This window comes from Glutamicibacter sp. NPDC087831 (genome assembly GCF_044742845.1).
Lineage (GTDB): Bacteria > Actinomycetota > Actinomycetes > Actinomycetales > Micrococcaceae > Glutamicibacter.
In genome coordinates this window covers 759,972-874,048 of the sequence record NZ_JBIUVH010000001.1, presented here as the reverse complement: position 1 = coordinate 874,048, position 114,077 = coordinate 759,972, and the positions used below count along the sequence as shown (strand labels likewise).

Annotated in this window: 112 protein-coding genes and 6 tRNA genes (2 of these 118 cut by a window edge); 29 read left to right on the top strand and 89 right to left on the bottom strand. The window is 59.1% G+C overall.

Annotated elements, in window-relative coordinates; all coding sequences use genetic code 11:
* The 12 genes from ACIOJF_RS04310 to ACIOJF_RS04255 form a co-directional block, all read right to left on the bottom strand.
* A protein-coding gene (locus ACIOJF_RS04310) for an HNH endonuclease signature motif containing protein (RefSeq protein WP_105661571.1) crosses the window boundary here: on the bottom strand, positions 1-1,122 show its 5' portion. The gene continues 615 nt to the left of window position 1, outside the view; only the first 1,122 of its 1,737 coding nucleotides appear in the window; its start codon is at positions 1,120-1,122; its stop codon lies off the left edge, out of view.
* A 111-nt stretch (positions 1,123-1,233) separates the two neighbouring features.
* Positions 1,234-1,306: transfer RNA gene (locus tag ACIOJF_RS04305), tRNA-Ala, on the bottom strand.
* 72 nt (positions 1,307-1,378) lie between these two features.
* A complete protein-coding gene (gene rsfS, locus ACIOJF_RS04300; protein WP_105658500.1) occupies positions 1,379-1,759 on the bottom strand; it encodes a ribosome silencing factor in 381 nt (126 codons plus the stop codon).
* A gap of 57 nt (positions 1,760-1,816) precedes the next feature.
* Positions 1,817-3,199, bottom strand: coding sequence for a hypothetical protein (locus ACIOJF_RS04295; RefSeq protein WP_402741273.1), 1,383 nt, complete (start codon positions 3,197-3,199; stop codon positions 1,817-1,819).
* An 82-nt stretch (positions 3,200-3,281) separates the two neighbouring features.
* Complete coding sequence (gene nadD / locus ACIOJF_RS04290) at positions 3,282-3,887, bottom strand: nicotinate-nucleotide adenylyltransferase (protein ID WP_105658499.1); 606 nt, start codon at positions 3,885-3,887, stop codon at positions 3,282-3,284.
* 2 nt (positions 3,888-3,889) lie between these two features.
* On the bottom strand, positions 3,890-4,102 hold the full coding sequence (locus tag ACIOJF_RS04285; protein WP_105658498.1) for a hypothetical protein: 213 nt from the start codon (positions 4,100-4,102) through the stop codon (positions 3,890-3,892).
* A gap of 118 nt (positions 4,103-4,220) precedes the next feature.
* Positions 4,221-5,507, bottom strand: a complete 1,287-nt coding sequence (locus ACIOJF_RS04280; protein WP_402741371.1) for a glutamate-5-semialdehyde dehydrogenase — start codon at positions 5,505-5,507, stop codon at positions 4,221-4,223.
* A 16-nt stretch (positions 5,508-5,523) separates the two neighbouring features.
* Positions 5,524-6,681: a glutamate 5-kinase gene (proB, locus tag ACIOJF_RS04275; RefSeq protein WP_105658496.1), complete on the bottom strand. Its 1,158-nt coding sequence runs from the start codon at positions 6,679-6,681 to the stop codon at positions 5,524-5,526.
* A 3-nt stretch (positions 6,682-6,684) separates the two neighbouring features.
* Positions 6,685-8,274: a GTPase ObgE gene (gene obgE, locus ACIOJF_RS04270; protein ID WP_105658495.1), complete on the bottom strand. Its 1,590-nt coding sequence runs from the start codon at positions 8,272-8,274 to the stop codon at positions 6,685-6,687.
* A gap of 124 nt (positions 8,275-8,398) precedes the next feature.
* Positions 8,399-8,653: a 50S ribosomal protein L27 gene (gene rpmA, locus ACIOJF_RS04265; protein ID WP_013349162.1), complete on the bottom strand. Its 255-nt coding sequence runs from the start codon at positions 8,651-8,653 to the stop codon at positions 8,399-8,401.
* A gap of 48 nt (positions 8,654-8,701) precedes the next feature.
* Positions 8,702-9,010, bottom strand: a complete 309-nt coding sequence (rplU, locus tag ACIOJF_RS04260) for a 50S ribosomal protein L21 (protein WP_013349163.1) — start codon at positions 9,008-9,010, stop codon at positions 8,702-8,704.
* Between the two features lie 228 nt (positions 9,011-9,238).
* On the bottom strand, positions 9,239-12,082 hold the full coding sequence (locus ACIOJF_RS04255; protein ID WP_105661423.1) for an Rne/Rng family ribonuclease: 2,844 nt from the start codon (positions 12,080-12,082) through the stop codon (positions 9,239-9,241).
* Between the two features lie 606 nt (positions 12,083-12,688).
* Here ACIOJF_RS04255 and ACIOJF_RS04250 point away from each other — a divergent pair.
* Positions 12,689-13,312, top strand: coding sequence for a vitamin K epoxide reductase family protein (locus tag ACIOJF_RS04250; protein ID WP_105661424.1), 624 nt, complete (start codon positions 12,689-12,691; stop codon positions 13,310-13,312).
* 260 nt (positions 13,313-13,572) lie between these two features.
* Entirely contained in the window at positions 13,573-14,160 is a 588-nt protein-coding gene (locus ACIOJF_RS04245; RefSeq protein WP_105658492.1) for a GNAT family N-acetyltransferase, read from the top strand.
* Between the two features lie 75 nt (positions 14,161-14,235).
* Here the strand turns inward: ACIOJF_RS04245 and ACIOJF_RS04240 are convergent, their stop codons facing one another.
* On the bottom strand, positions 14,236-14,508 hold the full coding sequence (locus tag ACIOJF_RS04240) for a hypothetical protein (protein ID WP_286134567.1): 273 nt from the start codon (positions 14,506-14,508) through the stop codon (positions 14,236-14,238).
* A 189-nt stretch (positions 14,509-14,697) separates the two neighbouring features.
* Here ACIOJF_RS04240 and ACIOJF_RS04235 point away from each other — a divergent pair, with 189 nt between their 5' ends.
* Together ACIOJF_RS04235 and ACIOJF_RS04230 are read left to right on the top strand one after the other, a co-directional pair.
* Positions 14,698-15,987 (top strand): AI-2E family transporter, encoded by a 1,290-nt coding sequence (locus tag ACIOJF_RS04235; protein WP_105658490.1) that lies wholly within the window; start codon positions 14,698-14,700, stop codon positions 15,985-15,987.
* A gap of 352 nt (positions 15,988-16,339) precedes the next feature.
* Positions 16,340-16,546, top strand: coding sequence for a hypothetical protein (locus ACIOJF_RS04230; protein WP_105661425.1), 207 nt, complete (start codon positions 16,340-16,342; stop codon positions 16,544-16,546).
* 63 nt (positions 16,547-16,609) lie between these two features.
* Here ACIOJF_RS04230 and ndk read toward each other — a convergent pair whose 3' ends face one another.
* From ndk to ACIOJF_RS04200, 6 genes are all read right to left on the bottom strand, one after another.
* Positions 16,610-17,026 (bottom strand): nucleoside-diphosphate kinase, encoded by a 417-nt coding sequence (ndk, locus tag ACIOJF_RS04225; RefSeq protein ID WP_105658488.1) that lies wholly within the window; start codon positions 17,024-17,026, stop codon positions 16,610-16,612.
* A 40-nt stretch (positions 17,027-17,066) separates the two neighbouring features.
* Complete coding sequence (locus ACIOJF_RS04220) at positions 17,067-17,501, bottom strand: DUF4233 domain-containing protein (protein ID WP_105658487.1); 435 nt, start codon at positions 17,499-17,501, stop codon at positions 17,067-17,069.
* A complete protein-coding gene (locus tag ACIOJF_RS04215; protein ID WP_388022955.1) occupies positions 17,501-18,796 on the bottom strand; it encodes a bifunctional folylpolyglutamate synthase/dihydrofolate synthase in 1,296 nt (431 codons plus the stop codon). Before ACIOJF_RS04215 ends, ACIOJF_RS04220 begins: the two co-directional genes overlap by 1 nt.
* A gap of 56 nt (positions 18,797-18,852) precedes the next feature.
* On the bottom strand, positions 18,853-22,113 hold the full coding sequence (gene ileS / locus ACIOJF_RS04210) for an isoleucine--tRNA ligase (RefSeq protein WP_402734798.1): 3,261 nt from the start codon (positions 22,111-22,113) through the stop codon (positions 18,853-18,855).
* 365 nt (positions 22,114-22,478) lie between these two features.
* Positions 22,479-23,960 (bottom strand): 5-methylcytosine restriction system specificity protein McrC, encoded by a 1,482-nt coding sequence (locus tag ACIOJF_RS04205; RefSeq protein WP_105661428.1) that lies wholly within the window; start codon positions 23,958-23,960, stop codon positions 22,479-22,481.
* A gap of 2 nt (positions 23,961-23,962) precedes the next feature.
* Positions 23,963-25,543, bottom strand: coding sequence for an McrB family protein (locus tag ACIOJF_RS04200; RefSeq protein WP_105661429.1), 1,581 nt, complete (start codon positions 25,541-25,543; stop codon positions 23,963-23,965).
* 195 nt (positions 25,544-25,738) lie between these two features.
* Here ACIOJF_RS04200 and ACIOJF_RS04195 point away from each other — a divergent pair, with 195 nt between their 5' ends.
* The 5 genes from ACIOJF_RS04195 (at position 25,739) to ACIOJF_RS04175 (ending at position 31,666) form a co-directional block, all read left to right on the top strand.
* Positions 25,739-26,986 carry a sensor histidine kinase gene (locus ACIOJF_RS04195; RefSeq protein WP_105661430.1) on the top strand — a complete coding sequence of 416 codons (1,248 nt, stop codon included), beginning with the start codon at positions 25,739-25,741 and terminating at the stop codon, positions 26,984-26,986.
* The gene (locus tag ACIOJF_RS04190; protein WP_105661431.1) at positions 26,983-27,600 is read left to right on the top strand and encodes a response regulator transcription factor; all 618 of its coding nucleotides are present in this window, start codon (positions 26,983-26,985) and stop codon (positions 27,598-27,600) included. The genes ACIOJF_RS04195 and ACIOJF_RS04190 overlap by 4 nt, the downstream gene beginning before the upstream one ends.
* A gap of 112 nt (positions 27,601-27,712) precedes the next feature.
* Entirely contained in the window at positions 27,713-29,815 is a 2,103-nt protein-coding gene (locus tag ACIOJF_RS04185; RefSeq protein WP_402741272.1) for an MMPL family transporter, read from the top strand.
* On the top strand, positions 29,808-30,251 hold the full coding sequence (locus tag ACIOJF_RS04180) for a DUF2871 domain-containing protein (RefSeq protein WP_181149005.1): 444 nt from the start codon (positions 29,808-29,810) through the stop codon (positions 30,249-30,251). The genes ACIOJF_RS04185 and ACIOJF_RS04180 overlap by 8 nt, the downstream gene beginning before the upstream one ends.
* Positions 30,252-30,427: 176 nt before the next feature.
* Positions 30,428-31,666, top strand: a complete 1,239-nt coding sequence (locus ACIOJF_RS04175) for an exonuclease domain-containing protein (protein ID WP_105661433.1) — start codon at positions 30,428-30,430, stop codon at positions 31,664-31,666.
* A 90-nt stretch (positions 31,667-31,756) separates the two neighbouring features.
* On the opposite strand, the gene ACIOJF_RS04170 is transcribed toward ACIOJF_RS04175, so the two are convergent.
* The 11 genes from ACIOJF_RS04170 to ACIOJF_RS04120 all read right to left on the bottom strand — a co-directional run bounded on the left by ACIOJF_RS04170 (position 31,757) and on the right by ACIOJF_RS04120 (position 42,910).
* A complete protein-coding gene (locus tag ACIOJF_RS04170; protein WP_105661434.1) occupies positions 31,757-33,211 on the bottom strand; it encodes an FAD-dependent oxidoreductase in 1,455 nt (484 codons plus the stop codon).
* A 17-nt stretch (positions 33,212-33,228) separates the two neighbouring features.
* A complete protein-coding gene (gene cobA / locus ACIOJF_RS04165) occupies positions 33,229-34,008 on the bottom strand; it encodes a uroporphyrinogen-III C-methyltransferase (RefSeq protein ID WP_105661435.1) in 780 nt (259 codons plus the stop codon).
* A complete protein-coding gene (locus ACIOJF_RS04160; RefSeq protein ID WP_402741271.1) occupies positions 34,001-34,858 on the bottom strand; it encodes an ABC transporter permease in 858 nt (285 codons plus the stop codon). The genes cobA and ACIOJF_RS04160 overlap by 8 nt, the downstream gene beginning before the upstream one ends.
* A complete protein-coding gene (locus ACIOJF_RS04155) occupies positions 34,830-35,573 on the bottom strand; it encodes an ABC transporter ATP-binding protein (RefSeq protein ID WP_105661437.1) in 744 nt (247 codons plus the stop codon). Before ACIOJF_RS04155 ends, ACIOJF_RS04160 begins: the two co-directional genes overlap by 29 nt.
* Entirely contained in the window at positions 35,573-36,670 is a 1,098-nt protein-coding gene (locus tag ACIOJF_RS04150) for an ABC transporter substrate-binding protein (RefSeq protein WP_105661438.1), read from the bottom strand. The genes ACIOJF_RS04155 and ACIOJF_RS04150 overlap by 1 nt, the downstream gene beginning before the upstream one ends.
* Positions 36,657-37,952: a sulfate adenylyltransferase subunit 1 gene (locus ACIOJF_RS04145; protein ID WP_105661439.1), complete on the bottom strand. Its 1,296-nt coding sequence runs from the start codon at positions 37,950-37,952 to the stop codon at positions 36,657-36,659. The genes ACIOJF_RS04150 and ACIOJF_RS04145 overlap by 14 nt, the downstream gene beginning before the upstream one ends.
* Position 37,953: 1 nt before the next feature.
* Positions 37,954-38,877, bottom strand: a complete 924-nt coding sequence (gene cysD / locus ACIOJF_RS04140; protein WP_105658472.1) for a sulfate adenylyltransferase subunit CysD — start codon at positions 38,875-38,877, stop codon at positions 37,954-37,956.
* Positions 38,878-38,887: 10 nt separating this feature from the next.
* Complete coding sequence (locus ACIOJF_RS04135; protein ID WP_105661441.1) at positions 38,888-39,610, bottom strand: phosphoadenylyl-sulfate reductase; 723 nt, start codon at positions 39,608-39,610, stop codon at positions 38,888-38,890.
* Entirely contained in the window at positions 39,607-41,307 is a 1,701-nt protein-coding gene (locus ACIOJF_RS04130; RefSeq protein ID WP_105661442.1) for a nitrite/sulfite reductase, read from the bottom strand. Before ACIOJF_RS04130 ends, ACIOJF_RS04135 begins: the two co-directional genes overlap by 4 nt.
* A gap of 67 nt (positions 41,308-41,374) precedes the next feature.
* Positions 41,375-42,115, bottom strand: coding sequence for a sirohydrochlorin chelatase (locus ACIOJF_RS04125; protein WP_105658469.1), 741 nt, complete (start codon positions 42,113-42,115; stop codon positions 41,375-41,377).
* 30 nt (positions 42,116-42,145) lie between these two features.
* Complete coding sequence (locus tag ACIOJF_RS04120; RefSeq protein WP_105658468.1) at positions 42,146-42,910, bottom strand: SDR family oxidoreductase; 765 nt, start codon at positions 42,908-42,910, stop codon at positions 42,146-42,148.
* A 459-nt stretch (positions 42,911-43,369) separates the two neighbouring features.
* On the opposite strand from ACIOJF_RS04120, the gene valS reads away from it, so the two are divergent.
* The gene (valS, locus tag ACIOJF_RS04115; protein ID WP_105658467.1) at positions 43,370-45,991 is read left to right on the top strand and encodes a valine--tRNA ligase; all 2,622 of its coding nucleotides are present in this window, start codon (positions 43,370-43,372) and stop codon (positions 45,989-45,991) included.
* A gap of 321 nt (positions 45,992-46,312) precedes the next feature.
* Here the strand turns inward: valS and ACIOJF_RS04110 are convergent, their stop codons facing one another.
* From ACIOJF_RS04110 to ACIOJF_RS04055, 12 genes are all read right to left on the bottom strand, one after another.
* Positions 46,313-47,320, bottom strand: a complete 1,008-nt coding sequence (locus tag ACIOJF_RS04110; RefSeq protein WP_105658466.1) for a serine protease — start codon at positions 47,318-47,320, stop codon at positions 46,313-46,315.
* An 898-nt stretch (positions 47,321-48,218) separates the two neighbouring features.
* Positions 48,219-48,827 carry a DsbA family protein gene (locus ACIOJF_RS04105; RefSeq protein ID WP_105658465.1) on the bottom strand — a complete coding sequence of 203 codons (609 nt, stop codon included), beginning with the start codon at positions 48,825-48,827 and terminating at the stop codon, positions 48,219-48,221.
* A 40-nt stretch (positions 48,828-48,867) separates the two neighbouring features.
* Positions 48,868-50,160, bottom strand: coding sequence for an ATP-dependent Clp protease ATP-binding subunit ClpX (clpX, locus tag ACIOJF_RS04100; protein ID WP_105658464.1), 1,293 nt, complete (start codon positions 50,158-50,160; stop codon positions 48,868-48,870).
* Between the two features lie 167 nt (positions 50,161-50,327).
* Positions 50,328-50,987 carry an ATP-dependent Clp protease proteolytic subunit gene (locus tag ACIOJF_RS04095; protein WP_105658463.1) on the bottom strand — a complete coding sequence of 220 codons (660 nt, stop codon included), beginning with the start codon at positions 50,985-50,987 and terminating at the stop codon, positions 50,328-50,330.
* Positions 50,988-51,034: 47 nt separating this feature from the next.
* On the bottom strand, positions 51,035-51,658 hold the full coding sequence (locus ACIOJF_RS04090) for an ATP-dependent Clp protease proteolytic subunit (RefSeq protein WP_286134321.1): 624 nt from the start codon (positions 51,656-51,658) through the stop codon (positions 51,035-51,037).
* Between the two features lie 223 nt (positions 51,659-51,881).
* On the bottom strand, positions 51,882-53,213 hold the full coding sequence (gene tig / locus ACIOJF_RS04085) for a trigger factor (RefSeq protein ID WP_105658461.1): 1,332 nt from the start codon (positions 53,211-53,213) through the stop codon (positions 51,882-51,884).
* 87 nt (positions 53,214-53,300) lie between these two features.
* Positions 53,301-53,375 (bottom strand) — tRNA-Pro (locus ACIOJF_RS04080).
* 157 nt (positions 53,376-53,532) lie between these two features.
* A tRNA-Pro gene (locus ACIOJF_RS04075) sits at positions 53,533-53,607 on the bottom strand.
* A 142-nt stretch (positions 53,608-53,749) separates the two neighbouring features.
* Positions 53,750-53,824 (bottom strand) — tRNA-Pro (locus ACIOJF_RS04070).
* An 812-nt stretch (positions 53,825-54,636) separates the two neighbouring features.
* Positions 54,637-54,710 (bottom strand) — tRNA-Gly (locus ACIOJF_RS04065).
* A gap of 186 nt (positions 54,711-54,896) precedes the next feature.
* The gene (locus ACIOJF_RS04060) at positions 54,897-55,865 is read right to left on the bottom strand and encodes an Fpg/Nei family DNA glycosylase (RefSeq protein WP_105659203.1); all 969 of its coding nucleotides are present in this window, start codon (positions 55,863-55,865) and stop codon (positions 54,897-54,899) included.
* A gap of 2 nt (positions 55,866-55,867) precedes the next feature.
* Entirely contained in the window at positions 55,868-56,341 is a 474-nt protein-coding gene (locus ACIOJF_RS04055; RefSeq protein WP_105659202.1) for a ribose-5-phosphate isomerase, read from the bottom strand.
* 289 nt (positions 56,342-56,630) lie between these two features.
* Between ACIOJF_RS04055 and pepN the strand changes: the two genes are divergently transcribed.
* The 3 genes from pepN (at position 56,631) to ACIOJF_RS04040 (ending at position 60,275) form a co-directional block, all read left to right on the top strand.
* Entirely contained in the window at positions 56,631-59,186 is a 2,556-nt protein-coding gene (gene pepN, locus ACIOJF_RS04050; protein WP_105659201.1) for an aminopeptidase N, read from the top strand.
* A gap of 81 nt (positions 59,187-59,267) precedes the next feature.
* On the top strand, positions 59,268-59,744 hold the full coding sequence (locus ACIOJF_RS04045; protein ID WP_105659200.1) for an OsmC family protein: 477 nt from the start codon (positions 59,268-59,270) through the stop codon (positions 59,742-59,744).
* Positions 59,745-59,756: 12 nt separating this feature from the next.
* Entirely contained in the window at positions 59,757-60,275 is a 519-nt protein-coding gene (locus ACIOJF_RS04040; RefSeq protein WP_105659199.1) for a globin, read from the top strand.
* A 56-nt stretch (positions 60,276-60,331) separates the two neighbouring features.
* Here the strand turns inward: ACIOJF_RS04040 and ACIOJF_RS04035 are convergent, their stop codons facing one another.
* Entirely contained in the window at positions 60,332-60,991 is a 660-nt protein-coding gene (locus ACIOJF_RS04035) for a hypothetical protein (RefSeq protein WP_105659198.1), read from the bottom strand.
* A gap of 173 nt (positions 60,992-61,164) precedes the next feature.
* Between ACIOJF_RS04035 and ACIOJF_RS04030 the strand changes: the two genes are divergently transcribed.
* Positions 61,165-62,058, top strand: coding sequence for an acyl-CoA thioesterase II (locus ACIOJF_RS04030; protein ID WP_105659197.1), 894 nt, complete (start codon positions 61,165-61,167; stop codon positions 62,056-62,058).
* Positions 62,059-62,089: 31 nt separating this feature from the next.
* On the opposite strand, the gene ACIOJF_RS04025 is transcribed toward ACIOJF_RS04030, so the two are convergent.
* Positions 62,090-63,826, bottom strand: coding sequence for an MOSC domain-containing protein (locus ACIOJF_RS04025; RefSeq protein WP_105659196.1), 1,737 nt, complete (start codon positions 63,824-63,826; stop codon positions 62,090-62,092).
* Between the two features lie 109 nt (positions 63,827-63,935).
* Positions 63,936-64,442, bottom strand: coding sequence for a redox-sensitive transcriptional activator SoxR (gene soxR, locus ACIOJF_RS04020; RefSeq protein ID WP_105659195.1), 507 nt, complete (start codon positions 64,440-64,442; stop codon positions 63,936-63,938).
* 132 nt (positions 64,443-64,574) lie between these two features.
* Between soxR and ACIOJF_RS04015 the strand changes: the two genes are divergently transcribed.
* Positions 64,575-65,081 carry a flavin reductase family protein gene (locus ACIOJF_RS04015; protein WP_181149006.1) on the top strand — a complete coding sequence of 169 codons (507 nt, stop codon included), beginning with the start codon at positions 64,575-64,577 and terminating at the stop codon, positions 65,079-65,081.
* 68 nt (positions 65,082-65,149) lie between these two features.
* Here the strand turns inward: ACIOJF_RS04015 and ettA are convergent, their stop codons facing one another.
* The 3 genes from ettA to ACIOJF_RS04000 all read right to left on the bottom strand — a co-directional run bounded on the left by ettA (position 65,150) and on the right by ACIOJF_RS04000 (position 68,362).
* The gene (ettA, locus tag ACIOJF_RS04010; protein WP_105661447.1) at positions 65,150-66,832 is read right to left on the bottom strand and encodes an energy-dependent translational throttle protein EttA; all 1,683 of its coding nucleotides are present in this window, start codon (positions 66,830-66,832) and stop codon (positions 65,150-65,152) included.
* Positions 66,833-66,945: 113 nt separating this feature from the next.
* Entirely contained in the window at positions 66,946-67,395 is a 450-nt protein-coding gene (locus tag ACIOJF_RS04005; RefSeq protein WP_105659229.1) for a single-stranded DNA-binding protein, read from the bottom strand.
* A 91-nt stretch (positions 67,396-67,486) separates the two neighbouring features.
* Positions 67,487-68,362: a CPBP family intramembrane glutamic endopeptidase gene (locus ACIOJF_RS04000; protein WP_133834188.1), complete on the bottom strand. Its 876-nt coding sequence runs from the start codon at positions 68,360-68,362 to the stop codon at positions 67,487-67,489.
* A gap of 126 nt (positions 68,363-68,488) precedes the next feature.
* On the opposite strand from ACIOJF_RS04000, the gene ACIOJF_RS03995 reads away from it, so the two are divergent.
* Positions 68,489-68,562, top strand: a tRNA-Arg gene (locus ACIOJF_RS03995).
* 80 nt (positions 68,563-68,642) lie between these two features.
* Here the strand turns inward: ACIOJF_RS03995 and ACIOJF_RS03990 are convergent.
* On the bottom strand, positions 68,643-70,355 hold the full coding sequence (locus ACIOJF_RS03990; RefSeq protein WP_286134578.1) for an FAD-binding dehydrogenase: 1,713 nt from the start codon (positions 70,353-70,355) through the stop codon (positions 68,643-68,645).
* Between the two features lie 293 nt (positions 70,356-70,648).
* Between ACIOJF_RS03990 and ACIOJF_RS03985 the strand changes: the two genes are divergently transcribed.
* Complete coding sequence (locus ACIOJF_RS03985; RefSeq protein WP_105659215.1) at positions 70,649-71,866, top strand: MFS transporter; 1,218 nt, start codon at positions 70,649-70,651, stop codon at positions 71,864-71,866.
* Here ACIOJF_RS03985 and ACIOJF_RS03980 read toward each other — a convergent pair.
* A complete protein-coding gene (locus ACIOJF_RS03980; protein WP_105659214.1) occupies positions 71,863-72,309 on the bottom strand; it encodes an Lrp/AsnC family transcriptional regulator in 447 nt (148 codons plus the stop codon). The genes ACIOJF_RS03985 and ACIOJF_RS03980 overlap by 4 nt on opposite strands.
* A 154-nt stretch (positions 72,310-72,463) precedes the next feature.
* Here ACIOJF_RS03980 and ACIOJF_RS03975 point away from each other — a divergent pair, with 154 nt between their 5' ends.
* The 6 genes from ACIOJF_RS03975 (at position 72,464) to ACIOJF_RS03950 (ending at position 77,851) form a co-directional block, all read left to right on the top strand.
* On the top strand, positions 72,464-73,180 hold the full coding sequence (locus ACIOJF_RS03975) for a LysE family translocator (protein WP_105661450.1): 717 nt from the start codon (positions 72,464-72,466) through the stop codon (positions 73,178-73,180).
* Between the two features lie 148 nt (positions 73,181-73,328).
* On the top strand, positions 73,329-74,018 hold the full coding sequence (locus ACIOJF_RS03970; protein ID WP_105656637.1) for an energy-coupling factor ABC transporter ATP-binding protein: 690 nt from the start codon (positions 73,329-73,331) through the stop codon (positions 74,016-74,018).
* Positions 74,015-74,620: an energy-coupling factor transporter transmembrane protein EcfT gene (locus tag ACIOJF_RS03965; protein WP_166650789.1), complete on the top strand. Its 606-nt coding sequence runs from the start codon at positions 74,015-74,017 to the stop codon at positions 74,618-74,620. Before ACIOJF_RS03970 ends, ACIOJF_RS03965 begins: the two co-directional genes overlap by 4 nt.
* A gap of 45 nt (positions 74,621-74,665) precedes the next feature.
* Positions 74,666-75,247, top strand: coding sequence for a biotin transporter BioY (locus ACIOJF_RS03960; RefSeq protein WP_105656639.1), 582 nt, complete (start codon positions 74,666-74,668; stop codon positions 75,245-75,247).
* Positions 75,248-75,251: 4 nt separating this feature from the next.
* On the top strand, positions 75,252-76,691 hold the full coding sequence (locus tag ACIOJF_RS03955) for a class I adenylate-forming enzyme family protein (RefSeq protein ID WP_105656640.1): 1,440 nt from the start codon (positions 75,252-75,254) through the stop codon (positions 76,689-76,691).
* Positions 76,688-77,851, top strand: coding sequence for a thiolase family protein (locus ACIOJF_RS03950; RefSeq protein ID WP_105656641.1), 1,164 nt, complete (start codon positions 76,688-76,690; stop codon positions 77,849-77,851). The genes ACIOJF_RS03955 and ACIOJF_RS03950 overlap by 4 nt, the downstream gene beginning before the upstream one ends.
* Before the next feature lie 17 nt (positions 77,852-77,868).
* Here ACIOJF_RS03950 and ACIOJF_RS03945 read toward each other — a convergent pair whose 3' ends face one another.
* From ACIOJF_RS03945 to ACIOJF_RS03920, 6 genes are all read right to left on the bottom strand, one after another.
* Positions 77,869-78,153 carry a metal-sulfur cluster assembly factor gene (locus ACIOJF_RS03945; RefSeq protein WP_105656642.1) on the bottom strand — a complete coding sequence of 95 codons (285 nt, stop codon included), beginning with the start codon at positions 78,151-78,153 and terminating at the stop codon, positions 77,869-77,871.
* A 147-nt stretch (positions 78,154-78,300) separates the two neighbouring features.
* A complete protein-coding gene (locus ACIOJF_RS03940) occupies positions 78,301-78,645 on the bottom strand; it encodes a metal-sulfur cluster assembly factor (RefSeq protein ID WP_105656643.1) in 345 nt (114 codons plus the stop codon).
* A gap of 10 nt (positions 78,646-78,655) precedes the next feature.
* Positions 78,656-79,414, bottom strand: coding sequence for a Fe-S cluster assembly ATPase SufC (gene sufC / locus ACIOJF_RS03935; protein ID WP_105656644.1), 759 nt, complete (start codon positions 79,412-79,414; stop codon positions 78,656-78,658).
* Between the two features lie 61 nt (positions 79,415-79,475).
* Positions 79,476-80,756: a Fe-S cluster assembly protein SufD gene (sufD, locus tag ACIOJF_RS03930; RefSeq protein ID WP_105656645.1), complete on the bottom strand. Its 1,281-nt coding sequence runs from the start codon at positions 80,754-80,756 to the stop codon at positions 79,476-79,478.
* 2 nt (positions 80,757-80,758) lie between these two features.
* A complete protein-coding gene (gene sufB / locus ACIOJF_RS03925; protein ID WP_105656646.1) occupies positions 80,759-82,219 on the bottom strand; it encodes a Fe-S cluster assembly protein SufB in 1,461 nt (486 codons plus the stop codon).
* A complete protein-coding gene (locus ACIOJF_RS03920; RefSeq protein ID WP_105656647.1) occupies positions 82,216-83,001 on the bottom strand; it encodes a metalloregulator ArsR/SmtB family transcription factor in 786 nt (261 codons plus the stop codon). Before ACIOJF_RS03920 ends, sufB begins: the two co-directional genes overlap by 4 nt.
* Before the next feature lie 190 nt (positions 83,002-83,191).
* Between ACIOJF_RS03920 and ACIOJF_RS03915 the strand changes: the two genes are divergently transcribed.
* From ACIOJF_RS03915 to ACIOJF_RS03905, 3 genes are read left to right on the top strand one after another with little or no spacing between them, the layout of a single operon-like run.
* Complete coding sequence (locus ACIOJF_RS03915) at positions 83,192-84,145, top strand: ABC transporter ATP-binding protein (RefSeq protein WP_133834196.1); 954 nt, start codon at positions 83,192-83,194, stop codon at positions 84,143-84,145.
* Positions 84,142-84,906 carry an ABC transporter permease gene (locus tag ACIOJF_RS03910; protein ID WP_105656649.1) on the top strand — a complete coding sequence of 255 codons (765 nt, stop codon included), beginning with the start codon at positions 84,142-84,144 and terminating at the stop codon, positions 84,904-84,906. Before ACIOJF_RS03915 ends, ACIOJF_RS03910 begins: the two co-directional genes overlap by 4 nt.
* Positions 84,907-84,938: 32 nt before the next feature.
* Positions 84,939-85,877: a heme A synthase gene (locus ACIOJF_RS03905; RefSeq protein WP_105656845.1), complete on the top strand. Its 939-nt coding sequence runs from the start codon at positions 84,939-84,941 to the stop codon at positions 85,875-85,877.
* A 61-nt stretch (positions 85,878-85,938) separates the two neighbouring features.
* Here ACIOJF_RS03905 and ACIOJF_RS03900 read toward each other — a convergent pair whose 3' ends face one another.
* The 9 genes from ACIOJF_RS03900 to ACIOJF_RS03860 all read right to left on the bottom strand — a co-directional run bounded on the left by ACIOJF_RS03900 (position 85,939) and on the right by ACIOJF_RS03860 (position 91,149).
* Positions 85,939-86,895 carry an HAAS signaling domain-containing protein gene (locus tag ACIOJF_RS03900; protein ID WP_332727184.1) on the bottom strand — a complete coding sequence of 319 codons (957 nt, stop codon included), beginning with the start codon at positions 86,893-86,895 and terminating at the stop codon, positions 85,939-85,941.
* Positions 86,879-87,229, bottom strand: a complete 351-nt coding sequence (locus tag ACIOJF_RS03895; RefSeq protein ID WP_332594701.1) for a PadR family transcriptional regulator — start codon at positions 87,227-87,229, stop codon at positions 86,879-86,881. The genes ACIOJF_RS03900 and ACIOJF_RS03895 overlap by 17 nt, the downstream gene beginning before the upstream one ends.
* A 213-nt stretch (positions 87,230-87,442) precedes the next feature.
* Positions 87,443-88,390 (bottom strand): heme o synthase, encoded by a 948-nt coding sequence (locus ACIOJF_RS03890; protein WP_105656652.1) that lies wholly within the window; start codon positions 88,388-88,390, stop codon positions 87,443-87,445.
* A gap of 253 nt (positions 88,391-88,643) precedes the next feature.
* Positions 88,644-88,793 (bottom strand): hypothetical protein, encoded by a 150-nt coding sequence (locus ACIOJF_RS03885; protein WP_402741270.1) that lies wholly within the window; start codon positions 88,791-88,793, stop codon positions 88,644-88,646.
* A 10-nt stretch (positions 88,794-88,803) separates the two neighbouring features.
* Positions 88,804-89,145: a hypothetical protein gene (locus ACIOJF_RS03880; RefSeq protein ID WP_402741269.1), complete on the bottom strand. Its 342-nt coding sequence runs from the start codon at positions 89,143-89,145 to the stop codon at positions 88,804-88,806.
* A 64-nt stretch (positions 89,146-89,209) separates the two neighbouring features.
* Complete coding sequence (locus ACIOJF_RS03875; RefSeq protein ID WP_402741268.1) at positions 89,210-89,524, bottom strand: hypothetical protein; 315 nt, start codon at positions 89,522-89,524, stop codon at positions 89,210-89,212.
* Between the two features lie 9 nt (positions 89,525-89,533).
* Entirely contained in the window at positions 89,534-90,472 is a 939-nt protein-coding gene (locus ACIOJF_RS03870; protein WP_402741267.1) for a hypothetical protein, read from the bottom strand.
* Positions 90,473-90,474: 2 nt separating this feature from the next.
* On the bottom strand, positions 90,475-90,609 hold the full coding sequence (locus tag ACIOJF_RS03865; RefSeq protein WP_402741266.1) for a hypothetical protein: 135 nt from the start codon (positions 90,607-90,609) through the stop codon (positions 90,475-90,477).
* A 78-nt stretch (positions 90,610-90,687) separates the two neighbouring features.
* Positions 90,688-91,149, bottom strand: a complete 462-nt coding sequence (locus ACIOJF_RS03860; protein ID WP_402741265.1) for a hypothetical protein — start codon at positions 91,147-91,149, stop codon at positions 90,688-90,690.
* Between the two features lie 74 nt (positions 91,150-91,223).
* Between ACIOJF_RS03860 and ACIOJF_RS03855 the strand changes: the two genes are divergently transcribed.
* Positions 91,224-91,373, top strand: a complete 150-nt coding sequence (locus tag ACIOJF_RS03855) for a hypothetical protein (RefSeq protein ID WP_402741264.1) — start codon at positions 91,224-91,226, stop codon at positions 91,371-91,373.
* Positions 91,374-91,395: 22 nt separating this feature from the next.
* Positions 91,396-92,271, top strand: coding sequence for a hypothetical protein (locus ACIOJF_RS03850; protein ID WP_402741263.1), 876 nt, complete (start codon positions 91,396-91,398; stop codon positions 92,269-92,271).
* A gap of 115 nt (positions 92,272-92,386) precedes the next feature.
* Here the strand turns inward: ACIOJF_RS03850 and ACIOJF_RS03845 are convergent, their stop codons facing one another.
* The 16 genes from ACIOJF_RS03845 to ACIOJF_RS03770 form a co-directional block, all read right to left on the bottom strand.
* Complete coding sequence (locus ACIOJF_RS03845; protein WP_402741262.1) at positions 92,387-93,088, bottom strand: hypothetical protein; 702 nt, start codon at positions 93,086-93,088, stop codon at positions 92,387-92,389.
* Positions 93,085-95,028, bottom strand: a complete 1,944-nt coding sequence (locus ACIOJF_RS03840) for a sialate O-acetylesterase (protein WP_402741261.1) — start codon at positions 95,026-95,028, stop codon at positions 93,085-93,087. The genes ACIOJF_RS03845 and ACIOJF_RS03840 overlap by 4 nt, the downstream gene beginning before the upstream one ends.
* A 12-nt stretch (positions 95,029-95,040) precedes the next feature.
* Positions 95,041-96,888, bottom strand: coding sequence for a polysaccharide deacetylase family protein (locus ACIOJF_RS03835; RefSeq protein WP_402741260.1), 1,848 nt, complete (start codon positions 96,886-96,888; stop codon positions 95,041-95,043).
* Positions 96,889-96,891: 3 nt separating this feature from the next.
* The gene (locus ACIOJF_RS03830) at positions 96,892-97,395 is read right to left on the bottom strand and encodes a hypothetical protein (protein WP_402741259.1); all 504 of its coding nucleotides are present in this window, start codon (positions 97,393-97,395) and stop codon (positions 96,892-96,894) included.
* A gap of 30 nt (positions 97,396-97,425) precedes the next feature.
* Positions 97,426-97,644 carry a hypothetical protein gene (locus tag ACIOJF_RS03825; RefSeq protein ID WP_402741258.1) on the bottom strand — a complete coding sequence of 73 codons (219 nt, stop codon included), beginning with the start codon at positions 97,642-97,644 and terminating at the stop codon, positions 97,426-97,428.
* Between the two features lie 11 nt (positions 97,645-97,655).
* Entirely contained in the window at positions 97,656-98,588 is a 933-nt protein-coding gene (locus ACIOJF_RS03820) for a hypothetical protein (RefSeq protein WP_402741257.1), read from the bottom strand.
* A 2-nt stretch (positions 98,589-98,590) separates the two neighbouring features.
* Positions 98,591-99,568, bottom strand: coding sequence for a hypothetical protein (locus ACIOJF_RS03815; protein ID WP_402741256.1), 978 nt, complete (start codon positions 99,566-99,568; stop codon positions 98,591-98,593).
* Positions 99,569-99,700: 132 nt separating this feature from the next.
* The gene (locus tag ACIOJF_RS03810; protein ID WP_402741255.1) at positions 99,701-100,456 is read right to left on the bottom strand and encodes a hypothetical protein; all 756 of its coding nucleotides are present in this window, start codon (positions 100,454-100,456) and stop codon (positions 99,701-99,703) included.
* Positions 100,449-103,628: a phage tail tape measure protein gene (locus ACIOJF_RS03805; RefSeq protein ID WP_402741254.1), complete on the bottom strand. Its 3,180-nt coding sequence runs from the start codon at positions 103,626-103,628 to the stop codon at positions 100,449-100,451. The genes ACIOJF_RS03810 and ACIOJF_RS03805 overlap by 8 nt, the downstream gene beginning before the upstream one ends.
* A gap of 23 nt (positions 103,629-103,651) precedes the next feature.
* Positions 103,652-103,960: a hypothetical protein gene (locus ACIOJF_RS03800; RefSeq protein WP_402741253.1), complete on the bottom strand. Its 309-nt coding sequence runs from the start codon at positions 103,958-103,960 to the stop codon at positions 103,652-103,654.
* 41 nt (positions 103,961-104,001) lie between these two features.
* Positions 104,002-104,655, bottom strand: a complete 654-nt coding sequence (locus ACIOJF_RS03795; RefSeq protein WP_402741252.1) for a hypothetical protein — start codon at positions 104,653-104,655, stop codon at positions 104,002-104,004.
* A 26-nt stretch (positions 104,656-104,681) separates the two neighbouring features.
* Positions 104,682-104,900 carry a hypothetical protein gene (locus ACIOJF_RS03790; protein WP_402741251.1) on the bottom strand — a complete coding sequence of 73 codons (219 nt, stop codon included), beginning with the start codon at positions 104,898-104,900 and terminating at the stop codon, positions 104,682-104,684.
* A 90-nt stretch (positions 104,901-104,990) separates the two neighbouring features.
* A complete protein-coding gene (locus tag ACIOJF_RS03785) occupies positions 104,991-105,479 on the bottom strand; it encodes a hypothetical protein (RefSeq protein WP_402741250.1) in 489 nt (162 codons plus the stop codon).
* Between the two features lie 32 nt (positions 105,480-105,511).
* A complete protein-coding gene (locus ACIOJF_RS03780; protein WP_402741249.1) occupies positions 105,512-105,730 on the bottom strand; it encodes a hypothetical protein in 219 nt (72 codons plus the stop codon).
* Between the two features lie 11 nt (positions 105,731-105,741).
* A complete protein-coding gene (locus ACIOJF_RS03775; protein ID WP_402741248.1) occupies positions 105,742-106,164 on the bottom strand; it encodes a hypothetical protein in 423 nt (140 codons plus the stop codon).
* Entirely contained in the window at positions 106,164-106,529 is a 366-nt protein-coding gene (locus ACIOJF_RS03770; RefSeq protein WP_402741247.1) for an HK97-gp10 family putative phage morphogenesis protein, read from the bottom strand. The genes ACIOJF_RS03775 and ACIOJF_RS03770 overlap by 1 nt, the downstream gene beginning before the upstream one ends.
* A gap of 30 nt (positions 106,530-106,559) precedes the next feature.
* Here ACIOJF_RS03770 and ACIOJF_RS03765 point away from each other — a divergent pair, with 30 nt between their 5' ends.
* Complete coding sequence (locus ACIOJF_RS03765; RefSeq protein ID WP_402741246.1) at positions 106,560-106,751, top strand: hypothetical protein; 192 nt, start codon at positions 106,560-106,562, stop codon at positions 106,749-106,751.
* Here ACIOJF_RS03765 and ACIOJF_RS03760 read toward each other — a convergent pair.
* The 8 genes from ACIOJF_RS03760 to terL form a co-directional block, all read right to left on the bottom strand.
* The gene (locus ACIOJF_RS03760) at positions 106,748-107,167 is read right to left on the bottom strand and encodes a DUF6093 family protein (RefSeq protein ID WP_402741245.1); all 420 of its coding nucleotides are present in this window, start codon (positions 107,165-107,167) and stop codon (positions 106,748-106,750) included. The genes ACIOJF_RS03765 and ACIOJF_RS03760 overlap by 4 nt on opposite strands.
* Entirely contained in the window at positions 107,167-107,550 is a 384-nt protein-coding gene (locus ACIOJF_RS03755) for a hypothetical protein (protein ID WP_402741244.1), read from the bottom strand. The genes ACIOJF_RS03760 and ACIOJF_RS03755 overlap by 1 nt, the downstream gene beginning before the upstream one ends.
* Before the next feature lie 74 nt (positions 107,551-107,624).
* Positions 107,625-108,701, bottom strand: a complete 1,077-nt coding sequence (locus tag ACIOJF_RS03750; RefSeq protein WP_402741243.1) for a hypothetical protein — start codon at positions 108,699-108,701, stop codon at positions 107,625-107,627.
* A 17-nt stretch (positions 108,702-108,718) separates the two neighbouring features.
* Positions 108,719-109,063: a capsid cement protein gene (locus ACIOJF_RS03745; RefSeq protein ID WP_402741242.1), complete on the bottom strand. Its 345-nt coding sequence runs from the start codon at positions 109,061-109,063 to the stop codon at positions 108,719-108,721.
* 12 nt (positions 109,064-109,075) lie between these two features.
* Positions 109,076-110,248, bottom strand: coding sequence for a hypothetical protein (locus ACIOJF_RS03740; RefSeq protein WP_402741241.1), 1,173 nt, complete (start codon positions 110,246-110,248; stop codon positions 109,076-109,078).
* 170 nt (positions 110,249-110,418) lie between these two features.
* Positions 110,419-111,471 (bottom strand): phage minor head protein, encoded by a 1,053-nt coding sequence (locus tag ACIOJF_RS03735; protein WP_402741240.1) that lies wholly within the window; start codon positions 111,469-111,471, stop codon positions 110,419-110,421.
* Between the two features lie 12 nt (positions 111,472-111,483).
* Entirely contained in the window at positions 111,484-113,016 is a 1,533-nt protein-coding gene (locus ACIOJF_RS03730; protein WP_402741379.1) for a hypothetical protein, read from the bottom strand.
* 15 nt (positions 113,017-113,031) lie between these two features.
* Positions 113,032-114,077, bottom strand: the 3' portion of a protein-coding gene (gene terL / locus ACIOJF_RS03725) for a phage terminase large subunit (RefSeq protein ID WP_402741239.1). Its footprint extends 481 nt past the window's final position; only the last 1,046 of its 1,527 coding nucleotides appear in the window; its start codon lies off the right edge, out of view; the stop codon is at positions 113,032-113,034.

Here is a 114,077-nt window from a genome sequence, read left to right as displayed (position 1 = left end):
ACTCATCAGCATTGCCATGAATCCAACTAAACGGCGTCGCTCGGGCTTCAAATCCTCCCATGGAGTGACTGCACCATTGGTAGCTGATTCAGTATTACGTTCTTCAGGATCCCCCGGCCGGCAACATTCTTCCTCGTCATCCGAGGTCTCCGAAACTTGTTCGTTGTTGTCTGCCGGCGGACTATCGTCTTCGGTTTCTTCGTCCGCCACCGGATCGTCTTTTGCCCAGTCCGGTTTGGACTCCGCATCGTCCCAACCGGAGTCCTGCTGACCCGTGAATTGAGCCTCGGCGTCTTTCAAGCCGTCCCTGTTCCCGGCCACGGTGGCAGGATTGTCCAGTTGCGCGAAGTAGGCCTCGATATACGCCGCCTGGGAGGGCAACACACGAAGCGTATACTCGATCAGGCCCTGGCGCATGCCCTTCTTGAAGATGCCAATGCGCTCCAGCAGAGCTTTCAGCGGGCGTTTGCCGGCTTTCACCTGAGCCACCAAGTCATTGATGTGCTTACGAGCCGATTTGGGTTCTGAGCGCAGGAAAGCGACTGATTCTGCTTCCAATCGCGCTTTCTCCGCCTGGCCGGTTTCATCGTCGCCGAAATCATTACGTGCCGAATGCAGCTTCAAGGCCGTAGAAGCTACCAATCGCGGGTCCACATTCGGGGCTTCGAATTGCGCGGCTAGCTCCGGGAGCCACGGCTCTACCGGTTGCCCTGCTTGATCGACACCACCTAGCAGGCAGTCGGCTTGGACTAGCCGAGTTCCTGCAGTGCCGCGCGGAATATTCAGCCAGTCGGTCATCATGCCTTTGGCGTCTTTGAAATGGGTGCGCCCGGTAGTGGCATGTCCTTCGGCGGCTTCAAGTTGTTCCAGCGTGGGATCGACACCAGCATCGCTGACCGCTTGGAAGGAGGCCTGATCAAGTTTGTGTGCACCGGTGCGGCGTAGGGCATGAGCTGCGTGGATCTGTGCCCGACTGAGCTTTTGGTTGATTTCCTCGACATACAGCGCGAATATCGCAGCGTGGCCGGCCGGTACGTCGCCGGACAGGATCGAAGTAGCCAAGGCGATTAGCTTGCCCGCCTCGACCAGATTCGATAGTGCTTGTGCCGTCACTGTGCTCATGGGATACAGCATGCCGTGGGCATCGCGGGCACCGGCGGTGGGCAACACGGTTTGTGGAAAACAAAAAATCCTGAAATCTCGGACAAACCGAAATTTCAGGATTTTAATTTGTGGAGGTAAGGGGATTCGAACCCCTGACCTTCTGCATGCCATGCAGACGCGCTACCAACTGCGCCATACCCCCAAAAGGATTGCTGCCCTGATCAGGCAACTCCATAATCATAGATGACTACCTGATCAGGATGCAAATTGAGGGTTACTTCTGGTTTTCAGAAAGTTCCTCAGGCAGCTCGATGACTGGGCAGTCGGCCCACAGGCGTTCGAGCGCGTAGAAGATGCGGTCTTCCTGGTGCTGAACGTGGACGACTACGTCGCCGTAGTCCAGCAGGACCCAGCGTCCCTGGCCGAAGCCTTCACGGCGAATCGGACGCATGCTGTACTCGTCGAGCACCTCAGCGACGATTTCATCGACGATTGCGTTCACCTGAGGTTCTGATCCACCAGAGACAATCAAGAAAGCGTCGGTGACGCCCAAGCGGTCGGCAACGTCCAGCGCGACCATGTTTTCTGCCATCTTCTCGGAAGCCGCGTGCGCGGCAACTTTCACGAGGGCAATTGATTCGGCGTGTGCTCCCATAGAGTGGAGTGTCTCCTTATAGAGGTGTAGATCGAGAACCTAATTGTCCTACGAAAACTAGTTGCCAAGCAACATGATCAAGCCAGCAATCAATGCTGCACCGCCCACGCTGAGGGCGACGATCATCGCGATCAGCATGTTATTGGCGCGGCGGAGGCCGTGCGCCTGCACGTCAAGTGGCTGCAATCCCTGTGCATTGACCGCATCGATGCGTGGCATGTCAACGTCCGGGGCCGGTTGGGCCGTATGGGTTTCAGCCTTCTGATCCGCCGGCGCCTTTGGCGCAGGCTTAGCGGCTGGTTTTGCAACTGGCTTGGCTGCAGGCTTGGCCGGTGCCTTGGCCGCAGGCTTGGCGGGGGCCTTCGCTGCGGGTTTGGGCGCCGGCTTGGCCATAGGCTTCTTGGCTGCTGGTGCCGCTTCGTCCTTCTTGGAGCTGAGCTTGCCGCCGGCGTTGAAGTCCAGCGAAACACTCTGGGTCTTGGGCCCTTGCACGCCGGTTTTGGCGATGCGGTCCTCGACCTCGCGAATGTTGCCCATGGCGCCGGTGAAAGGATCGGAGGCCTTGTCGTCCTTGCCCTGGTTGGCATTCTGGATGCGCAGGCGTTCACGTTCCGCGGCACGGCGGGAAATGATGGCCGCGCGGGCTGCCATTTCACGCTGGTGGGCGAGCACTTCGAGATCGATCTCGGAATCGTCCTCCCCCAGCAGGTTTGGATCGACCGGGGTCTTCGGCGCGTGGGCACGGCGGGCGGCTAGCGCCTGCTCGACGCTCATGACCGTAGTCTCCGGGTCGTCTTCCTTGGGCGCAGGCTTCTTGGCGGCCGGGGCCTTCGGCTCGGCCTTGCCCTGGTCTGCCAGCGCCTGGAGGCGCAGTTGACGGCGGGTCAGCGGCTTAGGTTCCTCCGCGGGGGCGACCGTTGGAATATTAGTGGTCAGCGCGCCGACCTCTTCTTCCAGTCGACGACGCTCGCGCAAGGCCTCGCGGTCACGGGCACGGCGCAACGACGCCCGTTCGCCCAGGGACTCTTCGGACTGTGGTGCGCTAGCTGGCTCAGCTGCAGGCTTTGCGCTGGGAGCCTTGGCTGGGGCTCCAGCCGGCTTGGCCGCTTCTGGCTTGGCACCTGCGGCCTTGGCGGCTGGCTTGGCCGGCTGCGGCTTGGCTGGAGCTGGTTTTGCCGGCTCTGGCTTGGGTGCAGGCTTGGCCGGCTGCGGCTTGGCTGGAGCTGGTTTGGCTGGCTCTGCCTTGGGTGCCGGCTTGGCCTTTGGGGTCGCGTCAGATTTCGCTGGCTTCGCCGAATCCTCGGCTTTTTCCGCGCTTTTCGACGCGTGCTCCTTGGCTGCCTGCTCGGCCTTGCTGTTGGCCAGCAAAGCTTCCATCTCAGCACGTCGTTTTTCGCGCAGAGCTCGCCTGCTTGAAACCGGCTGCGAGTTATCGCTCATCCTGATACTTCTCCCGACCGCATAGACAAATACCGTCACCCTTACCTAGAGATTATGCCGTGCTACCCCACCTTATGTGAGGTTACGACTCGGTATACAGCCCATATTTTGCAATGTACTGCACCACACCGTCCGGCACAAGATACCAAACCGGCTTGTCGGCGGCGACGCGCTCCCGGCAATCGGTAGAGGAAATTGCCAGTGCCGGAATTTCCAATTGCGAGACATTGTCGCGACCCACATCCGCGATGACATAGCCAGGGCGGCTCACGCCAACGAAGTGGGCGAGGTCGAAGACCTGGTCGATGTCGCGCCAGCTCATGATCTGGCTCATCGCGTCGGCACCGGTAATGAAGAAGAGCTCCGCATCCGGGCGCAAGGCGCGCAGATCGAGCAAGGTGTCACGCGTGTAGGTGGCGCCTTCGCGGTCGACGTCGACCCGGCTTACGGTGAAGCGCGGGTTCGACGCGGTGGCGATCACGGTCATCAGGTAGCGGTGCTCAGCGCTGGTGACCTGGCGATCGGCCTTCTGCCAAGGCTGGCCGGTGGGCACGAAAACGACCTCATCCAGGCCGTACTCGGCGGCTACCTCGCTGGCAGCGACCAAGTGGCCATTGTGGATGGGGTCAAAAGTACCGCCCATCACGCCGAGGCGCAATGGGCGGTCTTGAGGCTTTTGCTCTGCCAAGACTAGTGGCTATGTGGTACGTGAGTCTTGAACTGGCGGTGGGTGTCCTCTGGTTCAGGCTTTGCCTCGTGGCGGTTGCCTACGTTGGTGTAGGAAACGGTAATCAGCAGCAGGACCATCAGTGCTGCGAAGATGCCCCCACCGACGATCACAGCGAAAGTGTGAGGATCCATGCCGGTGGAAGCGGCTTCCGAAGCCAAAATCAGCGCGTTCAAGATAATTCTCCAGTCGTTTTCACGAGTTTGCTAAGCCAGCAACCTGGGCGGCTGGATCAGTAGCTCGAAAAGTAACGGTACGTTTCTTCTACATCGTACCGAAAAGGGCGGTCAGAAACTATTTGCGAATCTGCCCGTCGCCCTGGACGATCCACTTGGTCGTGGTCAGTTCGGCCAGGCCCATCGGGCCGCGAGCGTGCATCTTCTGGGTCGAGATGCCTACTTCTGCGCCCAGGCCCAGCTGCCCGCCGTCGGTGAACCGGGTCGAGGCGTTGACAATCACCGCAGCCGAGTCGATCTCCGCCACGAACTGCTCGGAAGCAGCCAGCGTGGAGGTGATGATCGCCTCGGTATGGCCGGTGGAGTAGGCGCGGATGTGCTCCAGGGCCTGGTCCATGCCATCGACGACCTTCACCGCGATATCCAAGTCCAGGTACTCGTTGCGCCAGTCATCCTCCCCCGCCGGGATGGTCGGCAGCTGCGGAACCAGCGCGGCGGCTCGGTCGTCCGTGTGCAATCTCACGCCGGCTGCGGCCAGGGCCTGCAGCACTGCCGGGGCCACAGCGGCATCCTTGTGGACCAGCAGGGTCTCCACGGTGTTGCAGACGCTGGGGCGGTGGGTTTTCGCGTTGAGCAGGATATCGACGGCCATTTCCTCGTCGGCGCTCGCGTCGAGGAAGATGTGCACATTGCCTTCGCCGGTTTCGATTACCGGGACCTTGGCGGTGGTGACCACGCGCTGGATCAGCTCGCGGCCGCCACGCGGGATGAGCACGTCGATCTTTCCGCGCGCGCCCATCATGGCGTCGGCACCGGCGCGGCCGAATTCGTCGACCGAGATCACGATGTCGCGGGGCAGGGAGACGGACTCCAGCGCGTCGCGGATCACCGCGACCAGCGCCTGGTTGGAGTTCAGCGCCGCCGAACCGCCACGCAGCAGCACCGAGTTGCCGCTCTTGAGCGCCAGGCCGGCGATGTCCACGGTGACGTTCGGACGCGCTTCGTAGATGGTGCCGATGACGCCCAGCGGGACGTTGACCTGGCGCATGCGCAGGCCGTTGGGCAGGGTTTCCCCGCGCACCACGCGACCGACCGGGTCGGGCAGGCCAGCGAGTTCATGCAGCGCAGAAATCAAGCCGTCGATGCGCTTGCCATCGAGCTTCAACCGGTCCAGCAGGGCCTCGGAGGTGCCATTGGCGCGGCCGGCAGCCAGATCCTTTTCGTTGGCGCGCAGGATCATCGCACGGTTCTGGTCGATGCGCGAAGCCATGGCCGCGAGGGCGCGGTCCTTCCAGTCGCGGTTGGCGCGCTTGAGGATCCGTGCGGCGCGGCGTGCACGGTCGGCCAGCTGGTGGACGGAGGTGGTGACGTCGGTGGTCGTTTCTTCGGTGTTTACGGCATCCATACTCATGCTCCTCATTCTAGAAAATGGGTTCGATCAAAGCTAGGTCGTCAACATGCACTACTGATCTGTCGTAACCTTCGCCCAGCTCTTCAACCAGATCCGTGGTGTTGTGTCCGAGCATCTCGGGCAGTTCATGGGAGCTGAAGTTCACCAGCCCGCGAGCAAATGGGGTTCCTTCCGCGTCGCAGATCTCTACGGCGTCGCCAGCCTCGAATTCCCCGCGGACGGCGGTAATGCCGGCTGCCAGCAGCGAGTTGGTTCCCTTTTCGATGGCCTTGACTGCGCCGGCATCCAGGATCAGCTTGCCTTCGATGGAAGCCAGATAGGCCAGCCAGACGTCGCGGGCCGAACGGCGGGAGTTGCGGGCGGCGAACCAGGTGCCTACATCCTGTCCGCGCAGCGCCTTGGCGGCATTGTCGGTGCTGGTCACCAGGGTAGGAATGCCCGCCGAGGAGCTCAGGGTCGCGGCATCGACCTTGGTGATCATGCCGCCGGTGCCGACTCCGGCTGCCCCCGGGGTGCCCAGGTCCACCGCTTCGAGTTCGTCGGGGTGCTCGATGGTAGTGATGCGGCTGCCGCCGTCATCAGGGTGCGCGTCGTAGACCGAGTCCACGTCGGAGAAGAGCAGCAGCGCGTCGGCCTTGACCAGGTGGGCCACCAGCGAGGCGAGGCGGTCGTTGTCGCCGAAGCGGATTTCGCGGGTGGCGACCGCGTCATTTTCGTTCACGATGGGCAGCACGCCCAGGTTCAGCAAGCGAACCAGGGAGCGCAGCGCGTTGGTGTAGGAAGAGCGGCGCATCAGGTCGTCGGCGGTGAGCAGCACCTGGCCTACGCGCTGGTCGTACTCATCGAAAAGCTGGGTGTACTGCGCCAGCAGCAGACCCTGGCCAACGGCCGCCGCGGCCTGCTGGGTGGCAAGGTCCTTGGGACGCTTGGCCAACCCGAGCGGGGCCAGACCGGCGGCAATGGCACCTGAGGATACAAGAATGACCTCGGTACCGTTGTTGACAGTTTCAGCGAGAGTGTCCACCAGGAACTTCAACCGCTCGTGGGATATCCCGCCGCTGACCGTGGTCAGCGAGCTGGATCCAACTTTGACCACTAAGCGCTTGGCTTGAGGCAGTTGGTGGGGCGAGGTAATGGCTGAAATTGTTTTGGTGGCACTTTCACTCATACTTTAATTTTCCTCCTGGGTTGCCTTTGGTTCCGCAGTCTTTCGTCCGTACTTGGAGTCAACCGATTCGGTCCAGACGCCGGCCTTGCGTTCGGCTTCCAGCTCGGCGCGAGCCGATGCCTTGGCCGCCCGGCGCTCTTCGTGCTCGGCACGCTTTTCCTCGCGGGTCTTGCGATCGCCGCGATCCTCGAGGCGGATGTCCTCGCCGCGTCGGCTGCCGCCGAGCAGTTCGGCGCCGGCTGCCATAGTTGGCTCCCAATCGAAGACCACTGCGTTGTCCTCGGCGCCGATGATTACCGCGTCCCCTGGCTTGGCGCCGGCCTTGAACAGCTGGTTTTCGACACCCAGCTTGGCCAGGCGGTCAGCCAGGTAGCCGACAGCTTCATCGTTGCGGAAATCGGTCTGCATAATCCAGCGTTCCGGCTTTTCACCGATAACTCGCCACATTGGCTCAAAGTTCTGCTCCTCGCGGCGGATGGTGAACTCGGCACGCTTGGTGGTACGTGGACGAATCACAGGCACCTCGACTACTGGGGCTTCAACAACCTGTTCAGCGCGTGCCTGCTCTACCAATTCAGCCATAGCGAAGGACAGATCACGCAATCCGTTACGCGAGAGCGCGGAGATCTCGAAGACGCGGTAACCGCGTTTTTCCAACTCAGGGCGCACGAATTCAGCCATGTCGGCACCGTCTGGCATGTCAACCTTATTAAGTGCGATCAGCTTCGGGCGCTCGATCAGCGGCACGATGGTGCCGTCGGTACCGGCGAAGGTGGAGTCGGCTTCGTAGTTGGCCAGCTCTGCTTCGATGATGTCCAGGTCGCTGATTGGGTCGCGGTCCGCTTCCAGCGAGGCGCAGTCCAGCACGTGCACGATGGCGGCACAGCGCTCAACGTGGCGCAGGAACTCGTGGCCCAGCCCCTTGCCTTCGGAGGCTCCAGGGATCAGGCCAGGCACGTCGGCGACAGTGAAGCGGGTTTCGCCTGCTTCGACGACACCCAGGTTAGGCACCAGGGTGGTGAACGGGTAGTCGGCGATCTTCGGGCGTGCCGCGGACACGGCGGCGATCAGCGAGGATTTGCCGGCCGATGGGTAGCCCACCAGCGCGATATCCGCCATGGACTTCAGTTCCAGGACAATATCCTGGCCGGTTCCGGGAATGCCCAGCAACGCGAAGCCCGGGGCCTTGCGCTTGTCCGAGGCGATGGACGCATTGCCCAGGCCGCCCATGCCGCCTATTGCGGCGATGTATTCATCGCCCGGCTTGACCAGGTCGCCGAGGATGTCGCCGTCCTTGGTCTTGATGACGGTGCCGGCAGGTACGCCCAGGACCAGGTCCTCGCCGCTCTTGCCCGGGTGCAGACCGCCCTTGCCCGGCTCGCCGTTGCCGGCCTTGCGGTGCGGCAGGTGGTGGAAGTCCAGCAGCGTGGTGACCTGGGGGTCGACGCGCAGGATGATGTCTCCGCCCTTGCCGCCGTTGCCGCCGTCGGGACCGCCAAGCGGCTTGAATTTCTCACGCTTGATGGACACACAACCGTGGCCACCATTACCTGCGGTGACATGAAGGGTTACGCGATCAACGAATGCAGCCACGGGGCCATCTTCTCCTAGTACGGGGTTGCGAGGGTTACTCGCTTAAAAGTCTAACTATGCACGCAAGGGGCGGACCGAAATCGGCCCACCCCTTGTGTACTAAAAAATTTGCCTGTTGCCTGAATTAGGCAGCAGCCACAATGTTCACCACGCGGCGACCACGACGGGTGCCGAACTCGACTGCGCCAGCAGCCAATGCGAACAGGGTGTCATCCTTGCCACGGCCTACGCCGGCGCCTGGGTGGAAGTGGGTGCCACGCTGGCGAACGATGATTTCGCCTGCCTTGACTTCCTGTCCACCATAGCGCTTTACGCCTAGGTACTGTGCGTTGGAATCGCGACCGTTGCGAGTGGAACTCGCACCTTTCTTATGTGCCATGCCTTTTAGCCTCTTTCGCTACAAAAATGGATTCTACGATTGCCTGAATTAGGCGATCGAGGTGACCTTGACCTTGGTCAGAGCGGCACGGAAGCCCTGGCGCTTCTTGTAACCGGTCTTGTTCTTGTACTTCTGGATTACGATCTTCTCGCCGCGAAGGTTTTCTACAACCTCAGCGGTGACCGTGACCTTAGCCAGATCGGCAGCTGCGGAAGTTACCTTCTCGCCATCTACCAACAGCAAAGCTGGAAGCTCGATGGAGCTGCCTGGGGCAGCCTGAAGACGGTCAACGGTGATGAGGTCTCCAACGGAAACCTTCTCCTGGTGGCCGCCTGCGCGGACAATTGCGTACACCACGTGGGTACTCACTTCTACTCGACGTTTATTGTCTTACCGGCGCAGATATCGACCCGAACACCCACAAAGTGGATGCGATCCCGGGGATCTCATGCGCTTGTGCCTTGACGCCGAGCGGACCAAAAGTCCGTGATCTTGGCGTTTAGCACCGATCAACTAGATTACGCTAGTCCACACCGCTGGAGCAAATACAAACTGCCCCAGCGAGGGAAGCGTGATCAAGTTCATCTATTTCAGTTCGCGTACTGGAACACCCACACCGAGCATTACCGGTTGCCCGGCAGGCTCAGCTGGCTTATCTTTCTGCGAACCGGAGGCATCCATCTGAACTACCGAACCGGTAGCGGCGGATACCTCTGCCACGAGAACCTCTGCAGTCGCATCGCCCTGGACCGAGGTGGCCCGACGACTGCGACGCTTTGGCTTCGTGGAATTCTGTGGGGCTGCCGCGGTGGCGGCAACTGGGACGGAAGCCGCGGGGCTGCTGGACTCAGCAGGCGCGCTGGCAGCAGGCATGGCCAGGCCGGTGAGCACCGGCTGGTCCTGCTGTGCCGCTTCCTGCGGACGCGAAGCACGGCGTGAACGCTTGCGCGGCTGGTCCTCGGACGTCGAGGCGGCAACAGGTTCAGGAGCAGCCTGCTGTTCCTGGTTGGCCTGAGCTTCCTCGTTGCCCGAAGCGTTTTCCTCGGACTGGTTGCGTCCGCGTCCACGGGAGCGTGAACGGCGGCGCGGCTTGCGGCTGCCGTCCTGCTCGTCGCTGGACTCATCCTGGCCCGGCAACGCTGCTTCCAGCGCTTCCAGGGTAACCGAGGCCTCGGTGCCCTGCGCAGACGCCGCGGACTTGGCCACAGGAATCTGTTCGCCCTCGATGCTCACTGCGTTTTCAGCAGCGGCATCCAGGTGCGAAGCGGCGGCAATGCTGGCCAGGGCGTTGCGCGTGGCTTCGTCCTTCTCCCCTGCTGCCGGCTCCTGCTTCTCAACTGGCTTCTGCTCGTCCTTCTCGCCGCCACGACGGCGGCGGGAGTTGCGGCTTGGCTTGTCGTTGAACTTCTTGCTGTGCGCTTCGCCCTGCGAGTTGAAGGTCTTGCGCGATTCAACTGGCTCTTCGTGGGTGATGAAGCCAGCACCTGCACAGTGCTCGCACTCTTCACCGAAGACTTCGAGCAGGCCGGTGCCCATGCGCTTGCGCGTCATCTGGACCAGACCCAGCGAGGTCACTTCAGCAACCTGGTGCTTGGTCCGGTCGCGGCCCAGGCACTCCACCAGGCGGCGCAGCACCAGATCGCGGTTGGATTCCAGGACCATGTCGATGAAGTCGATGACGATGATGCCGCCGATGTCACGCAGGCGCAGCTGGCGGACCACTTCTTCGGCCGCTTCCAGGTTGTTCTTGGTCACGGTCTCTTCGAGGTTGCCGCCCGAACCGGTGAATTTACCGGTGTTCACGTCGATGACGGTCATCGCTTCGGTGCGGTCGATGACCAGCGAACCACCCGAAGGCAGGAAGACCTTGCGGTCCAGCGCCTTGGCGATCTGCTCGTCCACACGGAAGTTGGCGAAGATGTCCTCTTCGGCTTCCCACTTCTCCAGGCGGCCCATCAGATCCGGTGCCACGTACATGACGTAGGCCTCGATGGTGTCCCAGGCGTGGTCACCGGAGACGATCAGCTTGGTGAAGTCCTCGTTGAAGACGTCGCGGACCACCTTGATGGTCAGATCGGGTTCCGAGTACAGCAGTTCCGGAGCCAGGGTCTTGGTGGAGTTGGCCTGCTCTTCGATGCCTTCCCACTGCGCACGCAGCCGGTTGATATCGTTGGTCAGTTCTTCCTCGGAAGCGCCTTCGGCGGCGGTGCGCACGATGACGCCCGCGTTTTCCGGCAGGTGGTCCTTCAGGATCTTCTTCAGGCGCTGGCGTTCGACATCAGGGAGCTTGCGCGAGATGCCGGTCATCGAACCACCTGGCACGTAGACCAGGTAGCGTCCAGGCAGGGAGATCTGGCTGGTCAGCCGGGCGCCCTTGTGGCCTACCGGGTCCTTGGTGACCTGCACCAGGACCGAGTCGCCAGCCTTCAAGGCGTTCTCAATGCGGCGCGGCGCGCCTTCGAGAGCGGCTACGTCCCAGTTCACTTCGCCTGCGTACAGCACGGCGTTGCGGCCGCGGCCGATATCCACGAAAGCAGCTTCCATGGATGGCAGCACATTCTGCACCTTGCCGACGTACACGTTGCCGATCAGCGAATCCTGCTGGGTCTTGGAGACGAAGTGCTCTGCAAGCACTCCATCTTCCAGTACGCCGATCTGGATGCGGTCCTCGCGCTGGCGCACGATCATCTTGCGCTCGACGGATTCGCGGCGGGCCAGGAACTCGGCCTCGGTGATCACCTGGCGGCGGCGACCGGTTTCGCGTGATTCGCGGCGGCGCTGGCGCTTGGCTTCCAATCGGGTGGAACCGCGCACCGAAGCGACCTTGTCGTTGACCGAGCTGTGGCTTTCGATACTGCCACGCGGGGCGCGCACACGGGTAACGGTGTTCGGCGGATCATCCTGCGAGCCGCCCTCAAGTTCCAGATCCACTTCCCCGCGGCGACGGCGGCGGCGGCGGCGCGAAGTCACGTCGTCGGCATCGGCGTCTGCCTCGGGATCTGCGGCAGCTGCGCGGCGAGCAGGTTCCTGCTTCTTCGCAACAGCCTGGGCCAGAACAGCCTGAGCTGTTTCCGGCACGGCGAAAGGATTCAAGATCATGGTGCTGCCGTGTTCGGCCAGCAGCATGCCGGTCTGGTCAACGTCGTTCGCTTCCTCAACCGGTGCAACTTCCTGCTCGGCCGGGGCAGCGATTTCAGCGCTCTGCTCCTGGACGTCTTCCTGCTTGTCCTGGACGTCTTCCTGCTTGGCCGCGGCGACCTCTACGGCCTCGTCATTCGCGGTATTGCGCACTGCCTGCGCCCGGCGTTCGGCCTGGCGGCTGGCCCGCTTGGTGGAATCAGGGGTGGAGATCTGGGTGCGGCGGGTGGCCCGCCAGCGGTATGGGCTTTCCTCGACGCCGGCAGCGGCATTGAGTTCGGCCAAGGTCATGGCGCGACGCAATGGTCGCGCGGGTGTGGTTGAAACACTGGTACGGCGGGCTCGTGTTGAACGGTTGCCCCGCTTATTACCTTGCGTTCCGCCCTTTCGTTGATTTGCTGCGCTCATTTAAATTCGCGTACTCCTACTATGTCCCGCTCGGGCATCCTCCACAGACGGCGCCGTTGCTGAAACTACAATCATCACGTGTCGCTTGGCCTACTTATCTTCCAGTAGTCCGGACACAAAAGCTCGCTATTTTCCGCGGGTTCGACGCTGGTCCAAATTTCTGAACCAGGCGCAAATCCTGCGGATCAACGTGGCCTAAGAAAACCGGCTGCTTTCCTTTGCAGCCCTACGATCCGCGGTATTCCCCCGGGAGGCGCACATATTGGGCACTCAACCGAAGCGATGCATCGCCTGTCGATCTGTTGTTTCAAAAGTCTGTCGTCGGGTTGAAAGCAGACTGTGGATCCGCGAACAACCATTCCCATTCTCTCATATTTCGTTCACGCCTTGTTCATTGCTTCTCACCAGATGCACAGAAATGCTTCCTAGTATGAAAAAGGCCTTGGCGGAATAACCCGCTTTCCTATGAACTTATGGAATAGTCAAAACATGGTTTCATCACAAGAAAATAGCCACGGCTCGGGCGTGTTGCCCTGGTGGGCTAAGGAACGCGGCTTCGGGCTGTTCATCATCGTTACGGGATTGATCTCTTGGCTCGCCGCCGGAATCCTGGTCCTGGAACGCTTGGAGTTGTACAAGAACCCCGACTACATCACCAGTTGCGACGTCAATCCCTGGATCTCCTGTGGCACCGTGATGAAATCCGAGCAGGCAGGAATTTTCGGATTCCCCAATCCCTTCTTCGGGATCGTTTGCTTCGCTGTTGTTATCGCCATCGGCTTCGCCCTGCTGGCCGGCGCAACAAACCTGAAGCGCTGGTTCTGGCTGTGCTTCCAGCTGGGCATCACCGCCGCTATGGGCTTGGTGATCTGGTTCTGGTCCCAGGCCCTGTATGAAATCAACGCCCTGTGCCCTTACTGCATGGTCGTGTGGGCCATGACGATTCCCTTGTTCGTGTTCACGACCGCACGCAATGTGCTTACCGGCGTGATTTCTGCTGGAGTCGGCGTGAAGAAGTTCTTCGCCGAGTGGAGCTGGATCATTACCGCCGTCATCTGGGCGCTCGTTGCCGCATCGGTCGTCCTGCGTTTCCCGCTCGCCTTCTTCGGCTAGAGCCCGGCTTCCATGCCCACCTGCGGGGCCGCTACTTCGGTAGCGGCCCCGCAGTGCTGTTCCTGGCGCTCCCCCACCCCGCCGCCAACCAGGTCGGCCGGCCTTGTGCCGCTGCTTGTTGCACCCCGGCGCGCCACCGGCGCCAAGACATCCCGCTTCGGCCTTCGATCCGCGTCAAAACGGCCATCGGCAAGGCCGGGAAGGGTTCGCCGTCAACGATCTTCCGGATACTGCCCAGCTAGACCCGGTAGATTAGAAGCATGGCAAGTGACATATGGAACACAGAAAATGCCCAGGACTACGGAATCAACCTGCTGATTTCCGAACACCTTCGGCTCCGTGAACTACAAGAGGAAGATCTTGCGTTCCTCACCCAATGGTGGAATAGCCCAGAATTCATGGCCCTGCAGGGCAACCTGGTACTTCCCCACCCGATCACCGAAGCCGCAGAACTCTTCAAATCGCGCAGCGTCAACCGTGGCACTACCGACGGCGTGGGACTTTCCATCACGCTTCCCGATGACACGCTGATCGGGCACACCGCTTTGTACGACTACAACGCGCCGGCCCGTTCGGCCGAATTGATGATCATGATCGGTGGTTCAAATGTGGGCCAAGGCTATGGCACCTTGGCCACCAAGATGATCATCGACTACGGCTTCCGCGAGATGGGCTTGAACCGCATCGGCTTGAACGCCTGGGCGTACAACGAGCGCGCACTGCGCACCTTCAACCGCGCAGGATTCCGCGAAGAGGGCCGAGTGCGCCAGGCTGGATTCCACGATGGGTCGTTCCACGACAAGATCATCATGGGCCTGCTGGCCAAGGAGTACTTCAACGCCAGGTAATCCGCACAGGCAGAGAACGAGACCTCAACAGAGCTGGGGCCGCGCACTGCGCGGCCCCAGCTCTGCTGCGTCAGTTCACTTCTGGACCAGACCCGCATAATCGGTCTGATAGCCCGTTACAGGCTGGTGAGGGATTTCTTCCCAGCGTTCTGGATCTTCTTGCTGGACTTCGCCCGATGCCATTCCGAGCAGCAATTCCTTGAGCGCAAGAACATTTTGGCGAATCAACTTGCCGCGGGACTTCTGCCCGAGGCTTCCGTCACTGCTATTTCCACTGGTTTCAAAGAAGACCACCGGGTTTCGATGCCCGTCGGCATTGAGCCCCCGGTAGTTCAAGCCCAGCATCATTGCAGAGACGACGCCGCAGGAATGCCGGGGAAATCAGCCCGTGGGTGCACGAATCGATGCATTCGGGCACGAAAACGGGTTAGTGGCCAGTGTGAACGCCAAAAAATCAGCATTTCGGTGTTGCCTTGGGACCTTGTCAAGTCGTTAGCCTATTGTTAGAGCTATCAGAACCAGCTACAAGGAGCGACTATGGCTTTTTTCCGTAAGGTCAGGCCCGCCGCGTTGTTGAAAAAGCAACCTCAGGACGACAAGCCGACACCTGCCGAGCACCACCGTGTTCCGGCCAGGGACGCCAAACCAGATTTCACGGTCACCAGCCTGTGGACCGACTTGCTAGGACGCCTAGGCATTCGAAGCGCCCAGCTGCTGGTAGTTGGCGCGCTGGCAACATTCCTCATCATCGGCATGCTCCGCTTGACCATGATCGTGATCCCGACGTTGCTGGCCGTCATCATTTCCTGTGCGTTGTGGCCCCTGGTGGTCAAGCTGCGCAAGTTTGTTTCCCCGATGCTGGCAGCATGGATCGTTTTTCTCGGATCCCTATTGGTCCTCGGAGGCATTGGCACCGGCCTGGTCTTCTCGGTCATCAAGGAATGGCCAAAGCTCGTTGACCAAGCTGTTGAGGGCTTCAACCAGCTCAATGACATGGTTCAGGGCTTCATCGGCACGATGCCTTTCAGCGTCGACCAGAGCCAGATCGATAATGTTGTCGAAACGGTAACCGGCTTCTTGACCAGTTCCCAGTTCGGCACCGGCGCTTTGAACACGCTGAGCGCAGCAGGCAGCTTCGTGACCGGCCTGGTCCTGCTGCTGGTGATCCTGTTCTTCTTCCTGAAGGACGGCGACAAGATCTGGGCCTTTGCCGTGTCGTGGACTCCACGCCACTACCGCAACAAGTGGATTCTTTCCGGCGACCGCGCGCTGCGCACCTTCGGCGGCTACATCCGCGGTACTGCCACCGTGGCCGCGGTGGATGCTTTGGGCATCACCGCGACGCTGCTGATCGTGCAGGTTCCATTGGCCATCCCGCTAGGCGTCATTGTCTTCCTCGGTTCCTTCGTGCCGATGGTAGGTGCCACCGTTGCCGGCATCCTGGCCACGCTGATTGCATTGGTTACCAACGGACCTGTGGTGGCGCTGATCGTGCTGGCTGCGGTGATCCTGGTGAACCAGCTGGAGGGCAACTTCCTGCAGCCGGTCGTCATGGCCAACGCCCTGAGCCTGCATGCACTGGTCGTGCTGATGGCACTGACCGCAGGCACCGTCCTGGCAGGCATCGTTGGCGCCGTCCTGGCGGTGCCACTGGTGGCCGCTTCATGGGCGGTGATCAAGGTATGGACCGGGCGCGACAAATCCGATGCGGTGGCTGAAGCCAGCGAGGACATCAAGTCTGAAGTCGAGATCAGCGAAGAGCAAGCGGCTTTCGACAAACTCGAAGCGAAGGAACAGCACCAGGAATCCCTCAAGGATTCCGAGTAGCTGTTGCGGCTGGGGCGCTCCTGCACGTCAGGGGCGCCCTTCCTTTTGCCACTTAAATGCTCTTGATCGAATTATTTCCAATTAATTCTCAAAGAGTTCATGCCCTCATCCAGCCCCGGCTTCCCGGGGTTTTCGCGCTGGGGACAAGACCGGTGGACCCGATCCCGCGTTGCCGTGGATGTGGTTTGTGTGTTTAATGTGACTGAAGTGATGGAAGTGGAGCGACGCGGGATGCGCAATCGCCTTGAGAAGTTTTGCTGCATGTCTTCGTTTTCCCCAACAGGGAAAACCCGCGCCACGCTTCGCCCGCAATCAATGTGCTAACGCGCACTGAAGACTGGGAGGTATCCACGTGCTGGAATTCAGCAATGACGGAGCAGATAAGTATCTTTCGCACATAGTCGGCCCTATCACCGACCACCACCAGGTGGTCAGGATCGGCGCTGCAGAGCAGCTGCCGCTGGACTCGACCGCACAGGCGCTCGGAAGTTCGGTGCAGCAGGCAGCTAGCCCGCAAGGAGCTATGCTCGCCCAGGACAGTTTGGATGACTGGTTCTAGGACCCGCTTCCAGGCATGAAAAATCCCGGCAGTTTCCAACTGCCGGGATTTTCGCGTTTCGATCTACTTGCCGAACCAGATGCCGATCTCGCGCTCGGCGGACTCGACGGAGTCTGAACCGTGGACCAGGTTCTGCTGGACCTTCAGGCCCCAGTCGCGGCCGAAGTCGCCACGGATGGTGCCTGGAGCCGCGGTGGTCGGGTCGGTGGTGCCAGCCAGCGAACGGAAGCCGGGGATAACGCCCTGGCCTTCAGCCACGATCGCCACCACCGGACCGGAGAGCATGAACTCAACCAGCGGCTCGTAGAATGGCTTGCCTTCGTGCTCTGCATAGTGCTCGGCGAGCAGCTCGCGAGTAGCTTCCAGCTGCTGCAGCTTGGCAATGGTGTAGCCCTTGGCTTCAATGCGGCCAAGGATCTGTCCGGTCAGACCGCGCTTGACGCCATCTGGCTTGACCAGGATCAGGGTACGTTCAGTCATGTGACTACCTCTTCGTATCGTTAATGTACTTCTTAGGTTCTCAGGCTTGCTCGGGGTTCGCTTTTTCCCAGGCTTCTTGGGCGGCGGCGCGGCGCTTGTTCACTGCGTCGATTTCGCCGCCCTTGTTCAGCGCATACCACCAGCACAGGGCGAAGGCCGCTGCGAGGTAGAACATGTCCGGCAGGATGAAGCCGCACAGGAAGAACACTACCTGCAGGATCCAGCCGATGATGTAGCCGATCTTCTTGCCCAGCAGGGCGCAGTTGAAGATGCACAGCAGCGCCACGGCAGCGCCGAGGCTGAGCACGACCACCGGTTCTCCGCCACGCTTGAGCCCGAAGGCCGCGAGGGTGACGAACACCGCCAGCAGCGCCTCGCAGACCAGCACTGTTGATGCGAACATCATTTTCGTGGAGCGCTGCTTCTTCTTCATCCCAGGACGCCACTCGCGCTGGGCACGGGTGAGTTTAGCCATCAGGATTCGCCTCCCTTGAGCAACAGTGAAATCTCGCCCACCAGTGTAATCGAACCGGTCACCAGCACGCCGCCGGACAAGTCGTTGCCTGCCTCGGCGCGGCCCACCGACCATTCGATGGCATCTTCCAGGTCCTCGGTGACGTGGATGTCCTCTTCCGGCCAGCCAGCGTCGATCGCCATGGTGGACAGTTCGCCGGCCGGGATGGCCCGCGGCGAGGACGACTGGGTGATGCAAATGTCCTCAACCATGTCACCGTACTGCTCGCGCATGGTGTAAAGCATTGCTTCGGCGTCCTTCTCCTGCAAGATGCCAACCATCAGCACCAGGCGGGTGAAGCCGAAGGATTCCTTGATCGCCTCTGCGGTGACGCGTATGCCATCCGGGTTGTGGCCGGCATCCACCAGGATGCTCGGTGCCGCGCGGACCAGTTCCAGGCGGCCCGGGCTGGTGGCGGCCGCGAAGCCGTCGCGGACCAGATCGGCATTCAGCTCGCGCTGGCCGCCGCCCAGGAAGGCCTCCACCGCAGCCAAGGCCACGGTGGCGTTCTGCGCCTGGTGGGCACCGAACAATGGCAGGAAGATCTCGTCGTAGCGCGCCGCTTGGCCCTGGATGGACAGCAGCTGCCCACCCACGCCATGCTGGCGTTCCAGGAGCTTGAAGTCCAGGCTGTCGAAAGCTGCCGGCACCTCAAGCTCGCGGGCGCGAGCCAGCAGCACGTCGGCGGCATCCACCGGTTGCACCGAAGAGACCAGGTAGCCGCCGGGCTTGAGGATGCCGACCTTTTCTTCGGCAATCTCGCCCGGGGTATCCCCCAGCAGATCGGTGTGGTCCAAGGAGATCGGGGTGATCACCGAAACGTCGGCATCTGCCACGTTGGTGGCGTCGGTGATGCCGCCCAGGCCGACTTCGAGCACCACGACATCCACCGGAACCTCGGCGAAAACCGCGAAGGCCAGGATGGTGACAGCTTCGAAGTAGGTCAGCTTGTTTTCGCCGCGCTCGACGAGCTCGGTGTCCACGATCTGAAGGAACGGGCTGATTTCATCCCACACGCGCACGAAGGTCCCGTCGTCTACCGGGGCACCGTCAATGGCGATGCGCTCGGTGACCGAGATCAGGTGCGGCGAGGAGTAGCGGCCGGTGCGCAAGTCGTGCGCCATCAAGAGCGACTCGATCATGCGTGCGGTCGAGGTCTTGCCGTTGGTGCCGGTGATGTGGATGACCGGGCAAGCCTTGTTCGGCTCGCCGAGGATCTCCATCGCGCGGAACATCGGATCCATGCGCGGTTCCATCTTGTTTTCCGGCGCACGGGAGAGCAGTTGCGCGTAGACGCGGTCCAATTCGCTCACTAGTTGGCCTCGACTTTGCCAGAATCCAGCTTGGCCACGGTGACCTGCTCGCCATCTACCGAATCATCGGCGACAAGTTCCAGCTGCGCGGTCAGGGTTTCACCTGCCACCAGCTCGCGGTTCGCTTCCAGTGCCGCGATGGCGGCCGTGTTGGCGGTGACCACGGTGTGGATGCGATCCGATACCTGCAGGTCCGCGTCCTTGCGGGCGGACTGGATGGAGCGGATCATGTCGCGTGCGGTGCCCTCGGCAGCCAGTGCCTCGGTGACCTCGGTATCCAGCACCAGGAAGCCGCCGTCGATGACTGCCGCGGCAATTTCGCCTGCTGCATCCACCACGGTGTCCAGGGTGTACTCGCCCTCGGCCAGTTCCAGTCCTCCCGCGGTGACCACCCCGTCGGTGACCGACCAGTCCCCGGACTTGGCGCCCTTGATCGCCTGCTGCACGTTCTTGCCCAGGCGCGGACCGGCCGCACGGGCGTTCACTACCAGCTGCTGGCTGATGCCGTAGCTGGCGGCGTCGACGCCTTCGGCATCGATCAAGGTGACGGCCTTCAGGTTCAGCTCGTCCTTGATGATCGACGCGTAGGTGCCTTCCAGGCGGGCAGCGCCGGTGAGCACAACCTTCAGCTCGGCCAGCGGCAGGCGCACGCGCAGGTTCTTGGCCTTGCGCAGCGAGGAGCCCACGGAGCAGATCTTGCGGGTTGTTTCCATGGTTTCCAGCAACGCGGCGTCGGTTGGGAATTCGCTGGCTTCCGGCCAGTCCTCCAGGTGCACCGAACGTTCGCCGGTCAGCCCGCGGAAGATCTCTTCGCTGGCCAGCGGCAGCAGCGAAGCAGTGACCTTCACCAGGGTTTCCAGCGCGGTGTACAGGGTGTCGAAGGCCTGGGTGTCTTCATCGAAGAAACGCTGGCGGCTACGGCGCACGTACCAGTTGGTCAGGGTGTCCATGTACTGGCGCACGGCCTCGGTAGCATCGGAGACCTCGTAGGAATCCAGTGCCTCGGTGACTTCGCGCACCAGCTGGCCCGTGGCGGCCAGCATGTACTGGTCCAGCGGGTCGGTGGAGTCCATCGAGCGCTTGGCCTCGTAGCCGGCCCCGTTGTTGGCGGAGTTGGTGTAGAGGTTGAAGAAGTGCCAGACGTTCCACAGCGGCAGCAGCACCTGGCGCACGCCATCGCGGATGCCCTGTTCGGTCACGACCAGGTTGCCGCCGCGCAGGATCGGCGAGGCCATCAGGAACCAGCGCATGGCATCGGAGCCGTCGCGGTCCAGGACCTCGGTGACATCCGGGTAGTTACGCAGGGACTTGGACATCTTCTGCCCGTCCGAGCCCAGCACGATGCCGTGGGAGATCACGTTGGTGTAGGCCGGGCGGTCGAAGAGCGCGGTGGAGAGCACGTGCATGGTGTAGAACCAGCCGCGGGTCTGTCCGATGTACTCAACGATGAAGTCCGCCGGGTGGTGGCCGGAATCGAACCATTCCTGGTTGTTGAACGGGTAGTGCACCTGGGCGTACGGCATCGAGCCGGAGTCGAACCAGACATCGAGCACGTCTTCCACGCGCCTGAGGGTGCCGGATTCGGCGCAGCCCTCATGGGCCTTGGTCAGCTCGTCGATGAATGGGCGGTGCAGGTCAGGCTGGCCTTCGTGGTTAACCGGCATCCGGCCGAAGAAGTCCTGCATTTCCTGCAGCGAGCCGAAGACTTCGCGGTGCTCGCATTCGGCACCGCTGCATTCCCACACCGGGATCGGCGAACCCCAGTAGCGGTTGCGCGAGATGGACCAGTCGCGGGCGTTTTCCAGCCACTTGCCGAACTGGCCGTGCTTGACGTTGCCCGGGATCCAGTTGATCTGCTCGTTCAGCTCGACCATGCGGTCCTTGAACTTGGAGACCTCGACGTACCACGAGGAGATCGCGCGGTAGATCAGCGGGGTGCGGCAGCGCCAGCAATGCGGGTAGGAGTGCTCGTAGGAGGCCTGCTTGACCAGCTTGGCCTCGTCCTTGAGCACATTGGTGATGGTCTTGTTGGCGTCGAAGACCTGCACGCCGGCGATCTCGGCCAGCGGGCCGTTGCCGAAGACCGGCAGGAACTTGGCGCCCTCGTCTACCGAGAGGATCACCGGGATGCCGTGCTCTTCGCAGACCTTCTGGTCATCCTCGCCGTAGGCCGGAGCCTGGTGCACGATGCCGGTGCCGTCGGCCACAGTGACGTAGTCGGCGGTGAGAATCTGCCAGGCGTTTTCGGTGCCGTACTTCTCGGTGTCGGTGTACGTGTCCCACAGCGGCTGGTAGCGCACGCCGGCAAGCTGCTCACCGGTGTAGCTGGCGGTGATGGCCGCAGCGGCTTCCTTGGCATCCTTGTAGCCCAGGTCCTTGGCGTAGGAGCCCAGCAGGTCGCGGGCCAGCAGGAATGGCCCGGCGGCGGCCGAAGCCTTCACGCCGGCCTCGCCTGCAGGAACCACGACGTAGTCGATCGCCGGGTGCACGGCCAGTGCGGCGTTGGTTGGCAGGGTCCACGGGGTGGTGGTCCACGCCAGGGCCTGCACGCCGGCAAGTGCCTTGGAGGCTTCGGTTTCACCGGCAAGGATGGTGAAGCCCACGGTGACGGTCTGGTCCTGGCGGTTCTTGTAGACGTCGTCGTCCATGCGCAGCTCGTGGTTGGACAGCGGGGTCTCGTCCTTCCAGCAGTACGGAAGCACGCGGAAGCCCTTGTAGGTCAGATCCTTGTCCGAAAGCTGCTTGAAGGCCCAGATGACCGATTCCATGAACTCGACGTTCAGGGTCTTGTAGTCGTTTTCGAAGTCGACCCAGCGAGCCTGGCGGTTCACGTACTGCTTCCACTCATCGGCATACTTCATCACCGAGGTGCGGCAGGCGTCGTTGAACTTGTCGATGCCCATGGCTTCGATCTGCTTCTTGTCGGTCATGCCCAGCTGCTTCATGGCTTCCAGCTCGGCTGGCAGGCCGTGGGTGTCCCAGCCGAAGCGGCGCTCCACGCGCTTGCCGCGCTGGGTCTGGTAGCGCGCTACCAGGTCCTTGACGTAGCCGGTGAGCAGGTGGCCGTAGTGCGGCAGGCCGTTGGCGAAGGGAGGGCCATCGTAGAAGACGAATTCTTCGCCCTCGCGCTGGTCAATGGAGGCCTGGAAAGTGTCGTCGTTCTTCCAGTATTCGAGGACGCGCTTCTCAAGATCTGGGAATCGCGGTGAAGCCGGGGTCGAACCGGTTGGGTCTGTAGTGACCTTCGGGTAGAAGCTCATCGAATGGGCCGTCCTTCAAGCGTAGGGTCGATAAATCCTTGCCTACGAGGACGGCACGAATGCCGCGGTACCACCCCGCTTATCCCCCGCCGCAATGATGGGGAATCGCTTATCTTCAGCTGTGACGGGCTGGTCCCGTTCGGTTCTACTTGGCGTTCATGATGCTCGCGGTTCTTCCGAAGACTCACCGGTGATAGCCGGATCAAAGTCGCAGTCCTTATATCCTACCGCGTGATGCCCCAGCTGAAAATTCCCGGCAGCCTTCGAAATGCAAGTGAGCGCAGGCTCACAGCTCGGCGAGCGCAGAACACGCATGCCACCCGCAGCGCCATTCAAATATAGTTTCGAACAAGTGTTCGAACTTGTTAACTGCACTGGCCCTTCAACCCGGTATCACCCGAACGATCTGCGATAAAGTCCAGCAAGCGCTCAATCTCATTAGGCTCGACCGGTATCGCCGTTTGCCCGGGCTTCGGAAACGGAAGATTCATCGCACCGACCCTCCCTCCCCGGTTCGCAATAGCTGACGTCATGCATACGCGAGGTGATGAATCACCGGTAGATGGGTATGCAAGCACTGCCGGAGCATTCCAAAGATTTGCATAGGCGTAAATCTGGTACTGGTCTGCCATCGATGCGCTGGTAACGAACTTTTTAGATTTCTTGTACTTGCCGTCGATAAGCAGGACTGAACACCCCGGAGTATCAGCGTAGTCAATGTGGATGTCGACATTTTTCGACACTCCCCCATGAAATAGCACTTTGTTGCCAGGACTCCTATTGACGCGATATTTTCGCGTCGTATCAACGGCTCTGGCCACCAGATCTTCCCAGATCTCGCTAGTTGCAATCTTGAACGTGAAGACCACGCCGTCAGCGTCCTCATGGGTCGGCTCTGCCAGCGACACGTGATCGTTCAATACCGCCAGTGCCAATCGGTACACCGCGAGCAACCCGCGATTGCGCTGGCGAGCCGCATCCCGCAATGGGCGCCGTACGATTTCAGCGACGGATCCAATGGAAACGTCATTCAGTCTCGCGTCGATTTCCAGCGCCAAATCAACAAGCAGGTCATCACCGTTGACCTCTTGAGAGCACTGTTCAACCGCAAGTCGAATCGCTTGCCAGATTTGAGTGTCTCCGTCTAGATCGTCGAATGTACACCATATGGGCAATCTTCGATTTGCCTTGCGTTTAACAAGCTCGTTGATCATCAAACGACCTCGAACGGCTGCCAAGGGTTCGGAGACCGGAATGAACTCCGGCCTGCGCCGTGCGACTTGAGCTTCTGCCAGGAGCAAGAATAACTTCATGAAAGCCTGACGCGCCTGCGGTTCGCGCATCATGACCGAAATTCCAAGAGGTGGGTCATTGACTACTGGCTGCAATTTGTCACGGATCAATTCCCAAAATCCGGCCAAAATACTCGACCGCGTTGGCTCCGGGGCACGCGAGGCCACAGCTGGAGGAACCGAACGCGTCCAAAGCGCGTCTCTGACGCCGTCGTCATCCTCATCAACTTGAACAGGTCGGCACAAGCGACTCAGCGCTTCGGCGCACTGGCCATTCAATCTTAGATAGTCCATTTCATAGAGGACTAGGGTGTCTAAATCTGAGCCTGTGGATTCGCTGTCAAACTTCCAAGCGCGCGGCACGATCTCAGCTGCTTCTGAATCCCGCCATGCTTTCGGCAAGACGTAGATGAAGATTGCGCGGCTATCTGCTTCGTAGGACTCCGTCGTTTTCAAGACGGTGAGCCCAATTCCGTTTCCACGTGTGCTGGCTTGAAACCACTTAGGCTCCTCGTTGGCTAAGCGGCCTTGTACAGTCGGGAGTTCGGTTTCCATGATCAAGATTCGGTACGGTTCGATGGAACTGTTAGGAATCTTCGTCCAAGTCCACGACCGTGCGCATAGAGTCGCATCTGGTTCGGCAGCTGGGCTTCTTCCTCATCGAAGAATGCTTTTACCGTTTCAGCGCTGAGATTGAAAATATGGGCGATCTCGGCCAGTTGCTGCACCAGCGCTTCCGCAATGTCCTTCGCTGTTGCATCGGTAGTGAAAAAATATGAGTGCCCCAGCTGTGCATCCGGGCCCACTTCGTCGTTTAATTTCTGGTTGACACACTCGTGCCACGCAATTACCTTGTCGAGTTCTTGAGACCGATCTTTTCCCAAAGCTATCGCTAAGCGCTGCCCTGCCAGAACTTCTTGAGTCTTCCACCAGAATCGGCGACGCAGCGCTAGGTCTATAGTGCCAACTGAGCGATCAGTTGTATTCATCGTTCCGATAATGTGCAGGTTTGGCGGAACAACCAAGTGCTTACGGTTACCTGGCAAACTTGTCTGCAATTCCACGCTGTTGAGTTTCGGTTGTTCGTGCAGTTCAGAGTCTGTAAGCACCGTGTGGAAGTTCTCGGTCGGCCAACACCAATGCTCAAGGGGATCATGCAGCCCCACACCAGTATCCGCCTGCACAGCCGACCTCTTGCTTGGTTCGATCACCATCAGGAGATCGCCAAGGACACGTGCGGTATTAGCTCGGTTGATTTCATCGAGGAATAGCAAGTAGTTCTGTTCAGGATCCCTGGTCGCCCGTTCGCACATCCGCAAGAATGGCCCAGGTACGACTTCAAATGAATCTGATTTTGGCCGCAATCCCACGACGAAATCTTCGTAGGAAGTCGAAGGATGGAAGACTAGAACGCTCGTCCGGTTGCTGTAGGCGACTTTGAGCGCTTCAAGGGTGTGCGTTTTTCCGCTTCCAGCGACACCTTCGAGAATGACGTTTTTGTAGGTGTCGAGATCGCTAATCAGCTGATCAATATCAGTTCCGGCTGGGATCAGTTCTTCCTCAGATTCGCCTGGTGCAAAAGCAACAACTTTCGCATTTTCCTGCATCCATCGGCTAAATCCTTGTTTGCAAAGTTCAGCATCTTGCGTCGTTCCCTTGAGTGCTTCAACAGGGAACTTGATCCACACGTAGCTATCTGGATCTCTGCTATCCTCCGGACCGGACTTGCGCCTAAGGTTTTCGATCATGGTGCCAGCTGCCAGCAGGTGCGGAAGCGGGTTATGTGCGAGATCCCATTGATCCACCAGCTCACGTGGTGACTTCGAATACGAACCTTCGCCCGGCCAATCAGGATCCAACAGACGCAAGAAGGAACTGATATCTTCGCGAATGACGACAAATTGCTTTAGCGGTTCTCCCGGCACAGCAGTCGCTTCGAACTTGCGCCCCAGAGCTTCCAGGCAGGTGGACGTCACCTTATCCGCCTGAAGTTCGTCGTCATATCCGAAGATGCAAAAGACGGTTGACCGCATCTGGGCACTCAGCGTGCCATCAATCCGTACCTGATTGAATATCTGACGCACCTGTACCTCAGCAGGCTCTTCCAAGAGCCGAACAGTTCCCGTGTTTACAGACATTGGCGCCTCTTCTACCAAGGGATGAATTCAATACTCACATCCGGCTCTACGACTATCGTCATCTTTGCACACTGCGTCGCGTCGCGGAAGACTAATATTTCGCATCAACTGCGGTAGGTTCTAACCCGAATTCTTCAACGAGGACTAAATGATCTTGGCACCTGCGCGATCCGTGGTTTTAGTAGGCTTGCGTCCATGAGCACTCCCGCGCCGTCTTGGGCTGGCCCGCAGAACCAGCCTCGTTATTTCGGCTCCCCCGCAATTTTGCGCTGGGGACAACACCTGGTCACCTTCATCCTGCTCCTCATCGTGCTGTTCAGGGCCTTCGCCAACGGGGAGAACCCCTGGCTCTGTCTGGGCATCTCGATCCTGTTCATCGCGTGGTACTGCGCCGGATTCATTCGCATGGCACGCAGCCACGCGAAAAATATGCCAGCCTGGTGGTTGGCGGTCCTGCTGGGCATCTGGGTGGCCAGCCTCGCAGCTTCCCCCGAATTCATGTGGCTCGCTTTCAGCCTCTGGTTGTTGCTCGGCCACCAGCTCCCCTTAGTGCCCTCGATCCTGTGGTCGGTCGTCGTCTATGCCTTCACCATCCTCGCCCCGTACCTGCACAACTCAACGGTTACACTGGCAGCGGCAGCCGGCCCCTTGGTTGGCGGGCTATTCGCCTGGGGCATCTCCCGCGGATACCTGCAGATGGAACGCGACGCGGAAGCACGTACTTCCCTGGTGGATTCCCTGGTGCGAGCCCAGCAGGAAATGGCAGACCTGCAAGGAGAATTGGCCCGCTCCCAGCATGAGGCTGGCATCGCCACCGAACGCACCCGTCTGGCCCGCGAAATCCACGACACCGTCGCCCAGCAGCTCTCCTCCATCGGATTGCATGCCAAGGCGGCCGAAGCGTCCAGGGATCCCGAAGCTGCCACGGCGGCCCTGAGCCGCATCGATGAGCTTTCCGGGCAGGCTTTGACCGATTTGCGTCGCATCATCGCCGCCCTGGCTCCGGCAGAACTCGATTCCCAGGCGCTCGCCGGAGCCTTGGGCCGCGTCTTGGAGAATTTCAAGGCCGATTCGAAGTTGGAGACCCGATTGGATATCGAACCGGGGCTGCCCACTTTGGATCCGAATGTGCAGATCGCGCTGCTGCGCACCATCCAGTCCGCCCTGTCCAACGTGCTGCGCCATGCCCAGGCCTCCACGGTGGCGCTCAGCCTGGGGTCCAGCGGCGACGAAGTACGTTTGGATATTGTCGATGACGGCATTGGCTTCGTTCCCAATACTGGTCGCGTTCAAACCAGTACGCACACCGGAGGCTTCGGCCTCACCGCAATGAACCAGCGCCTGCGCGAACTCGGCGGCGGTTTGGATGTCGAGAGCTCACCCGGTGAAGGCACCGCCCTGTGCGCCCACCTTCCGCTTCGCTTAGCAAAGGACAACTCATGATCCGGATCCTGCTGGTCGACGATCACCCCATCGTGCGGACCGGCCTGCGCGCGCTGTTCGAGAACTACGACGACATCGTTGTCATTTGCGAGGTTTCCAGCGGCGAGGAAGCGGTGGAATTCGTCAAGGCCAACACCGTCGATGTGGTGCTCTGCGACCTGCGTCTGGGTGCCGGGATGAATGGCGCACAAACCACCGCGGCGATCCGCCAACTGGCCAAACCGCCTTATGTGCTGATCCTGACCACCTTCGACAAGGACTCAGAGCTGCTCGCTTGCATCGAAGCTGGAGCTGCCGGCTACCTGCTCAAGGATGTCAGTGCCCAGACCATCGTCGAATCCATCCGCCAAGCCTCCGCCGGGCACATGGTCCTGGCCCCGGAGATGACCCAGCGCGTTGTCGAGGGCATGCGCCGTCCCAAAATCGAGCTCACCAAGCGCGAAAAGGACGTATTGGTCCAACTGTCTACCGGTGCCGGCAACAAGCAGATCGCCAAGGCCCTGTTCGTCTCGGAGGCGACGGTCAAAACCCACCTGGTCCACATTTTCGACAAGCTCCAAGCAACTACGCGTACCGACGCGATCAACAAGGCCAAAGACCACGGACTGCTGTAGCTGATCAACAGAATCCCGGTGACACGCCGGGGTGCATCTCAACCTTTCGATTGAAGTTTTACTCACCCCTTTCCACGATGGCCTGACCTGCGAAATCTCGTTAACTGGAACTATGAAAGTTCCAGTTATCCCCCGGATCGGCGATTCGCTGACCAACCGCCGCGGAGCCCGCATTTGGGCCGCCGGCATCTTTGCAGTAGTTCTCGTTCTCTTTGGTGCGCTGAGCAGCATCCAAGCCCCAACCCGTGCGGCCAGCTCCCTGGTCGAAGGCTCCGAATCGGCACAGGTCGCCGAAATCCTGGATGCCAACACCAGCGATTCCCAGAGCTCGGCTTTGCTGGTGGCCAACCGCACCGATGGCCATGCGTTGAGCAATGCCGACACCGCTGCCCTTGATGAGCAGACCGCGGCGCTAGGCCACGACGCGGAGGTGTCCGCCGGCCGCACCATGGCCAGCGAAGACCAGCAGGCAGCCATGGTTCCGCTCACCTGGGATACGGTCTCCGATACGGCCGACCGCCAGAAGCTGGATGAGGTCCGCAACTGGATCCAGGCCCATCCCATTCAGGGGCTGGCCGTGCAGGTCACTGGTTCTACCGCCTTCGCAGTAGATATCACCAATGCCTTCGCCGGGGCGGACTTCACCCTGCTGGCCGTCACGGTGGGCATCGTGGCAGTCTTGCTGATCCTCACCTACCGTTCGCCGGTACTCTGGCTGATCCCGCTGGTCGTTGTTGCCATCGCCGATCGCAGCGCCTCCCTGGTGGCGAACCTGCTGGGCAACGCCTTCAATCTGCACTTCGACTCCGGCGTGCTCAGCGTGCTGGTCTTCGGCGCCGGCACCAACTACGCCTTGCTGCTGATCTCCCGTTACCGCGATGAACTGCAGAAGAATACTGACCACCGCCAGGCGCTGTCCAAGGCGTGGGCGGCCAGCTTCGAAGCGATCCTGACCTCCAACCTCACCGTAGTGCTGGCCCTGCTGACCTTGGGACTGGCCGTCATGGAAGATACCCGCGGGCTGGGCATCGTCTGCGCCGCTGGCTTGCTGATCGCTGCGTTCTTCGTGCTCTTTGCGCTGCCACCGATCCTGGCCTTCGCCGGGCGCACGGCATTCTGGCCGCTGGTCCCCCGCCCGGGACAGGAAAGCAAGAAGGAAAACTTCTTCGGACGTGCTGCTCGTGCTGTGATGACCCGTCCGGGTCTGAACCTGGCAGCATTGGCGGTCTTGCTCATGGTGCTGGCTGGAGCGTTGACCGGCACCCGTATCGGCCTGGACCAGACCCAGCAGTTCCGTACCGCCACCGAGTCTTCCAGTGCCATGCAGACCCTGGCAGCGCACTTCCCCGCAGGTGAAACCCAGCCGATCACCGTGTTGGCGCAGGGAACCGATGTCCAGGTCCTGCGAGATGAATTCTCTGGAGTCGACAACGTCAAGCGTGTTGGCGAATCCTCCCAGCTCGGCACCACGCCATGGCAGCAGTTCTCTGTCATCTCGGCTGTCGATCCCAGCTCGGCCATGGCACAGGACCTGGTAGCGGACCTGCGCGGTGCTGCGGCAACCGGCAGTACCGGGCAGGTGCTCATTGGCGGGCAGAGCGCCGAAGAGCTTGATTCGCACCAGATGCACCTGCGCGACCTGTTCGTGATTGCCCCGCTGATCATGGTCATCTGCTTCGTGATGCTCGGCTGGCTGACCCGTTCCTGGCGAACCGCACTTGCCTTGGGTCTGGTGAATTTGCTCAGCGCGGGCGCCGCCGTCGGCTTGGGTTCCCTGGTTTCCTCGGTGGTCTTCGAGGCCAACGCTCTGGATGTCCAGGTGCCGCTGCTGGCCTTCGTCTTCTTGGTCGCCTTGGGCGTGGATTACACCATCTTCTTGACCCAGCGAGTCCGCCAAGACTCGCAGGTGCTGGCGCTGGGCGACGCAGTGGTACTGGCCGCAAGCCGCACCGGTTCGGTGATCACCAGTGCCGGGCTCGTGCTAGCAGGTGTCTTCGCGGCACTGGCAACACTGCCGCTCACGGTATTAGGCCAGCTCGGCCTGATCGTAGGACTCGGCGTCCTGCTGGACACCTTCGTCGTTCGCACCCTGCTGCTCCCGGCGCTGTTCGCAGTCCTGGGCTCAGGCAAGCATCCACTCTTCGGCACAACTTCCTCCGCTGCAGAAGCAACTGCAGAACCAACCGTTCAGAAAGAAAACAAAATCAATGCGTAAGCTCGTGAATTTCTCCTTCGCCTACATGGTCCTCGGTGTAGCTTCCGGTCTTTTCTACCGTGAACTCACCAAGATGAACGGCTTCCCTGAAGGCCAGTGGACCCAGCTCTCCGTAGTCCACACCCACCTGCTGGTGCTGGGCTTCATCATCTTGCTGCTGGTGCTCCTTCTGGAAAAGGCCTTCGGCCTGAGCCAGCACCGCAAGCTCTTCGCGTGGTTCATGGGCACCTACAACGCGGGCGTGATCCTAACCGCGGGCATGCAGCTCACCCACGGCATCATGACCGTACTAGGCGTTGAGTCGTCCAAGATGATCTCGGGCATCGCGGGTCTTGGCCACATGTCGATCACCGCAGGCATGATCTTGCTGTTCATCATGCTGCGCCGCAGTGTCGGCACCCCGAAGCCAACCCAAAAGGTCGAGATGGCCGGCTAGCCCAGCCAAGTACCACAGCGGAACTGACACTCGGTCCAGACGAAGATCGTCTGGGCCGAGTTCGCTCGCGCTTCTGGCACCCACCGCCAGGACCCCAAGATTGGCCACTTGGCTAAGGATAAAATGATCCGCTGCTGCTATAGATTGAACTAACAATCTTTCTCCCAGGAGCGGTCATGAGCGACGAATTCTTTTCCATCGTGGATACCGAAACCACCGGCCTGTTCCCCGGAGGGAACGACCGCATCGCCGAAATTGCGATAGTCACCATGAATCGGCAGGGCACGATTGTCGACTCGTGGGAAACACTGATCAACCCGCAACGCGATCTTGGCAAGCAATCAATCCATGGCATCCAGAGCCGCGACGTGCTCGATGCACCCAGCTTCAAGGATCTGGCAGAAGAACTGCATTGGAGGCTATCGGGCACAGTGCTCGTGGCACACAATCTTTCCTTCGATTCCAGATTCCTTGAGGCTGAATTCCGCAAGTGCGGCCTGCCGGTGCCCGAGACCTTCCTGGCGCAAGGAATGTGCACCATGCGAATGTCCCACCGCTACCTGCAAGGCGCAGGCCGCTCGCTTCAAGACTGCTGCGATTCCTTTGGCATCGAGTTGCAACAGGCTCACAGCGCAGTGGGAGATGCGACGGCCACAGCGACATTGCTTTCGCGCTACATGGAACTGGATCCCGATGAACCAGAATGGGACGGACGACTGCGTTTAGCCTCGACAGGGCGGTGGTTTGATTCAACGCCGCGCTCGCGCGTCGTTCCAGTTAAGCGGTCCCAGTACAGAGCTGAATCTGCCGGGCATTTTCTGGAAAAGCTTGCGACCCGGTTGCCGGAATTTTCGGGCACGGCTACGGAGGAGAACTACTTGGCCGTACTGGATTTAGCTTTGATGGACCGCTACGTATCAGCCCATGAAGAAGCCCAGCTGCTCCAGGCCGCCACTGAAATTGGTTTGGATAAGCACCAAGCGCTGAGATTGCACGAACTGTACTTCCAACAGCTTGTCGCAACGGCTTGGTCCGATGGCGTACTGACCGAAGACGAAATAGCCGATCTGGCGAAAGTCATCGGATTGCTAGGACTTCCGCCGCAGCTAATCGAGGTAGCCAAGGTGGCGCCGGTGGCTTCCGAAGATCACGAACCCATCCGCGAGCCTCAGGGCAATCATCAGATCGATCTCGGCGCCATGGTGGTGCTCACCGGCGATATGACTCGTCCGCGTTCGGAGATTGAAGCTCAGCTTGCGTCCGCAGGGTTCGCCCCTCATCGCGCGATCACCAAGAAAGTAGCCTTGCTGGTGGCCGCGGATCCTGACTCGCTCTCCGGCAAAGCCAAGAAAGCACGCGACTACTGCATCCCTGTTGTCGGCGAAGATTATCTCTGGAACACCCTACTCCGCTGACACCTGCGCCAGGTACAGCAATGGGCGATGTCCCCCAGCAATGATTTGCCGAGGGACATCGCCCATAGTTGCTAGAGCCCGGGGTGAAACTTACAGGCTCTCAACCAATTTTTTTGCCGAAGAGAATTCCATCATCGCTTCGCGCTCTACGACCTTGACGCGGTCGCGAGTGATCTCGCCGAAGCGAGTCGAAACGGTGCCGGCTGCGGCGCCCAGTTCCTTCTCGTGCGCGTCCAAGTTCTTCCAGCCATCCCAGTTGGAGAAGTTCACGCCGCGGCTTTCGAGCAGTTCCGAGATCTTCTGGGAAGAATCCGGCTGCGCCAGCTTAGTGAGGTCTTCAAGCAAGTGGGTAATGGTCTCCAGGGCGTCGCCCTTGGTGTGGCCAATCAGCCCAATCGGGCCACGCTTGATCCAGCCAGTGGCATACAGGCCGGGAACGTGAGCGCCGGACGCGTTCAGCACGCGGCCTTCCATGTTGGGCAAAACGCCCTTGGCCCCGTCGTATTCAATGTCGTCGACTGCCGAACCGAAGTAGCCGACGGCACGGTAGATGGCCTGCAGCGGGTACTCGACGAATTCGCCGGTGCCGCGTGCGCCGCCATTTCCGTCGAGCTCGTTGCGCTCCACCTTCAAGCCGGTGACCTTGCCATCTTCGCCCAATACCTCGACTGGCGACTGCAGGAAGTGCAGGTGCAGGCGGCGCGAGGCGCTTGGAGCTTCTTCACGCTCTTCCTGCTCGATCAGCCAGTTGGTCAGGGTGGAGACCATGGTCTTGGTCTGGTTATTGGTCTTCATGGCTTCATCCGAAGCCTTGTCGAACTCGAAGTCCTCTGGGTACAGGACGATGTCAACGTCCTTGGAGTGCGAGAGTTCGCGCAGTTCCAGCGGGGTGAACTTCACCTGGGCCGGGCCACGGCGGCCGAAGACATGCACGTCGGTGACGGCCGAGTCATTCAGCTGCTCGTAGATGTGCTCAGGGATTTCGGTTTCCAGCAGCTGGTCAGCATGCTTGGAAAGGATGCGGGCCACGTCCAGGGCAACGTTGCCGTTGCCGATGACAGCAACTTCCTTGGCGGACAGGTCCCAATTCTTGTCAACATCTGGGTGTGCGTCATACCAGGACACGAAGTCGGCGCCGCCGAAGGACCCTTCAAGATCGACACCTGGGATGTTCAGGTCAGCGTCCTTCTGGGCGCCGGTGGAGATGATCACTGCGTCGTAACGGGTATGCAGGTCTTCCAGCGAGATGTCGCGGCCCAAGCCGACGTTGCCGTAGAAGTCGATCCAGTCGTTGTCCAGCACCTTGTGCAGGGCGTTGATGATGCCCTTGATACGCGGGTGATCCGGGGAAACTCCGTAACGGATCAGACCGAATGGCGTAGGAAGCTCGTCAAAGAGATCAACGTGCAGCTTCAGTTCGCCCGATGCGACCGGCTGGCTCTTGTTGAGCAGGTCAGCGGCGTAGATGCCGGCCGGACCGGCACCAACGATGGCAACACGCAGCGCCCGGGAATGGAGGTGCTCAGGGACGATAATTTCACTCATCAAACAACTTCTCTTTCTTAGTCAACGAATGAGGCCGGCGCGGTGGCATCGGCATTCTCTAGCGGCAGGAGGTCTACCAGTTGGTCGGAGGCTTCCGGGGCTAGCCGAACGACGTCACCAATAACGATAACGGCCGGATTCGCCACTGCGGCCTTGCGGGCGCGCTTTACTATCCCTTCTAGCGTACCGATAGTTGTGCGCTGCGTCTGTGAGTAACCTCGCTCAACTATCGCAATCGGTGTACTTGACGGTAAACCACGGGTAAGCAATGTCTCAACAATTTGTGGCAAATTCGATACTCCCATCAGCACCGCAAGGGTGTGATCAGAGCGGATCGGCACGTCCGCGAGTTCGCTGTGTCCACTGACTACGGTAAAACCGGCCGCAATTCCCCGGTGCGTGACGGGAATGCCAGCGGCCATGGGCACGGAGACTGCACTGGTAATGCCGGGAATCACACGCGTAGGGATCCCGTATTTCGCGGCGTGGAGCAGTTCCTCGCCGCCGCGTCCAAGTACAAACGGGTCGCCACCTTTGAGGCGAACTACCCGCTTACCTTCTAAAGCGTACTTGACCAGTAATTCATTGGTTTCATCCTGGGTTTTGACGTGGCAGCCTGGTGACTTGCCCACATCGATGACAACCACATCATCGGAAAGTTCTGCCAGCAACGCGGTAGGTCCCAGCTTGTCGGCCAAAACCACTTCCGCGGCAAGCAGGGCCTTATAGCCGGCGATGGTAATCAGCTCGGGATCCCCCGGTCCACCGCCAATCAGGGTGATATGCCCTTTAGCCATTGTTTTCTCCCGTTCGGGTCATTCCTCGATCGCGCAACAGCTTGCGTTCAATCGGAGCGAAAAATAATAATTCGATCAGCACACCCACCAGCAGGATGGTCAAGATCACCAGCATGACCAATGGCAGGTCTGCCAGATCGCGGCCCCGTTGCAGCAGTGAACCGACGCCTAGGGCCAGTGAACCGCCCACGGCAATCAATTCGGCAGCCATCAACGAACGCCAGGCGAAAGCCCAGCCCTGACGCAGTCCGGCTACATACCCTGGCATGGCAGCTGGCAGCTCAATGTGCAGCACATGCTCCCATTTGGAGGCACCGAGCACCTTGGACAAGGACTTGTACTGCGCTGGAATCATGTCGATCCCGGCGAGCAGGCCATTGATGATGGATGGAATCGCGCCGAGCAGCAGAACCGTGTAGATGGTCGCATCGCTCAGGCCAAAAAGAATGATGGCTGCGGGAACCCACGCAATAGAGGGCAATACCTGCATGGCCGATACCAGTGGCCCCACCCCCTTGCGCAACAGCGGCTGATGCGCCAGCAGCAACGCCAGCGGGGTGGAAATAATCACGGCAATCGCAAATCCGCTCACGGCGCGGAACAACGAATTGCCCACGGCCGCAACCAATGATCCATCTGCCAGCAGTTGCGGAAGCTTAGCCGCGACAGCCAGTGGACCGGGAAAAAGGTCTTCGCGCAGTGGGCTTGCCCAGGAAATAATTTGCCACAGGCTCAGAAGCACAACCACAGTGAGCAAGGGGGCAACCCATGAATCGAGCTGGTTGTTCGGGCGTAGCTTGATAACGCGCACGGGTTTGAACCTAGTTCGAGATTCTGTCAGTGAGCTCATGTTTCCGCTGCTCCTTTCTGAGAATCGTGGTTAGTTCATCGGCCAATGCGGCGGCCTCGGCCGGGTTATTGCGGAGTTCGCCGGTGATCCGGCGAGTCTCCAGGATGCGCCCGGGGTGCGAAGAAAGCACCAGAATGCGGCCGGAGAGGCGAATCGCCTCACGCACATTGTGGGTGACGAAGATGATGGTTTTGCCCGTTTGCCTCCACAAGGCCCGCAACTGCTCATGGAGCATGTCACGCGTGATGGCGTCCAGGGCGGCAAATGGCTCATCCATCAACAGAACCTGGCGGTCCTGAGCCAAAGCCCTGGCCAAAGCTACGCGTTGGCGCATGCCGCCAGAAAGTTCATGCGGCTTCTTGCCGCTTGCATGCCCCAGCTGAACGAGGTTGAGCAGTTCCTCGACGCGTTGCTGGCGTTCCGGAGCTGGCTTCCCCGCGAGCTTGAGCGCCAGGTCAACGTTCTCGCTGGCTGTCAGCCACGGCAGGAGGTTGGCATCCTGGAACATGAATGCCGCGCCGTCTTCAGGTACTTCAAGCCAGCCGGAGCTGGGCGGCAGTAACCCAGCAATCATGTTGAGCAAGGACGACTTGCCGCAGCCTGAGGCCCCCAAGACAGCGATAAACTCTCCGTCTTCAATTTCTGCACTGAGGCGATCTATGACCAAGCCAGTGCCTGGATAGCTCAGGGAAACTTCATTCAGCCGTACTCCCATTACTTCTCCTGCTGTTCAAGAAAACGCGTATCCACGAGTCCGTCTGCGTTACCGCCAGACCCCACTCCTACGGCCAATGCGTGGTCCACGAGTGACTGGTAGGTTTCAGGCAGGGGGTCCTCGCTGAAGTGCACCTGCTTCAAGGCTTCAGCGATCACTGATTTGTCAAAGGAACTTCCGTTGGCTTCGACCAAAGCTTTCTGCACAGCCGCCAACTTCTGTTTTCCGTCCGCATGATTGAGCCAATCGATGGCTTGGGTATTTGCATCGACCAGCTTCTGCACGGTTTGCGGATGGCTAGCCATGAATTCCTTGGAGACCACCAGAACCGTTGTCGGGAACTTGCCGTCGGGCCAGAGCTCGGCTTCATTCACCAAGCGGTGTCCCCCGTTCTTCTCGACTAGCAATGAAGCGTAGGGCTCCGGAAGCCAAGCACCGTCAATTTCACCGCGGCCGAAAAGCTGTGCGACGGTTCCATTGGAGCTCGGGGTCACTGTGGCGTCCTGTTTCAAGCCCTGGCCCTTCAGGTAGCTGCGCAAGGCAACATCCTGGGTTCCGCCGAATTGCGGGCTGGCCAGATTGCTGCCGGCCAGTTCCTCGGGCTTAGTGATCTTCTTGTCGACAACCAGGCTGGCTCCGCCGTAGGCGACGCCGGACACCACGTTCAACGACTCGCCATCGCTGGACAGGTAGCTGTTCAACGCCGGGTTTGGCCCCAGATATGCGGCGTCGATGGCCCCCGAGTTCAAGGCTTCTACGGCTGCCGGTCCCGCGTTGAATATCTGGCTTTGGACACTGGTACCGTCTTCTTCAAGGTGATCTTGGAGAAGACCTTCGGACTGGGCGATCAAGGCCGGAGCATGGGTGAGGTTGGCGAAATAGCCAATCTTCAGCTCATCTGCCGGTCCGTGATGTGCCGCCTGCGCTGGTACTTCATTTGGTCCCGGAAGAAACGTCGTCGCCACAGCAACTGCGCTCAATGCTCCGACCGCCGCCAGCCCGAGGAAGCGTCCTCGGAAGCCGGTCTTCTGCCCATGAGCCGTCAGCCGGACCCGCCCTTGGTTTCTTGTTGGCTGGCCAACATCAGGCTGCTTCATTATTTTCCTCGATGATCCCCGCCGCAAGGGTGCGCCCCGTAGCTGGATCGATTAGCAGGAAGCTTCCGCCAGTGCGCGAGGTGGCGTACTGCTCGATGGCCAACGCTGCCTGGCTGCGCAAGGTGATCCGGCCCAGGTCGTTGAGCTCCAAGGAGTGGGCGGGCTGCTGCGAATAGTCGGCCACGTTGATGACGTATTCGATGGTTGACAGCTTGGCTGCGGCGACCTTGGTACCGTGCTTGATCAACAGCCGTTGGCCGCTAGTGAGCTTCACTGGGTCCAATACGCAGATGTTCGCCTGGAACTCCCGGTGCGCGGTTGGCAGTTCGCCGGCGACGATGGTGTCGCCGCGGGCAATATCCAAGTCGGTCTCCAGCTCGACAACGATGGCGTCGCCGGCCTGGGCGCGGTGCGCGGTACCAGCAGGGGTGCTGATGGCCTTGATCCGGCTGCTCACCGGCTGGCCGTTGGAGAGCACCTGCACGGACTCCCCCACGGCCAAGCTGCCGTCAACCAGAGTTCCGGCATATCCGCGGTAGTCGCGGTACGCGTCCGGGTCCAGGCCTGGAGCCAAGGCGCCCTGCGGGCGGATCACGTACTGGACATCCAGACGGGCAGTGCCCCCGCCGAGCCGCGGCTCGATGTCCTCTAGCAGCCCGAGCAAGGTCGGGCCGGCATACCAGTGCGCGGAAGCCGAAGGATCGACGATGTTATCTCCCTGAAGCGCGGAGACCGGGATGACGGTGGTTGACTTCAGGCCGAGTTCTCCGGCGAGCGCGAGTACTTCGGCCTCGATCTGGCTGAAGGCCGCTTCGTCCCAGTCGATCAGGTCCATCTTGTTCACGGCGATGACCAGTTGCGGAACCCGCAGCAAGGCGAGCACGCCAAGGTGGCGCCGGGTCTGCTCCAGCACGCCGTGCCTCGCGTCAACCAGCACGATCGCCGCGTCTGCGGTCGACGCGCCGGTGACGGTGTTGCGGGTGTACTGCACGTGTCCGGGGCAATCGGCCAAGATGAAGGACCGCTTGTCGGTGGAGAAGTAGCGGTAGGCCACGTCGATGGTGATGCCCTGCTCGCGTTCGGCGCGCAACCCGTCGGTGACCAGCGCGAGGTCCAGGGTTCCGGCGCTGCCGCCGAAGCCGCGTTCGGCGCTGGTACGGGCCAGGTCATCGAGCGAGTCGGCGAGGATGGCCTTGGCGTCATGGAGCAGGCGGCCCACGAGAGTGGACTTGCCGTCGTCGACCGAACCGGCGGTAGCGATGCGCAATAGTGTGGTGGTCATCTTAGAAGTACCCTTCGGTCTTGCGGTCTTCCATTCCCGCGGCGGAAATACGGTCGTCGGCGCGGGTGGCTCCGCGTTCGGTGATGGTGGCGACGGCCAATTCATCGAGCACCTTCGCCACGGTGTCGGCGGCGGAGAGCACCGCACCGGTGCAGCTGGCGTCGCCCACGGTGCGGTAGCGCACCTGCTTGACGACGACCGGCTCATCGGCGTTGGGCTGACTGACGCTGGTCAGTGCCCGCCACATGCCGTCGCGTTCGAAGACCTGGCGGCAGTGCGCGAAGTAGATCGGCGGCAGCTCGATGTTCTCGCGCTGGATGTAGGCCCAGATATCGCGTTCGGTCCAGTTGGAGATCGGGAAGGCGCGCACATGCCAATCCGGCTCGTGCCGCCCGTTGTACAGGCTCCAGATTTCCGGGCGCTGGTTGCGCGGATCCCAGACGCCGAACTCGTCGCGCAGGGACAGGATGCGCTCCTTGGCGCGGGCCTTGTCCTCATCGCGGCGCGCCCCGCCGAAGACCACGTCGAAGCCGTTGGATTCGATGGTGTCCAGCAGGACCCGGGTCTGCAGGCGGTTGCGGGTGCCGTCGGGCAGCTCGGCCAGCTCTCCGCGGTCGATGTACTCCTGCACGGAGCCGACGACGAGGTTCAGCCCGTACTTTTCCACGACCGCGTCGCGGAAGTTGAGCACCTCGGCGAAGTTGTGGCCGGTATCGATGTGCACGACGGGGATGGGCACGCGGCCCGGGGAGACGGCCTTGGCCAGCAGGTGCAGGACGACTACGGAGTCCTTGCCGCCGGAGAACAGCAGTCCGGGCTTGTCGAATTCGGCGAGCACTTCGCGGATGATGTGGATTGATTCGGCTTCCAGGGCGTCCAGGACGCTGCGCTGGGTGCCTGCGGGCGCGTTAGCGGTGATGGTCATGATTCGCTCCTTAGACGTGGATTCCGCATTCGGTTTTATTCAGCCCGGCCCAGCGGCCAGCCCGCGGGTCCTCGCCCTCGGCTACCGGCCGGGTGCAAGGCTGGCATCCGATGGACGGGTAGCCGTTGGACAGCAGCAGGTTCACGGGTACTTGGTGCCCGGTGGCGTAGTCGATCAGCTGATCGAAGCTCCAGGGCGCCACGGGATTGAATTTGACCAGTCCGTGCTTCTCGTCGAAAGCGACCAGGGGCGTGTTGATGCGGGTCTCAGCTTCGTCACGGCGTACCCCGGTGAACCACGCGCTATATCCGGACAGGGATCTGGCCAGCGGGTCCATCTTGCGCAGCTGGCAGCAGGCGGCCGGATCCCGGGAGAACAGGTCCTTGCCGAACTTCGCATCCTGTTCGGCCACGGTCAAGGCAGGCAGCACGTCGACGATGTTCACGTCCAGCGTGCGAGCCACTTCGTCGCGGGTTCCGTGGGTTTCGGCAAAGTGGTAACCGGTTTCCAGGAACAGCACATCGACCTTGGGCAGCTGCGCGCAGACCAGGTGCGGCAGCACGGCATCGGCCATCGAGCAGGCCACCGCTACCTCGTCGGCGTCGAGGTGCTCAGCTGCGAAAGCGACGACCTGGTCCGCTGTGGCATCCCCGCCCAGCTCGGCGGCGCCCAGCTTGGCGATGCGCCGCAGTTCAGCCTCGCTGCGGGTACGTACTGGGGTCGGCTTGCTCATTTCAGCTCATCCTCTTCAGCTCGGTGGGCCCAGGCAGCGAAGGATTCCCCTTCGGCAGCCGAGGCCGAGTAGTTCTTCACTACCCGCTCCACGTATTCGGGCAATTCATCAGCCGCGACCTTGAGCCCGCGCACCGTGCGCCCCAGGGCGGCTTCGCCATTTTCGAAACCGGCCAGGGTGCCACCGAGGTGAACCTGGAATCCGGAGACCTGTTCTCCCTGGTCGTTGGTAATCAGCTGGCCCTTGAATCCGAGGTCCGCTGTTTGGATGCGGGCGCAGGAGTTCGGGCAGCCATTGACGTGCAGAGACAGCTGGCGAGGCAGCTTGCCCTCGTGGTCGGCCAGGCGATCCTCGATTTTTGCTACCGCGTCAATCATGGTGTCTTTGGTGTCCACAATGGCCAGCTTGCAGAATTCGATACCGGTGCAGGCAATGGCCGAACGCTTGAACAAGCTGGGGAATGCCTCCAGGCCCAGGGCGCGGGCCGAAGCGACGAAGTCCTGCACCTGCTCTTCGGCGATGTCCAGGGCGATGATCTTCTGGTGCGGGGTGGTGCGCAGCCGGGTGGATCCATGGGCTTCGGCCAAATCGGCAAGGCCGGTCAGCGCGGTACCGGATACGCGGCCAGCCGGAGCGGTCAACCCGATATAGAACTTGCCGTCCTTCTGCTCGTTGACCCCGCTGTGGTCTCCTGCTTCGGTGGGCTGCTCCGGCAACGGGCCGTCGGGCAGCTCGTAGCCCAGGTACTCATCTTGCAGCACCTGGCGCATTTTTTCCGTGCCCCATTCGGCCAGCAGGAACTTCAGGCGTGCGCGGTTGCGCAAGCGGCGGTACCCGTAGTCACGGAAGATGGAAACTACGCCCTCCCAGACATCCGGTGCCTGCTCTTCGGTCACGAAGGCGCCGAGGCGTTCGCCCAGGCGGGGGTTTGCCGACAGCCCGCCGCCAACCCACAGGTCGTATCCGGGGCCGAGCTGCGGGTGGACGGTGCCGATCAAGGCGATGTCGTTGATTTCGTGGACGACATCCTGGCTTGGGTGGCCGGTGATGGCGGTCTTGAATTTGCGCGGGAGGTTCGCGAATTCCGGCTTGCCGATGTAGCGGCGGGAAATTTCGGCGATCACCGGGCTGGGATCGATGATCTCGTCCTTGCTGATGCCTGCCACCGGAGAGCCGAGGATGACACGGGGCACGTCGCCGCAGGCCTCGGTGGTGTGCAGGCCGACGGCTTCCAGCCGCTGCCAGATCTCCGGGACATCGACGACGTCGATCCAGTGCAGCTGGACGTTCTGGCGATCTGTCAGGTCGGCGGTGTCGCGGGCGAAGTCGGTGGAGATCTGGCCGATGACGCGCAGCTGCTCGGTGGTCAGGGCGCCGCCGTCGATGCGCACGCGCAGCATGAAGTAGCGGTCTTCAAGTTCTTCTGGGCTCAGCGTCGCCGTCTTGCCGCCGGGGATCCCCTGGGCACGCTGGGTGTAGAGGCCCCACCAGCGGAAGCGGCCGTGCAGATCCTCGGGTTCAATGGAATCGAAGCCCTGCTTCGAGTAGATTTCCTCAATGCGCTGGCGCACGTTCAGGCCGTTGTCGGCGGCCTTCATCTCTTCGTTGGCATTCAACGGGGCAGGGCCGTCGATTTTCCATTGGCCGTTGGGTTTTGCCGCTCTTGTGGAGCGAACTGGTGTGGTTGTCTGCGTCATGTCCACCAGCGTAGGAACTGCCCCCAGGAGGTCGGCAACCTGCCGGTGTCACATGGCTACGCGTTGCCTAACGAGTTAGGACTTCGTCATCTGGAGACATGAAAAGCTCCTCTTCGAGCGCCTTTTGCAGTCGCACAAGGAAACATTGAGCAATCATTACGTCAGGAAGCAGGGGGCTTGTCACCACGCCTGCCCCCGTGCTAGCCAGCTTCTGCTGGAAGAATCCGTCGGCGAGCAGCGAGCTGAGCACGAGCACTGGACGCGCGGCAGCATTTCCCACGACGTCAGCGATCCGCGGCTGGGCCCCTGCGCAGTAGCCCACCTGCACTTCGCGCTCCAATAGGACAGCGAGCTGCTCGGCGAGATTCTTGACCTGGTTTTGGCCGACTTCCAATCTCGTGCCCGCCGCCGCCAAGACAACGAGCGGGTCGTTGGCCAGGTGCCCTGCGGCGCGTTGCGCCAGGACTTGGGCCAGCTCCGGCAGCGGACCCAATGGCAGGGCGGCGGAGGTTCCCGCGCGCGAGGCGACCGCCTGCGCAATGTCGTGCGTCGTATGAACGCCGTCGGAGACCAGCAGCGGCAAGACCACTGCCGGCTCGCCTTCAGGCAAACCGGCGATAACCGTTTCAAGCCGGGGCTCTTGGACATCCACATAGGCTTCGTGCCAGACAAGCTGCACCGGGAATCGCTCTTCGCTCCGCCGTTCCAGGTCGGCACGCAGATCATGGATTAGTTGCTGCCCGTTGGCGTTGTCCGTGCCGTGGGATGTTGCGACAACATGTATCTTCTGCTGGGTCGCTTGACTCATGAATTGATCCTCACCGATGTTGTTGGGCGCCTATTTGGCGCTGCGCACTAGCTTGTGGTTGGCGGCCTGCGCCTGCGGGCGGATGACAATTTCATCCAGATTCACGTGGGCCGGGGCGCTGACCGCATAGCGGATGACTTCGGCAACGTCTTCACCGGTCAAGGGATTCTCCACACCGGCGTAGACGTTGTCGGCGGCGCTCTGGCTTCCCAGACGACGGAGCGCGAACTCTTCTGTCTGCACCAGGCCGGGCAGGATCTCGATTACCCGCAGCCCGTTCTCGACTTCTTCAAGACGAAGCGCCTGGGTCATGGCACGTTCAGCGGCCTTTGCCGCGTTGTAGCCGCTGCCGCCTTCGTAGCTGGCCAGTGCGGCGGTGGAGGTAACGTTCAAGACGGTGCCTCGCGCCTCGCGAAGCTGGGGCAGCAGTGCACGGGTCAAGCGCATGGTTCCCATGACATTGGCTTGCCACATGAAGTCCCAGTTGTCATCGACCGCGTCGGCCCAGGTTTCGGTTCCACGCGCACCGCCGGCGCAATTGACCAGCGTATCTGCGCCGCCATGCGCGGTGACCGTTTCTACCAGTGCGTCGACATCTGCCTGCACGCTGACATCTGCTGGCACCGCGATCGCACCGCATTCAGCGGCGAGCTTTTCCAAGCGGTCGGCCCGGCGGGCTACTGCGAAGACGGTCCATCCTTGTGCGCGCAACGCACGGACTGTTGCCTGGCCAATTCCGCTGGAAGCTCCGGTAACAACGGCCGAACGGGAAGAAGTCTTATCTGTAATTGTCATACGTCAACTGTAGAACCAGATCATTACCAGTTGGTAAGGCATGAATTTCTCTTACATTTCATGCGGCAAGATTTTCTTCCGGGCCAGGGCCTGGAATCCAGGGCGGCGAGCGTCGGCGGTGCCGCCAGGGCCATGGCCGATGCTGTCCCGCCTGCGCCTACTGCGCGGCGGTAACGTGCAGCTGGCGCGGCTGCCGGAGGAATGCAATCGGAGGGAATATCTTGCGTAAGCGGAGCCATGCAGGAATGCGCCAACGCCAGACGGCGCTGCTATGCCCGGGTGCACCGTGCCGCTGGTGCGGGCGACAAGGCGATTCGGCGTTCGCGGCAGGACGGCTGAGCCAAGGGCCGCCGGTCCGGCACAGGCTTTTGATCCAGCTGGTCCCGGCTGGACAGCGGCGTGGTGCAAGCCATGGGCAACAATGACTGTGCGCCGGGCAAAACATGGAAGAATAGACGTATGGCAGAAGAAAACTTGGGCACAGACACGCCCGCAACGGTTTCCGTTCCTGACAAGCCCGCTTTGGAAGGCTTGGAAGAACGTCTTTCGTCCCGGTGGCGCACCGAGGGCACCTATCACTTCAATGAGGACACGACTCGCGAAGCCGTGTACTCCATCGACACTCCCCCGCCAACCGCTTCGGGTTCGCTGCACGTAGGACACATGTTCTCGTACACGCAGACCGACGTGTTGGCTCGCTACCAGCGCATGATCGGCAAGAACGTGTTCTACCCACTTGGTTGGGATGACAACGGCTTGCCTACCGAGCGCCGCGTGCAGAACTACTTCGGCGTCCGTTGCGACCCGACCAAGCCGTACATCGAGGGCTACCGTCCACCGGAAAAGCCTGCGAAGAACCAGCGCGACTGGGATGTCATCAGCCGCAAGAACTTCATCGAGATCTGTGAAGAGCTGGCGGTCGAAGACGAAAAGGTCTTCGAGCAGCTGTTCACCACCCTGGGCCTTTCGGTGGACTGGCGCATGACCTACCGCACGATCGACGACAATTCGCGTGCAACTTCGCAGCGCGCCTTCCTGGACAACCTGGCAAAGGGCGACGCCTACATGGCTGAAGCTCCAACCCTGTGGGACGTGACCTTCCGTACCGCAGTGGCCCAGGCCGAACTCGAAGACCGGGAAATGCCCGGCGCCTACTACCGTTATGCATTCGACGCTGAAAACGGCGAGCAGGTCTTCATCGAGACCACCCGCCCGGAACTGCTCGCTGCTTGCGCCGCGCTAGTGGCCCACCCGGATGACGAGCGCTACCAGCACTTGTTCGGCAAGACCGTGACCTCGCCGATCTTCGGAGTTCCCGTCACCGTCCACCCGCACCCATTGGCCCAGGCCGACAAGGGTTCTGGCATTGCCATGGTGTGCACGTTTGGCGACTTGACCGACGTGACCTGGTGGCGCGAACTGCAGCTGCCAACCCGTCCGATCATTGGACGCGACGGCCGCATCCTTGCAGACACCCCCGAGTGGATCACCACCGAGGCCGGCAAGGAAGCGTACGCCCAGATTTCGGCAAAGACCGTGTTCTCCGCCAAGGAAACCGTCGTCGAGATGCTTTCCGACGCGGGCCTGCTTGATGGCGAGCCGAAGAAGATTTCCCGTCCGGTGAACTTCTTCGAAAAGGGCGACAAGCCGCTGGAAATCGTGACCTCGCGCCAGTGGTACATCCGCAACGGCGGCCGTGATGAAGAACGCCGCAACCAGATGATCGCACGCGGCCAGGAAATTGATTTCCACCCGTCGTTCATGCGCTCGCGCTACGAAAACTGGGTTTCGGGCCTGAACGGCGACTGGCTCGTTTCCCGCCAGCGCTTCTTCGGCGTACCAGTGCCAGTGTGGTACCAGGTCAACGAGCACGGCGAACCGAACTACGATGCGCCGCTGTTGCCGACCATCGACCAGCTTCCGGTTGACCCGGCAGCAGACGCGCCGACCGGCTACACCGAGGACCAGCGCGGCTCCGCTAACGGCTTCATTGGCGATGCCGATGTCCTGGACACCTGGGCAACCAGCTCGCTGACCCCGCAAATCGCTGGCCGTTGGGGCCGTGACGACGAGTTCTTCTCGAAGGTCTACCCCTTCGACCTGCGCCCGCAGGGCCACGACATCATCCGTACTTGGCTGTTCTCCACCGCGGTTCGCGCAGATTCCCTGCACGGCAACGCTCCGTGGAAGCACGCTGCGATTTCGGGCTGGATCCTGGATCCGGACCGCAAGAAGATGTCCAAGTCCAAGGGCAACGTGGTTGTACCTAACGAAGTCCTGGATAAGTTCGGCGCGGACGCCGTACGCTACTGGGCGGCCAGTGCCAAGCTGGGTGCCGATACCGCGTATGAAATCAACCAGATGAAGATCGGCCGCCGCCTGGCCATCAAGATCCTCAACGCCTCGAAGTTCGTGCTGAACTTGGGCGCGACCGACGCCAACGTCTTGACCGATGACGCTTCGGTAGTCACCAACGGGCTGGATCGTTCGCTGCTCGCTCGCCTGTCGACCGTTATCGAAGACGCCCAGCGCGCTTTCGACAACTACGACTATGCTCGCGCGCTGGATATCACCGAGTCGTTCTTCTGGTCGTTCACCGACGACTACGTCGAATTGGTCAAGGACCGCGCCTACGGCGGCCACGGCGAAGCCGAGCAGGCGTCGGTTCTGGCTACCCTGGCCACCACCCTTGATTCCGTGCTGCGGCTGTTCGCGCCATTCCTGCCATTCGCTACCGAAGAGGTTTGGGGTTGGTGGCGCACCGGGTCGGTGCACCTGACCCAGTGGCCAAGCACCGGGCACTTGTCCGCTGCAGTGGAGGGCTCCGACCCGGCGGTACTGCCACTGGTTGGCGTCGCTCTCTCGGGCATCCGCAAGGCCAAGTCCGATGCGAAGGTCAAGCAGCGTACCGAAGTGCTCTCGGGCGAGATCCACGCTCCAGCGTCTCAGGTTGCGCAGCTCAAGGCAGGATTCGAGGACTTGAAGTCCGCGGCGAACGCCCGTGAGCTGACCCTGGTTGAAGCCGACGGTGAAATGACTGTCACCAACGTTGAATTGGCTCCGGCTGAAGAAACCGAATAGCAGTTGAACCAGAAAAACCGGTTGCCATCCCGTCATCGGGATGGCAACCGGTTTTGCTATTTCTGCCCTTGCTCCTCCCCCGCATCAGGGTCATCCGTCTCGGGTGGAGACTGGACGGTTTTCTCCATGGGCCGAGCCGCGCGTCGACGTTCGCCGGTGAAGTGTTCCAGTTGGTCTTCCGCGCTGGACTCAAGACGATGCTTCTGGACCGAGTCTTCTGACCCGGCAGCTGGCGAATTTCCGTCGGTCATCTTCTCTTCCCATCTACTTGCAGCCAGCAGCTGGATCCCCATCGATGTCCAGCTGCTGGGTTATTAGTGCTTAGTTCTGCGCGCTCTGGTATGCCTGCTGGATCACCGAGCCCCAGTACGGTCCGAACATGGTGTCGCGCACCGAGCTGTAGCCGAAGCTGTTCACAGAGTTCTGGTAGCCGTTAGATCCACTCCCCAGGAACCATGGGCCACCGGACGAGCCGCCGGTCATGTTGCATGGAATGCCTTGGGACTGGGACTGGCCAAACGGATCGTCGCTGGAGTATCCGCTGCACGATTGCAAGGTCTCGCCGTTGAATGGCGAAGCAGCTGGGTAGCCGTAAGCAGTGTAGTACTCTCCGCGCGCCTGGTTGAAGGCGACCCCCGAAGCGCCAACAGCATCAGTCAAGGACGCACCACCGCTGGAGCTGACCACGGCGAAGCCTGTGTCATAGGTGATGTCCCCGCCATTTGACCATTCAGTTGGTGCCACCAGCTCGGTCGCTGCGAAGGAACCGTAGGGTGCTTTGCCGTTTTCATAGGCTGGAACGAAGACCCAACGGGTTGCGAATGAACCGGGTCCTTCATTCAGGCAGTGGCCAGCGGTGGAGACCGTCGACTCGTTGGCGGAGACGACAGCGTTGCCAGAGCACACGTAGTCTGATCCGCCGAGAGTGAAGAACACCTTGCCGATGTGCGAAACCGGTGTTTCCTGGGTAGCGCGAGTCTTGCCACCCTTCGTTTGGGCCTGCTTTCCGGCTGCCGCCTGCGCGCCATGACCGGCGACCTTGGCCGGCTTGCCGGCTTCAACCTTGGCAGCCGAACCCGACTTGCCAGCTACGAGTGAATCTGCGTTCTTTGCGGCTTTCATCCGATCCGCGGTCCAGTAGGATACCGCTGCGTCAGCCTTCTGTTCCGAGATCGTGATTGACTCGACGTCGCCACCAGTGGTCGTCGGCGCTGCCGAGGCCATCGGTGCCACGCCGAGCATCAGCGCGCCTGCAAGAACCGCGGCGCTTGCCAGCTTGTGGCGCCCCTTGCCCTTGGATGAATCCGTAATTAGAGAACGAATCTGCACGATTTAACTCCTTGTCCAGTGGCTTCTTTGCCACTATCGATGGGGGTGCTGTTGCACTCGTGGGAAACAGTCAAACACACACTTCAAGCATTTTCTACAGGAATATTTTCCTCCGTCCGCCGCGTCACCGACCTGCAACGGCCACCAAGTTGTGAAGCGAAATAGTTTTGAAACAGATACTTTCAATCGATTCCCCGGCGCCACGACGCCCCTTCGAATGAGCCCGTGCATTTCTGGTGATTTCAAACCAGCCCCTGAATACCAGTGAGCCGAATCACACGCCCAGAGTCCGGCCTTGCCGCGCGAGACCGGAGAAGCGTGTCTGAATATATGAAATAGAAGCTTCGGTAACAGATACTTTCCCGGCTCCGCGATGTCTGCCCTGTAGGAAAAAATATGCATTAATTAGGCTTTAAAATTGGACTTATTCGACACCCAATAGAGCCGGTTGCCGATGCCGACGGCCTACCTCCACGACTTGCCTTGCAATCCGATGACGCCTGCGCACTCTGCAAAGGCAGCTTGAACTGTCCGCCCGCCGCGCGCCGTTGCCCTGGATTGATGAGTCATCATCCGAGCCTAAGAAACGGAGGTTCGAACGACGCACCAATTGGACTGCGGAACCGTCCCTGGCCAATATGAACCGCGTGCTCCGCGATCCGACGAGAAGGTGAAGCACCGGTGCAACGAATGGCGGATGCACAGAATACTGGTCCGGCCCATGCGGATCGGCGCCTTGATGGCGCACCTTCCTCCGTCGGCGGATAGCCAATCGTCCCGTGGATTAGTGGCATCGGAGGGCGAACACCCGGCCCTCCATGCCAAGCGCCTTCACTGATTAAAAACCAAGGACGCTGCCTCGCAATGAGACAACGTCCTTGGAACAGAAAATTCCCGCTTAGTCGAAAACCGGGCTTTCGGTACGAGTGCGCTTCATTTCGAAGAAGTACGGGAAGGATGCGAGCTGCGCCGCAGCGTCAAACATCTTTCCTGCATCTTCCCCAGTTGGAATACGGGTAATGACCGGACCGAAGAAAGCAACGCCATCAACGGCGACGATTGGCGTGCCTACATCCTGCCCCACCAAGTTGATGCCTGCCTCGTGGCTCGAGCGCAGCACGTCATCGTTGGCATCGGTATTCGCAGCTTCAGCGAGTTCCGCCGGCAATCCCGCCTTCTTCAGCGCCTTGGCGATGACTTCATCACGATCTTCGATCTTCTCGTAATGGAATAGTTCACCCATGGCGGTGTACAAGCTGTCCTTGACTCCCTCGCCGTGTTCCTGGGCAGCACGCGTGACCACCCGCACCGGCCCCCATGAGATGTCCATCTTGGCGCGGTAGTCAGCTGGAAGGTCGCGGCCTTCGTTAAGCATCGAGAGGCTCATGACGTTCCAGTTCACGTCGATGTCGCGGACCTTCTCCACTTCCTTGATCCAGCGGCTCGTCGCCCAAGCGAACGGGCAGATTGGATCGAACCAAAAATCTACTTGCTGACGTTCAGCCATGAACTACCAACTTTCTTCCGAAGAGAATTTTTGAATACGGCTAGGCGGACTTCATATCGCGCTTGGCCACCATCGCGTGAGAGAGCAACGTGGGATCTTCACGGTCAATGACGGTTGCCCGAGTAATGACCACCTCGGCAACATCGTCGCGGCTTGGAAGGTCGAACATTACGCCGCCAAGGGTTTCCTCAAGAATCGACCGCAAACCACGCGCGCCGGTCTCACGCGCAATAGCCTGTTCTGCGATTGCTTCCAGTGCCGACTGGTCGAAGCTCAAAGCTACGCCATCCATCTGGAACATCTTCTGGTACTGCTTGAGAAGTGCGTTCTTTGGTTCGGTCAGTACGCGCACTAGCGCGTCCTTATCCAGATGCTCCACCGTGGTGATCACCGGCAGGCGACCAATGAATTCTGGAATCAGGCCGAACTTGAGCAAGTCTTCCGGCCGAACATCCGAGTAGGAAGCGGTCTCCGACTTCAGCGCTTTCAGCGGAGCACCGAAACCGATGCCTTTCTGCCCTGCCCGCGAAGAAATAATTTCTTCCAGTCCGGCAAAGGCGCCGGCAACGATGAACAGGATATTGGTGGTGTCGAGCTGAATGAAATCCTGGTGAGGGTGCTTGCGGCCACCCTGGGGCGGCACCGCAGCGACAGTGCCTTCAAGGATCTTCAGAAGCGCCTGCTGGACGCCTTCACCGGAAACGTCCCGGGTGATCGAAGGGTTCTCGCTCTTGCGGGAAATCTTGTCGATCTCGTCAATATAGATGATGCCGGTCTCGGCCTTCTTGACGTCATAGTCGGCAGCTTGAAGCAGCTTGAGAAGAATATTTTCCACATCTTCACCCACGTAGCCTGCTTCAGTCAGGCTTGTAGCGTCGGCGACAGCGAAAGGAACATTCAGCTTCTTCGCCAGCGACTGCGCCAGGTACGTCTTACCGCATCCGGTAGGACCAATAAGCATGATGTTGGACTTCGAGACTTCCACATCATCCAGCGGGTCATCGTTAGTCAGCGCCGCAACAGGACCGTGGTCCTGGTTGCCGTGGATACGCTTGTAGTGGTTATAGACAGCGACCGAGAGAGCACGCTTGGCGTTCTCCTGGCCGATGACGTATTCCTGCAACGAGTTGAAGATCTCGCGTGGCTTAGCCAAGGAGAACTCTTCGTGCACCTGCTCTTCGGCGAACTCTTCAGCGATGATTTCGTTGCAGAGTTCGATGCATTCAGTACAAATGTAGACACCATGGCCTGCAATTAGCTTCTTAACCTGCTTCTGGCTCTTCCCGCAGAAAGAGCATTTCAACAGATCCGAGCCTTCACCCATGCGTCCCATCGCACCATTCTCCCGTTTACTTGAGTAGCTGTGGACTTACTCAATTCTAGGCTAGTAGTCCCCCAAATTAGATGAATATGGCGGTTTACCTGTGTTGTGCCGTCTGCCTTTGGACAGACCAGCAACTAGGTAAACCGCCATTCATCATGGATTATTCCAAGTATGCGCTAGCTTCCCAGCTGAGCACGGTTCAGCTTACGAGGAGTCAATACCTCGTCTACGATGCCGTACACCTTGGCTTCGCTAGCAGTCATGAACAAGTCACGCTCCACGTCGCCGCGCACCTTCTCAACGTCCTGGCCGGAGTGGGAGGCAATGGTCTCTTCCAGCCAGCTGCGCATGCGCATAACTTCCTCGGCCTGGATCTGCAGGTCAGTCGCGGTGCCGCGTTCGCCGCCACCCATTGCTGGCTGGTGGATCAATACGCGCGCGTTAGGCAGGGCCAAACGCTTGCCCGGGGTACCAGCTGCGAGCAGTACTGCTGCTGCGGACGCCGCCTGGCCAAGGCACACGGTCTGGACCTCTGGGCGGATGAACTGAATCGTGTCGTAGATTGCAGTCATCGCGGTGAAGGAACCACCTGGCGAATTGATGTACAGGGTAACGTCGCGCTCAGGGTCCATGGATTCCAGGACCAGCAGCTGGGCCATCACGTCATCGGCCGATGCGTCATCAACCTGGGCGCCGAGGAAGATGATGCGATCTTCGAATAGCTTTGCGTATGGGTCCTGGCGCTTGAAGCCGTATGGGGTGCGCTCTTCGAACTGTGGCAGGATGTAGCGGGCCGACGGCATCTGACCGCTAACGGCTTCCGGATTGAAGTTCATGGTTTTCTCCTAGGACAAATCTTTGGGTATCAAGCGATGCGGTGCGACTATTTGTTGTCGTCGCCTACGAAACCGTTGACCGAGCCTGCGTGGGTTGCGATCTGATCGAAGAAGCCGTACTTCAAGCCATCTTCTGCGGTGAACCACTTATCACGCTGGTTGTCGATGAGGATCTGCTCCACGGTCTGACCGGTCTGTTCTGCAGTCAACTCGCTCATGACCTTCTTCATGTGCATGATCAGTTCAGCCTGGATCTTGATATCCGAGGCGGTACCGCCGATGCCGCCCGATGGCTGGTGCATCAGGATGCGGGCGTTCGGCGTAGCGAAACGCTTGCCCGGGGTGCCCGAGGACAGCAGGAACTGGCCCATCGATGCGGCCAGACCGGTTGCTACGGTCACGACGTCATTCGGGATGAAGTTCATGGTGTCGTAGATGGCCATGCCAGCGGTGATCGATCCACCTGGCGAGTTGATGTACAGGTAGATGTCCTTCTCAGGATCCTCTGCCGAGAGCAGCAGCAACTGCGAGCAAATGGCATTCGCATTGTCGTCGCGGACGTCGGAGCCCAGCCAGATGATGCGCTCCTTGAGCAGGCGGTTGTAGATGTAGTCATCACGGCCGGCCGGCTCTGCGGCTGCCATAGTGGGAGTGCGCGAATCATTTGACATGTTCTCTACCTCTTCCAAACGTGTAGATCAGTTTCTGGAATCTCTGTTTCTAATCCCATAGCTACAACTGGTTACTTTGAGATTACTTACTTCAAGCCATTCTTGGGCCGTTTCATGCCCCTGTTTCGCTCACGGCGCATGATGCACGCCCGCAGCGAACAAAAATGGCCATCGGCGGCTTGTTTTGAACAAGCGGCCGATGGCCATCAGAGTTTAGTGAAGACTACTTGGCCTCTTCGGCCTCAACCTCAGCAGCTTCTTCTTCACCGGCTGGCTTGACGAAGGAGGTCAGGTCAACTGCGGCACCGTTGGAATCGGTAACCTTAGCGAACTCGAGAACCTTTGCAAGTGCCTTGCGGCGGCGAACTTCGCCCATGAGCATTGGAACCTGGCCTGCGCCGTCCAGCATCTGTGCAAACTGGTTTGGCTCCATGCCGTACTGGCCTGCGGTCTGAACGATGTAGTCGATCAGCTCGGACTGCTCGACGCCAACTTCTTCAGCATCTGCAACAGCGTCGAGGATGATCTCGTTCTTGAAAGCACGCTCGGTGTTCTCGCGAACCTCTGCGCGGTGCTCTTCGGTGTCGTGGTCTGCTTCAGCGTCTGGTGCGTTGAAGTGCTGCTCGATCTGCTCATCGATAACCGATGCAGGAACAGGAACCTCAACCAGTTCAACCAGCTTGTCCAGAACCAGCTCGCGAGCCTCTACGCCCTGCTCGACAACCTTGCCCTCTGCAGCGTCCTTCGACAGGTTCTCGCGCAGCTCGGCGATGGTGTCGAATTCCGAAGCCAGCTGAGCGAAGTCATCGTTAGCTTCTGGCAGTTCGCGCTGCTTCACAGCGTTGACGACAACCTTGACGGTTGCGGTCTTGCCGGCGTGCTCGCCGCCAGCCAGGGTGGTCTCGAAGGTTGCGTCTTCGCCGGCAGACAGGCCGGTAACAGCCTCGTCCATGCCCTCAAGCATGTTGCCGGAACCGATCTGGTAGGACAGGCCCTGTGCGGAGTCGACTTCTTCGCCTTCTACAGCAGCGGTCAGGTCGATGGTCACGAAGGAGTCTGCAGCTGCTGGAGCTTCAACTTCCTTCAGGGTGCCGAAGCGGCCGCGCAGATCGTCGAGAGCCTTCTCGATGTCCTCGTCAGCAACTTCCTTGGCCTCAACAGAAACTTCGATGCCCTTGTAGTCCGGAAGTTCAACCTTCGGACGTACGTCTACCTCGAGGGTGAAGACCAGCTGGCCTTCGCCTTCCTTTTCGAGGGATGGCAATTCGGTGATGTCTACCTCTGGGCGGGACAGCGGGGTGAGTTCGTTCTCAACCATTGCCTTCTGGTAGTACTCGTTCAGACCTTCGTTGACGGCAGTCTCGATGACATGGCCGCGACCGACGCGCTGGTCGATCATCTTTGCAGGAACTTTGCCCTTGCGGAAGCCTGGGATCTGAATCTGCTGAGCGATGGTCTTGTACGCCTCATCGACGCGGGGCTTCAGTTCCTCGTAAGGAACTTCAACGGTCAGCTTAACCCGGGTCGGGTTGACGTTTTCGACGGCGCTCTTCACAGCGTTGTACTCCTGAGTTGTCTAATATTAGGTCTAATCTGCAAAAAACCCCGCAACATGGTGGCGTTGCGGGGTTGTTCGACAGAGTCGGGGTGACAGGATTCGAACCTGCGACCTCACGCTCCCAAAGCGCGCGCTCTAGCCAAGCTGAGCTACACCCCGATTAGCAGTGAACAGTCTAACCCGAGTTATCCTGTATCCACTAATCGTTTGTGATGCTTACTAGTTACTTTTTACGGTTCTTAGTGATCACAAGATCTAAATTATATTTAGCTCTCAAATTTCACGAGCTGAATCCGAAGATTTTTCACTCGTAAAGTCGGGGTGACAGGATTCGAACCTGCGACCTCACGCTCCCAAAGCGCGCGCTCTAGCCAAGCTGAGCTACACCCCGATTAGCCAGGAAGCCGCATCAAGCGATGCTTTGCTCCAACTAACCGTTTTGCTTGAATACCGAGAATTTTTCAATTTCCGCCACTCACGAGGACTGATCTCTCAGTTCTCAATTCTACGGCTGAATTGCTTCAGCCATAAAGTCGGGGTGACAGGATTCGAACCTGCGACCTCACGCTCCCAAAGCGCGCGCTCTAGCCAAGCTGAGCTACACCCCGGTAAAGTTCAGAAGAAAGCTTGTTTCATCTGGACTAACCGTTTTGCAATCGGTCCGGGAATGTTTTGTTTCCCGTGCTGATCACAAGAAACTAAGTTACACGGGTTCGAACCAAAAGCAAAATCGAGGATTTTGCATGTTGCAGAAAGACATCCGCATGATTTAGCGGTTTTCCTCGTTTCACAAGCCAGAATTTAGCCAAAACTCGCTTTTTCGTGAGTTGAATTACAGGTGGATTTTCGAACGACCGCAACACCAGTGCCGCCGGCCGACTGGAAGACAAGAACCACCCATTCTCCTTTGAAGCATTGACTGGGACCCAGATGCGGCCGATTATTTTTTCCAGGTGTTCAAGCAGCGACTGTTGCTTTGCTCGGCGACCCGGCACATAATCCGTGGCTGCTGGACTGAACCCCGGTCGAAACCAAGCGTCACGCTTGCAAACCTGACGCCATGCCAACAGCTCCCAGGCAGGCGTGAGGAGGGTGCGAGTTTGGCATATTTGAAAGCGGGAAATCGCCAATTCCCGAAGCTGCACCCCGGAACGCGAGGCTCATCGAATCAATTAGCGACGTTCGGCGACGACTCTTCTCCGCCGCTGACGAAGTGAAGGGGCCTGGGAAAAACGCTCCCCGCCGATGCATAAGAATGCGATTTGACGTCCAGGAGCAGAAAAAAATGGAAGCCGCAAACATTATCGGAGCCTCATTTCTGCAGTGACCCGAAATGGCTGCACTACGCAGAGGAGGCCAGGAAAAGAGCGGCCTTCGTCCAGATGCGCGAAAAGGCCCCGCACGGCGAGACCTTTTCATTTGGAGGGGATGACGGGAATCGAACCCGCATCATTAGTTTGGAAGACTAAGGCTTTACCACTAAGCTACATCCCCATTTCGAAGCTTCTGCGCTTCGAACAAGATTCAGTCTAGACCATAAAACTCTTGCTTTGCAAATCGGGGATTCCATGTCTCACTTGGCACCTCTCCCTTATCACTGCCGTACGGTGATGGTTAGCAAAACACGCCGACGAGCCTGAACGAAAAGAACTCCGCTCGTCCCATCGACGAATCTGCAGCTTATGCCTTCACATGTTTGCGCGGAAGCTTCTGGCAACGAGGGCACCAGTACAGCTTGCGAGCCGCGATTTCGGCCAGGGAAATCTGCGCCGAACATTTCCGGCACCCCATTCCCTGCCGCTGATAAACGTAGTACGCGTTATCGGGCCAAACCACGCCCTGTGGGTCGCGGTCTTCGGGCAAGGTAGTGATGATCTTGCCATCGCGAACGCCGTCTTCCATTACCGATACGATGTCCCACCAAAGTGATTTGGCCTTTTGAGCACTAAGTTCATTCGCCGGCAATTCCGGAGCGATTCGATTCCGGAATAGGGCTTCCGCTCGGTAGATATTGCCGACACCAGAAATGAGCGCCTGGTTCATGAGCACGATGCCAATGGCTGTCTTGGTCTTCATCAGGTTCGCCCGGAATTCCTTGAAGCCCGCTTCAAGCCGAATATCTGCGTCCGCTAAATCAGCCTGGCCTTTGGCTGCCCTGAAACGCACTGCGGACCCAATCAATGGATCCGGGCCGAGCTTATCCAGATGAATCTGGACCTGTTCGTATTCCAGAACCTCGCATGCAGTTGGCCCGCGCAAATCAGCCCAGCCGTGTTCGGAAACGATCCGCGCTCTAACTGCTCCTACCGGTGCGGGCGGGCCGGTGTACTTCTCAGCATCCGTACTGGCACTGGCTTCGATTTCACCAATCTTCCGAGGGGCGCCAATCGAGGAAGCACCCGTAAAGTAGCTGTCTCCCCCGAAATTGAACGCGCCATAGAGCCCCAGATGCACTCGCAGATAGAGATCGTTGGAAAAGCGGCAGAAGAGCTGCTTGCCCTTGGCAAAGGCCTGTTCCAGCTGATGGCCGTCGATGCGCGCGGCATCGGAGCTGAAACGGCCCTGCGGAGAAGTAACCAGGACCGTTTGCCCGCCAAAGACATCGTCGAACTGGCGGGCAAGTCGGTGAAGGGAATGACCTTCAGGCACGACTAGTCGATGACCTCGCCGGTCGTTTCATACGTGGCGATCTTGCCGATGCGGCGTACGTGGCGCTCCGCTTCGCTAAATGGTTCAGCGAGGAAGGCCTCGATAAGTTCCGCAGCTTCTTCTACTGAGTGCTGGCGCCCGCCAACGGCTATGACGTTGGCGTTGTTGTGCTCACGGGCCAATTTCGCGGTATCCATGTTCCACGCCAGTGCGGCGCGAATCCCTTCGACCTTGTTGGCAGCAATTTGTTCGCCGTTGCCGGAGCCGCCCAAGACGATACCCAGTGCGTCCACGCCCGCGCGCTGGTCATCAACAACAGCTTGTGCCGCGTTGATGCAGAATGCCGGGTAATCATCCTCCGGGTCATAGGACTTCGGGCCGTGGTTGACCATTTCGTAGCCCTTGGCGGTCAGGTGCTTTACCAGGTAGTCGCTGAGCTCAAGTCCTGCATGGTCAGTAGCGATATGCACGCGCATAGTCGATTGCCTCATTTACTAGGGAGGGTTCTTTTACTTTCCTATCTAGGATAGCGACCGCGGCACGCGCTCCGGCTACTTCTCAGCTGCGCATCACGGAGTATGAACCGAATAAGTCTCCGAGGCGTCCCAAAGCGTGCAATTTCGGGACGCTATTGGAAAATTGAGTAAATTGTTCGGCCCGATGACTTGCGCAATGCCCGGTCAAAGGTGACACAATAGACAGATATTCAATATTCATTTCACAACTTCCACCGGTGGATAGCCATCGCCAAGAATTGGAGAACCCATGCCAGGAATGAACCTCACTCGCGCCGAGGCCAGCGAACGCGCAAATCTGCTCAACGTTGACAGCTATGAGGTAAGCCTGGATCTTACTCGCGGTGAGCGCGTCTTCACTTCCAAGACTACGGTGCGGTTCTCCGCCACCGCCGGCGCTTCGACATTCATTGATGCAGTCACCGACTCGGTACGCTCCATCAATCTCAATGGCGTCGAGCTGGACCCAGCGCAGCATTCAGATGGCATCCGTATCCAGTTGCCGAACCTCGCCGCAGAAAACCTACTCGTGATCGACGCGGACGCGCTGTACATGAACACCGGCGAAGGCCTGCATCGATTCGTAGACCCAGTGGACCAGGAAGTCTACTTGTACACCCAGTTCGAGGTCGCGGACTGCCGGCGCATGTTCGCCGTCTTCGAGCAGCCTGATTTGAAGGCCACCTTCCAGTTCTCGGTCACCGCGCCAAAATACTGGAACGTTGTTTCCAACGCCCCGACTCCTGCGCCAGAGGAAAACGGGAATTCAGCAACTTGGGCCTTTGCCCCAACCCAGCGGATCTCGTGCTACATCACTGCCCTGATCGCAGGCCCCTACCAGGTCGCCCGCGATTCGCTGGTTTCCTCCAGCGGCCGCACCATCGAGCTGGGTGTCTTCGCCCGCGCATCCATGATGCAGTACCTGGACGTCGAGAACATCGTCACCGTGACCCGTCAGGGTTTCGAATTCTACGAGAAGAACTTCGGCACCCCATACCCATTCGAGAAGTACGATCAGTTGTTCGTTCCCGAATTCAACGCAGGCGCCATGGAAAACGCTGGAGCGGTGACCTTCCTCGAGGAATACATCTTCCGTTCCCGTCCAACCGGTGCCATGATTGAGCGCCGCGCGATCACCATCCTGCATGAGCTGGCACACATGTGGTTCGGTGACCTGGTCACCATGAAGTGGTGGAACGATCTGTGGCTCAATGAGTCCTTCGCAGAATTCATGTCCACTCTGGCGGCCGCGCAGAACACCGAGTTCACCAGCGCTTGGACCACCTTCAATACGTTGGAGAAGAACTGGGCCTACCGCCAGGACCAGTTGCCTTCCACCCACCCCATTGTCGCGGAGATCAATGACCTTGAAGACGTAGAGGTCAACTTCGATGGAATCACCTATGCCAAGGGGGCCAGCGTTCTGCGCCAGCTGGTAGCTTTCGTAGGCCAGGAAGAATTCATGGCTGGCGTACGCGAGTACTTCGCCAAGCATGCCTGGAAGAACACCGAGCTGCCAGACCTGCTCAAGGAACTGGAAGCCGCCAGCGGCCGCGATCTCAGCGGCTGGGGCGCATCCTGGCTGGAAACCGCTGGTGTGAACACCCTCAAAGCCGAAATTGAAACCGGCAATGACGGTGCTATTACGTCCTTTGCCATTCGCCAGTCCGCCGTTGCCCAGTTCCCGACTTTGCGCCAGCACCGACTTGCTGTTGGCTTCTACTCGCTCGATGAGGCCGGAACGCTGCAGCGCGTGCACCGCGAAGAACTTGATATCGATGGCGAGCTCACCTTCGTTCCCGCGCTGGCCGGCATGAAGCGCCCGGATTTGGTTCTGCTCAATGACGATGACCTGACCTACGCGAAGATCCGCCTGGATGAAGTTTCCTTGGCGACTGCCACCGAGCATCTGAAGGACTTCCAGGAGTCGCTGCCGCGCACTCTTGTTTGGTCAGCCGCGTGGGACTCTGTACGTGATGCCGAAGCCCCTGCAAGCACCTACGTCCAGTTGCTGCTGAACAATATTGGCCACGAGGTGGATTCCACGGTGATCATGGTGCTGTTGCGCCAGCTGAACACCTCGCTGGATCTTTTTGTTGCTGCAGAACGCAGCGAAGAACTTTCGGTGCAGGCTGCCGACCAGCTGTGGCAGCTGGCTTCCAATGCTGAAGCAGGCTCCGACGCGCAGCTGCAGTTCGTCAAGGCCTTCGCGCACCGCTCGCGCGCCGCCGCCCAGTTGGATCGCGTCAGGAACTTGTTCGACGGCTCGGCAAGCTTGCCAGGCCTGGCCGTTGACACCGATTTGCGCTGGTCCTTCGCAATCGCGCTGAGTGCCGGCGGCTACCTGAGCGATGCTGATCTCGACGCAGTTCTGGCCAGCGACGACACGGCCAAGGGCAAGGCGTCGTGGTACACCGCGCGAGCTTCCCGCCCAACTGCAGAAGCAAAGGCAGAGGCATTCGGGGCGGCAACCGCTGCTACCTTGTCCAACGATCAGCAAAGCGCCGTCATTTCCGGTTTCAACAACGTGCACCAGAACGCGTTGATCTCCGGATACGCCGAGGACTACTTCGGGCTGCTCGTCAACGCGTGGGAATCCTACTCGCATGAGATGGCCAAGCAGATTGTGATCGGCTTCTACCCCAGCTCCAACGTCTCGCAGGAAACTTTGGACCAGACGGATGCATTCCTGGAATCCCTGGGATCCAAGCACGCGGCGATGCGCCGTCTGCTGGTGGAATCGCGTGCCGACGTGGTCCGGGCTCTCGCTGCGCGTCGGGCGGACGCCGAGGCACTAGAAATCTAGGGTCGCTCGGATGGTGGCGGCGGCTTCTGCTCAATGCGGAAGCCGCCGCCACCTTTCGGTTAAAAGTGGGAGAATAGACCTATGGACCTCTCGCAACATGAATATCGGGTAGGGCTCGAATGGACAGGCAATCGTGGAACCGGAACGGAAAGCTACCGCAGCTACGGCCGGGACCATGTATTGCGCGCATCGGGCTTGCCAGATTTGCCGGGCACCGCGGATCCAACATTCCATGGGGATCGCGATCGCTGGAATCCAGAACAACTCCTGCTTGCTGCCCTGAGCCAATGCCACATGCTCTCGTTTCTGCATGTAGCAGTTACCCACGGCGTGAATATCACGGGTTATACGGACGATGCTTCTGGAACACTGCGTCTCAATCGGGATAACAGCGGTGAATTCACCCAAGCCATCTTGCGGCCCGTCGTTTACCTTGCCGATGAATCCCAACGAGAACTTGCCGATTCGCTCCACTCCCAGGCGAACAAGGTTTGCTTCATCGCCCGGTCCGTCAACTTCCCGGTTCTCCACGAGCCGGTATCCCCTAGCTCCTCCTGAGGATTTTTACGAATGACTGAAAACCTGCCACTTGCACATGACCCGAAAAAGGATCCCTTCAGCAATCCCCTGGTTCTAGGCCGATCCAGCCAAGAATTCTTGGATGCCGCCGAAACGCCGATCGACGTTGCCAACTATCCCGGTACCTTCTACGCAGAGGTTGGCGGTCGCGAGATTTTCGCTCAGCTGACCAAGAATTTCTACAGTTCCGTTGCCGAAGACGAGGATTTCCGTCGGATGTATCCAGAGAAGGAGCTTCGGGCTGCCCAAGTTCGCCTCCAGCTGTTCCTGGAACAATACTGGGGTGGTCCGACAACGTTCTCCGAGCATCGTGGCCACCCTCGGCTCCGCATGCGTCATGCAAATTACCCGGTGAACGGCCACTACCGTGATGTCTGGCTGGGCCATATGAACAAGGCTATCGACCAGCTAGAGCTGCCAATGCTGCAGGCCGAAACCCTTCGGGACTACTTCGAGCGTGCGGCTCACTCGTTGCTGAACACTCCGGATGAACACCGGAATCTGCTCTAAGAATTTATGGACTAGAACCGCCACGGGCGAGTTCTAGTCCATATCCTTATTACTGCTTAGCCGAGCAAAGAGGCTTTGCGGACAAGGACATGCCCTCGCTCGTTACTCAGTCGAGTCCAACTGCCATTGCGGAGTACTCGGCTTTGCCCGCCAGGCGCCAGGAAACCCAAGGCATGCATGGCAAATGCGGAGCCCATAGGAATCTTCAAATCTTCTCCTTGCACATCCGCAGCCCAAATTCGCTGCCGTATCTGCACAAGCACAGGCAATCCCGGGTTTTCCGGCAATGCTTGGGCGACGGCGTCGATGCCGTTTTGAGCTGAGGAAGTTAGCATGTCGTTCGCTACGGCTCCTGCATCTTCCCAGCCTGAGACCGGCACGGAGATCCCAGCCCATTTAGGGTTCTCTTCAACCGGTGGGAGCGCGAAGTCGACGGTTGACTCCCCCATGCGAGCAAGGCGATCCTGGATCGATGCCAAGGAATAGCTGGCCTTGAGATCTGCAGGCTGCGCCAAGCGATGAACTCGCATTCCGAGGATGGTATAGCCGCCTTGACCGAGGTCGGAAGGGACCAAAACAGGTACATAGACAGCCAAGGCCATATTTCGAGCGACGAATTGGGCCGCATCATCTTCAATTGTTTTCGCCCGGCTAATAAAGTTCGCTAAGTCGCTTACTGAATTACTGTCGTCGAAAATCACCGCATCACTAGCCATATATTTATCGTCTCACGGAGCGGCAACTACGCGTGGCGACTTTGCTCATGGCGTGATGCTGCTCCGTGAAACGTATAGTTTTCCTATGAGCCCGAATCTCAACTGAAAATATTACTTTCGAGTAGCATTAAATTTGGTTTTGTTCCGCTATCGCATTCCAAGGAGCCCGCACAGTGACCGAAGACCTAGGCACCACCCAGATCCTGCTGGATCTGTTGAATCTGGATGGAGAAGACCAGGCGCGCACGGATGAGGATATCTTCATCGGCCATACCCCTGGGCAGACTCGACCTCGCGTCTTTGGCGGGCAGGTTCTGGCCCAATCGATCATGGCCGCCACGCGTACAGTTGAAGCGACCCGTGCGATCCATTCCCTGCACGGTTACTTCCTGCGTCCGGGAGACCCGAACCAGAACATCACTTTCGGCGTACAGCGCCTGCGCGATGGCCGCTCATTTTCCGCACGTCGAGTGCACGCCTACCAAAATGGCGAACCGATCCTGTCAATGATCACCTCATTCCAGGAACCGGCAAACGGCCTCGAACACCATGATCCAATGCCTGCCGGAATCCCGGATCCCGAGTCGCTTCCGACTACCGCAGATCTCGTGGGGCACCTGGACCATCCAGTGGCAAAGGAATGGGCTTTCGAACGGCCTTTCGACGTCCGGCATGTTTCGGAACCGATCTACCTTCCAGGAAATTCGGCCAAGCTTGCCGATAGTGCGGTTTGGCTGCGCACCACCTCGGCAATGCCCAATGAGCCCGCCCTGCACCGAGCTGCCTTGGCTTACGCGAGCGACTACATGCTACTTGAGCCTGCCCTGCGAGCCCATGGAGTGCCATGGGTACATCGCGGCTTGAGCATCGCCAGCCTCGATCACGCAATGTGGTGGCACCGGGATTTCCGAGTCGATGAATGGCTGCTCTACGTACTTCATTCGCCATCGGCCTCGTCGGCCCGCGGACTTGGTGCGGGAAAGTTCTACAACAAGGCAGGCGAGCTCGTCGCGACCGTCGCCCAGGAAGGCATGATCCGCCTGCCTGAGTTCGCAGAGGGGCACTAGCCCTCAATCGATAGCGCACCGCCCGCGTGGTTCATGCGTCCAGTTCAATATCGCCTGCTGGTACGGCCATACAGGCGAGGATCTGGCCCGGTGCTACGCGGGCGCTCGGCTCCAACGGGTAGGAAATCCTGCCCCTGAGCAGGCTAACGGCGCATTCGCCGCAAGAACCCGAGCGGCAAAGACTAGCCGGTTCAAGCCCTTGCTCTTCCAGCGCATCAAGCAACACTCCATTCTCCGCACTCCAGGTGAAATTCTTTTCGCTCCCACGACAAGAGACTTCTGCGGGCGGATAGTTCTCAAAAAGGCGTTCCAGATCGGTCGCTGGTGATGCGAAGGTTTCGCTGTAAATCTGCGAAGCAGAAATTCCCGCTTGCTCGCACGCCTCGAATACCATCTTGGTGAACTCTTCAGGCCCGCACACCACCACCCTGCTGCAACCGCGTAGTCGTGCTGCGATCGCAGCAGCCGCTGGCCGCCCCTCGGAGGTGTCGATGCGATCCAAGCTGATTGGCGCCTTCAGCCCGGCAGCCATCTGTTCCAGCCGGCAGTACAAGGCACTGGCTCCGCCACGTTCGACATGGATGAACCTCAGATCTTGGCTGCCATTCACCGCTGCAGCATCCCCGAGCAGCCCCAAAGCAGGAGTGATGCCAATTCCAGCGCTGACGATGGCAGTGCTGGAGCCTAGTACATTAGCCGAGGTCAGCACACCGTACGGCCCTGAGACAAGAAGTTGCTCGTCCTCCTGCAGCTGTGCTATTTTCGCTGAAGCTTCACCTTGGATGCGAACGGCGATACTAATGCCCCGGTCGCTCACCGAGGTGATGGTGTAATTTCTCCACAGCGGATCTGGCAAGTGAACCCTTAGATGCATGCCCGGTTCATACTCAGACTTAATCCATCCGTAAGGATCGTGAAGCAGCAGTTCGACTACTCCTGAGCCCAAGTCCTCGTTTCGAAGTATGGTCATGAACCGTGGAGAGATCTTCACTGGAACCAGTTCTTCGGCTTCTGTTGCTTCGTTTTCTATTTCAATTGAGGCGCCAGTCTCCAAGACCCCGGATTCCAGAACGGTTCCATAAATGCCACAGTGAACGTGGCCAAAGTGCGTTGCCAGCAAACGGGGTCCGTTGGTATCGACTTCGGTAGTATCCGGATTTACCGAGGTTGCTGAGCAACGGGCGATTGATTTGGTAATGGCAATACGGGTTTCGCCTATGCGCAGCACTTTGCCAATAAGCCCATATTCCGAGTATGCGGGCAGGCCTTCCACCACAAGGTTGCCTCGATACCGCCGGGGATCCAAGTGCACCCCGGATACTCGCGACAGCTCCGCAACCGTATTGGGGTTAATAATCGAAATGCCCGACAGTCGCGAATCGAACATTCCTTGCGGTGCAGACACCAATCTTCGCGGTTTTGGCCCCTGCGCCGGCAAGTGATTCGACAGATAGGCGCTGGCGGCATCCCTGCCATGATGGCTACTGGCATCAAAGGTCAATGGTGCCGCACCTGTAGATGCTGGCGCGGTCATGGTGATAAGTGGAAAACTGGATTCAACTTGCCACTTTTGCAGGCTCTTGTTGTTCTTGAGAATAGTGAAGCTTAGGCAGCTCTGCCACTGCCCGTCTTGGTGCTCAATTGTGCCGTTTCCGAAGGCGACACAGCGATCGCCCTCTAGCCCGCTTCCCTTTTTGGCTGCGACCGAACTGACTGCTTCGCCTGGTAGCCCTTTAACAGGAAAGCGATATATTTGAGCAATTTTCATGATTACATTCTAGTAAGTGCCGAGTTCAGTACGGGAGTTCCAGGCGGCGCCAATCGAAGGCGCCAGAGGATATCGGAATTTCAAAACAGGTAATGTTCTGCCCCTCCGGCTACATGGACTGCTCCCCGGCATCTGCGGGTGCTTCCAATCGCCGCGCGCCCACACCTTCACGCGCCAATTGGTCTTCCGGATTCAGGAGGCTGCAGGCCTGCATCGACAGGCAGCCGCATCCAATGCATCCCATAAGCCGATCTTCTAATTCCTCGATGGCACGCCGCCTCGCTTCGAGTACTTTCTTCCATTCCTCTGTCGCGCGAAGCCAGTCTCTTTCCTCGGGGATTTTTCCCATCGGCACTGGTGCCAAAGCACGCTTGATGTCGCTGAGTGGGATGCCCAACTTACTGCCGACACTGATCAACGAGATACGACGCAGCAAGTGGCGAGGATAGCGTCGCTGATTCCCCGCTGTCCGCATGGAAACGATCAGCCCAATATCTTCGTAATAATGCAGTGCAGATCTGGCCACACCAGTGCGTTCGCTAACCTGCCCGATGCTTAGCAGCTCACGCCCGGGAAAATTTTTTTCGCAATCCCCAGATTCCGCTGTGTGAAGCATCACCACCCCTTTCCTTGACCTCAAGTTTACTTGAGGTCTTAGGGTGGAAGTATTCAAAGTTGTTGGCAAAAGCTCGGGCTTTTGCATCAGTTACTGGAGTTTTATTCCAACTCCAGGCAAAGGAGCGGCTCAGTGAGCGAATTATCAGATGGATTCCGTACAGCCTTCCGTCACCATCCTGCTGGAGTAGCAGTGATTACTGCAGCGGTCGACGGGGCATTCTACGGTTTAACTATCTCTTCCCTCGCTTCACTTTCCATTGATCCCGTTGCCGTTTCGTTCTCGCTGGCCAAAGAATCCGGCGCTGCCGGCGCTGTGCTAGCAGCACCGAGTTTCTTGATCCATATGCTCGGCGAAGACCAGCACGAGCTGGCAAATAATTTCGCGCGCCCGGGTGCCCCACGATTTACCAGCGATCAACATTTCCGGGTCTTGCCCACCGGCGAGCCACATTTCATCGAGGCTCCCGTTGCTTTCCGCGCCAGTATCCACTCCTCCATCAGCGTTGGAGGCTCCCGCCTGATTGCTGCTGAAGTCCATGCGGTACTCTTCGGGCATGCGCAACAGCAACACCTGCTTTACCAGGATCGCGAGTATCTGAAATTGTCCGGATTGCGTGCCGATTCGACGACGAGCTAATTGAACGATGCCTCCTGCGGCATAAAAATAGCCGCCACAAATGTGGCGGCTATTTTCATGCCCGTGGATTAGTCGCGGGTCAGGCGACGGTGGGTAACACGGTGCGGCTTAGCCGCGTCGGCACCCAATCGTTCAACCTTGTTGCTCTCGTAAGAGTCGAAGTTGCCTTCGAACCAGTACCAGTTCGATGGGTTCTCCTCAGTGCCCTCGTACGACAAGATGTGGGTCGCGACTCGGTCCAGGAACCAACGGTCGTGGGAGACCACTACAGCGCAACCCGGGAACTCAAGCAGCGCGTTTTCCAACGACGACAGGGTTTCAACGTCCAAGTCGTTAGTAGGCTCATCGAGCAGCAACAGGTTGCCACCCTGCTTGAGGGTCAGTGCCAGGTTCAGACGGTTGCGCTCACCACCGGAGAGAACACCTGCCTTCTTCTGCTGGTCTGGGCCCTTGAACCCGAACGCCGAAACGTAGGCACGCGATGGCATCTCAACTTGACCGACGTTGATGTAATCGAGGCCGTCAGAAACGACCTCCCACAACGACTTCTCTGGGTCGATATTTTCGCGATTCTGGTCGACATAGGAAATCTTGACCGTGTCGCCGACCTTCAGGGTGCCACCGTCAAGCTCTTCCATGCCAACGATGGTCTTGAACAGGGTCGACTTGCCGACGCCGTTGGGACCAATGACACCCACGATGCCGTTGCGCGGTAGCGAGAAGGACAGACCATCGATCAATACACGATCGCCGAATCCCTTCTTCAAGTTTTCGGCTTCGATTACCAGCTGGCCCAGGCGCGGGCCTGGCGGAATCTGGATTTCTTCGAAGTCCAGCTTGCGGGTGCGCTCGGCTTCCGCAGCCATTTCCTCGTAGCGCGCCAGACGAGCCTTCGACTTAGTCTGACGGCCCTTGGCGTTCGAACGAACCCACTCGAGTTCTTCTGCCAGACGCTTAGCAAGCTTCTGGTCTTTCTTGCCCTGAACTTCCATGCGCTCGCGCTTCTTCTCCAGGTAAGTGGAGTAGTTGCCCTCGTATGGGTGCAGGCGACCGCGGTCAACTTCACAGATCCATTCGGCGACATGGTCCAGGAAGTAGCGGTCGTGGGTTACGGCCAGCACGGCGCCCGGGTAAGATGCCAGGTGCTGTTCCAGCCACAGTACGGACTCTGCGTCCAAGTGGTTAGTAGGCTCATCGAGCAGCAGCAAGTCCGGCTTCTGCAGGAGAAGCTTGCACAGTGCTACACGTCGACGTTCACCACCGGAGAGGTGGGTAACTTTCTCGTCGCCTGGTGGGCAGCGCAGCGCGTCCATTGCCTGTTCGAGCTGATTGTCAATGTCCCAAGCGTCGGCAGCGTCAATCGCTTCCTGCAGCTTGCCCATTTCTTCCAGGAGCGTGTCGAAGTCGGCACCGTCCTGTGCCATCTCTTCCGAGATTTCGTTGAAGCGAGTGATCTTTTCATAGATCTCGCCAACACCTTCCTGGACGTTGCCCAGGACGGTCTTTTCTTCATTCAGTGGGGGTTCCTGCAGCAGGATGCCTACCGAGTAGCCCGGTGAAAGACGCGCTTCACCGTTGGAGGGAGTATCGATCCCCGCCATGATCTTTAGGATCGTTGACTTACCAGCACCGTTGGGTCCCACGACGCCAATTTTGGCACCGGGGAAGAACGACATGCTGACATTGTCAAGGATGACTTTGTCGCCAACGGCCTTGCGAGCCTTGGTCATCGTGTAAATGAATTCCGCCATGTTCTTAAGGCTAGTCTGTTGCGGGGGTCATTTCCGAATCCACACACCACTATTTTGGGTTGGTGGTGCCCGGATTCACACGAAACCCTCAAACACCACCAGAACACGCGTCTTCAGGCCGCTTCCCCATCCTCGCTTTGCCAGCTCGCTTCAGTGTCGGACGAACGTGACGGGTGCTGCACACGCTCCATTTCGCCGGTATCTGTCCGTACACGGTTGAAGGAACTCGTTCCAAAACGCAGATCGTGACCAATTGAATAAGCCTCGATATCTGCGCTATTCCCTCGCGAGCCATCTGCTCGTTCGAATTCTCGGATCTGCAACTTTCCGAAAATCATTACATGGTCGCCTTGCCCCAGGGATTCCATGGAATTCTCTCCCAGGGCACGGAACGCCGAAACCGCATACCAATTGGTCGGCCCGTCGACCCACTGCCCTGTTTCAAGATCGCGTTTTCGCTCATGCGTCGCTACTCGGAATTTCAAGATAGAAACGCCCTTGGGCGTAATGCTGAGTTGAGGTTCCGTTCCGACAATTCCGCGGATTGTCACAAGATCGCTCATTGGACTGCCTCCTATTGGATACAAATGGCAGAAGCCTTTTCTGCCATTGAATCCGATGATGGCGCACCGCAAGATCCGGTCGGACGCAAAGTCAACGGCCTGTGGATAAATCTTTAGCCCATTGAGGTTTGAATGCGCCTTTCAATAGCATGGCGGCTATGACGATTCCTGGCAAGATCCAGCCGGACCAACCCATGATTGATGCTTTTGTTGCGTCCAAAGGAACTCCCATCACCATAAACAGTGAAACCAATCCCACGCTGGCGTTGAAGGCTCCATGCGCCAAAGCCGCTGGCCATACGGAATCACTGTAGGTACGCAACCAGCCAAGGAAGGCGCCAAATACGGTACACATGCCGCACATAGCCATGACTCCCCACGCGCCCGTAGCCATCGGATAGTTGTAGCCCAGAAGCACCAATGGTGCATGCCAGATCCCCCAGACGACGCCGGATACAAGAATTGATACAAGTTGCCCATAAGGCTGCAGGCGAATCCAAAGCCATCCCCGCCAACCAATCTCCTCTCCTAAAGCAAACAAGGAATTCATGAGGCCAGCGACAACTATCAACCCCGCCTGTCCGAGAAGGTAGATTGTCGGGCCTTCCTGGCCGGAGACAACGCGCAGTACGGTGAAATTCTGCAGATCACCAGGGAAGACCCCTAGCCATGTTCCGATGAAGGGCGCTTGAAGTATGAGCCCGAGCGGAATCACATAGGACAGCACCAGTGCGATGGCAAACTTCCCCGGACGCTTGATTGGCCAGAGCCCAACCTCGGAGGTGAAGCTCGTTAGCCGGCGTTCGACAATGGCAATCACTAGAGCAGCGATGGTCGGGGTAAACATCATTGCCATGGCGATTCCTGGAAGCTTGGCATCATTTATGCCTTCTCCCATCCAAAGCGGCAACGCTACGGCCCAAGCTAAAACCACGCTTAGCACACAGAAGCACACGATGCTCAACACGCTACCGATTCTCAATTTCGGCAACTTAACTACTCCTAATCAGATGATGATCTACATTCGTTTCTCCAGCCTATCGGCCTCAAGTCGTATTTTTGGTGATCAATGAGCTAAACTATTTTCGGTTATGCCTCCGTAGCTCAGCTGGATAGAGCAAGAGCCTTCTAATCTCTAGGTCGCCGGTTCGAATCCGGCCGGGGGTACGAAATAAACCGCCGTTCACTTGGTAATACAAGTGAACGGCGGTTTTCGCATCTATCCAGATCTAGGAATTTGACCAGTGTTAGGCCTCATTTCTAGCTTGAGGCCCTTTCCGGCCGAGCCTGTCAGCCAGCCCTCGTCCTATTTGCCGGCCACTAAATAAGCACCCGCCCAAGAAAGTTCCTTCCAGCGCGTTGTACCCATGCATCCCGCCGCCCCCGAATCCAGAAGCTTCACCGGCCGCATAAAGCCCGTCAAGAACTGTTCCGTCGTATTTGAGGACTCGCCCAGATAGGTCTGTCTGCAGTCCGCCTAATGACTTTCGCGTCAGAATGTGCAGCTTCACAGCTATCAATGGCCCCGCCGCAGGATCGAGTATCCTGTGCGGAGCAACTGCTCGGGTCAAACGGTCTCCGATGTACTTTCGGGCATTGCGGATAGATTGAATTTGGCGATCTTTGCTAAATGGATTTTCAGTTTGCGAATCACGAACCATTAGTTGCTGGTGAAGCCGCATCGGATCAATATGTGCTTCCGGCGCGATTGCATTCATCTTCGTCACGAGCTCCTCGACGGTAGTCGCTGAAACGAAATCCGCACCTTTGTTCAAGAAATCCGTGACCGGCCCCGGAGCACCCTTGCCAAAGAACCGGTCCTTGATAACTCCGGCTTTATCCCGATTAGTCAGATCTGGATTTTGCTCCGACCCTGACAGCGCAAACTCCTTCTCGATAATTCGCTGATTTAGCACGAACCATGAATAGTCGTACTTTCGCGCAGTGGGATCGGTGCGCAGGTATTTCAACGTGCCCAAAGTGTCGTGCCCCGGAAGGCAAGGAGGACGAAGGCGGTTCCCTTCGGCATCGAACCACATCGGGCTTGGACCGGGCAAAATTCTAATTCCATGAGCGGGCCAAATTGGGTTCCAATTCTGGATTCCCTCTGTGTAATGCCACATTCGATCGCGGTTAACAAGACGCGCCCCCACCTCCTGCGAGAGTTCAATGCCGCTGCCGTCAACATAATTCGGAACGCCGGTAATCATGCGCCCCGGCGCGATGCCGAGCCTGTCGGGCCAGAGTTTCCGAACCAGGTCCTGATTTCCGCCTATTCCCCCGGTTGCAATCACCACTGCTTCAGCCGAAAACTCGAACTCCGAAACCACGTTTCTTGACGACTGTTGCCCGCGTGGAGCGTCATCAGGCGACAAGACCTCACCGCGAACGCCGGTAACTGAACCGTCAGTGGTCACCAATCCAGTAACCCTGTGGCGGTTGAGCAACTCGGCATGTCCCGTTTGCAGTCCGTCGAGCACCCTATTCACAAATGGCATCGATACCCCGGTGCCAGTTCCCCAGGCGATGTGAAATCTGGGTACAGAATTCCCATGCCCTTCGGCGCGACCATCGCCGCGCTCTGCCCAGCCCACAACTGGAGTCAGATCTATGCCTTTTTGCTTGATCCAGGACCGTTTTTCAGTAGCTGCGAACTCCACGTAGGCTTTGGCCCAACGTTGCGCCCACAGGTCCTCATCGTCCAACCGGTCAAATTGTGCACTATGCTGCCAATCCGACCAGGCAAGGTCAAAAGAATCACGAACTCCCAAGCGGCGCTGTTCAGGAGTATCAACGAGAAACAGTCCCCCAAAAGACCAGTAAGCCTGGCCGCCGAGATTACCCCTGTTTTCCTGATCCAGGATTCGGACTCTCAGTCCTGCATCAAGTGCCTCGGACGCTGCAACCAGCCCGGCCAATCCAGCACCCACGATGATCACTCCGCATTGTTCGGAACTCAACTTCACGATCCCACCTCTGCACGCAAGAAATTTACGAGTTTTCATCTCGAGCGTACTTCCCGGTGGGCAATGCCACCATACCCGTATTTTCCGCAAAGAAATCTGCTGACTAGCGAGAACTTTCGTTCTTCACCACCGTTTCTCTTCCTGGTCCGGCCGTCGAATCTGTGAATGTCATGATCGTGAGCCGTGCAGCGGCGCATAATCACTCAGAATCCCGACTGAACAGTAACTTATCCCCCTAATTTGAGATAAACTCTAGGAATTGTAGAAATCGAAAGGGACAGTGCCCGATGACCCAACTGGTCGCCCACCTCGCGCGACAGAGAATCACGGAACGCACCAGCATCAATCTAATATTCCTTCTTGCAGGATTATCTTTTGCGACTTGGGCAGGCCGCCTCTCCATTATCGACGCTGTTTTCGATTTCTCTGGCTTGAACCTCGGATCGTTCTTGATTTGCAGCACCATCGGAACTTTGCTCGGAATCTCCCTTATTCCGTCGGTGAGCAAATTCGTTCCAACACGCCGCCTGTTGTGCTGTTTGCCCATCGGATTAGCAGCATGTTTGGTCGTACTGGGCATAGCCATTTCGATAACCGAGGAAGCCACTCTTGCCTACGTAGCCCTGTTCTTTTACGGGCTTACTTTTGGCTGTTTGGACATCATGATGAACGTCAGCGGCGCACAGGTTGAACGTCGTGTCGGCCGCAGCATCATGCCTTCCCTTCATGGGTTCTTCAGCCTGGGAACCCTAATTGGCGCCGGGGTGGCAACAGCAACCATTTCCTTGAATATCTCGAGCCTTTGGCACTTCTCGTTTGTCGCGGTCATCATTCTTCTTCTCGCTTACGTTGCCCATCGAGGTATTACCTGCTGGGAAAACGAAAATTTGGTTCCAATCAACAAGGATGTCCCCCAGAACCGAATTCAATCAACGCACAAAATGGGACTCTTGCTGCTGCTTGGCATAATGGTCGCCGGTTTAAGTTTCAGCGAGGGTGCGGCCAATGATTGGATTGCCGTTACTTCGGTTGACGGGCACGGTTTCAAGCATCAAATTGGCGCGCTCATGTTCACCTTGTTCGTCGCAGCAATGACGCTGGGACGCTTTGTCGGCGGTCGCCTTGTGGACCGCTTCGGCACGAAAAATACACTCCTGATCATGGGAATTATCGGCCTTCTCGGCGTCGGCTTGTTCATCACCGGCACAAGTCCCTCCCTAGTAGGCCTCGGTGCAGCATTGTGGGGCCTCGGTAGCTCGCTCGGCTTCCCCTTGGGCATGAGCATCGCTGCTTCCCGCGGAGAACGCCTGGGTCCAAAAGCGGTGAGCATCGTCAGTGCGTTTGGATATGGAGCAATGCTTGGCGGTCCACCATTTATTGGTTTCGTCGTCGATACCTTGAAGTTGCCTCAGGCCTTATGGATTTGCGCGGTAGTTCTGATTATTTCGTTGTCCTTGACGCCGGCGGTAACCCGCAACCGGAAGCCGTCCGACAAGACGTCCTAGACGGGCAGAACCGCACGCTCCTTGATGTTTCGCATGACTATGGTGCTCGTCAATTTTTCCACGCCCGGTAGATCAACTAGGACCTCGTCGTATACACGCTGGTAATGCGGCAGATCCTTGGCAAAGACTCGCAATAGGAAGTCTGGCTCGCCGAAAAGGCGCTGCGCATCAACTATTAGCTCTTCCCTCTCTACTGCTAATTCAAAATGCTTAAGCTGCGCTCTGTCTTTCAACGTGACGAAAACCAGGGCCTCGAATCCCAGTCCAACCTTCTCCGGGTCAATCACCGCTTGGTAGCCGCTGATGACTCCCCTGCGCTCAAGATCTTTGATCCGGCGATGACAGGGAGCCACCGATAGCCCAACTTTTGCAGCTACCGCGGTAGCGCTCATCCGTCCGTCATTCTGCAACTCGGCCAAGATCGCACGGTCTAGTTCATCCATGAAATCAGACTACAGCACAAATAATTTGCGCCATTTAACGCCAGAGCAATTTTTTCTTGCCGAAGGGCCGGGTATCCCCAAAGAATCGGCAAGCACATTTCACGATTTTTTCCTTACTGTTATCAGAGCACAGGTTTCTAGATTTGGAGAAGCAATGGATCTCTCGCAGTTCACCGGGTTCCTCTTGGTATCGGTGACGTTGGCGTGCACGCCCGGCGCCGACTGGGCGTACATCATTTCCTCTGCACTGGGCAAAACCAGCTATCGCCCAGCCGTATGGGGATTGCTCTCGGGATACCTGGTTCATACTGCATTGCTGGTGTGCGGAATTGCGGCCCTGGTCGCGAGTTCCCCGTCACTTCTCCTCTGGCTCACGGCAGCCGGATCGGTCTATCTGCTGTGGCTAGGCATTGCGACCCTGCGTTCCTGCAGGAACGCCAGGTTCTTTGATGCCAATGCTCCATCTACCTCCGAAATTGAAGCACTCGATGGCGATTACCCTCGGAGCAATCCCGAACCTACCGATAGCACCGTCGCGCTGTTGGACAAGGTCCGTCATCGATCGCTACGCGGCCAATTCCTCAAGGGCCTGCTCACCAGCGGCACTAACCCCAAGGCACTACTGCTGTATGTGGCCCTCATCCCGCAGTACCTGGATTCATCCCTGGATCTTCCGCTCTCCCTGCAAACCGGCGCTCTTGGGCTTACTCATTTCGCGGTATCGATCCTCGTGTACTTCTCCGTTGCATTGGCTGCCAGGGTGCTGCTTCGCTCCCGGCCCATGGCGGCACGCATCGTAACCATGTGCTCCGGAACCATAATGATCCTCTTGGCCCTGGGCTTGGTCTACGAACAATTCTTCGTTGCATAAGAATTTATTGAACACTGATCAAGACAATTGAACGGTGATCAAGTATGCTCTTAATCGATGGCTCTTCGGTCATCTGTAACGCAAGCATGAATGGCTGTCCGATCATGGAGCCCGCCGTTCAAGCTACGAACCTTGCGCTGGAGCACTCGTGGAACTACCCCCAATTCGATTTGAGAATGTCACTGTCCGCTTTGAAGAGCGCGATGTCCTCAAAGATGTGCGATTGACTCTCAACGAACAGCGCATCGGCATTATCGGGGCAAACGGTGCTGGGAAGAGTACGCTCTCCCGGCTCATCAATGGCCTCGTTTTGCCTACTGAAGGATCCGTGCACGTTGGCGACCTGAACACTCGGAATCATGCAAAGCAGATCCGCCGCGATGTTGGTTTTGTCTTCCAGAATCCAGCAAATCAAATCATCATGCCGCTGGTCTCTGAAGACATTGCGTTCGGACTGAAGAATTTGCAAATTCCCAAAGCAGAGCGCCAATTGCGCGTGCATGAGACACTGGCAGAGCTCAACATCTCGCATCTGGCAGATCGCGAAAGCCACACTCTTTCCGGCGGCGAGCAGCAAATGGTCGCACTCGCTTCCGTCCTTGCCATGCGGCCACGAACCATTGTTTTCGATGAACCCACTACGATGCTGGATCTGCGCAATCGACTCGCGTTCCAACGCGAAATAGCCAAGCTGGCGCAACGTGCAATTGTGGTGACGCACGATTTGGAAATACTTGAAGATTTCGACCGCGTTCTCGTGGTCACCGACGGAGCTATCGCATTCGATGGCCGACCGGAAGAAGCAATCGCCCATTACCGCCAATGGAGCCACGCATGATCGCGGCCAAGAATACTTCGTATCTAGCGCGTGTTAAGCCGGGATGGAAATTCGGAACATTGCTGGTTCTGAGCATCGGGCTTTACTTGATTAGCTCGTGGCAGGTCTTGCTGCCCCTGTTCATTCTCAGTGCGATACTGCTGCTTTCGGCTAGGGTCGACCTCAAGCAACTGCGCATGCCACTGTTCTCATTGGCCATGATTCTCGGCATCGTCTTCATTCTTCTCGCCCTGCAAACCGATTGGGCCAACGCCGTGGTCTCGGTCCTGCGGCTGCTGACCATGTGCCTGATGGCCTACGCCGTCAGCCTCACCACAAGCTTTGACGCGATGCTCGAGCTCTTCCAACAGGTTGCCTCTCCATTACGATTCCTTGGAGCTAATCCAGCGCAAATCGCATTGGGATTGTCCATGACAATACGGTTCATTCCGGAATTGAAAAAGGTATACCTCGAAGTTCGCGAAGCCCAGCATGCTCGGGGTCTGGGCAACAATCCGTTGGCCGTGAGTGTCCCATTAGTTATCAGATCACTAAAAATCGCTGACGAGACAGCCGAAGCGTTAGACGCCCGCGGCTACGATTCAGCACCTTACCGACGCTAAGCGCGTCAGCTACTTCCATCTCGCTCGCACTTCCAAGGAAACACAATGCCAACTCGCACCGACTCAACTTCGCAAACTCGCAATACGGTATACGTCGCAGTCTTTGCCGCCATGATCGCGGCCATGGGGCTCCTTCCCCCTATTACATTGGGGATCATCCCGGTACCCATTACCCTGCAAACCCTGGGTGTCATGCTGGCCGGCGCCTTATTGGGACCTTGGCGAGGTTCATTGGCCTCACTGGTTGTCGTAGTCCTGTCTTTGGCAGGGCTGCCCTTGTTGGCTGGTGGGCGTGGTGGGCTTGGAGTCCTGTTCGGGCCGACCGGCGGATATCTCATTGGATGGATTTTCGGGTCACTCGTTATTGGAGCCCTCTTCAAATACTGGGTTCTGCGCTACGAAAACAAGGTCGCCCGATTCATGTCCGGACTGGCCTCGGCTCTCCTTGGCGGAATCGTCGTCATCTATCTGTTTGGCGTTCCGTGGACCGCTGCTGTTACCGGGCTTGCTCTGGGCACATCCTTGCTGGGGTCTCTCGGATTCCTGCCCGGGGACGTCCTCAAAGCCGTAGTCGCCACCCTGGTGGCCCTGACCGTGCACCGTAGCTACCGCGGGTTGATGAAGTAGCTCGATGGAACTGTGGCAGGCACTGGCAAGGTGGGCCAATCAACGACCGGATCATCTTGCCCTGCTCACGGTTGAAAGCCGGCTGACTTATGCGCAGTTGGCCAGCAGAAGCGGTGCTCTGGCCAAGCGGCTAGAATCCGTTCCAGGCAATCGGATCGCTGTGCACACCAGCGATCCGATTGAGATGGCCATCGCTTTTTATGCGATCGCGCGCAGTGGCAAGACATTGGTGGTGATTGACCCTGCTTGGCCCGGAAATCTGGCCACTTCCATGGCAGCAGTTCTTCTATGCGATTTTGTGCTTGAATCGACGGTTCCGCGGCCTTTGCCCGGCGTCCCAAGATTCGCCTTGCCGCCCGAGCCACCCGAGCCCGGTGAATACATTGTGCCCGCGACCAAGACTCATTGCGCTGAAGTCCTGCTGATCATTTGCACTTCTGGAAGCTCATCGCGTCCCAAGCCTGTGCTCCGGAGTGCTGCATCGTGGGAAGCGTCCCTGAGTGCCGGCGCCACGATTTTGGGCGCTTCGCCAGAGGATTCCACTCTTTGCCCGAGTCCCATTTCCCACGGTCTGGGCCTCTACGCGATGGTCGAGTCCCTGCATACTGGCGGCACCTTCATGGCTTCCGGAAAATGGGATCAAAAGGGCGTTGCGTCTTTGCTGGCGCGCGTCAGCTGCACCCGTATCGTCAGCGTACCGACAATTCTTGGCAAGGTGCTGGCCCTGGATGACCCGGCACTGTTCTCCAGCCTGCGATTGGTCATCAGCGGCGGGGAATCCCTGGACCAGGCGACCGTTCAAGCGCTTCACCAGATGGCTCCGTCGGCGCGCTGCGTTGAATATTTCGGGAGCAGCGAGCACAGCCTCATCGCGTATCGCGAGCGACTGGCCAACCATCCGCGAACTCCCTATTTCGACGGTCAGCTGTTTCCCGGGGTGCAGGCTCACACCCATGAGGCAACGCCGGGTTCAGGCTTTGGCTCGCTCTATATCGATAGCCCGTTCAACGCCAAGGGGTACGACCTTAGCTCGGACTCTGTCATCGCTCGGTGCGGCACAGCAATCGGCATTGGTGATCAGGCGAAGCTCCTGGGTTCAAATCGCATCGTCCTGTCCCGTCGCAACGACGGGATGATGAATCTCAACGGAAACAATATCCACCCGGGCGAAGTGGGCGCAGCGCTTAATGCCGAGGGGCTGGCCAATGCCGTAGTGCGGATCGATGCATCGAGCGCACCAGCCAGGTTGCTGGCCTACACGGTTTCGCCACCCCGCAATCCGTCCGCTCTTCTCACAGGCCTGCAGAAGCATTTGCCCCAGTACAAGATCCCGCACCAAATCATCTACTTGCGATCGTGGCCCGAGACCTTCAGCGGAAAATTGAATGCCTCGGCTTTGGACTTCCAGGATCTGGACATTGAACGGAGCGACTGGCTCAGATGAATGACGCCTTCATTATCAATGCAGCACGCACGCCCATCGTCAGAGCAGGCAAGGAGTATTCCCGCATTACCGCAGACCAACTGCTGGCTCGGGTGATCAACGCGCTAATAGATCGAAGCGGCATCTCCCCTGCGGATGTAGACCACGTATTTGCCGGCAATGCGGCGGGACCGGGCGGAAATATAGCGCGAGTGTCTGCTTTGGCGTCGGTGCTGCCCAAGACCGTCAGCGCGACCAGCATCGATGCCCAATGTGCCAGTGGACTGGACGCAATTGCCGCCGCTGCGCGGATGATACGTTGCGGTGAAGCGCATGTCGTGGTGGCCGGTGGCGTGGAGTCGGTGAGTACCGCGCCATGGCGGGTTGAAAAGCAAACCTCCGTAATCCAGCCTCCGCGCCTCTACTCGCGTGCCCGATTCACTCCAAAGCGAGACCCGGACCCCGAAATGGGCGAAGCTGCGGAGAATATTGCCCAGTCCTACGGCATTGCACAAGAGCGGCAAGATTCTTTCGCATTGCAGAGCCACCAGCGTGCGCTGCGCGCTCAAGCGGCTGGACTCTTTGATCGCGAGCTTGTCACCGTGGATACAAGCAACGGGCAAGTAGCGGCCGACACCTGCCCCAGGCCCGGACTGACACTTCGCAAGCTCGCTGCGCTCAAGCCGGCATTCGTACCCGGTGGCACCGTGACTGCGGGAAACTCCTGCCCGATTAACGATGGTGCAGCTGCGGTAATCTTGGTGAGCGAACAAATGCGCCAGAGACTGAACCCAACCTTCGCAATGCGCTACCTTGCTTCTGCTTCAGGTGCTTGCGATCCCAGCATTCTCGGCATGGCGGCGGTACCGGCGTACCGCAAGCTCATCGGCCTGCTGCCATCCGCTGCTGCTTCCAGCACTCCACTGATCGAGTTCAACGAAGCCTTTGCGGTCCAGGCCCTGGCATGCCTCGATGAGCTAGGGATCACCGAGGTGACGGTGAACCAAGGTGGCGGGGCCTTGGCGTTGGGACACCCCTACGGTGCTAGCGGCGCGATTCTTGCGACTCGGCTGTTCTGGCAGGCCAACCAGGCTCGGATACCTGGGCAAAGGGCGATCGCGCTCATGGCCGCCGCGGGTGGCACCGGAAGCGCGTTTGCTTTCGAGTCAGTACCGCATTGAGCCCTTGGGGCATTGGCCTAGATGTTGAACCCCAAGGCCTGCATCTGATTCCGGCCGTCGACAAGGTTCTTCAGCACTTCATCAATCTGCGCTTCGAGTAGATCGGTCAGCGGGCAGGCAGGCGTCGTCAACGTCAAGTCGATTTCCAGGACTGAATCGCCGTCGAAACACCGTCCGTAAAGCAGGCCCAGGCCAACAATGTTGACTCCCAGCTCGAGGTCATTCACGTCCTTGGGTGCTTCGTCGATTTCTGCGATCGGCCACGTTGCGCTCTCATGTGCACCATTTGCGGCTTCGGACATGCGCTGCTCCCCGATTCTGCCCCGGGTACCCCTTTCCCTTTCGGCTCTTCCACGAGATACCAGAAGGAATGCAGGCCCCTCGGGCGTTAACGAACAGAACCGCTCACCCCCGTAGGGAGCAAGCGGTTCTGCTTGAAACAGCCTAAATTAGATGTTGAAGCCCAGGGCTCGCATCTGATCGCGACCGTCATCGGTGATTCGTTCTGGACCCCAAGGCGGCATCCAGACCCAGTTCAAACGGTGGTCGTCCACAACGCTCTCCAGCGCCTGGCCGACCTGCTCTTCGATAATATCGGTGAGCGGGCAAGCGGCGGTTGTCAGTGTGAGGTCCAGCAAGAGTACGCCGTCTTCTGCGTACTTCAGGCCATACAGCAAACCCAGGTCGACAATATTGACACCCAGTTCAGGGTCAATGACGTCCTTGAGCGCTTCCTCAACGTCTTCCAGAGGAGTCGTAGCGGCTCCCGTGCTCTGTTCGGTCGATTCGCTCATGATTGTAACCTTAGGCCTTGACGTTCAGGTAACGGTCGTAGCCTTCTTCTTCCAGACGGTCAGCCAGTTCCGGGCCGCCCTGTTCTGCAACTCGGCCATCCACGAACACGTGCACGAATTCTGGCTTGATGTAGCGCAGGATGCGGGTGTAGTGGGTGATGAGCAGGGTGCCCATTTCGTTCTCGTCCTGTGCGCGGTTAACGCCCTCGGAGACAACCTTCAGAGCGTCGACGTCCAGGCCGGAGTCGGTCTCGTCCAGCACTGCGAACTTGGGCTTGAACAGTTCCAGCTGCAGGATCTCGACGCGCTTCTTCTCGCCACCGGAGAAGCCTTCGTTGACGTTACGGCCAGCGAAGTCGGCATCGATCTTCAGCTTGCTCATAGCTTCCTTGACGTCCTTGGTCCAAGTACGAAGCTTTGGAGCTTCGCCGTCGATGGCGGTCTTGGCGGTACGCAGGAAGTTGGTCATGGTTACGCCTGGTACCTCTACCGGGTACTGCATAGCCAGGAACAGGCCAGCCTTGGCGCGCTCGTCGACGCTCATCTCCAGGACATCTTCACCATCGAGGGTGATGGAGCCGGAGGTGACGTTGTAGCGCGGGTGGCCAGCGATGGTCGAAGCCAAGGTCGACTTGCCCGAGCCGTTAGGGCCCATGATTGCGTGGGTTTCGCCGGTCTTGATGGTCAGGGTTACACCCTTGAGAATTTCCTTCTCGCCCTGCTCGGTGTCAATCGAGACGTGCAGGTCCTTGATTTCCAGAGTAGACATACGTCGTTCCGTTTCTTTCTAAAAAGCGCTAAGGCTAAAAAGCTGGTGAAGCGAGCACTACCTAGTTCTCGGTAGCAGCCAATTCTTCTTCGATGGTGTCGGTCAGTCGCTCCTGCAGAGCCTCATCGCCGATCTGCTGAACGATTTCGTTCAGGAATCCGCGAACTACCAAGCGGCGTGCGGTCTTTTCATCGATGCCGCGAGCCATCAGGTAGAAGAGGTGCTCATCGTCGAAGCGGCCGGTGGTCGATGCGTGGCCAGCACCATCGATCAGACCGGTTTCGATTTCAAGGTTCGGAACCGAATCAGCGCGGGCGCCATCGGTCAGAACCAGGTTGCGGTTGGCTTCGTAGGAGTCGGTACCAACAGCAGCCTTCTGGATCAGCACATCGCCAACCCACACGGTGTGTGCGTCCTTGCCCTGCAGCGCACCCTTGTACAGCACGTTCGACTTGCAGTTGGCCACAGCGTGGTCAACGAACAAGCGGTGCTCCAGGTGCTGGCCGGCATCTGCGAAGTACAAGCCGTAGAGCTCGATCTCAGCGCGTTCGCCGGTGAAGCGAGCCGACGGGTTCACGCGAACCAGGTCGCCACCGAAGGAAACAACAATGTGCTTGAACGAAGCGCCAGCAGCTACCAGCGCCTGCTGCGAGGAAGCGTGAACGGCGTCATCTTCCCAAGCCTGCAGGGAGATCACGGTCAAGCGGGCGTTGGCCTGGACGTCGAACTCGACGTTCTGTGCCAGCACTGCCGAACCGACGTGGTCCAGCACAACAGTAGCCTCGGAATTTTCCTCGGCAACAACGATGAGGTGCTGAGCCGCCGCTGCCGGCGACTCGCCGGTGATGCGCAGGGTTGCGTTGGCACCTTCGGCGTTCTTCGGGATCGTCACAACGTGGGTCTCGGAAGCGAACTTCCAAGCGTTGGCCGACACGCGGTCATCCGGGGTATGCGCAACACCGTTCAGCGCGTCGCCAGCCGGAACAACCGACAGCTTGGCGATTCCGTTGCCGGCGAGCTCTATCTTCGGAGCCGCGCCGGTGAGGTCATCGCTGTGCAGGCCCTTCAGGCGCTTGAGCGGGGTGAAGCGCCAGTCCTCTTCACGACCGGTCAGCTTGGCGAAGTCATCTACATTGGTGCTGGTCAGTCGACCGGCACGCGATGAATCGGGAACTCCAACTCCGCCGCCGTGGCTGTGCGCCTTGGTGGAGGCACCGGCCAGCGGCGAGCTGTCGTTGTCGTTGATCGGCGAAAGGTCTTCGCCCTCTTCGGTGAAACCAGGAATCGATGGTGCGCCGATGCGCGCCTTCTCTGCTGGGATATGGGTGGTGGTCTCCGACATTCTTAGCCGACCGATCCTTCCATCTGAAGTTCAATAAGGCGGTTCAGTTCCAGCGCGTACTCCATAGGCAGCTCGCGTGCGATTGGCTCAACGAAGCCGCGCACGATCATTGCCATGGCCTCGTCCTCGGCCATGCCGCGGGACATCAGGTAGAACAGCTGCTCTTCGGAAACGCGCGAGACGGTCGCCTCGTGGCCCATGGTTACGTCGTCCTCGCGGACGTCGATGTACGGGTAGGTATCCGAACGCGAGATCTGGTCGACCAGCAACGCGTCGCAGACCACCGAGTTCTTGGTGCCCTTGGCGCCTTCCTGGACCTGGACCAGGCCGCGGTAAGCCGAGCGGCCACCGTTACGAGCCACCGACTTGGCCACAATGGCCGAAGAGGTGTTCGGAGCGATGTGGACCATCTTGGATCCGGTGTCCTGGTGCTGGCCCTCGCCGGCGAAGGCGATGGACAGGGTCTCACCCTTGGCGCGTTCGCCAACGAGGTAAACGGCTGGGTACTTCATGGTGACCTTCGAGCCGATGTTGCCATCGACCCATTCCATGGTGGCGCCTTCTTCGCAGACGGCACGCTTGGTCACCAGGTTGTAGACGTTGTTCGACCAGTTCTGGATCGTGGTGTAGCGAACGCGGGCGTCCTTCTTCACGATGATTTCCACAACGGCAGAGTGCAGCGAATCCGACTGGTAGATCGGTGCGGTGCAACCCTCGATATAGTGAACGTAGGAGCCCTCATCAGCGATGATCAGGGTGCGTTCGAACTGGCCCATGTTTTCCGTGTTGATGCGGAAGTAAGCCTGCAGCGGGATCTCCACATGTACGCCCTTCGGGACGTACACGAACGAGCCGCCGGACCACACGGCAGTGTTCAGCGAAGCGAACTTGTTGTCGCCCGCTGGAATGACCGAGCCGAAGTACTCCTGGAAGATCTCCGGGTGCTCCTTCAGTCCAGTGTCGGTGTCAAGGAAGATGACGCCCTGGGCTTCAAGGTCTTCACGCAGCTGGTGGTAGACAACCTCGGACTCGTACTGGGCGGCAACGCCGGACACCAGACGCTGCTTTTCAGCCTCTGGAATACCCAACTTGTCGTAGGTGTTCTTGATGTCTTCTGGAAGTTCTTCCCAGGAGGTCGCCTGCTTCTCGGTGGAACGCACGAAGTACTTGATGTTGTCGAAATCAATACCCGAGAGGTCTGGACCCCAGGTAGGCATTGGCTTGCGATTGAAGTACTTCAGTGCCTTCTGGCGACGCTCCAGCATCCATTCTGGCTCGGACTTCAGGGCGGAAATATTCGCCACTACGTCCTTGTCGACGCCACGGCGCGCATTTGCACCCGCGTCGTTCTTGTCTGACCAGCCGTATTCGTAATTGCCGATTCCGTGGAGTTCGGGGTTCTTCTCCAGAATTTCGGAAATTACACCCGGGTCGGCAGACTCCTGTGCAATCTGATCCGTCATCGCGGCCTCTCCTGCTTCGTGAACTGAATTCGAGTTCTTTTCTCAGCGCGCATTGGCGCCTTTTCACGCCCCACAGGGATGTGGGTCGTGCACACGTGTCCTCCACCGGCCAAGGTCGACAGTCGTCGGACGTCGACGCCTAGCAAGCGGGCGAACATTTCCGTTTCCATGTCGCAAAACACTGGAAACTCTCGTGCCAAGTCTTGTATCGGGCAGTGTCCCTGGCATAGCTGCACGCTATGCATCAGGGCAGTTGCCACTTTGGTATCCACTTTTCGGGTGTATCCCACGAATCCATCTGCACTGAGCAAATTGCCCAGCACCTCGGCTCGTGCTTCCAGCCCTTCAACGCCGACCAGCGCCTTGGCGTATCGGTCTTCCATTGATGCGAAGCGGTTACGCGCAAACTTGCGAATCGCGTCCTCTCCGGCCGCATCGCCGAGCATCTTCAATGCGTCGGAAGCAATCTCCAGGTAATCGTTGCCCAACTTCGTCTGCCCGCGGTGCGACAGCACGTAGCGACGCGACGGACGTCCAGCACCGGTTTTCTGGTTGGCTACCAGTTTCACCTCTACGAGTCCCGATTTTGAGAGCGCGTCGAGGTGACGGCGGACCGCAGCAGGCGTGAAGCCCAGCTTGCTTCCAAGCTCGGCAGCACTGACCGGCCCGTCCTCGAGTACTGCGTACAGGACGCGGTCGCGCGTACGCTCCTCGGTATCCCCAACTGCGCCAACTGTCGCGGCAGTGGAGCCACTAGCTGATTCTGAATTTGATGAATACACAACACAATCATGCGTAAATTTTTGCTCTAGGTCTAGTAAGGAAGGACTTACTAAGGACATGCTTGCCCGACTAGTGCGTTACTTGAATCGAACCTCTGACACTCCCATTGTCCCGCCCACCTCAACGGAACTCGAGGGTTGGTGACAAAACACTCAGCTCAGCCAGTTCGACATGTCGTAGAATGTTTCAGTGTCTTCTGTAACTCCCAGCCTTGTCATCAACGAGCTGGCTAAAGATTTAGGTCCAGTCCCCGCCTTGGACAATCGCATGTTGCGAGTCCTGGAGTCGGTGTCCCTAAAAGCTTATCCGGGTCAGGTCACCACGCTTTTAGGAGCTAACGGAGCCGGCAAATCCACGACCCTCGCTTGTGCCCAGGGGCTGCTTCAGCCCGAAGGCGGCACCGTCGAACTCCTGGGCCAGAACCCCTTCGGCGACAATCCCGAATTGCGTTCCCGCGTCGGAGTCATGCTCCAAGACGGAGGGTTGCCACCCTCAATGCGACCGGTTCCGCTCTTGAGGCACGTCGCTTCCCTCTATCAGAAGCCCATTGATATTGATGCGTTGATCACACGGTTGGATCTCGAATCATTTGGCACCCGCACGATCCGCCGTCTCTCTGGTGGCCAGAAGCAGCGCGTCGCCTTGGCCCTGGCGCTGGCCGGAGATCCGGAAGTGCTCTTCCTCGATGAACCAAGTGCTGGGCTGGATCCGCAGTCCCGCCAGGTAGTCTTCGACCTCATTGCCGAACTTCGCGATGCAGGAAAGGCCATCATCCTCACCACCCACCTCATGGATGACGCGCAACGCCTCAGCGACTACGTCTACATCATCGACAAGGGCTGCACCGTGGCGCAAGGCACCGTGGCCGAGCTGACGGCCCGCGCTGCCGAAGACCAGGACACCCGCCCGGTGTCCTTCTCCGCCCCAGCAGGGCTGCGCCTACCTGAACCACCGGCAGGATTGCACCTGGAGGAGACCGGAGCCGGCCAATACCGGCTCGACGGGGTCAACTCCCCCGAACACTTGAACTGGCTAACCCATTGGTGGCTCCAGGAGGGCATTTTGCCAACCGAGCTCAACTTGCAGTCACGAAGCCTCGAAGACGTTTTCCTTGAAATCGCACAGAAGGAGGGAAGGGCATGAGCCAAACACAGGCACGCTCCAATGCTGTCTCGCCACTGCGCCGAATCCTGAACCAGGGTAAATACGAATCCATCCAGATGCTCAGCAATGGCGAACAGCTCATTCTCGCTGTTGTCATGCCGCTCATTGCGCTCTTCGTGCTCACCCTGACCGATCTGGTCAAGGATGTCGCAGACCGCAGCATTGATGCCGCCGTTCCTGGCGTCTTGGCCTTGTGCGTCATTTCGACGGCTTTCACCGGGCAGGGAATTGGCACCGGATTTGACCGCCGCTATGGCGTGCTGACCATGTTCTCCACTACGCCGCTGGGGAAAACCGGACTGATTTTCGGCAAGGTCATTGCCGTGCTGTCGGTCCTGCTGATCCAGGTCGTCTTAATCTGCTCTGTCTCCTTGTTGTTCCTGGACTGGCATCCGAACCCTTGGGGCATTGCTCCGGCTATACTCTTCCTGCTCTTGGGCGCAGCCGCGTTTACCGCGCTAGGCCTGCTGATTGCCGGCACCGTCCGCCCTGAAGCGACGTTGGCGATCACCAACCTTGCCTGGATCCTGCTGGCCGGTGCCGGCGGTGTCCTCTACCCCTTGAGCATGGCCCCTGATTGGGCCCAGCCAACCCTGAATGCGCTGCCATCGGCAGCGCTGGGCGATGCCATGCGCGATGCCCTGATCCACGGCCAGTTCAGCATTGCTGGCCTTATCTTCTTGATCCTTTGGTCAGCAGTTGGCTCCTTTGCAGCCATCAAGCTGTTCAAATGGAGCTGACCACCACCCAAATTCCGAAAAGGGAGATTTCAATGTCTTCAGCCCAAGCCACCCAGAGCTGGGCCGATAAACTGCCCACGAAGGTCACTCGCCTCGTGCATGGTCTCGCGATCGCATCCCTGATCTCGCAGATTGGCATTATCGTCACCGGTGGAGCCGTACGCTTGACGAATTCGGGCCTCGGCTGCTCCCACTGGCCCAATTGCGTTCCCGGTTCGATGACCCCTGTCCCGGAAATGGGCATCCATGGAATCATCGAGTTCGGCAACCGCCTGCTGACCTTTGTCCTGCTGGTCATCGCTGTCGCGTTCCTGATCTCCATCTGGAAGATGCGCCCTACCCACCGCACCCTGTTCAAGCTGTCCATCGGCTTGCTCGCCGGCATCGCGTTGCAGGCACTCATCGGAGCCATCACCGTGTGGACCGGACTGAACGCTTGGGTCGTTTCGGTGCACTTCCTGATTTCCGGCGCACTGGTCATCATGGCAACATTCCAGGTGAACCGCACCGCCAAGGAACTGAAGAACCGCAAGTTCGATCAGAGCAGCAAGTCGATCCGCCAGCTCTCCTTCGCCGCATGGATCTTCTCCCTGCTCGCAGTGGCATTCGGAACTATCGTGACCGGCACCGGACCGCATGCAGGCGATGCCGATGCCCCGCGCCACTTGTTCGATCCGCTGCTGGTAACCCGCATGCATACTGCTCCGGTGTACTTGCTCGTTGCCGCAACCATCGTGGTGCTGATTCTGGCCTACAAGCAGGGCGGAAACATCCAGCTTCGTATCGCCATCTGGTGGCTTGTCGCGGCAATTGCGGTCCAGGCAGCAATTGGCTACATCCAGCATTTCAATGGGCTGCCAGTCGCCCTGGTACTCTCCCACATGCTCGGCGCGAGCTTGCTGCTTGCCGCCTCCGCAAACGTCTGGGATCGGGCTGCCATCCTTCCGGAATACCAGCGCAACGATTCCTAGAATCCTGAGTAAATGACTGGGGGTTGCCCTGCACTCGATGTGCAAGGCAACCCCCAGTTGCTTAACGCTGTCCCCCGGCCGTTCCACGGCGCGTGAACCACATCAAACCATAAAGTCCAAAGAAGAAATAGACTGTTCCGGCTAGCCAGAATGCCGCAAGCAGCAGGCCTTGATCCACGGTGGAAACCGCAAGAAGGGCGGCGCCGTTAGCGCAGGTAGCCCATAGAGCAATCCGGGAATTGGACAAGAACCCGATGCCGCAGGCCAAGCCCAGGGCAAGGTATGCGTATACGGCGACGTTCGGCTCGATACTCGTGAACGATGCGGCTCCCAGGAGCACGACTGGCAATAGCAGAGCAGTGCCACCAATGATGCGGATCAATTTCGAACGCGGTTCTCGATTCACCGATTTGGACGAACGCCCATTGATTCCGACTAGCATCCATGCTGCGACCATTGACGGGATATAGAAGATTCCACTGCTGGTAATTAATCCGGCAACGAGCGCTGTCATGCACAAGGCCGCCGCGTAGCCGTAGATTCGTGCCGTTTTTCCCTTCATGACCGCGGTGGCCGCTACGCCAAGTCCGAATATTGCGAAGATCAGCAGTTGCAATGCGCCTTGCTCATATATCGAGTCGTAGCTACTGCCCTCACCTTCTGGCACAGAAGCGCCAAAAATCAGGTCACCCAGGGTATCTGCCAGAGTCGTATCGATGATGGAGACAAGGACACCGAGGACCAGTGCCACCGCACCGAGCACCAAGCTATTCCTGCGTAGGATCGCCCGCTCCTGCGGAGCCGCGTACTCGGCCATCAGAGGGGCTGCAACAGTTTCAGGACTGCCTAGCGCGGCGAGGATCTGGTCATCATCCCTGCCTAGGGCTCGGCCATCCTCGATATGCTGCGCCACATCCTCCAGAAGCTCTAAGCCCATATCCCTTGGAGCACCGCGCAGGAGCTTCCCCAATTCCCGCAAATACGCTTCCGCACTGTACTGCTCAGCTGTCGATGCCATGTTGCTCTCCAAGTAGATCGGTGACTTGCATTGAAATTGCTTCCCATACCCCGCGGAACTCGCCAACCATCAGATGCCCGTGCTCGGTAATGGTGTAGTACTTCCGTTTGCGTCCCGACGCGCTTTCTTCCCAGTAGGTTTCTACCAGCCCAGTGGCTTTCATGCGCGCCAGCAACGGATACAGGCTCCCCTCGCCGGCGGTAAGCTTCCGCGCGGTGAGCTCTTCTGCCAGCTCCAACCCGTATTTATCTCCGCTGGCTAACGAAGCCAGCACACAGTACTCAAGGACGCCCTTGCGTATATTCGTGGCGATTTTCTCGCGTTGATCGGACATGCGATAACCATACCTTGCGTAGCAAGACTTGCATAGCAAGATCTAGTCTTATTTCCCTCGATGAGAGTAATTTCTGCCTAAACGCATAGTGCGCATGCATTGGCCGATGCGAAGGGCAACTACGCTCGAACGCAGAAAAGCGCCCTTCCTGGAATCCATTTTCATTTGGATTCCAGGAAGGGCGCTAACCGACGCTCAGCTGCGGCGTTGAACCTAGCCGAACAGCGGGCTACCCACGAACGGGTCAATGGCCAAGGCCAGGAATACGATCGACAAGTAGGTAATGGAGATATGGAAGACCTTCATGGCCTTGCGGTTGATCTCAGCCGGCTTATGGTCGCTCTGCGCTTCGCGGTAGAGCACGTGCGATTCGTAGACGAACCAGATGCCCGCGCCACCAGCGATTGCGGTGTAAACGATTCCTGCGCTACCCAGTGGGACCAGCAGCATCGAGCAAACGACAGTGGCCCAAGCGTAGAGCACAACCTGTACCGAAACGCGGCGAGCGTTGGCGATCGCGCCCAGCATAGGCACTGAAGCCGCGTTGTAGTCATCCGCATACTTCATGGACAGCGGCCAGTAATGCGGCGGGGTCCAGAGGAAGATCACCAGGAACAGGATGATCGCTGGCCATTCAATTGTGTTGGTCACTGCGGCCCAAGCGATCAGCACAGGCATGCAGCCGGCGATCCCACCCCAGACAATGTTCTGAGCGGTACGGCGCTTGAGGATCAAAGTGTAGAACACGACGTAGAGGAGGATTGCAGCCAGGCCCAAGGCGGTCGTCAGCGGATTGGTGCCAACCCAGAGAACCACCAGGGAGGCTATGGCCAATACCCAAGAGAAGACCAGTGCTTCCCTCGGGGTGAGGTCCCCAGTGACTAAAGGGCGCCCCTTGGTACGCTTCATCAACTTATCCATATCGCGATCGATATAGCAGTTGAATGCACCAGAAGCACCTGCGGCCATAGCTCCACCAACAAGGGTGGAGATCATGAGCCAGACGGAGGGGAAACCCCGTTCGGCAAAGATCATGGTCGGAAGGGTGCTCACTAGCAGCAACTCGATTACGCGAGGCTTCGTCAACGCCACGTAGGCATTGGCCTTGCGCTTCAGAAAATCGCCGGCATTTTCATCAGGCTGACGCGATGCGCGGGGCACTGATGCTGCGGCGACACTTTGAGTCTTCAATTAAACGCACTCAGTTCTTCACGGGTACAAGACAGACACTGTCATTCTACGCTGGATAGAACTCAGTTGGTAGTTGCCGGATTGACCGGAACACTGTATTTGGCGTGATTCCGGTCAAGTTCGGCGGTTTTGCTCGGCTCAAGAATTCCGGCTAGTACAGTCCCATCAAGGCTGAAACAGCGGTCTACTGGTAGCCATCCGCCACGAAACCGCCACAACTCCCCTACCGCTCCCGATCCACCATGATGCTGAGACGCACGGCCCCTTCGGGCACTAAATCGAATGCTTGGTCTCGGGCTGTTTCGTAGTCATCGCCGATGACTGCCACGGCGCCGGGTTCGCCGTTTTGCAGGTAGTTCACTGTTACTTCCACAAGGCGAATTCTATCGGGCTTCTTGTTGATAGACGGTCCATGGGTCTGCCCGGTATTTGATTCTCTCGTCCTCTGTCTGGTGCCAGTCGTGGTCGTCTTCGTTTGAAAGCCAGATGCTGTCCGACCGTCGGATGCGTATGGCGGTGGCGGTCGGTATCCACGCGACTTCGAGTTGCCCGGTTGTCACGTAGTCGAGAATCTTGATCGGATACTCAATGAACACTTCCCCTGGGATCCAGCCGATAACCCGCGCATGGTACTTCCCTAGGTCTGGACAGGTAACTTGCACGTAAGGTCTGCGCCCTGGTTCGTACCGGCTCATACGCTCGAAACGCGGATCCCGTTCAGTCATAACCTAATTGTGCCTTAACGCAGAAATCCGCCCCACCCTCGCTATGAGGATGGGGCGGTTCTGTCTATTCGTCCAGGGTCACGGTGCCTTCGACATTGACTGCGGGTGGTTCGTCGGTCTTGGTTCCGGCTGCCAGCCAAGGCAGGAAGCGCTGGAAGAACGCCTCCACGCCGGGCAGGGCCATAATGCGGGTGATCGCCGCGGCGATACCCAGTGCCAGCGCAGCGGCGCCGGTGGCAGCTTCTGGACTTCCCATCGTGGCCGCGGTGTAGATCGAGGGGGCCATGGCCGCTAGTGCGACGATGACCGCGAGGATCGTGCGTACGGTAGCTCGCCAGGGGTGCTGTGACTGGGTGGTGACGGCTGCATGCTTAGCCATGGTGTCTCCTTAGTTGTTGTCGTTGAACCATCGCTGGATGGCCTTGCCGGTTTCCTTCAACGGCTTGCCGTCGAGGCGCCACTTGCGGGTGTCGTAGTAGACCTTGCCGCGGTGGCCCAGGTCATCGGCCAGCATGCGCTGGAACTCGACCCAGAACCAGTAACCGTCGTCGCCGTCCTTCTTGAGCGGGGTACCCTTCTTGGCACCACGGGCGGCGAACGGAGTCTTGAGGTAGTACCCGTTGCGCTGCATCAGCGTCATGGTGTCGGTGATGGTCAGCTTCTCGAACTTGCCATCCCACTGCTTGTTGAGACCGTTCACGACGTTCTCCAGCAGGATCTGCAGGGCACCGATCTCCCAGGACAGGAAGTTGCCGTTGATCTTCAGATCGGCGTAGTTGTCCGGGAAGTTCGTGGAACCGTTCGGAACGTTGGTTGGCGACTGGTCCTTAACCTTCGGACGCGACATGACTGGGACTGGCTTGCCGGTCAGCTTGCCGCCCAGCTCGCGCTCCCACAGCTCGATGGTGTCGTCCTTGTCTCGGCGCGCAGCCGACCAAGAGAACTCCACGTGCAGGTGGTCGGTGTGCGGGTTCACGCCGATGTAGTTATACCAGCCCTTGTTCTTGTATCCGCCGGAGAAGATCTTGCGGTTGAAGATGATGCACTGAATGCCGAGCTCCTTGGAGTTCAGGCGCAGCTGCTCGGCGAACTCCTCGAAGATCTCGATCTTGTCGTACCAGCGCAGCCCGAAGTCCATCGCACGGCCTTCACCATGTAACGAGGTGGTGCTGTTGGATCCGCGGACGGGCCGGCAGTTGTAGATGCCGGAGTTGCGGCCGCCAAGCTCCTTGTACTTGGCCAGGAACCAAGCCATGGCACCCAGTGCGCCCTGTGCTGGTCCCTGGGTGCAGGACTTCGCTCCGGTGTAGCCGTTGTAGATCGCCATGGTTACTTGCCTCCTAGCGACTTGATGCCCTTCGCCGGGGCCACGTAGTCCTGATGCTTCGGATCCGTGACTTCCTCCGGGTTCGGGTCCTCGTAGTTGTCCTGGTCGATGGCTTCCATCGGGTTACGATCAGACATGATGCGTTCCTTTCGGGCATAGAAAAACCCAGACACCGTTCGTGCCTGGGAATAATAAAAGCCGCCACATAGGACGGCTTAGGTTTCTGGTGCGTACTTCGATTTCAGCTTGCCAACATCTTCGACAAGCTTTTCTTGGGCCCTGTCAGAATCTTTGGCGATGATGATGTGTTCCTCTAGCTTCTCGGTGGTCTCGGCTAGCTTGTAGGCAGTTTCGTTGCCACGGTCCTCGATGCGCTTCACGGCATCCTTGATCGATCCGCCATGGTTGGGTGTCACCTCGTGGTGGATTCGCTCGGTCTTCTCTTCCAGGGTGAGGATTCGGGCTGACACTCCAGGCTCGGCATGTTGCACTATCTGGCCAGAGCGGTCTTTCTGCTCGGGCTTACCATTCCATTGGTCAAGGAACGCCGCGAATTCTTTGAGCCGTGACCAGATAACTTTGACCGGCTTCCAAAAGAAAGCAATCAGTAGAACAAATACTGCCGTGTATCCGAGCCAACCGTTCGGTCCGCCGAGGAACTCAGGGATTACTGGCATGTACACCCCCTTGTCGTTTTTTGCTGGGCTTTATTTGGGTGGGCATTGTGACTCCGATCAAATACGATCTAAGAATGGATAGTGAAAAAGTCGAAATTTACAGCGACGGCCAATGGTACGAAGTGGAGTCCGAGGATAAAGCACACGAGATTGCTGCTTCCACCGGCACTTCCTATCGGGTAATGCGCAACGGGACGTGGGACGAATACTCGCCAGTCTGGTAATCGAGACGGTAAATTGTCACCCATGACTGAATACCCGCGTCGAAACATCGAGCGATACAAGAAGCCAGTACAAACGTTCGCATCGCTCAGCGAGTTCCTTCACGCAGAACACATTAAGCCCGGGATTATTTCGATTAGCGGTGCTCTGCCTATCGATCTCCTCTATTCGCCTGCGAATAGCTCAACGACGGTTGTGTCTTTCCACGCTGCTCTTACCAAGGCAGAGACCCCATTGCCGATGTTCGCTGGCGCTAAGGTCACGCAAGATGGGCCAGTCAATCGCATCTTTATCTCCGACTCGGGCCTCTATGCTGGATTCGAACACAAGATCGCCTGGTTCGCCGGTACCCGTGAACTAGATTTGCAAAAGCAGCTGCCGAAAATTATTGACAAGCTACTGGTTCAAGCAGGCGGAACGCGCACCCTATTCTGGGGGCCATCCGCTGGCGGGTTCGCAGCGCTCTACTATTCGAAGCTGTTCCCAGACTCACTTGCGGTAGCAATCAACCCGCAGACGATCATCGCCAACTTCGGGATGGCGAATCAGCGGGCCTACACCACGGCCGCTTTCGGAACGGAAACGCAGGAACAGCATGAAGAAGCCCTAGCCACCTCGTTCAATTCCAATCTGCTGGATTGGTATGACGGACAGGTTCCTAACTACATCCTCTACGTGCAAAACGAATCCGATAACCATGTGCATAATCACATGGAACCGTTCCTTGCTTCTTTGGATGATCGCACCCGGGTGCACGTACACATGGGCGATTGGGGCCAAGGACACGTGGCGCCGGCACCAGAAGAGATCCGGCAGATCATCGCCAGTTTCACTCTTCAAGAGGGCGGATGGGGCGAAGTCCTCGCGAACTTCACCCCACCTGTCACTGTTTCACGATAATTTGGCCATGTATGATTACCCGCATGGACATCACTGAAGCAGCCGAAATGATTCTCATGGAATCTGACTACCTAAGCGATTGGTACTCAGAAGAAGCCGCCAACGGAAACCTAGCCTAAGCAACAAGCCCAGGATAGGCGGACTGCAAAGCAGTACGCACTGTCTGGCATTCCGTCTGGCTTAGCGCCCGCTTCCAGACCGCTACTTCCAGCACTTCGACACGGCCGTAGTTCGTTGACGCACGGCCAATGGACACGTTCGTGTTTTCACGATCTGTCGCCTGGGCACCGTAGTTCCCGTCGACCACTGTTGCGCCGACGCCGCCTGCGAAGTCGTTGATCACCGTCACCACATGGAACTTCGGTTGATCCAGGCTCTCTGGCTGAGACAAAGCAGTAGCTCCGATCCGCGTCGAAGAACTTCCACCCTGCGATCCGCGCATCAGGTAGCCGCCATCCCACGCGACTGCTCCTTCAGTTGTTCCCGCCGGGTCGAGAACCCTGAGCAAGAACGTCACCGTTTTGGCGTTGGTCAGCTGGGAACCAGCAGTGATCACGTCGTCCACGCCATCAGTGCGCAACACCTTCGTCCCGTTAGGCCCGGTACCGGCGATAGGCTGAGCAGCCACTGTCGATTGCGCCAGGGCGACACCCCCGGTGTAGGCCGGCCAGCTCGAAACCGGTTGCCCGATCGTTCCGAGCATGGACGATGACCAGCGGTGCGCTACCCCAGCTACCCCCAGCCCGGGCAGGAGAGTTGGCAGTGAAGCGCTGTTGCCGCCAGTTGCCGTGTACTTTCGTCGTTCGATGACGGTCATGCTGATACCTCCATGGTCGGGTAGCTGGTTCCAGATTCGTTGGTTGTATTGATGCGGGCACGAACCGGGGTGCTGCTAGTAATGGTGTGCTTCGTTGCAAGCGGCCCAGCCAGGGTTTGGCTAGCCCACGTGATGCCGTCGGTGCTGGTTTCGAGGGTGAAAGACACGGCCCGGCCTAGCGGGTAGTCCCAGGTGATAGTGACTTGATCTCCTGCACGGTGCGCCTGCGGGTTGCGAGGCGAGTACGGCAGGCCGTTTGCCAGGTTCAGCCTTGCCCGACGCAATCCGTCGATGGCCATGCGCTCCCCGCGCTCGCGGTTTCCCTCGGGAGAGAAGTGGATCTGCTCGTTGTACTGGAGGTGGTTTGCCGGCCCGAACACATAGGCGGTGTTGAAGAGCCGGGACTGGGTGTTCTCATGGGCACGCACAATCCCGTCAGTACCTTCACGGCCGCCCTGTTGTGGACTGGCGATTTCCTCGGGAGTCAGTGATCCGAGGATCACCGGCAGGTCCGGCTGTCCAGTCTGGTTGCGGATCTGCGCCACTAGGTCATCGAACGCCGCGGCGTAGGTCGCTTCCGTTTTCCGTGTCCGGTCGTTCTCTCCCTGGGACCAGAGCATCGCCAGCACTTCGGCGTTGCCCGTGTACGCTAGAGCACCGGCCAGCGAGTCGAACAACCGCTGTGCGAGGTTGTTCGGATCGGCTGTCAGCGTGCGGTCCCATGTGCCACCGGAGCTATAAACGTAGCCTTCTGGTGGAGGGTTGATGGAGGACGAGCTGAATCCGGTAGAGCCGACCGTCACTGGCACGATCAGCAATTCAGCATCCGGATTATCCTCCAGATACTTGCGGGCGAACGCCGAGGCGATCGACGGGGTTACGTTCGGGGATACGTCCACTACGGTTCCGTTAATCCGGTTCCACCATTTCAACCGGGAATCAGGCTCAGCCAGTTCGGGTCCGTCCGTGTTGAATCGCCAGATAGCATTGGACTGGCCCGCAACGATAAGGATCTTCGCGGTCCCAGTCCTAGCGGCACCACCGTTCAACGAATCCACGTCCAAGTGGGGGATGTGGATGGTGCCATCCTCGCGTTCGCCAATCAGCAGCTTGCCTGCAGCGTCGGTGGTGACATGCGCGTAGCCTGCGAAGGAATCCACGCGGACGGACCCTCCCGGAGTATCCACTGTTCCAGCTTCAAAGTGGGTGACGTACTTCGTGCCGTCCCACTTCTCACCCTCGATCAACCTGCCGGCTTCGTCCAATACGACGTGGGCAAAGTCGCTATCGTCCGGAACGGCCGAAGGCGCGAATTCAGCTACAGCATCGATGCGATCATCTTGCTCCACGTTCTTGTCCAAGAGCGTCGCGATGGTCGGGTTAGCATTCACTGCCGCCGCAGCGGCATCCACGATCGTCGTGTCCGAGGCAATGTAATCCGCGGTGATCTGCTGGACCACCGGCGTTACCTGTTCGCTAACGCGTGCATCGATCGCCGCACCGGTCAGTGGATCGTTGACCTTCGACGCGACATTGGAGTCCGTAACCAGTGCATCCGATGGGATCTGACTCGCCGGCACTTTGCCGCCAACAAGATCAGCCTTGCTCGCCATGGCGAACTCGACTTCAATCTGGGAGGGCTTCGCGTCCAGCGCCTGCTGCATCGCACTGCTGATCGGCTTGTTCAGATCCGAAGTGTTATCCACATTCGGCAACCCCACCTTCGCCTTGGTCGGCGTTGCCCATTGGGTTGTCCCCGAGCTGGTCTTCTCAATGTACTGGCCAGTGGAACCACCCTCTGGAACGCCCGGGCCGGCGGGGCCCGGGCGTCCTGGGAATTGTCCATCTAGCGGGATCGGGATCGGGGGAAGCCCGTCGCCTGGATCCACCATGGCATTGCCAGTGTTCAGCGCATCTGCGACCGTGTTAGTTCGCTTCACCGTGTTGCCTCCTTAGGCTGCGTAAGCGTTGATTTGCTGGACCTCCACGGTCCCGCCGGAGACCCGTGAAAGGTTGAAAGTCAGGGATGATCCACCGACCTTGGGAACCGCGAAGAACTTGCGGATCTCCACCCAGGTACCAGCGGGGATCGTGTAGTCCTTGGTCGTGTTCGTTGCTCCGCCAGAGACAGACAGGCGGACAACACTGGTTGCAGTCGCTTTCACAACTGCATGGAATTCGCGGATGCTCCCGCGAGCCCACGCCACAGGCAAGAGGGTTAGCGGGTATGTCAGCGCAGCAGTGCCAGAAGTTGCCGGATTCCCGGCAGCGTTCAGCGCCCATCCATCCCAACCGTTGAGAGAACCGTTGAATCCGCCGGGCAGCAAGTTGTTCCGGTAGTCCTCCGATGGATCAACAGTGAACAGTGCCCGTCGGGTCAGAATCATGATTCGTCCTGCGTCGCGCTGCTCGGCGAGCCATTGAATGTCCGCACGCAGCTGTGCGGTTGTTCGATACCCGCTGGTATCCAGCCAACCGGGATGATGCAGGCCAGTCAGCGCGTACTTGCCCGCGATTGCCTTCTCGACGTTGTCCCGGAATTCTTGCGAGCTTGTGGATTCACCGATGCCACCGTGAGCCTGTCCGATCAGATCGTATCCGCCCCCAGGCTGCATGTAGCCGCCCTTGCGGGCACCGACGAAGGCGTAGCGCGACAGGAGCATCTTTCCCGCGGTCGTCTCTGTGAAGTCTTCGATCGATTGGCCATCGTATCCACCGTATGGGCCACTCGATACGCCTGTTCCGGGCATGGACCAACCATCGATCACCACGGAGGGCATCTGCTTTTCCATATGATCTGCAGAGTCGATGATTTCCTTCTTCAGCGCACTAGCACTTGAAGCGGCACCGTGGGTCCATGAATGGCCCTGGGGTTCCATGCCGTCATTGAGAACCCACGATTGCACGGTTCCCCACGGCACCTCCTCGGCCAAAGCGTGGTTCACTTTGCCTTCGACCCAGTTCACGGCCAGCGCCATGGTTGCCGGGATGTCGAACTCGCGCAGGATCGGGAGTACCTTGTCCCGGAACGCCGCGTTGTAGTCGTCGAATTGGAGAGCGATTGCGGCTTTGCCTCCGGTGCCGAGCTTGTACCCTAAACGTTTGCGAGCTTCGTCCAGGCGGAAAGCATGCTTGAGCGCGTACTGTTCAGTGTTAGCATCCCCGCCGCCACCGCCACCGCTCGCCATGAGGTTGACCCATTCAGTCCACTGGGACGTAGCCAAACCCAGACGCTGGCGAGTCCACACGCCGGGCGGGTATCCGGTGATGCCGTATGAGAAGTACATCTGCGTGTTGACACCACCGGTGTCGTTCCACAGCTTGCCGGGGGCAGGTACTGGCAGGCCACTAACCTCACGGGCCGTCGTCGTTGAAGCCAGGCTCCAGAACCCGGCTTTCTCGGGCAAAAACCAGTAATCGAGGTTATCCCCGGCAGAAATGATGCCGCTGTTCTTGATGGTGTTGGTGGAGTTCAGGTTCATCCACGCGCCGAAACCGCCGGATAAGCCTGTACGTCCACGGAACCAGAACGCCTCTGGAGAACCAGTGGAACGGAACGAGGTGAGGAACTGGCCGCCCAAGCCAGGCAGGACGAACAGCTGGCCAGCCACAACGCCTGAGGGAAGCCCGGTCAGGGTTGCTGCGCCGGAACCCGAGAACGTCCATGAACCTTCGTAAGCCGGGGTGTGCCAGGTGTTGATGTTCGACCCGTTAGGGATCGATCCTTTGTGGATGGATCCGGCTGGGCCGCGGGGGCCGGTAACGTCTGCGACGAATACTGAGCTTTTCGCAATAGCCATTGTTTACACTCCTCGGTGGATTTCGCCGGTGTTGCGGCCGTTGTAGTTCTGCGGATCATCCGGGTCGGTCTTCCACCACAGCTGGCCTCGTTGAAGGTTGTCCGGGAAGGTCAGCGACATGAGCACGAGAGACAGGTTCGGCAACGATCCGCCCCAGCCACCGTTGGGTGGGCCGATGACGATGAACTGGTCTAGGGATCCTCCGGAGCCCACGGGGACTCGGATCTGCCAGCCAGGGAAGTCCATGCTCGGGCCTGACCCATCTACCCACTCGATGCGCAGGGTGTAGAAGCAATCCGTGGCCATCACGGTGGTCGCCGTGAGATTCACGCTGAATGAGCCATTGGATGCCGGCGTGACTCTGACCTCGGCCGTGGAATGCACCGTGCCTGGTGTGGTTGTCGCCGCTTGAACCATTGCCTCGTTCGGGCGGAAAACCAGCACGCCCTGACGATTTGCCATTGCAGCGCCGACAAGGTCCCTCAGGCTTCCTGTGACTGCGGGCATTCCGCCTCCTTAACTAGGAAACCCACCGGGCTATCCGGTGGGTTGATTTGAGATATTGAGTAATGCCTGCGTTTTCCAGAGATTGAACTGCGACGCTCCAAGAGCTTCTTGATAATTCGGAATCACTGATTCAGCGACCAGCACCTTCTGCCGAAGCGACCCGTTCTCTGCCCGAAGTGCGGCTACTTCTTGCTGGAGTTCTTCGATCCATCCAAGAAGTTCTGATTCCGTATCGTCATGTTGAGGCATGCTGTGGCTCCTTACGGGGTCCATGTTGAGCGGTACACCTGACCGCCCGAAGTGATGTGAAGATTGGGTGGGTTCGACGTTGACGGGAGATTCGGAGCGTAGAACCCCACGCCTTGGAAGCGGGCAAACCCGGCGACTTCAATCTGACCGGTTAGCCACGTCTTGGCGGCGTCCAAATCGATTGCGCCGGCGCGGGCTTTGACCAGAGTCGTCCCGAAGCTGAGCTGAGCTTTCGACCCGTCCAAGGTGGTTTTTGCTGCGCCCTTGTAATCCAGTTCAGCCCGGGTCGAGTCTAGAGAAACCGACGACGAGGAAGAAGACGATAACGAAATCTGATCAGCCGCACCCGAAACCATGTTTCCGCCCGGTGCCTGAATCATGTAAATACTGTTCGGGTCGATGACCACGTCCCCGAACGTTGCTTTGCCGTTCGGTTCGATCTTCGTCACGCCTGCCTTCAACAGGCCCCCAGCAATCAGCTCCAGATCCGCCGCAACAGTCGTTGCACCCTCAATGTCGAGCGTTCCGGAAATCGTTGTTGGGCCATCCACTGCGAGCAGCCCAGTGATCGTCGTGTCCCCAGTGATCGTCGTGTCACCGTTGATCGTAAGAACGCCGTCAAGGTTCGTTGGGCCAGTTACATCTAAGCTGCCACTGACCTCGGTGGGCCCGGTCAGGTTGTTGTCACCAGACAGGTTGTTCGTGCCGTCCAGGTTGTTTGTGCCGGAACCGTTGAACGTTCCCGTTACATCCAGCAATCCAGTGACGCGCTGCGTACCAGCGACACCGAGGAACCCATCGATGTTGACGTTTGATCCCTCGGCCCAGTGCGTGTTACCGCGTTCAACCGTTGTGGACGAAAGGTCTGTCTTGGTGCCGTAGTTCCGTTCCTTACGCCGCTGCCGGGTGACGTCCTCGCCGGTTAGGTCAACGACTCTTGCCACTGCTAACCTCCCTTGGGCTGGAACTCGATCTTCACGAACTCACTGTCAATATCCCCGGAGTACTTGAGCACTCGCCATTCACGCCAACCGTCCGTGAAGTACGGGTCACCGCTGATGTACCAGCGGACTATCGTGCCAGGACGCAGCTCCCACAAATTCCCGAGGATTGGGGAATCTAGCTTCAGTTCGAAACCTGCCTGCCGAACAGCACTGTTTGTCGCGACTAGCGCGGACGCCGCTTGGTCGTAGAGTTCGGACCCCTTCTTGATGTTCTTGAACTGCTCCACGCGTTCAAGCGCCGGGTAGTCAGCAATGTTCGCCGACTGCGACTCACGCACCAGCATTCCAGGGCTCTTCGCGGTCTTCTTGCCTGAACCTTCACCGACCGCAAAAATCTGTGTTGCCACGTCGCGAGCACTGGTCTTGATCCACAAACCTCGCGCCGGGGTCTCCGGAGCCGAGAAGTTCACCTCGATAGTGTTCAGCGAGAGATCGCCGGTGCGCAGCGTGAAGCGGATGCCTCCGGTGCCGTCCCATTCGGGCCGGAAGTCGATATCAGGCCCATCGGAGAGGTCCATGATTTCTTCCATGGCACTTAGCGCGGTGTCCATGTTGTACCCGTTGTAGGTGCGGGAACGGCCACCTGTGTAGTCGTCCTCGTAAACCATCGGCACACCACGGCCGGACCCGGCTACGGCTAATTGGATGATCCGCTTCACGATGGTGTCGTACTCCAACCCGGAATAAGTCTTCTCCCAGTTCACGATGTTCTCGTCACGAATCTCGCTGATCAGACGTGCATCCCAGAGCGACCAAATATCTTCGTGAGTCAGGTCCAGCTTCAATGAGTCACGGTCATAGTCCGCTTCCCAGATGATTCCCGCGTAGACCACGACGTTCTCGTAATCCACGACGATGGCACGCTGCCCCGGGTAGGAATCGTTTAACCCGGCGACAGCTGCCACGTCAGGATCGGACAAGACCAGCGATGTTTTGCCGCCGAAACTATGATTGAAACCCCGTTCCCACGGTGAAGACCCCGGTTTCAGTTCGACCCGGTCAGCCCACGTCTTGGAGGAAACGCTCCACACTCGGTAACCCAAGCTGGCCTCCTAAATGTAAGTGTCGGAATAGCGGACGGTGATCGATCCGTATGATCCGGAGCCGGTGCTGATCGACATGTTCTGTGGCATTCCCGGGTTGATGGGCGAAAAGTTCGCCGTACTAAGCCCACCCGTCACAACCGAACCCCCGACCCGGAGGATGCCCGTCCTGAAATCAATCTCATGCGGGCTAGATGAAGCAATTGCACGTGTAACGACCACCTGCCGGCCATTCAGCGTGAGCGTGTAACCGCTGGACGAAGACGCTGAAACCGTCACCACAGGCCATGCAGAAACCGTCCCACGATGAAACAAAGAAGCCGCATCAGTCGTGTTCCCAGTGACCGCATACGACTCGCCATACTTGAACGGGTCGATCGCCTCCAACGGGATCTGGAACTGCAGGAAGTTACCCGTTACCGCCGTCAGGTCTGGGGAGTCGCGTGGGTCAACTGTGGCCCACTGCGTGGGGCCGTGACCTTCAACTAGCAGTTTCACTCCCCCGCGGTGGCCGAGGGCATTGAGCATGTCCTCGGCCTGGTGCAGGTAGTCGTGGTTCTTCGTGAACAACCTGCCGTTGATGGTGATCAGTCGGTTCTCGTAGAACACCGGTGTTTTGAAGCTGCCGTCACCGCTGGTGCGCGACTCCCGGTTGCGTTTCACTGGTGGACGCTGGTTCCATCCCGGCAGGCTGTTGATCTTCCAAATGCCGTCGCGAGTCACTCCGGAGAGCGGGAATCCATCTAATGTGACTAACTCACCCAATTCGCATCCCTACTCTCGCTAGTTTGCTGGTGATCCGATCTTCCACAGCCTGAGCTGCACGCATCGCATCACCGGCACCGTTGACGTTGATGTCGCCGATGTTGATGACGGTGCCGCCGGACCCGGCCCCCATTGAAGCCAATGAGCCTGCACGTCCCCCGCCGGCGAAGCTGGCGAGGTGCTGTACCGATGGGTCGTCGGCGTTGATTGCGCCAAGCACACGGTTGTACTTGTTGGCTGACGATTTGCGGATGATCCACTCTTCGTCGTCCACGTTGGCAATCGGGCGGCCTTCGGATGTGACTCCGAGGATCATGTCCCGTCCTAGGCCGGTACGTGGGAGTTTTCCGCCGTCCTCGTAACCAGGCAAACTGATTTGCCCGCCCCGGTAGTTGCCGGTCAGCCCGCCTGTACCGCCACGATGTACCGCTGATGCTCCCGAATCAGTGAATCGGGTGCTTACTGCGATGGTGGCGAACCGTGTGCGTGCCGCGTTCTTCAGTGCTTCTTCTGCGGCGCCGGTGATTGCTTGCGCGTTGATCTTCGCGACCCGCTTCTTGGCGGCAGTCTCGTCGATCTTCTTGCCGGTTTCGTCGGTTCCGGTTTCGGACACTTCGATACGCCCATCAGGCAGTTCGGTAAGGATGTACCCGAGGGCTTCCAGCGCGGCCCGTACTTCAGGCGAGTTCTCCGTGATGGTGACGTTGCCGTCCGGAGTGGACTGCACCAGCTCGTGAATCTCAGTGATCTTCCCCGCCAACGAATCGGTGTTGGAGTTGAACTGCACGTACACGCTGCCAGGTATCAGGCCCAGCTGGTCTGCGTAGGCTGCAGCTGCTTCCTTGCTGTACCCCATCGCAGTTGCCTGCTTGATGAAGTTCTCCCGGCCGTGCGCGATCTCTTCGGACATTTCAGCGGTGGTCGCACCGGCTTCACGCATCGGGTCAATGACCGCGAGCGTGCTGGATGCGATAGCGTCGAGCGCTGACGAACTTGCAAGGTACTTCTCTGAGGTCCGGTCGAATGCTTCACCGTTCTTGTCGACAACCTCACCGTTTTCCTTGATGGTCTTCGTTGCCGAGTTGATCGATTCCTGCAGTCGCCGGATCGCCTCGTTCTCACCAATGATGACCATTCCGGAGTTGACCAGCGAGTCGTACCATTCATCAACAGCATCGGCGGCTTCCTTTGCCGCCTTGGCCGCGTTCTCATAGGCCGTAGCTGTCCCATCAGCACCCTTGGCAGCGTTCTTCGACTCTGCGTCAGCCAGGCGCAATGCGGACGCATACTGAGGGAATATCTCAGCAAGCTTCTCCACCGGAACGCCAGCTTCTTCAGCCTTCGCGGCCAGAGTCTCGTAGGTATCCGCTGCCTGTTCCGTGTTGCCAGACTTCACCATTCCGGTCAGGACGGAATCCAGCTGTTCGAAATTCTTGGTAACGAATTCCATGTTGCTGGATCCGCGGGAACCGAGTGTCAAAATCTTCGATAGCGTCTGGTCGATGTTGTCGCTGATTGACGGGTCGCCGATGATCTTGAACGCGTCCCCGATGCCGCCAACGTCCAGCCCGTTGAAGAAGTTGCCCTTGCCAGTGAATATTTCGTCGAGCTGGGCGCCTGCATCACCAGTGCCGAGAAGCATGGCGTTCAGGTTGTCGAGGTTTGCGAGGTCGCCGGAGGAAACCATCGATCCGATGATTGGCCCCACAGTGGCTAGCGCCATCAGCCCAGACGCGGCGGTCGCAGCCGCCTTGCCAACCTTGCGAGTGCGGGATTCAAGCTGAGTCATCGGGCCTTCTGCGCGCTGCGTGGCAGCGCGTAAGTCCCTAAGCCCAGTGATAGTGGAGACGATGTTTGGTGCGAGCTTCATGAACGCTCCCGCAACCAGCGCGCCAACACCGATGAATCCGGTGAGTACGGTCAGCGCAGTCTGTGCTGGTTCCGGCAGGTCCGTGTACCATCCAACGAGATCCGCGATGCCTTCTGCCAGTCCTGCGATGACAGGTAGCAGGGCGGCTCCCGCATCGATGCCTGCGTCCTTGATGTTGTTCCAAGCGACTTTGACCTTGGATTCAGCGGTGGCGTAGCGTTGTGCTGCTTCGTCGGCCAACGCCGAGTTTTCCTCCCACGCCTTGGCACCGAGCTCCAAGGATTCGGTGAGCAGGTCGCCGGAGTTGGCGAGGGCCAGCATGACCTGCATTTCCTCGGTGCCCTTGATGCCCATGTCCTTCAACGTGGCGGTCAGGTTTCCGCCGGCGTCGTTGGTGCGGGCGATGCCCTCGGAGACGTCCTGCAGGGCTTCCATTGGGGAGCTGCTGAACTTTGAAGCGAATTCTTCCGCGGAGGTGCCTGCTACGCCGGCGAATGCTTCGAGGGATTCTCCGCTTTCGTCGACTGCGGTGCGCATCTTCAGCAGGACACGGGTGGCGACACCGCCACCGAGCTCTGAGCGCACACCCATGGATGCCAGGGTGTTAGACAGGGCCAGCACGTCAGCTTCGGAAGCGCCCAGCGATGCGGCGGCGCCAGCGATGCGTTGGGCCATGGACAGGATCTCGGCTTCAGTGGATGCGCCATCGTTACCCAGTGCTACCAGTGCGGAGCCGAAGCGTTCCACGCCTTGCGCACCTTCGCGTTCCATGGTGCCCATGACGTTCGAGATCTGCGCAATGTTCGTGGCAGCCTCTTCCGCGGTCAGGTTGGTGGTTTCGCCGAGGTCGATCATGGTGGCGGTGAAGCCTAGAACATCGTCGCGGGCTACGCCCAGCTGGCCGGCGGCCTCGGCCACACCAGCGATTTCAGCGTGCGTTGACGGTAGTTCCTTGGCTAGGTCGCGTAGACCGTCGGAGAGCTCCGCGTACCCTTCTTCGGTGTCGTCGATGGTCTTTCGGACACCAGCGAATTGCGACTGCCAGTCCATGGCTGCTTTGGCTGAAAGGACTAGCCCGCCGGTGATGGCGGTGCCAGCGCCGACCATGGTGTTGGCGACTTGGCCCCACGCTTTTTCGTGCTGGTTCGCAACATCGGCCAGGTGGCCTATGCCGGACTGGGACTGAGTGCCCGCGTCTTCGGTCTTTTTGGCGGTTTCCTTGGCTTTTGCGGAAACCCGGTCCATGTCCTTGATGAACGCACCGATTTCGGCGCTAACAAGAACTCTCAGCTTTTTGTCCACCGCTGGGCACCGCCTTTATTTAGTTATCCGTCAAGATGGGTGTCTTTCAGGTGGAGTTTCTGGCCCGGCCATGTGGTGCGGTTCTTGTTGGACGTGAACGTTTCCAACGCTTCGCAGCCGTGGCACATGGTGTCGTCGTGCACTTCGAACCGTCCGACGTTGTCGTCGCCGCGGGTGATGTGCGCGGGTAGGCCGCAGCCGGAGCAGATCGTTTTCAGGTATTTCGTGTATGCGATCTGCATGATTTTGTCTTGGTCGCAGTACGTCCCGTCGTCTTCCCGTACGCCCAGGAGCACGGTGACGGGGATGCGGCAGTCCCGCGCTGTTTCCACCAGGTCGAGCAGGTGGGCCCAGCGCGGGGTTCCGAGGGCTTCTACGATTTTGGGACGGTCACCTCAGGGATGTCCTGGGTGGCGCGTGCGTTCGCATCGGATAGCAACCGCATTTGTGCTTCGCCGAGCTTCTCGTAGAGGGTGCGAGTCTGCTCTAGGGTGAGGTCGACCAGCTTGCCGTTGTTCATGAGTGTGGTGGATGCTGCGATGATGCGGAGCCGAGATTCACGCTCAATGAATTTGCGGGTGAACTCGTTGACGTTCAATCGAACTAGGGCGTTTACGTCCGCCGGGGTCTTCACTTCCATGCGGGCCGCAGTCTTGCGCGCTTCGTTCTTGCCTAGCTCAGCCTGCTTGTCGATTTCCTCGGAGCACTCGGTGAGGACGGTTTCGCGGATGCCAGCGATTTCAGCGTCGGTGAGTGAGGTGACGCGGAAGATCCTCTTCGAGGCATGGATCCGAATTTTCAGTTCGTCGATTTCAGCATCGAGTCCGGCGTTCGGGTTGATGTTCCCGCCGAGGGCTTCGTCGCCCTCGGGTACCTCTTCGACTGGGACTTTCTGCGCTTCGAGTGCGTCGATCTCAGCGATCAGATCGAAGCGGTTGTACAGGTTGACGTTGTGCACGGTTCGTTCGCCCATGGCCAGCCACTCGTCGAGGTCTAGCTCGCTGTTTGGTTCAATGTTTTCGGACATGATGATTGACTCCTAAAGGATGGGTGTTACTTGACTTGCAGGGTGTAGCATCGGCGGTCGAAGCCTTCGAATGCCTCATTTAGGATCCGGGCTCCGTTCTCGTCGCGCACGTATTCAATGACACGGACACGATCTGCTGTCATGTTGATTGACACCGTGTTTTCGGGCTTCAGCCCCAACGCTTCAACAGCTGCTTCCAGCTGGTCGCGGGATACGGTGCCCTTGTAGTGGCGGTTCTCAGCCATGGTTGACTCCTAATGTTTGTGGTGACCCCAGCAGGTTTAGAGTCCGGGCAGGAGCGGGAGTCAAGCACCCCTACCCGGACTGGTCTTTGGTTACGCTGCAGCGACCACGGCGCGAGGCGCGAAGGACTGCGGAGCGAACGACTGGTTGAACTTCTCGTACCCGGCGGTCGCCGGCGACAAGGTGCGTGGCGACAAGGTCAGGACCTCCATCACGGCGACTTCATCACCTGTGGCCAGTGGCACCTCTGATGGGTCTTCACCGTCAGCGACCTGGCCGATACGCTCCACGAGGTACCCGCCGATGCCCTTGTCGGTGAACGTAGTCCACGCAACGTCTTCGACAGCGTCCTTGAAGCGGAACATGTCGAAGCCAGCCTCGACGGTGTCCATGCCCGGGGCGCCGGCTTCGATGGAGTCACACGGCGACGGGTCGGTAATCACGGCGGTGCCGGTGATGCCGAACTGGTAGTTAGCTACGGTCACGAGGCACGTCAGCTGGATGCCAGCCGCGACCTCGGCGACCGTTGGTGCGTTCTTGTTAGCGATGGTTGGTACCCACCACAGGGCGCGGTTTTTCATGTTGAGCATCTTTGGACCCTTGGCGGCCATAGCTACTTACCTTCTTTCGAGGATGGGACTGGTGCGAGGTTTGGGAAGCGTCCGTCGAGCCAGGTTTCTGGTACTGGGCGGCGCACTACCTGCTTGGTGCTGGTGTCGTACACCTTGACCTTCTTGCGCGGGTCGTAGACACGGTCTGGTCGTGCTGGTTCAGTGATCCGGGCTACCACCGCGGGGGTGGCTGGCTCGGTGACCTGTTTAGGGGTTGCCACGGTGGGCCTCCTTAGTTGGTGGTGAGCCGCCACGAGAGCGGCAGGAAAAACCGGGCTGGGGTTGCCTGGTCGTCTTTGAGGGGAACGGCAACACGGAATCCGTCATCGTCTGGTTTGAGCCAGTGATTGCCGATACGCGTGTTGGTGAGAGCTGATTTCACGAGTTCGGCGCAAGAGCGGGCATGCCCCGGCGTTGGTCCGACACAGTTGGTCTGTGGTGCCCAGTCATGCACAAGGGTGTCCGTCATGCCGGTCAGATCGGCGTCGCCTATGTCAGCTGTGATACCGGTGAAGAACAGCACGTATGGGAGGACGTACCCTGCAGGGTCGGTGGGGATCTTGCTGGGCGCATACCCGTCGTATACACGGCCACCGAGCGCGGTGATGGCTTTCAGCTTTGCATCGAGCTCTGCCGTGAATTGTGTAGCGTCCATCAGCTCCCCATTGCCTTGTCGATGATTTGTGCCATCGCCTGCTCGAACGCGTCAGCATGCTTGTCCGCGGCTGGTCGCATGAACGGTTGAGGGGCCATGCGGCTGGTACCGAATTCGAGGTACGGACTGTAACTTGCGGATGCCACGACTTCAGCGGACGGTGATTCCTGGCTGACATTGCGCAGGTCAGTGGTTTTGATTCCAGAGCGGAGGAAACCGGTGTCCACCGGGGCCAAAGTCTTGGCTGTGCTCTCGATGTCTTTCGCGGTTTTCTTGACCACGGTCTTCGCCAGCTGGCCGACCACCTTGGGAACGTCGCCGAGTTCCACGCTCAGGTTGCGTAACTCTGAAGCATCAAAGGTCATAAGGTTGCCCCCGTTCGGTAGGCTTCGGGCATGAATGAAAAACCAATCAAGCCCGTGAAGTTGACTCGTGCTGCCCTGTTTTTTGCTGTGCTCGCCGTGCTCGGATTCATTGCAGGGAGCGCCGCACCTATCTGGTCGATATTCGGTGGCGTGTTCGCTGCCATCGCGGTGCTGATTTTCGTGCTGTGGTGGATCAACAAGCGCAACGGGCGTGACGTCTAAGGGTTCTGCTGGGTTTGGTTTTCCCATGCGATGAAGTCGTGCGCCCAAAGTTCTGACCCGGTCATGCGCTGTTTCAGCATGTATTCGGTGCCGTTGCTGGTGACCAGGTCGCCGCGCTCCCCCACATGAAGTTCAGGTAGTGGGTTCAAGTCCAGGTATGGGAGTTGGATCAGGTACTGGCGTGATTCCGTTGGCTGGCCGGCGAGGTCGGCCGCTTGTTCACGTTTGAGCTCTTGGATGCGGGCCTTGCCTGCCCATATGAGCGTGCGCCCTGTCCAACCCTCTGGGAGTGGGAATGGTGCCGGGCCGTCGGTGACTCGTTCGATGACGCAGTCAGCGGTCATGCCACCAGCAGCGACCGGCCGGTGATGATCGGACCATCCGTCGGGAATGATTTTGGTTCCGGGGAACGGCATCAGAAGACCCTCCATTCCTCAGCCTCAAGCCGACCGTAGCCGGTATCGATGATTTCGAACGTTCCACCCAGCTCTGGGTCCAGTTCGTCGGCTTTGCCGCGCAGCTGTTCAGCTTGCTTGCGTAGCGTCTCGGCGACCTTGGCGCCGTCGGTGGACAAGTCCTGTGTGCGGATGACCTTGGATGTGAGCACTTCGGACACTGCGATTGCGTCGAGCGTGTCAGCAGCTGCCCGGTAGATGCCTGGCTTGTAGCCGGTGTCCCAGTCGTTGAGCTCTAGGTACGTGGTCAGCTGTTCATCGGTGAAGATCTGGTTGGCCGGGTCGAGGTCGGCTATGAGGGCACGGACTTGCCCGAGCTGCTTTTCCTGCTCTGCAGGTTCCATGAGTGCCCCCTTCAAAGTGTTTGGAAACAGCTGAGGGCACCACCAGTCGGTGATGCCCTTCAGCTGGTGCTGGGCTAAGCGCCCTTGGACGCGTAAACGCCGGTGGTGAAGCCCTTGTCGATGCCATAGACATCGCGGCCACGGAACCAGATGCCGTCATCTGGGAACGAACCAGCGTCGAATGGAACAGCGCCACCGCCAACGCGGTTGCCCTGATCATTCTTGACGCGGATGTCCACTGCTTCCTCGCCCGAGAGCAGGGTGCGGATGATTGCAGGCAGGTCCGAGGAACCTGCAGGAACCAGCGCCCAGCCGGTGGACTGCGCAGCGCCGAGGCGCTTGCCAACGGCACGCGATTCCAGCGGGGTAACTACGCCCTTGAAGGGGTTCTGCACGCGGGTCTTCGAGGTCTTCGACCCGTCAGTTACCTGCATTTCCAGTTCGTACGCATTCAGGACGCGCAGAACTTCGGAGCGCAGACCAGACGAGTGAATCAACACGAGGTTGGACACGTCTACGAGGTCGCCACGGTGGTCTTCCTTCTGCGCCAAGGTCTTGATCGCAGCATCCAGTGCGTCAGCGCTGAAAGCTGCGGTATCGACGGTGCCGAAGAAGGCGGCGTTCCAGTTCCCTGCAGTTGCGTCCACCAGCAGGTCAGCCACACGGCTGTTCTGCCCCTTGACGGAACCGTCACCCAACTTCGCTGGGAAGTTGGCCAAGGCGGTGAAGTTGCGGGAGCGGTAAAGCTCCCACGACAGGCCGTAGGCCTTACCGTGCTTCTGGTTGCCGTGGGTCAGTTCGGTTTCGTTCAGCGAACCAGCCTTGTACTCTTCGAGTTCCTTCACGGTCTCGAATTCGTCGCCGCCCCACAGGTCGATCAGCTTGTGACGATTGAAGTCGTCAACAGTGACGCTGGTGAGGATCGGCTCGAATTCCTTGACCGCGGCCTTCTGCGCGGCAACAGCCTTCTTGGTGAAAGCGTCACTGAGCAGGACAGGGAAGTCCGAAGTGGTGAATGCTTCGAGCAGGCGCGCCTGAGCGAATGGATCCGCGCCGGTGCGACCTACACCGAACAGCTTGGCGGCTTCGTGTACGCGCTCTTCGTGAGAGGATGCGCGGCGGAAGCCTTCCTGTGCAATTTCGTGAGTCATGGTGTTGACTTCCTTTCTTAGGCGGTTGCGCCAGCGGTGTAGCCGAGCGGCACGACCTCAACGGGTGCGGTGCCGGTGGTCTTCGTTGCGAGCGCTACGCCCCAGGGGGTGTTACCGGTCGCGGTAGCGGTCAGGGTGCCAGACGCATTGATGTAGACCGGAAGGCCCTCAGATGCGAGCGCGCCAGCTACTGGCACGTCCCACGAGCCGTCCAACCAGATGGTGACCTTTTCGCCGCTCTGCGCGTCGATCTGGGCTACGCCGCTGATCTGTCCGACCTGTACTGGGTCACCGGACTTGATATCGCGGGGCGCGGTGACGGTGATGTGTAGTGCGTTGGTGTAACGCTGGTTCTTTGCCACTGTGTTGCCTCCTTAGAGTGCGTTGATGATGTCTTCGTCGGAGACAGCGGTCTTCGACTCGGTGACGGTGGTGGTGCCGAGGCCTCGTGGCTGTCCTGCGCCCTGGTCGGCTTCGGTCTTGGCTGCCGCTTCGGTGACTTCGGTGCGGAACTTGTCTGCGTCGAAGTCCTCCGGGGTGGCTGCGGACTCGGCCAGGCGGGTGTAGAGCGCGGGTGCATCCTCACCGAAAGCTTCAGCGACGATGCGCTTGGCTTCCTTGACGCGGTTGTCCTTGGCTTCGGTTGCGCGGTCGGCGGCTTCCTTGGCTCGTGCGTCCTTTTCGGCCTGCAGTTCTGCTTCCAGCACGGTGGCCCGGCTGGCGGACTCGCGCAGGTCGGCGAGTTCCTTGTCATCAATGGTTGCCATGGTGGCTTCCTCCTGATTTTCGGTTACCCCAGCCGGGACCGGCGGGGAGATTACGGGGTCGTATTCGACCCGGCGGCGAACCTCAACAGGTTCGCCGGAGAGGGTGACGTTGACACCGGTCAGCTCGTAGGCTTGCCGGAAGTACTTGTCACCGATTTCGTAGTAGACGTAGGTTTCGTCGTGGTCAGCCACCCATGCGTAATCGTCGTGTGATCCGCGGATGGTGGCTTGCAACCACATGCGCACGTCGCCGGCGGTGGCTTCGGCAATGATGGACCGGGATTCGATGACCCGAGCTGCTTCGAGGACTTGCTCGATCTTTCCGCCCCGGCCTGCCACGGTCACGAGGTCGGCACGGTTGAACGGGTTCGGAATGATGCGTTCCACGATCTTTTGTCCGGTCTCGTTCACGCTGATTTCGGCGCTGGCGAAGATGCTGGCACCGATGTGTTCGTGGAAGTCGTCAACGAGGTCACGCCAAGCGGAAGCGACTTTTGCTTCTGCCTGCAGGGCTCCGCCTTCGCCGATGTAGGCGTCTTCTTCCAGGACGATTGCGAGGTTCCGGAGGGACCCTTCGGGGCGTTCCATCATTTCGGTGGGGGTGTCGTGGTCGATCATGCCCAAGGTGCCACGAGGGAACGCACGCTCAGCCGCGGCCGTGGCCAGCACCTCTGGGGTGTAGTCGCCGCTGGATCCTTGGCCGGGGCTGATCAGGGTGAGCAGGATGCGCCCCGGGCCGCGCCGGGTTGCGGTGGCCGCTTCACGGATCTTCTTTGGCACGACGGCCTCCTATAATCATGTTCATGGGTTTGGACAACGCGAACGACGCCAAGGGTGAGCCGGGGGCCTGCCCGGGCCATGAATGGCGGGTGGGGAAAGTGTTCCTACGCCCGACGGGTGGTTCGATGTCCGTTGTGTGCAAGTGGTGCGGGACGGTGCAGTATTACCCGTCAACCAGCGACGGAACCTAGAAGGTCCTTGACTGGTGTTTGGATGTAGGAGTCTCGCCAAGCATCGGCCTTGCGGAGGGTTGCGAGGTCTTCCCAGCCAATCTTGCCGTCGTTGAGCAGCTGCAACCGGGTTGGGCCCATGATGGCTACCTGGCTGTCCTCGGTGAGTCCGTCGAACCATTTGCGAGCGTCGGGGAAAGCATCGGATGGTTCTTCAATGTTGAACCCGAGCTCTTTCCACGACTTGGTGACGTCGATGCGTGCGCAGCGCCCATTCTGGTGATCCTCTGGACCGAAGTCATCAACCGGGTACAGGGTGCCGTGCTTGCTTAGGCAGGATGGGCAGGTGCGCCGGTCTAGGGTGCATTGCCATTTCCAGCCGGTCAGCAGGTCTTTGTTCTGCTTCGCGGAAGTGAGCGACCCGTTCCGGTGGGCATCCAGCATTTCTGTGCGTGCGATCCGTGTAGCCCTGGCCAGTCCACCGTTGAAATGACCCTCGGTAGCGCGGATCAGCTTGCGTGCTACCTCGCGGGGGTTGTCCCCCACGACGATGCCGCGGACCAGTTCGTTCCGCATCGCCGTCACAACCCACCCAGCGAGAGGCTGGGTTGCCGAATGAATCTGCTGGGTAGTGCGCAAAACGATTGCGTCCAACGCATCCGGTGCTGGCGCGTCCAAGTTGAAAGCAACACCGGCGCCTTCGGGCGGCAGCTGTGTGCGGAGGATCGCTTCATGCGACTGCACCGCGTCCAGGATCGCGTCAGCGAGACTGTTTTCGATGACTTCGTTGGCGCCCCGGGTGAGTTCGTTCAGTACGGTGCTGGCTTGCCGTAGGGCTGCCTGTAGTTTCCGGTTGCGTGCGACTACTGCACGAGGTATCCGGTCAGGCGCACCCTGCAGCAAGTCAAGCAACGCTTCGTTGAACAACGGTGTGAGCGTATCCCACGCCTCAACCCAAGCCATTGTGAGTGCGACGGCTTGTTCATCGGTCATCCGTTGCAAGCGCCGGCGGGTGTCGGCGGCTATCAGCAGGGTTTCATCTGTGACAGCCACCAACATCACCACCTATTCTTGTCCAGCCCGGTACGCGTCAGCCGCGGCCTGCCCGGCTACCACGAGCGGGTCGAGGAAGTTGCCTTCATCATCGGTCAGCTCTTCCAGCCACTCGTCAACGTCACGCACACCCAGGGCACGCATGATCATCTCAGCCAAAAGCAACGGTGGGATGTGGCCGTCGGCCTTCTCCAAAGCGTCCATCATGGTCTTCGGGTCCACCTTGGTGATGTCCGGGAACGCGATAGTGAGCGTCCGGTCATCCTCATTGGTGAGCACCGTTTGGAGCCGGTCGCCGTCTCGCACCGTTTTGCCTTGGCCACGCAGCACACCACGCGGGGCAATGACAGCCTGGTCGATGACGTAGCCGAGGATCTGCCGGCGCGCTTCACGCCAAACCTCCTGGCGACCTTGCATCGTCAGGGTGGTTGGGAAGTCCAGTGTTTCCGCGACAGCGCGTGCGCCGGTCTGGCCGGGATCCGCGAGCAACATGGTCACTGGGATACCCAACGCGGTAGCGACCATGGCTGCCAACGGCTTCGCTGAGTCGCTGTCGATGGTGGCGCCTGTCTTCGGCACCGCTTCAAGCTTCGAATCGTCAGTAGCGTTCACGCCACCGCCTGGCGCCATGCTCTCGATCTTCTGCAGCTCACGACGACCTGTCGCCGCGGTACGCTTTCCGCTCTTGCCGACGCGCTGCCAAACGATCTTGGACAGCGCGTTCATCATGATCGCCCACGCTTCAAGGAATTCCTTGTATCCACGAGCCCACGGCAGGGCGGCGAAAGCGTCGCCGATACCGTATTGCCAGCCGGTGAGGGCGTTGACCTTGATGTGGTAGATCGGTGCATCCCAGATGATGTCGTGGCCGACACTGTTCGGGGTGGCCCCGTATCGGCGTTGGCGCATCTGAGGGCGGTAATCGTACCGAGGATGGTACGTCGTGACCTCTTGCTCGCGGCCAGATGCGTCGCGCCGATTCCAGACCCGCTTGTAGTAGCGGACAGACAGGGAGTCTTCCGGGTCGGTGATCTGCTCTTGGATTTCCTCGAACGGGATCACCCGGGGCTTCACACGTCCGGTGAGCGGGTTGGTGAACAGGGCGAAGAACACGTTGCCATCAGTGCCCAAAGCGAGTTCGTTGCGTGCCTGCGCTTCGGAGCCTGCGAACACCTCACGTACTTCCGGGTCATCCAACCAAGTCTGAACGAGGTCGTTGACGCGTTCACCGGTGGCTGTGGTTCCAACTCCCTGCCCGAACACGTAGGCTGCACGCAGTTCCAGGCCGCGCTTGATCAGCGGGTTAGCGATCGCATACACACGGCACAGCTCAGCGTTGCGCCGGCGTGCCTCCGGTGTGAGTTCGCGTTGCCCGTCCTGCAGGATCCGTTCCCAACCAGCATCCTCACGGGCCAATGACAGCTGGGCCATGGACTCGGTCAAAGTTTCCAGCTTGTGCTCCAGCGAGGACACGGTGCCTACTGGGACGCGCTCGGTTGTGTCAGCTTCGGCTAGTGGCGCCCAATCTTTGAGGTTCAGATCCACACGGCACCACCATTCCTAGTAGGGCGACAGATAGTATCCGTCGGTTTCGAGTTGGTCATATTCATCCGGCTGCACAATGTCATCCCCTTGACCGTCAATGCGGTGCAGGAGCAACTGATTCACTGCTTGGGACATGGTGTCCAGCTGGTCATCGTTTGCGCCTGCAGGGAAGGACAGTGCTTCTTGGGTGAAGTGTTCCACCCAGGGGCAGAGCGTCGTGGATGGCAGGACGATGTTCTTGGAGAACGCCAACGGGCTAACGGCTGACACGCGAGCGTATTTCGAGCCGACTGGTTCGACTGGGATCAGCCCGATGACTTTCTTCTGCAGAGCGTTCATGACCGCGGGGCCGTTGGCTTTGTCTTCAACGAGTTTGGCGGTTGCTTCCGGCCACTTTGCTGTCATGGTTTCGATCGCGTCGCACGTCTCGTTGAAGTTCATCCGCCGGCGGACTTGGTCGAGCAGGTAGGCGACGTTTCCGACGCGTAACCAGACTTGTCCGACTACGTAGTCGCTGGTGTTCTCGCCCTTGAACGCGAGGTCCCAGGACTGTATGAGTTCGTGGTCATCGCGGTCGATGCCGGGCACGGTGTGCCGTCCGTCAGCGTGTTCGATCCACATAGGTTGGTCGTAGCGGGCCCACTCTGTTGGGAGTACGCCGCCGTCGTCCAAGGTCGGATTGCCCTGGTACAGGGATTGCCACACCTTGGGGCCGACAGACACTTTGATCTGCTCCCACTGGTGCGGGGTACGCTGGCGGGCTGATTCGAGCCATTCGCCGGGTTTACGGTCGAGGGGGTCGTTTTCCACGGCTTCGGCGGGGATGTTGAGTACGGTCCAGCGGTCAGCGTCTTCACCGGCGAGCAGGCGGCCGGCTAGGTCGTCAGCGTGCCAGCGAGTCAGTACCAGGATCACGGGTGCGCCGGGGGCGAGTCGGGTGATGCCGACGGACTGCCAGAATCCCCACGCTTGCTCACGATAGGTTTTCGAGTACGCCTGTTCAAGGTTGCTGATGGGGTCGTCAATGAACAAAGCATCGACGGCTCGACCTGTTAGGCCGC

Coding starts and splice junctions, on each gene's coding strand:
- ACIOJF_RS04215 (WP_388022955.1), bottom strand. CDS start 18,796: ATGGAACCGCGCATGGATCCGATGTTCCGCGCGATGGAGATCCTCGGC.
- ettA (WP_105661447.1), bottom strand. CDS start 66,832: ATGGCGGAATTCATTTACACGATGACCAAGGCTCGCAAGGCCGTTGGC.
- ACIOJF_RS03895 (WP_332594701.1), bottom strand. CDS start 87,229: ATGTCCGATCAACGCGAGAAAATCGCCACGAATATACGCAAGGGCGTC.
- ACIOJF_RS03845 (WP_402741262.1), bottom strand. CDS start 93,088: ATGACCGTCATCGAACGACGAAAGTACACGGCAACTGGCGGCAACAGC.
- ACIOJF_RS03985 (WP_105659215.1), top strand. CDS start 70,649: ATGACCCAACTGGTCGCCCACCTCGCGCGACAGAGAATCACGGAACGC.
- ACIOJF_RS04090 (WP_286134321.1), bottom strand. CDS start 51,658: ATGTCAAATGATTCGCGCACTCCCACTATGGCAGCCGCAGAGCCGGCC.
- proB (WP_105658496.1), bottom strand. CDS start 6,681: ATGAGTGAAAGTGCCACCAAAACAATTTCAGCCATTACCTCGCCCCAC.
- ACIOJF_RS03790 (WP_402741251.1), bottom strand. CDS start 104,900: ATGGCTGAGAACCGCCACTACAAGGGCACCGTATCCCGCGACCAGCTG.
- ACIOJF_RS04280 (WP_402741371.1), bottom strand. CDS start 5,507: ATGGATGCCGTAAACACCGAAGAAACGACCACCGACGTCACCACCTCC.
- ACIOJF_RS04190 (WP_105661431.1), top strand. CDS start 26,983: ATGATCCGGATCCTGCTGGTCGACGATCACCCCATCGTGCGGACCGGC.
- ACIOJF_RS04125 (WP_105658469.1), bottom strand. CDS start 42,115: ATGAGTCAAGCGACCCAGCAGAAGATACATGTTGTCGCAACATCCCAC.
- ACIOJF_RS04245 (WP_105658492.1), top strand. CDS start 13,573: ATGGCAAGTGACATATGGAACACAGAAAATGCCCAGGACTACGGAATC.
- ACIOJF_RS04160 (WP_402741271.1), bottom strand. CDS start 34,858: ATGAGCTCACTGACAGAATCTCGAACTAGGTTCAAACCCGTGCGCGTT.
- ACIOJF_RS04205 (WP_105661428.1), bottom strand. CDS start 23,960: ATGGAAACCGAACTCCCGACTGTACAAGGCCGCTTAGCCAACGAGGAG.
- ACIOJF_RS03975 (WP_105661450.1), top strand. CDS start 72,464: ATGGATCTCTCGCAGTTCACCGGGTTCCTCTTGGTATCGGTGACGTTG.
- ACIOJF_RS04145 (WP_105661439.1), bottom strand. CDS start 37,952: ATGACCACCACACTATTGCGCATCGCTACCGCCGGTTCGGTCGACGAC.
- ACIOJF_RS04135 (WP_105661441.1), bottom strand. CDS start 39,610: ATGAGCAAGCCGACCCCAGTACGTACCCGCAGCGAGGCTGAACTGCGG.
- ACIOJF_RS04195 (WP_105661430.1), top strand. CDS start 25,739: ATGAGCACTCCCGCGCCGTCTTGGGCTGGCCCGCAGAACCAGCCTCGT.
- ACIOJF_RS04095 (WP_105658463.1), bottom strand. CDS start 50,987: ATGAACTTCAATCCGGAAGCCGTTAGCGGTCAGATGCCGTCGGCCCGC.
- ACIOJF_RS03795 (WP_402741252.1), bottom strand. CDS start 104,655: ATGTCCGAAAACATTGAACCAAACAGCGAGCTAGACCTCGACGAGTGG.
- ACIOJF_RS03835 (WP_402741260.1), bottom strand. CDS start 96,888: ATGGCTATTGCGAAAAGCTCAGTATTCGTCGCAGACGTTACCGGCCCC.
- ACIOJF_RS04200 (WP_105661429.1), bottom strand. CDS start 25,543: ATGTCTGTAAACACGGGAACTGTTCGGCTCTTGGAAGAGCCTGCTGAG.
- ACIOJF_RS04255 (WP_105661423.1), bottom strand. CDS start 12,082: ATGACCTTGGCCGAACTCAATGCCGCTGCCGGCGTCGAGGAAAGCCCA.
- ACIOJF_RS04045 (WP_105659200.1), top strand. CDS start 59,268: ATGGACCTCTCGCAACATGAATATCGGGTAGGGCTCGAATGGACAGGC.
- ACIOJF_RS04025 (WP_105659196.1), bottom strand. CDS start 63,826: ATGAAAATTGCTCAAATATATCGCTTTCCTGTTAAAGGGCTACCAGGC.
- ACIOJF_RS03785 (WP_402741250.1), bottom strand. CDS start 105,479: ATGAAAAACCGCGCCCTGTGGTGGGTACCAACCATCGCTAACAAGAAC.
- ACIOJF_RS03940 (WP_105656643.1), bottom strand. CDS start 78,645: ATGAGCGAATCGACCGAACAGAGCACGGGAGCCGCTACGACTCCTCTG.
- ACIOJF_RS03860 (WP_402741265.1), bottom strand. CDS start 91,149: ATGCCAGTAATCCCTGAGTTCCTCGGCGGACCGAACGGTTGGCTCGGA.
- ACIOJF_RS03825 (WP_402741258.1), bottom strand. CDS start 97,644: ATGCCTCAACATGACGATACGGAATCAGAACTTCTTGGATGGATCGAA.
- ACIOJF_RS03905 (WP_105656845.1), top strand. CDS start 84,939: ATGTCTTCAGCCCAAGCCACCCAGAGCTGGGCCGATAAACTGCCCACG.
- ACIOJF_RS03965 (WP_166650789.1), top strand. CDS start 74,015: ATGATCGCGGCCAAGAATACTTCGTATCTAGCGCGTGTTAAGCCGGGA.
- ACIOJF_RS03945 (WP_105656642.1), bottom strand. CDS start 78,153: ATGTCCGAAGCCGCAAATGGTGCACATGAGAGCGCAACGTGGCCGATC.
- ACIOJF_RS03910 (WP_105656649.1), top strand. CDS start 84,142: ATGAGCCAAACACAGGCACGCTCCAATGCTGTCTCGCCACTGCGCCGA.
- ACIOJF_RS04035 (WP_105659198.1), bottom strand. CDS start 60,991: ATGGCTAGTGATGCGGTGATTTTCGACGACAGTAATTCAGTAAGCGAC.
- ACIOJF_RS03865 (WP_402741266.1), bottom strand. CDS start 90,609: ATGTCTGATCGTAACCCGATGGAAGCCATCGACCAGGACAACTACGAG.
- ileS (WP_402734798.1), bottom strand. CDS start 22,113: ATGAGCTTCTACCCGAAGGTCACTACAGACCCAACCGGTTCGACCCCG.
- ACIOJF_RS04240 (WP_286134567.1), bottom strand. CDS start 14,508: ATGATGCTGGGCTTGAACTACCGGGGGCTCAATGCCGACGGGCATCGA.
- ACIOJF_RS04120 (WP_105658468.1), bottom strand. CDS start 42,910: ATGACAATTACAGATAAGACTTCTTCCCGTTCGGCCGTTGTTACCGGA.
- ACIOJF_RS04235 (WP_105658490.1), top strand. CDS start 14,698: ATGGCTTTTTTCCGTAAGGTCAGGCCCGCCGCGTTGTTGAAAAAGCAA.
- ACIOJF_RS04175 (WP_105661433.1), top strand. CDS start 30,428: ATGAGCGACGAATTCTTTTCCATCGTGGATACCGAAACCACCGGCCTG.
- ACIOJF_RS03760 (WP_402741245.1), bottom strand. CDS start 107,167: ATGCCGTTCCCCGGAACCAAAATCATTCCCGACGGATGGTCCGATCAT.
- ACIOJF_RS03960 (WP_105656639.1), top strand. CDS start 74,666: ATGCCAACTCGCACCGACTCAACTTCGCAAACTCGCAATACGGTATAC.
- ACIOJF_RS03755 (WP_402741244.1), bottom strand. CDS start 107,550: ATGGAACCTGCAGAGCAGGAAAAGCAGCTCGGGCAAGTCCGTGCCCTC.
- valS (WP_105658467.1), top strand. CDS start 43,370: ATGGCAGAAGAAAACTTGGGCACAGACACGCCCGCAACGGTTTCCGTT.
- rpmA (WP_013349162.1), bottom strand. CDS start 8,653: ATGGCACATAAGAAAGGTGCGAGTTCCACTCGCAACGGTCGCGATTCC.
- ACIOJF_RS04220 (WP_105658487.1), bottom strand. CDS start 17,501: ATGGCTAAACTCACCCGTGCCCAGCGCGAGTGGCGTCCTGGGATGAAG.
- ACIOJF_RS03850 (WP_402741263.1), top strand. CDS start 91,396: ATGACTGAATACCCGCGTCGAAACATCGAGCGATACAAGAAGCCAGTA.
- cobA (WP_105661435.1), bottom strand. CDS start 34,008: ATGGCTAAAGGGCATATCACCCTGATTGGCGGTGGACCGGGGGATCCC.
- ndk (WP_105658488.1), bottom strand. CDS start 17,026: ATGACTGAACGTACCCTGATCCTGGTCAAGCCAGATGGCGTCAAGCGC.
- ACIOJF_RS03955 (WP_105656640.1), top strand. CDS start 75,252: ATGGAACTGTGGCAGGCACTGGCAAGGTGGGCCAATCAACGACCGGAT.
- ACIOJF_RS03900 (WP_332727184.1), bottom strand. CDS start 86,895: ATGGCATCGACAGCTGAGCAGTACAGTGCGGAAGCGTATTTGCGGGAA.
- sufB (WP_105656646.1), bottom strand. CDS start 82,219: ATGACGGATCAGATTGCACAGGAGTCTGCCGACCCGGGTGTAATTTCC.
- ACIOJF_RS03750 (WP_402741243.1), bottom strand. CDS start 108,701: ATGACTCACGAAATTGCACAGGAAGGCTTCCGCCGCGCATCCTCTCAC.
- soxR (WP_105659195.1), bottom strand. CDS start 64,442: ATGCTTCACACAGCGGAATCTGGGGATTGCGAAAAAAATTTTCCCGGG.
- ACIOJF_RS03875 (WP_402741268.1), bottom strand. CDS start 89,524: ATGGCTAAGCATGCAGCCGTCACCACCCAGTCACAGCACCCCTGGCGA.
- ACIOJF_RS04055 (WP_105659202.1), bottom strand. CDS start 56,341: ATGCGCGTGCATATCGCTACTGACCATGCAGGACTTGAGCTCAGCGAC.
- ACIOJF_RS03830 (WP_402741259.1), bottom strand. CDS start 97,395: ATGCCCGCAGTCACAGGAAGCCTGAGGGACCTTGTCGGCGCTGCAATG.
- sufC (WP_105656644.1), bottom strand. CDS start 79,414: ATGTCTACTCTGGAAATCAAGGACCTGCACGTCTCGATTGACACCGAG.
- ACIOJF_RS04155 (WP_105661437.1), bottom strand. CDS start 35,573: ATGGGAGTACGGCTGAATGAAGTTTCCCTGAGCTATCCAGGCACTGGC.
- ACIOJF_RS03775 (WP_402741248.1), bottom strand. CDS start 106,164: ATGGACGCTACACAATTCACGGCAGAGCTCGATGCAAAGCTGAAAGCC.
- cysD (WP_105658472.1), bottom strand. CDS start 38,877: ATGACCATCACCGCTAACGCGCCCGCAGGCACCCAGCGCAGCGTCCTG.
- ACIOJF_RS04185 (WP_402741272.1), top strand. CDS start 27,713: ATGAAAGTTCCAGTTATCCCCCGGATCGGCGATTCGCTGACCAACCGC.
- ACIOJF_RS03880 (WP_402741269.1), bottom strand. CDS start 89,145: ATGACTGAACGGGATCCGCGTTTCGAGCGTATGAGCCGGTACGAACCA.
- ACIOJF_RS03980 (WP_105659214.1), bottom strand. CDS start 72,309: ATGGATGAACTAGACCGTGCGATCTTGGCCGAGTTGCAGAATGACGGA.
- ACIOJF_RS04130 (WP_105661442.1), bottom strand. CDS start 41,307: ATGACGCAGACAACCACACCAGTTCGCTCCACAAGAGCGGCAAAACCC.
- ACIOJF_RS03770 (WP_402741247.1), bottom strand. CDS start 106,529: ATGACCTTTGATGCTTCAGAGTTACGCAACCTGAGCGTGGAACTCGGC.
- ACIOJF_RS04105 (WP_105658465.1), bottom strand. CDS start 48,827: ATGGCTGAACGTCAGCAAGTAGATTTTTGGTTCGATCCAATCTGCCCG.
- ACIOJF_RS04180 (WP_181149005.1), top strand. CDS start 29,808: ATGCGTAAGCTCGTGAATTTCTCCTTCGCCTACATGGTCCTCGGTGTA.
- sufD (WP_105656645.1), bottom strand. CDS start 80,756: ATGTCGGAGACCACCACCCATATCCCAGCAGAGAAGGCGCGCATCGGC.
- ACIOJF_RS03855 (WP_402741264.1), top strand. CDS start 91,224: ATGGATAGTGAAAAAGTCGAAATTTACAGCGACGGCCAATGGTACGAA.
- ACIOJF_RS03950 (WP_105656641.1), top strand. CDS start 76,688: ATGAATGACGCCTTCATTATCAATGCAGCACGCACGCCCATCGTCAGA.
- ACIOJF_RS04005 (WP_105659229.1), bottom strand. CDS start 67,395: ATGAGCGATCTTGTGACAATCCGCGGAATTGTCGGAACGGAACCTCAA.
- pepN (WP_105659201.1), top strand. CDS start 56,631: ATGCCAGGAATGAACCTCACTCGCGCCGAGGCCAGCGAACGCGCAAAT.
- ACIOJF_RS04250 (WP_105661424.1), top strand. CDS start 12,689: ATGGTTTCATCACAAGAAAATAGCCACGGCTCGGGCGTGTTGCCCTGG.
- ACIOJF_RS04040 (WP_105659199.1), top strand. CDS start 59,757: ATGACTGAAAACCTGCCACTTGCACATGACCCGAAAAAGGATCCCTTC.
- ACIOJF_RS04295 (WP_402741273.1), bottom strand. CDS start 3,199: ATGAGCGATAACTCGCAGCCGGTTTCAAGCAGGCGAGCTCTGCGCGAA.
- ACIOJF_RS03870 (WP_402741267.1), bottom strand. CDS start 90,472: ATGGCGATCTACAACGGCTACACCGGAGCGAAGTCCTGCACCCAGGGA.
- ACIOJF_RS03765 (WP_402741246.1), top strand. CDS start 106,560: ATGAATGAAAAACCAATCAAGCCCGTGAAGTTGACTCGTGCTGCCCTG.
- clpX (WP_105658464.1), bottom strand. CDS start 50,160: ATGGGACGCATGGGTGAAGGCTCGGATCTGTTGAAATGCTCTTTCTGC.
- ACIOJF_RS04170 (WP_105661434.1), bottom strand. CDS start 33,211: ATGAGTGAAATTATCGTCCCTGAGCACCTCCATTCCCGGGCGCTGCGT.
- rsfS (WP_105658500.1), bottom strand. CDS start 1,759: ATGGGAGCACACGCCGAATCAATTGCCCTCGTGAAAGTTGCCGCGCAC.
- ACIOJF_RS04150 (WP_105661438.1), bottom strand. CDS start 36,670: ATGAAGCAGCCTGATGTTGGCCAGCCAACAAGAAACCAAGGGCGGGTC.